We start from the raw sequence: 111,938 nt of genomic DNA on the forward strand, positions 1-111,938 counted from the left end.
CGGCCAGCATGCCTTGCCGGCCGAGGCTGCCCGCCTGGTCGGCGACAAGCTGAGCCTGGACGCCGATGGTGTGGCCCTGCTGCAGACCATCCCGCTGCGCGGCAGCATCGAAAACCGTGTCCCTACCGACCCGACCATCTACCGTTTCTACGAAATGCTGCAGGTCTACGGCACCACCCTCAAGGCGCTGGTGCACGAGAAGTTCGGCGACGGCATTATCAGCGCCATCAACTTCAAGCTGGACGTCAAGAAGGTCGAGGATCCAGAAGGCGGCTCCCGCGCCGTGATCACCCTGGACGGCAAATACCTGCCGACCAAGCCGTTCTGACCCGGCGATAAGTGAAGCGGCCCGGTCGACGTAATGCGTCGGCCGGGCCGTTGGGTGTGTGTTCGATTTGGTTTCTTGCCAAGGCGCACGCAGCTATCCGCTCAAAAACGTTAACGAGCGCTGGCTAAGCTCACAAGTTGATGTAAATATTCTAGCTTTTCTTTGACAAAAAGCATGAAATATTGGCACTACAAGCCCTGCTTCGCCCCGGCCAGAAGCGTACGGGATTAGGTGGTTGGATGCTTCAAATGCTAATATTCTGGCTGTTTTCTGCGAAAAGAGATGGAATATTAGCCATGGCCAAGAAGACAGCCCCACTCTTGCCGGCGACGAACAATCTTCTCATCGAATTCGGTGAGCGGCTGAAGCTTGCGCGCCTGCGCCGAAAGTTGACCGCCAAACAAGTCGCCGAACGGGCGGGCATGTCCCCCATGACTCTGCGCTCGCTGGAAGCTGGCGGGTCGGGTGTCACGATTGGTGCCTACCTGTCCGTCATGCAGGTGCTTGGATTGGCCGACGATCTCGCAAAGCTTGCGGTGGCGGATGACTTGGGTCGACAACTCCAGGACGCTCGTTTGATAAGGAGCGACGCCGTACATAGCCGCCCAAAGGCTGCCCAGAGGGTGGTTCGCAATCCGCCTCCAATAGCCCGAGCGCCGCGCAGTTCCTCTTCACCTAAGACAAAAAAAGCGGACGTGAAGGGCGACAAGCCGACGGCTGAAGATGCATGGAAGCATGCCCGTGACGAAAAAACGGAATTGCTCACCGATGTGGTGAGCACCGACAGTTTGACCTCTATGCTTCGCAAGCCAAAACGCAAAGGGAATGCGCCATCATGAGCACGATTGCCGTGTATGCGGACTGGGATGGACTGACTGGCCCCCGACGCCTTGGTTTCTTGCACAGCCGCAGGACCAGAGCGACAGAGCGATTCGAGTTCGAATACGACGATGCCGCGCTGGCAGATCCTGATCTGGCCGGGCTTCAGTTGGACCCGAGCATTCAACCTTTCGGAGGTCCGCAGTACCCCACCCCACCCAGGGACAAGTTCGGGGTCTTCGATGACTCCAGTCCCGACCGCTGGGGACGCCTGCTGATGGATAGGCGATTTGAGCGTGACAAGCGGGCGGGCCTGGTGCCCGTGGATACAAGACTCTACGAGTCGGATTACCTGCTCGGGGTACATGATATGTATCGAGTGGGCGCGCTACGGTACCGACTTGAGGATGCCGGGGATTTTCTCGACAACCGAATCAACGTCGCGGCTCCGCCTTTTACTGAAATCCGTGCTCTGGAACAGGCCAGTCGTGCGCTTGAACAGGATCCCGACAACGTCGCTGCTCAAGGGCAGGACTGGCTGCGTATGCTCATCGCGCCAGGCGGTTCGCTTGGCGGTGCCAGGCCCAAAGCGAGCGTCGCGGACGATGCGGGACGCCTGTACATCGCCAAATTCCCAAGCACACGGGATAGCTATGATGTCGGCGGATGGGAAATGGTGGTCAATGCCTTGGCCAACGGCTGTGGCCTCGAGGTCGCACCGGCGCAGGCTCGGAGGTTCGCTAGTGACCATCATTGCTTCATGGTGCGCCGCTTCGATCGGACCGATGCAGGTCGCCGGTTGCATTTTGCTTCAGCGATGACCATGACAGGACACAGCGATGGCGATGATGCTTCGACAGGGGTGAGCTATCTGGAGCTCGCAGAAGTGATCATGAGTCAGGGCGCGCAACCCAATCAGGATCTGCGCGAACTGTGGTCGCGAATTGTCTTCAACATCCTGGTCTCCAATACTGACGACCACCTCCGCAATCACGGCTTCATTCTTGTGCCGGGCCGTGGCTGGAAGCTCTCCCAGGCCTATGACATGAACCCTGTCCCCTATGCCGACGGCCTCAAGCTCAACATTACTGATGCGGACAATGCGCTCGACCTTGAGTTGGCTCGGGAGGTGGCCGCTTACTTCCGCCTGGACCGCCAACAGGCAGACGACATCATCGAGGACTTCCGAGACATCGTGGGTCAATGGCGAACCCTGGCTCAGGGCCTAGGCCTCTCCGCACGGGAGCAGGACCGAATGGCAGACGCTTTCCGGCTTGCTGGATGACTTTTACAAAACGCACTCGACAGGACACAAAGCGAAGGGAACGGGGTAAAGGGCAAAGGCCCTCCCCTGAAAAAGGAAAGGAAGAGTGGAGCGGGTAGAGGGAATCGAACCCTCCTCAATAGCTTGGGAAGCTATAGTTTTACCAATAAACTATACCCGCTTCAGAGGCCGACATTTTTACCAGATCCCCCAAGGCCTGGAAAGCCCGAGTGTGTAAAAAGACCTGTCGGCGACTTGTAGCCCAAGGTTCTACAGGGCTACAGGTCGCCGAACCACTCAGATAGCCAGTGCATGCTGCCCCTGTACGTAATGACTGCGTTGACGGGGCTGGCGCACGGTCGGCTTGAGGAAACCGAGCATTGCGGCGCGGGTGTCCTCGCAGGCGGCCTTGTGCTCCATGTCGAGGAAGTGGCCGGCGTCGCGGATCACGCTGAAGTGGCTTTGGCCGACGTGCCGGCTGAAGTGCCGGGCATCGTCGACGGTGGTGTACTCGTCGCGGTCGCCGTTGATGAACAGCACCGGGATATCGATGTTGCGCGCAGCCTTCAGTGCCCGCTCCAGGTCATGCTCCAGCACCTGGGTGATGTGGAAGTGCATCTGTGCGTACTCGTGGCTGTCCAGGCTGCTCACGTGCCGGTAGTTGAAGCGTTTGAACAGCGACGGCAGGTGCTTGCCGATGGTGTCGTTGATCAGGTTGCCGACCTGGTAGCGGTCGCAGGCGGCCAGGTACTGGCAACCGCGCTCCAGGTAGTCGCGCATCGGCGCGTTGATGATCGGCGAGAACGAACTCACCACCGCCTTCTTCACCCGCCGCGGCTGGTGCGCCAGCGCCAGCAGAGTGCAGGCACCGCCCCAGGAGAACGACATCACGTGGTCGGCCTCGAAGTGTTCGATCAGCTCGAGGAGGATGTGCGCCTCGGTCTCCTTGCTGATCAGACGCTCCTGGTGGTTGTGCGGCTTGGACTTGCCCGCGTAGGGCTGGTCGTACAGCACGACGTTGAACTGTGGGTGCAGGTTGCGCACCGTCTGGGCGAAAGAGGCCGTGGTGGCCAGGGAGCCGTTGATCAGGATGATCGTCTTCTCGGCTGCTTCCGCGCGATAGAACTCCGTGTAAACCCGGTACTGACCTTGAATATCAAGCACAGCGATTTCTGGCCTCATGTCATCGACTCCTGGCGCAAAAAGGGTATTCGCGTGACCTAGGGTGCACGTTGTTTATGACAGGTAGGCATTCGCCTGGAAGAGAAACCGGGAGCCCTTGTGTCGATCCTTGGCACGCGTGTCGACGGTATTTGTTCTAGGTGGGCAATCTGCCGTGCCCCAAGGCATCGAGGCCCTGGGTGGCCGGCAAAAAGGCGTCTTGGACTGCGGGCGTGACTGAGTGGTCACATGCAGACCGACCAGCTTGATTCAAGCAGCAGGGTAGGGATCGTGCAAGTGCCGTTTGGAGGATGCGCGAGGGAAAACCGCTGGATGGTCAGTGAGCAGCAGGGCAGGCCCAATCGCGCAGTCACACCGTTGCGATCTCTTCGGCCGTAAGGTCGCGGTACTCTCCCGGCGCCAGGGCCGGATCCAGGTCAATGCCGCCCATCCGCTCACGGTGCAACCCCACCACCTTGTTGTCGAAATGCCCGAACATGCGCTTGACCTGGTGATAACGCCCTTCGACGATCGCCAGCCGGGCCTGGCGTGGCCCCAGGATTTCCAGATGCGCAGGCTGGGTGGTGAGGTCTTCGTAGGCGAAGTACAACCCTTCGCGGAACGTGTCCGCATAGTGCTCGCCGATCTCGTCTTCGGTGTGAACCTGGTAGATTTTCGGCAGTTTCGTCTTTGGTTGGGTCAGGCGCCTGGACCATTGGCCATCGTTGGTCAGGATGATCAGGCCGGTGGTGTTGTAGTCCAGGCGGCCGGCGATGTGCAGGTCGTCGCGCAGCTCGACCGGCAGCAGGTCGAGCACGGTAGGGTGCTGCGGGTCCTGTGTGGCGCTGACACAGCCGGTGGGCTTGTGCAGCATCAGGTAGCGCGCTGGGCGCCCGGCCTGAAGCACCTGGCCGTCCACCTCGACGCGGCTGAATTCGCGCACCTCATGGTCGGAGTCGGTGGCCACCATGCCGTCGACGCACACGCGCCGCTGGGCCAGCAGCAGGCGCACCTGCTGGCGGTTATAGCAGGGCAGGTTGGCGAGGAAGCGGTCGAGGCGCATGGGGTGGGTCTTGAGAAAAGTGATGGATTCTAGCGGGTTGCCGTCGGCTGCGCTGCCTTGAGCCGGTCATCCACCGCCGCGCAGCGGGGGCACAGGCAGGCCTTGTCGCGCAGTGCCTCGGGCAGGGCCTGGAGCACCGCCGGGTCGATGGTCACGCCGAAGCACCAGCATGGCTGCGTGGCGCTGCGCGGGTCTGCCAGGGTGCACTGGTTGGGGGCGCCGCATGCGGGGCAGCGCTGGGGATCGTTCATGGTTCGAGCCGCGGTGTACAGGAATGACGCCGATTCTACCGGGGAAAAACCTCGGCGGCTTCCGGTCGTCGACAACCTGTTTCAATTCATTGCGAAAAGGGCACTGCACCTTCGCTTGATGGTCTGATCGGGTGTCGATGAACGCATTTGCATCGACGCTCGCCAGCGCCGCTGTGTCGGGCAGCCTGCGGTCCAGGAGGCCGCCATGTACCGTCGAATTCTGCTGATCGCCTTGTTGGGCCTGCTTACCTCCGCCTGCGTTCCCTATTACGAGGATGGCAGGTACTACCGCTCGGACTACTACACGAGCGATCGCTACTACTACCCCAGCTACTACCGTCACGACCGTTACTATGTCGCGCCGCAGCCGCGCTATTACCAGCCCCGGTACTACCAATCTGCACCTCGCTACTATCGCTCGGCACCTTCGCCGTACTACAAGCCATACCCCGCCCACCGCGTGAACCAATGGCATGGCAACCCGCGTAACGACTACGGCAACCGCCAGCGCTACGATTATGGGCGTGACAGGGACCGACACGACTATCGCAACGACAACCGCCGCCACCAGAACGAGCGTTGGCATTCCAATGGCAGGGGCGAAAATCGCCGGTCCGATGGGGATCGTGGGGGTAACCGTCACTGGCGGCGTTGATCGTCTGTAGGAGCGGGCTTGCCCCGCGATCAGGCCGCAAAGCGGCCTCCCGGCGCGATTTCAGCCTAGGTCCGCCAACGGGTGCCGCCCTTCCCACACCTTGGCGAAGTGCGCCTCCACCACCGCTGCAGGTACCTGGTCGATATCCGGCCAGTGCCAGCGCGGCTGGTTATCCTTGTCCAGCAGACGGGCGCGCACGCCTTCGCTGAATTCCGGATGCCGACAGCAGTTCAGGCTCATGGTGTACTCCATCTGGAACACCTGGGCCAGCGACAGGTGCCGGGCACGACGGATCTGTTCCCAGACCAGATGCGCCGTTAGCGGGCAACCCTCGTGCAAACGCCGCCCGGCTTCGGCCAGTAACGGATCCGGGTGCTTGCTCAACCCGGACAAGGCCCGCCATGCGGCGACCGGGTCGGCGACATCGAGCAGTTCGTCGATCGCTTCCCGGCGCGGTAGCCACTGGGCGTCGGGCAGTTCGGCACAGGCCAGGTGCTGCTCGGCCTTGAGCAGGCTGTTCAGTTGCAGCGCGGTCTGCTCCTGCCAGTTCAGTTGCAGCAATTCCTCTATCAATGCCTCTTGCTGGTGCTCGCCGAGCAGACGATCGGCCAGGCCCAGGTCCAGGGCGTCGCGGGCGTTGATCGGCGCGCCGGTCAAGCCCAGGAACAGGCCGAGCTTGCCCGGCAGGCGGGCGAGGAACCAGCTGGCGCCGACATCGGGATACAGGCCGATGCTGATTTCCGGCATGGCCAGCCGGCTGCTGGGCGTGACGATGCGTACCCCGGCGCCTTGCAGCAGGCCCATGCCTCCGCCCAGCACGTGGCCGTGCCCCCAGCACAGCAAGGGCTTGGGGTAGGTGTGCAGGCGGTGGTCGAGCCGGTACTCGGCAGCGAAGAAGGTGGCGGCCAGAGGGGGTACGCTGCCGGGGTGCTCGCGGCACGCATGCACCAGGGCTCGTACATCGCCGCCGGCGCAAAAGGCCTTGGGCCCGTTGCCGCGCAGCAATACGCAGACGATGCCCGGGTTTTCGGCCCAGGCGTGCAGGTGTTGGTCGAGCACTTCGATCATCGGCAGGCTCAAGGCATTGAGCGCCTTGGGCGCATCCAGGGTGGCGATGCCGATGCGCGCGCCATCGACTCCGGTGAGTACCTCGCATTGAATGGACATGGGTAACCTCGCGTACGTCATCGCACAAGTATGGACCCCACGGGTGATCATGCCGGTCGTCGGTCGGATCGATTGACAAGGCCGGGCAGCTTACCTAGTGTCGCGCCATTGTTTACGGATGGCCTCATGACTGACGACGATCGCATCAAGCTCGAGCCCGGTTGGAAAGCCGCGTTGCGCGCCGAGTTCGACCAACCCTACATGCAACAGCTGCGCGAATTCCTGCGCCAGGAATATGCGGCCGGCAAGGAGATCTACCCGCCTGGGCCGATGATCTTCAATGCCCTGAACTCCACGCCGCTGGACAAAGTGAAGGTGGTCATCCTCGGCCAGGACCCGTATCACGGCCCGGGCCAGGCCCATGGCCTGTGCTTCTCGGTGCAGCCGGGGGTGCCCACGCCGCCATCGCTGGTCAATATCTACAAGGAACTGCACCGCGACCTCAACCTGCCGATCCCCAGCCATGGCTACCTGCAAAGCTGGGCCGAGCAGGGGGTGTTGCTGCTCAACACCACCATGACCGTACAGCGTGGCAACGCTGCCTCCCATGCCAATGCGGGTTGGCAGCCGTTCACCGACAGGGTCATCCAGGTGGTCAGCGAGCAGTGCGAGAACGTGGTGTTTCTGTTGTGGGGGTCTCATGCCCAGAGCAAGCAGAAGCTGATCGATGGCACCAAGCACCTGGTGCTCAAGTCAGTGCACCCTTCGCCGTTGTCGGCGTACCGCGGGTTCTTCGGTTGCGGGCATTTCAGCCGGACCAACAGCTTCCTCGAGCAGCGAGGGTTGGCACCGATCGACTGGGCGTTGCCACCGCTTTAAACACTGCGTTGGCCTTTTCGCGGGTAAACCCACATTGGCCTAGGTGGGGATTTACCCGCGAAGCTGTTTGCACCAAATCATGATTGGCCAGCGTTCCAGCGCTGGAACAGGGGCTCGGCAAGAAACAGCACGAACAACAGCCGCATCATCTGTAACGCCGTCACCAATGGCACCGACAGTTGCAGAGTCTCCGCCGTCAGGCTCATCTCGGCGATGCCCCCGGGCATCATCCCCAGTGTCAGCGAACGCAGGTCCAGTTGCGTCATCACGCTCAAGGCCCAGGCCGCGCTGGCGGCAACCAGCATGCACAGGAAGGTCGCCAGCAAGGTGCGCCCCAGGAATGACGGCGCCCGGCGGAAGAATGCCCGGTTGAAATGGCAGGCCAGGCCGCTGCCGATCAGCCACTGGCCGATTTGGCTGGCACCATTGGGCAGGCCGATCTGCAGGTTGCCGGCCAGGCTCACACTGGCCGCGACCAGCAATGGCCCGAACAGCCAGGGGTTGGGCTGGCGCAGGCGCTGCCAGGCCAGGGCGACCAGTACGCCAAGCGGTGCGATCAACGCCAGCCAGCCCCAACTGACACTGCCCGAATGGCTCAGCGGTACGCCATCGCCGAGCAGGAACTTGAACAGCGCCGGTATGCACAGCACCACCGCCAGTACCCGCAGGCTCTGGGCTGCAGCTACCTGGCTGATCACCGCGCCATTGCGCGCACCGAGGTTGACCATCTCCCCCGCACCACCCGGCATGCTGGCGAAGAACGCTGTGGCGCGGTCTTCCCCGGTGCGCCGCAGCAGCCAAACGCTGATCACGCTGGAGCAGGTGGTGAACAAGGCACCGAACAGGATCAGGGCGAAATGGCTGGCAACCTGCTCGATTACCGCCGGGGTGAAGTGCAGGCCGATGCCGATACCGATGATCCATTGGCCGCATTTGCGGCCGTTGGGGATTTCCGTGAGCTGCCAGGGCGTCAGGCAGCGCACCAGGATGATCGCCAGCAGTGAGCCGACCATCCATGGCAGCGGCCAGCCGACCAAGCTTGCGAGCAACCCGCCCGCAAGGCCGACCAGCCCGGTCGCCCAGAACAGCGGCAACGACCGATCAGGCATCGGCCATCGCCCGGCGTTGCAGGCTGCGCTTGCGCCAGATGCGCAGCAGCGGCAGGGTCAGCATGCACAGGGTCAGCACCCAGACGCCCATGCTGATCGGGCTCGACCAGAGGATGCCCAGTTCGCCATTGGAGATCGACAGGGCGCGGCGCAGGTTCTGCTCCATCAGCCCTCCGAGGATGAAGCCCAGCAGGATCGGCGACAGCGGGAAGTCCAGCTTGCGCAGGATGTAGCCCATGATGCCGATGCCGACCATCAGGAACAGGTCGAAGGTGGTGGCATGCACGGCGTACACGCCGATCCCGGTGATGATGGCGATCACTGGCACCAGGGCCCAGTTCGGCACCGCGAGGATACGGGTGAAGATGCGGATCATCGGGATGTTGAGGATCACCAGCATGATGTTGGCGACGAACAGCGAGGCGATCAGGCCCCAGACGATATCCGGTTGCTGTTGGAACAGCAGTGGGCCGGGGGTGATGTTGTACAGGGTCAGCGCGCCGATCATCACGGCGGTGGTGCCCGAACCCGGGACGCCCAGGGTCAGCATCGGCACCAGGGCGCCACAGCAGGAAGCGCCGATGGCCGTTTCCGGAGCCGCCAGGCCGCGGGCATCGCCTTTGCCGAACTTGCCCTTGTCACCGGCGATGCGCTTCTCGGTCATGTACGCCACGGCACTGGCCAGGGTGGCACCGGCACCGGGCAGCACGCCCATGACAAAACCGAGCAGGCCGCAGCGCAGGTTCACAAGGAACACCGAGGCCGCTTCCTTGACGTTGAACAGCATACGCCCGGTGGCTTTGACCGCCTGGTGACCGTGGTGGGTCTTTTCCAGCAGCAGGAGGATTTCGCTGATGGAGAACAGGCCCAGCACCAGTACCACGAACTGGATGCCGTCGGCCAGGTGCACGCTGTCGCCGGTGAAGCGGTACACGCCGCTGTTGGCATCGATGCCGACGCTGGAGAGGAACAGGCCGATCAACGCGGCGATGAAGGTCTTCAGCGGTTTGTCGCCGGCCATGCCGCCCAGGGCGACGATGGCGAACACCATCAACACGAAGTATTCCGCGGGGCCGAAGGCGATTGCCCATTTCGCCAGCAGCGGCGCGAACAGCACCATGCCGCAGGTGGCGATCAAGGCGCCGATGAACGAACTCCACGCCGACAGCGACAGGGCAACGCCGGCCAGGCCCTGGCGGGCCATGGGGTAGCCGTCGAGGGTGGTCATCACGGTGGAGGCTTCGCCAGGGATGTTGAGCAGGATCGAGCTGATGCGCCCGCCGTACTCGCAGCCCAGGTAGACCGCGGCCAGCAGGATCAGCGCCGATTCCGGGGGCAGGCCCAGGGCGAAGGCGATGGGGATCAGCAGGGCCACGCCATTGATCGGGCCCAAGCCCGGCAGCAGGCCGACCACGGTGCCGATCAGGGTGCCGGTCAGGGCCGTGGCCAGGTTGTATGGGCTCAGGGCGACGCCGAAGCCCTGGCCCAGGTAGCTCAAGGTATCCATGTGTCAGTTCTCCAGTACGTCCAGCAGGCCGAGGGGCAGGGGCACATCCATCATGCGGTCGAACAGCCAGTACAGCAGCAGGCTCATGGCAGCGACCACGATTGCGCTGTGCAGCCAGCGCCCGCCATACAGCCTGGCCATGGGCACGCCGACCAGGATGGCGCTGAGGATGAAGCCCAGGGGCTCGAAGGTGCTGGCGAAGACCAGTAGCAGGCCGATGCAGGCGACGATCTTGACCAGGCTCTCGCGGTCGAGCTCCGGCTCGTCGTCCTTGCGCACGATCGGCGTTGGGCGAATGGCCAGGTAGAGCAAGGCCAGGCCCATCAGCCCGAGCATCAGCAGGGGGTAGGCACGGGGGCCTACCGGCTCATAGGAAAACGCGGCCTGGTAGGGCCAGGCCATTACGGCCAGGGCGGCGCATACCGCCAGCAGGGCCAGGGCGAAAACGCGTTGCAGGATCATGAAGAAATCCTCGTTGTCTGTCGGCAAGACGCGGCCCCTTGTGTAGGAGCGGCCTTGTGCCGCGAAAGGGCCGCGCAGCGGCCCCAAGTCCCGAGCGATACCGCGTCAATCGCCGGGGCTGCCATGCAGCCCTTTCGCGGCACAAGGCCGCTCCTACAGGGGGAGCGGCGCAAGGCAGGTCATTGGATCAGGCCGAATTCCCGGGCCAGCGCCTTGTAGTCGGCGACCTGTTTCTTCACGTAGGTGTCCAGCTCCTGGCCAGTCATGGCGAACGGGAAGAGCTCGCGCTGGTCGCGCAGCTTGGCGAAGTCCTCGGAGGCCAGCAGCTTGTCGAACGAGGCCTTCCACCAGGCGTAGTCCTCCTCGCTGACCTTCGGCCCCAGGTAGAAGCCGCGTACCACCGGCCAGACGATGTCGTAGCCCTGCTCCTTGGCGGTGGGGATGTCCTTCATTTCCGGCTCGTCCAGGCGGTTTTCGGCGAACACCGCGAGGATGCGCATGTCACCGCTCTGGATGTGCGGCATGGAGTCGGAGATGTCGGTGGAGCCCACCTGGATGTGCCCGCCCAGCAGCGCGGTGGCGATTTCGCCGCCGCCTTCCAGGGCTACATAGCGCAGGTCGCGCGGGTTGATGCCGGCGGCCTTGGCGATCAACGCGGTCTGCATCCAGTCCTGGCTGCCGACGGTGCCGCCGGAACCGATCACCACCTTACTCGGGTCTTTCTTCAGGGCGGCGACCAGGTCGTCGAGGGTCTTGAAGGGGGAATCGCTCTTGACTGCGATGGCGCCGTAGCTGGTGCCGACGGCGGCGAGCCATTTGACGGCGTTCTCGTCGAAGCGGCCGAACTTGCCCTGGGCCAGGTTCAGCAGCGAACCGCTGGACCAGGCCACCAGGGTGCCGGCGTCGGCCGGGCGCTGGGCGACCACGGCGTTGTAGGCCACCGCGCCGACACCGCCGGGCATGTAGGTCACGCGCATGGGCTTGGACAGGATCTTCTCGTTGACCAGGGCGCTTTGCACCAGTTTGCAGGTCAGGTCGAAACCGCCGCCGGGCGAGGCCGGGGCGATGCATTCAGGGCGTTTCGGTTCGGCGGCCAAAGCGTTGCCGGCCAGCAGCAGGCAGCCGGTTGCGAGGACGAGGCGGCGCAGTGAAAAGGTCATCGTCTTTCTCCGTGAGCGTTGTTGTTATTGGGTTACCACAGAGCCACGCTGTAGCTCACCAGCAGTCGCACTTCGTCGGCATCGCGGGCGAAGTTGGAGCGGAAGGTGGCATTGCGCAGGCGTACGGCGACGTCCTTCAACGGGCCGCTTTGTACCACGTACTTGAACTCGGTGTTGCGTTCCCACTCCTTGCCTTCGCTGCCGTCGGCGCGGCTGACATTGTCGCCGCTGATGTAGCGGGTCATGAAGGTCAGGCCGGGGATGCCCAGGGCGGCGAAGTTGTAGTCGTAGCGGGCCTGCCAGGAGCGCTCGTCGGCACCGGCGAAGTCGTTGATCTGGACGAAGTTGACCAGGTACGGGTCGGCCCCGTCGACATAGGGGAAGGCGCTGTCGCCGGACAGGTGCTGGTAGGCAGCGCTGAATTTGTGCCCGCCCAGGGCATAGCTGAGCATGCCGTTGACCGTGGTGTTGTCGATGTCGCCGGCCTTGGCCTGGCCTGCATCGTCGCTGACCGCCAGGCGCAGGTCGGCGCCGAAGGTGCCCGGGCCCCACGGCTGGGTCGCGACCATGCCGAGGAAGTGCTGGCGATAGATGTCGTCGAGCTGGGCGAAGTGGTAGCTGCCGGTGATGCGGTCGGTGAACTGGTAGTCCAGGCCCCCGGTGTCGAAATGATCGGCGCTGAAGGTACCGCCGAAGCGGCCGTTCTTGTTGTTGAGGGCCAGGTCTTCCCAGTTGGTGTCGTTGCGGTCCTTGGCCTTCTCCAGGCGCGCGCCGGTGAAGGTCAGGCCCTTGATCTCCTTGGAGGTGAGCAGGCCACCTTCGAAGGTCTGCGGCAGGATGCGCCCATCGTTGGGCTGCAGGGTCGGCAATTCGGGGATCAGCGTGCCGATCTTCAGTTCGGTCTTGGAGACCTTGACCTTGCCGGTCAGGCCGAGCTTGGAGTACTCGTCGGCGGCCTTGCCGTCGTCATGGGTGGGCAGCAGGCCGCTGTCGGTGCGGTCGGGGCTGGAGTCGAGCTTGATGCCCAGCATCCCCAGGGCGTCCAGGCCAAACCCGACGGTCCCTTCGGTGTAGCCGGACTCGAAGTTGAGCATGAAACCCTGGGCCCATTCGTCGCGCTTGGACTGCTGGCTGCTGGTGCCGTCGCGGAAGTCGCGATTGAAGTACATGTTACGGGTTTCGAAGGTGGCCGTGCTGTCTTCGAAGAAGGCGGCCTGGCTCATCGGGGCGACACCGGCGAGGGCGACGGCGCTGGCGATGATGGAAGGGCGTACGGACGGGGAACGGGTAGGCGCGAGGGCCTGAGGCTGCGTGGACAGCATCGTCGATGACTCCGTTTATTGTTCTTATCGGTGCACCTTGCTGGTGCTTTGTTCGGCGCGCGGGGCGACCGTGGTGCGATGCTAGGTAATGAACCTTTCGCTAACCTTTCAGCGTGAAAGGTTTGCCGCGAGGGCTTCACAGGCCCCCCGACGGCGGTACACTCCGCGGCAAAGCCCCACCCGAGCAGGGAGAATCCGATGCGTGTGTTGCTGGTCGAAGACCACCTGCAACTGGCCGAAAGCGTGGCCCAGGCCCTCAAGAGCCATGGCCTGACCGTGGACGTGCTGCACGATGGTGTGGCCGCCGACCTGGCCCTGGCCAGCGAGGACTATGCCGTGGCCGTGCTCGATGTCGGCCTGCCGCGCATGGACGGCTTCGAGGTGCTGGCGCGCCTGCGCGGTCGCGGCAAGACCTTGCCGGTGCTGATGCTTACCGCGCGTAGCGACGTCAAGGACCGGGTGCACGGCCTGAATCTGGGGGCCGACGATTACCTGGCCAAACCCTTCGAGCTGACCGAACTGGAGGCGCGGGTGAAGGCCCTGCTGCGGCGCAGTGTGCTGGGCGGCGAACGCCAGCAGCGCTGCGGCCCGCTGGTCTACGACCTCGATACCCGTCGTTTCACCCTGGAGGGCGATGCCCTGACCCTCACCCAGCGCGAGCAGAGCGTGCTCGAGGCGCTGATCGCCCGCCCGGGCCGGGTGATGAGCAAGGAGCAACTGGCCGCCCAAGTGTTCGGCCTGGACGAGGAGGCCAGCCCGGATGCCATCGAGATCTACATCCATCGCCTGCGCAAGAAGCTCGATGGTCACCCGGTCGCCATCGTCACCTTCCGCGGGCTTGGCTACCTGCTCGAGCACCGCGATGCGTGACAACGGCAGCCTGCGCGGGCGGCTACTGGGCAACCTGGCGCTGCTGCTGGTGGTGCTGATGCTGGCCAGCGGCCTGAGCGCCTACTGGAATGGCCGTGAGGCCGCCGACACCGCCTACGACCGTACCTTGCTGGCCTCGGCGCGGACCATCGCCGCCGGCCTTTCGCAGCGCGACGGTACCCTCAGCGCCGACGTGCCCTACGTGGCCCTGGACACCTTCGCCTACGACAGTGCCGGGCGCATCTACTACCAGGTACTGGATATCCACGGCCAGCTCATCTCCGGTTATGAAAACCTGCCGCCGCCACCGCCCGGTACCCCGCGCACCGACGACTACCCGGCCCTGGCGCGGTTCTACAACGCCACCTACCTGGGCCAGGACGTGCGGGTGGTCAGCCTGCTCAAGGCGGTCAGCGAGCCGAACATGAATGGCATGGCCGAGATTCGCGTGGCCGAGACCGAGGAAGCGCGGGTACGCATGGCCCGCGGGTTGATGGCCGATACCCTGCTGCGCCTGGGCATGCTGGCCCTCGGCGCGCTGGTGATGGTGTGGTTCGCGGTCAGCGCCGCACTGCGCCCATTGGAGCGCCTGCGCACTGCGGTCGAGGAACGCCAGCCCGATGATCTGAGGGCTCTGCCGGTGGTGCAGGTGCAGCGGGAATTGGGCCCGTTGGTGCGCGCCCTGAACCATTTCACCGAACGCCTCAGGGGCCAGTTCGAGCGCCAGGCGCAGTTCATCGCCGAGGCGGCCCATGAGCTGCGCACGCCATTGGCGGCGCTCAAGGCACGGGTCGAGCTGGGGCTGCGCTCCCAGGAGCCGGAGCAGTGGCGCCAGACCTTGGAGGCCGCTGCCCAGGGGACCGACCGCCTGACCCACCTGGCCAACCAATTGCTCTCCCTGGCACGGGTGGAAAACGGTGCCCGTGCCATTGCCGAAGGCGGCGCCCAGCGCCTGGACCTGAGCCAGCTGGCCCGTGAGCTGGGCATGGCCATGGCACCGCTGGCCCATGGCCGGGGTGTGGCCTTGGCCCTGGAGGCCGAAGCGCCGGTGTGGCTCAAGGGCGAGCCGACCTTGCTCAACGAGTTGCTCAGTAACCTCGTGGACAACGCCCTGGCCCATACGCCGAAGGGCGGCAACGTGATCTTGCGGGTGCTGGCGCCGGCCGTGCTCGAAGTGGAAGACGATGGGCCGGGCATTCCCCTGGAGGAGCGCGAACGGGTATTCGAGCGCTTCTACCGACGCAGTGCCCAGGGCACCGGTCTGGGGCTGGCGATCGTCGGCGAGATCTGCCGTGCACACTTGGCACAGATCAGCCTGCACGACGGCGAAAATGGTGGGTTGCGGGTGCGGGTGAGTTTTATCGCCGACTGACGTGGTCGGTGTCGGCGCTTCCACCTCAACCTGTCCTGCGCTGGTTTTTTCTGTAGGAGCGGGCTTGTCCCGCGATCAAGGGCGAAGCCCTTGCCAGGCGGCAGCATTGGCAGGTCCGGCTTAGTCGCGGGGCAAGCCCGCTCCTGCAGAGGAGGGTGCCAGAGCTTGCTAGCGCAACATGTTCCGCGCATCGAGCAGGTCGGCGACATCCAGTTCCATGCCGTGGGGCAGGCCCAGGTGCTGGTAGGCAGGCAGGGCAGCCAATGGCCGGCTGCGATTGCGATGGCTGAGTAGGCGCGCGATCTGCACGATATCGATGTAGTCGATCTTGTCGGTGCGCCGGTCCAGGTCCTGCACCTGGCTGGGCAGCTTGACCAGCTGTTCGGGAAATTCCCAGGCACCGAGGATCTTGTCGCCCAGCACCGGGTGAATCTGCTCGATCACATAGTGCAGGCACACCGGGTCCGAAAGCAGCTCGTTATGTTCCTCGGCGTAGATCAGCACCGGCAGCGCACCGATCTGGTGGACCAACCCACCCAAGGTCGCCTGGTCCGGCTTGAGCTGGGTGTAGCGACGGCACAGCTCATAGCTGATGCCGGCAACATCCAGGCTGTTGGCCCATATGTCGCGCAATTTATGCTCTACCGACGGTGAGCGGGCGTGGAAGATCTGCTCGATCACCAGGCCGATCGCCAGGTTGCAGCTGTAGTTGATGCCCAGGCGGGTGATGGCGGTGTGCAAGTCGGTGACTTCCACCGAGGCACGCAGCAACGGGCTGTTGACCACTTTGATCAGGCGCGCCGAAAGGGCGGCATCGCGGCCGATCACCCGGCTCAGGGCGGCGACGCTGATCTCGCTGTCCTCGGCGGCCTCGCGGATGCTCAAGGCAACTTCCGGGAGGGTCGGCAGGACCAGGTCGTCCTTTTCGATGGCTGCGAGCAAATGTGCTTGAACCATCTCGGCCAGCTTGTTCATGTAGCTTCTCTAACGCAGTGGTGCAGCCCCGCCCAAGTGACGGGGCAGGCTGGTCAGCGCAGGATTTCCCGGTCGCGGTCCAGTTCGTAGGGCAGGCTGAGCAGTTCCAGCCGTGGGCCTTCGAGGCTGCCCAAGTGCAGATTGTCGTCTTCCACCGCCTCGGCGCTGAGCACCGCCAGCAGCTCGCAGCCCTGGCCGGTGCTGGCGGCGATCACCACTTCCCCCACCGAAGAGCCATGGGTGGGCGAGAAGATCTCGGCGCCCGGTGCGGGCACGCTGTCCTGGGCCAGCGCCAGGCGGTACTGGCGACGCTTGAGCTTGCCCAGGTACTGCATGCGCGCGACGATCTCCTGGCCGGTGTAGCAGCCTTTCTTGAAGCTCACGCCGTCGACGGCCTGCAGGTTGATCATCTGCGGGATGAACAGCTCGCGGGTCGGGCCCATGACTTGGCCGATGCCTGCGCGGACCTGGCCGAGCAGCCAGTCGTTGAGGGGCGCTTCGGCCAGGTGCGTGGCGAGTACCTGGCGCACGGTGGGGGCTTGCGCGGCGGGGGCCCAGAGTTCCACGCGGCCGCTGCTGACGGCGATGGCGATCAGGCCGTCATGGCGTACCGTGGCCCCGGCCTCGGCAGGTATGGCCAGGCCCAATGCCTGGAGCGCGGCATCGCCCCGTTCCAGGCCAAAACGCGCCCAGGCAGCGCTTTCGTCGGCCAGGGTGGCCTTGGAGAACACGGCATACTTCTTGAGGTCGGCCAACTGCGGGTCGAGCAGTTCGCTGGCCATGGCCAGCAGATAGCCGTTTCCTTCCGGAAGGATGCGGAAGCTCGACTGCATGCGGCCCTTGACCATGCAGCGTGCACCGAGGCTGGCATGTTCCAGGCTGAGGTAGTTGATGTTGCAGGTCAGCTGGCCTTGCAGGAACTTGCCGGCGTCGGAGCCGCGGACGGCGAGGATGCCCTCGTGGGACAGGGGACAGAAGAAAGCGGAATCGGCCATGGGTCATCGCGGTTGCTTGAGACTGGCGGCCATCATAGAACGCTGGTAACAAAATAGGTAGGTGACTAGACCAACGCCTTGTGCCGCCGCGAATGCCCCGCTGTATACTGGCCGCCCATTCGAGGAGGGCCCCATGGTCGAACAAACTGAACTCAACCGGCTTTTCTGGCACAGCCGCCGCGGCATGCTGGAGCTGGACGTACTGCTGGTGCCATTCACCCAGGAGGTCTACCCCACCCTGAGCGAAGAGGACCGCGAGCTGTACCGTCGCCTGCTGACCTGCGAAGACCAGGACATGTTCGGCTGGTTCATGGAGCGCACCGAGTCCGACGACCCCGAGCTGCAACGCATGGTTCGCATCATCCTGGACCGTGTCCAGCCCAAGTGAGCATTTCGAATGCCGTTGGCGAGGCTCACGCCTGCTGCTGACGGCCTACCTGGCCTGCCAGGTGCTGGCGTGCTCGGCCCTGGCCTCGAGCGCGCTGCCCTGGTGGCTCGGCCTTTCCGTCGCCGTTGCCTGCCTTGCCCATGCCTGTTGGGTGATTCCCCGCCATATCCTGTTGACCCACCCTGAGGCCATTACCGGTTTGCGTCGTGACCCGGCGGGCTGGCGCTTGTTCAGCCGTGCCCATGGGTGGCAGCCGGTACGGCTGTATCGTGATAGCGTGGCGTTGCCCGGTTTGGTGGTGTTGCGTTTCGCAAGGCCGGGGCGCTGGCTTGGCCAGAGCCAGTGCGTGCTCCACGACGCCCTGGATGCCGACCAGCATCGGCGCTTGCGGCTGCGGCTGAAGTTCAGTCGCAGGCGGTGGGATGCGATCTCGAACCAATAGGCCAAGAGCGTGTCGCCTGTTTCGCAGGTTTACCCGCGAAAAAGGCGACTTCGATATCAGGCCGGGCTGAGGATAGTGTCCCTGGCCTCGGGCAGCATCCCCGGGTAATCCAGGGTGTAATGCAGCCCTCGGCTTTCCTTGCGTTGCATCGCCGAGCGGATCATCAGCTCCGCCACCTGGGCCAGGTTGCGCAGCTCGATCAGGTCGCGGCTGACCTTGTAGTTGCTGTAGAACTCGTCGATCTCGTCCAGCAGCAGACGTACGCGGTGTTCGGCGCGTTGCAGGCGTTTGCTGGTGCGCACGATACCTACGTAGTCCCACATGAAGCGCCGCAGTTCGTCCCAGTTGTGCGCGATGATCACGTCCTCGTCCGAGTCGGTGACCTGGCTGGCATCCCAGCAGGGCAGGGCGGTGGGCATGCCCACTTGGGCAAGGTGCGCCTCGATGTCGGCAGCGGCTGCACGGCCGTAGACGAAGCACTCCAGCAGCGAATTGCTGGCCATGCGGTTGGCACCGTGCAGGCCGGTGAAGCTGGTTTCGCCGATGGCATACAGGCCTGGCACGTCGGTGTGCCCGCGGTCGTCGACCATGACCCCGCCACAGGTGTAGTGAGCCGCCGGCACCACCGGGATCGGCTGGCGAGTGATGTCGATGCCGAACGCCAGGCAGCGCTCGTAGACGGTGGGGAAATGGCTCTTGATGAAGTCGGCCGGCTTGTGACTGATGTCCAGGTACACGCAGTCCACGCCCAGGCGCTTCATCTCATGGTCGATGGCCCGGGCCACGATATCGCGCGGTGCCAGCTCTTCGCGCGGGTCGAAGCGTGGCATGAAGCGCTCGCCGTTGGGCAGACGCAGCAAGGCGCCTTCGCCGCGCAAGGCCTCGGTGATCAGGAAACTCTTGGCCTGGGGGTGGTACAGGCAGGTGGGGTGGAACTGGTTGAACTCCAGGTTGGCCACCCGGCACCCGGCGCGCCAGGCCATGGCGATGCCATCGCCGCAGGCACCGTCGGGGTTGCTGGTATAGAGGTAGACCTTGGCCGCGCCGCCAGTGGCCAGCACAGTGAAACGTGCACCGAAGGTATCGACTTCGCCGGTGTTGCGGTCCAGCACGTAGGCGCCCAGGCAGCGGTCGCCCGGCAGGCCCAGGCGCCGCTCGGTGATCAGGTCGACCGCCACCCGCTGCTCCAGCAGCTCGATGTTCGGGCGTTGCCGGGCCTGGGCCAGCAATGCGGTGAAGATGGCCGCGCCCGTGGCATCGGCAGCATGGATGATGCGCCGGTGGCTGTGCCCGCCCTCGCGGGTGAGGTGGAATTCGAAGCCGCCGTCATCGACGCTGTAGTGCTCGTCACGGGTAAACGGCACGCCTTGCTCGATCAGCCATTCGATGGCTTCGCGGCTATGCTCGACGGTGAAACGCACGGCATCCTCATGACACAGGCCGCCGCCGGCATTGAGCGTGTCCTCGACATGGGACTGTACGGTATCGGTGTCATCCAGCACTGCGGCGACGCCGCCCTGGGCCCAAAAGGTCGAACCGTTGGCCAGGTCGCCTTTGCTCAGCACGGCGATGCGCAGGTGGCTGGGGAGGTTCAGTGCCAGGCTCAGGCCAGCGGCACCGCTGCCGATCACCAGGACATCATGTTGGAATTGTTGGCTCATGTCTTGACACTAGTAATCTTGAGAGGGGGAGCGGCACAATAGTCATGCACAGATGGCATTGTGAAACTATCGTTGATCCTGTCCGGCTGCCTTTATAGCAGCCACAGGTGCCTGATTTCCAATGGCATCTGCGCCGTCGAGGCGATCTTTATGGGAACTTTCCGATACCGGCGGAAATCCTAAGAAGGCTGCCCGTACGCCACTGAATGCCGCGGCGACGCATGGCGGCAGCTCTATCCGGGCTGACACGTGCGTATTCGAGACCTGATTATCGACGCAGCCGGCCATGTCCGTGCTGCGTCTTTCGTGCGAGCCGACCAAGGGCCGCAGGAAACTTGCTTGGAGGGGAGAACTTTTGCGCAAACGCCGAGTCTATGGTTGCAAGCCTGAACGATGGCTGTTGCAACGCTCCTTCGAGACCACTGAGGAGTGTTCATGCTAACCCAGGAAGAGGATCAGCAGCTGGTCGAGCGCGTGCAGCGCGGCGACAGGCGAGCGTTCGATCTGTTGGTGCTGAAGTATCAGCACAAGATTCTCGGGTTGATCGTGCGGTTCGTACACGACACCCACGAGGCCCAGGATGTCGCGCAGGAGGCTTTTATCAAGGCCTACCGGGCGCTGGGAAATTTTCGCGGTGACAGTGCGTTCTATACCTGGCTGTACCGCATCGCCATCAATACGGCGAAGAACTATCTGGTATCCCGTGGAAGACGGCCGCCAGACAGCGATGTGAGCTCCGAGGATGCGGAGTTTTACGACGGCGATCATGGTCTCAAGGATCTCGAGTCCCCAGAGCGCGCGTTGTTGCGGGATGAAATCGAAGGCACTGTCCATCGCACCATCCAGCAGCTGCCCGAGGACCTGCGCACGGCATTGACCCTACGTGAGTTCGACGGACTGAGTTACGAAGACATTGCCAGTGTCATGCAATGTCCGGTGGGTACCGTGCGCTCTCGAATCTTCCGCGCTCGGGAGGCCATAGACAAAGCCCTGCAACCGTTGTTGCAGGAAACCTGAGACAGCGGCGACAGCCAAGAGAGGAACCGCCATGAGTCGTGAAGCTTTGCAGGAATCGCTGTCCGCGGTGATGGATAACGAAGCGGACGAACTGGAACTGCGTCGGGTGTTGAACGCCGTCGACGATCCTGAAACCCGTGCCACCTGGTCGCGCTACCAGGTTGCCCGTGCAGCCATGCACAACGAGCTGGTGCTGCCGAAGCTCGATATCGCCTCGGCGGTATCCGCCGCGCTGGCCGACGAAGCCGTGCCTGCCAAGGTCAAGCAAGGCCCATGGCGCAGCATCGGCCGCCTGGCTGTCGCAGCCTCGGTGACCGTTGCCGTACTGGCTGGCGTGCGCCTGTACAACCAGGACGAGATCACCGGTGCCGAGCTCGCTTCCCAGCAGCCAGCCCAACAAGGCCTGAGCGTGCCACAAAGCAAAGGCCCAGCTGTTTTGGCAGGCTATAGTGAAAGCAGTGAGCAACCGACCGGGCCGATGGCCAACGGCGTGCTGCAGAACCAGGCCGGCTGGGATCAGCGTCTGCCAGGCTACCTGCGCCAGCATGCCCAGGAATCCGCGCTCAAGGGCACCGAAACCGCTCTGCCCTACGCACGCGCCGCCAGCCTGGAAAACCGTTAAGTAAGGAGGATCATGCGCGCGCTACCTCTCCTGTCGCTGCTGCTCGGCAGCTGCATGACGGTGCCGGCATTGGCGGCCAACTCCTCGCCCGAGGCGAGCGAGTGGTTGAACAAGCTGGCACGGGCCGAGCAAGAGCAGAGTTACCAGGGTTCCTTCGTCTACGAGCGTAATGGCAGCTTCTCCTCCCACGATATCTGGCACCGCGTCCAGGACGGCAAGGTCAGCGAGCGTCTGTTGCAGCTCGATGGCGCGGCCCAGGAGATCGTGCGCGTCGACGGCAAGGTGCAATGCGTCAGTGGGGCCCTGGCCAGTGGTGTCGGCACGCCACCGGACTCCGCACCGCGTGTACTCGATCCCCTGAAATTGATGAGCTGGTACGACTTGAGCGTGGCAGGCAAGTCGCGGGTCGCCGGTCGCGACGCCGTGATCGTCACGCTCAACCCACGGGACCAGCACCGCTACGCCTTCGAATTGCACCTGGACCGACGCACCGGCTTGCCCCTGCGCTCGCTGATGCTCAACGACAAGAGCCAGTTGCTCGAACGCTTCCAGATGACCCGTCTGGACACCGATGACCTGCCCACCGACGATGACCTCAAGGCCAGCGCCGCATGCAAGCCGGTCGAGCGTGTCGCCTCGGCCAGCACTGAAACCGTCGCCGGCTGGCGTTCGGACTGGCTGCCGCCGGGCTTCGAACTGATCAACAGTTCGGTGCGCCGCGATCCCAAGCGCGACAGCCTGGTCAGCAGCCTGATGTACGATGATGGCCTGGCACGCTTCTCGGTGTTCCTGGAGCCTGTCAACGATGATGTCGGCCCTGACACGCGCGCGCAGCTGGGGCCAACGGTGGCGGTTTCGCGCCACCTCAATACGCCCAAGGGCAAGGTCATGGTCACCGTGGTCGGGGAGATTCCCCTGGGGACCGCCGAGCGTGTCGCCTTGTCCATGCGCCCCCAGGATGCCCAGGCGCGCCAATGATGGCGCGCTTTCCTACAACACGTAGGTCATGCGGCTGACATGAAATTAAAGCATTGTCATTTGCAATCCTTCCGTAAATTTTTTATAGGTCAGGCTTCTCGGGGTCTGGCCTTTCTTGCTTGTGCAAGGGCCTCACTTTGTTAACTACGCTCGTTGTGACGGGAGCCGTATGTCGATACCACGCTTGAAATCCTATCTTTCGATGTTCGCCGCCGTGCTGATGCTCGGCCAGGTGCTCACCGCCCAGGCCGAGGAAGCCCTGCCGGACTTCACCACCCTGGTCGAACAGGCCTCGCCGGCCGTGGTGAACATCAGTACCAAGCAGAAGCTGCCGGACCGCCGTGTCGCTGCCGGGCAGATGCCGGACCTCGAAGGCCTGCCGCCGATGTTCCGCGAATTCTTCGAGCGCAACATGCCGCAGATGCCGCGTTCGCCCCGTGGCGATCGCCAACGTGAAGCGCAGTCGCTCGGCTCGGGCTTCATCATCTCCAGCGACGGCTATGTGCTGACCAATAACCATGTGGTGGCCGACGCCGACGAGATCATCGTGCGCCTGTCCGACCGCAGCGAACTGCAGGCCAAGCTGGTCGGCACCGACCCGCGCACCGACGTGGCCCTGCTCAAGGTCGAGGGCAAGAACCTGCCGACCGTCAAGCTGGGGGACTCCGAGAAGCTCAAGGTCGGTGAGTGGGTGCTGGCCATCGGCTCGCCGTTCGGCTTCGACCACTCGGTGACCAAGGGTATCGTCAGCGCCAAGGGCCGGACCCTGCCCAACGACACCTACGTGCCGTTCATCCAGACCGACGTGGCGATCAACCCGGGCAACTCCGGTGGCCCGCTGTTCAACATGAAGGGCGAAGTGGTGGGGATCAACTCGCAGATCTTCACCCGCTCCGGCGGCTTCATGGGCCTGTCGTTCGCCATCCCGATCGACGTGGCACTGGACGTCTCCAACCAGTTGAAGAAAGACGGCAAGGTCAGCCGTGGCTGGCTGGGTGTGGTGATCCAGGAGGTCAACAAGGACCTGGCCGAATCCTTCGGCCTGGACAAGCCTGCCGGCGCCCTGGTGGCCCAGGTGCTCGAAGACGGCCCGGCGGCCAAGGGCGGCCTGCAGGTGGGTGACGTGATCCTGAGCATGAATGGCCAACCGATCATCATGTCGGCCGACCTGCCGCATCTGGTAGGCAGCCTCAAGGATGGCGACAAGGCGCGCCTGGAGATCATCCGCAACGGCAAGCGCCAGAACCTGGACATCACCATCGGCGCACTGCCGGAGGATGATGCCGACATCGGTACCGGCGGCCAGAGTGGCGCCGAGCGCAGCAGCAACCGCCTGGGTGTCTCCGTGACCGACCTGACCGCCGAGCAGAAGAAATCGCTCGAGCTCAAGGGCGGCGTGGTGATCAAGGAGATCCAGGATGGCCCGGCAGCGCTGATCGGCCTACGCCCAGGTGACGTCATCAGCCACCTGAACAACCAGGCGATCACCTCGGCCAAGCAGTTCACCGAAATCGCCAAGGACCTGCCGAAGAACCGCTCGGTGTCCATGCGCGTGCTGCGTCAAGGCCGCGCGAGCTTCATCACCTTCAAGCTGGCGGAATAGGGCTGAAGGTGATGTAGGAAAGGGCAGCTTCGGCTGCCCTTTTTCATGAAGAATTTCATGAAATATGCCGCCGGTCACGGGGCAATCAGTGGGAGCGGGCTCGTCCCGCGATTGGCTCGGCCCTGCTATCGTGCCCGTACGGCGAGGGCTGCGCTCTTGATCGCGGGGCAGGGTAGGTCGACGCTGCGCCTGCTTCCATAGGGTAAGCGCCCCCTGCCATGGCGCTTGATCAGGAATCTCCCATATCCCCGCGGCTTGAGGTACAATTCCCGGCTATTTTTCGGCGGGCGTCCGGCTCGCAGCCTTTTCGAGTGTTGACCCGTGAGTGATTTGAGTCATATCCGCAATTTCTCCATCATCGCCCACATCGACCATGGCAAGTCGACGCTGGCCGACCGTTTCATCCAGATGTGCGGTGGCCTGACTGCGCGCGAAATGGAAGCGCAGGTCCTCGATTCCATGGACCTCGAGCGCGAGCGCGGTATCACCATCAAGGCCCACAGCGTCACGCTGCACTACAAGGCCCAGGACGGCAAGATCTACCAGCTGAACTTCATCGATACCCCCGGTCACGTCGACTTCACCTATGAAGTCAGCCGTTCCCTGGCGGCCTGCGAGGGCGCGCTGCTGGTGGTGGACGCCGGCCAGGGTGTCGAAGCCCAGTCCGTGGCCAACTGCTACACCGCCATCGAGCAGGGCCTGGAGGTCATGCCGGTGCTGAACAAGATGGACCTGCCCCAGGCCGACCCGGACCGCGTCAAGGACGAGATCGAGAAGATCATCGGCATCGACGCCACCGACGCCGTGGCCTGCAGTGCCAAGAGCGGCATGGGCGTGGACGAGGTGCTCGAGCGCCTGGTACAGACCATCCCGGCCCCCGAGGGCGAGATCGATGCCCCCCTGCAGGCGCTGATCATCGATTCCTGGTTCGACAACTACCTAGGTGTCGTCTCCCTGGTGCGTGTACGCCACGGCCGGGTCAAGAAAGGCGACAAGATCCTGGTCAAGTCCACCGGCAAGGTCCACCTGGTCGACAGCGTCGGTGTCTTCACCCCCAAGCACACCCAGACCGCTGACCTCAAGGCCGGTGAAGTGGGCTTCATCATCGCCAGCATCAAGGACATCCATGGTGCCCCGGTCGGTGACACCCTGACCCTGTCCTCGACCCCCGAGGTCGAAGTGCTGCCCGGCTTCAAGAAGATCCAGCCGCAGGTATACGCCGGCCTGTTCCCGGTCAGCTCCGACGATTTCGAGGATTTCCGCGACGCATTGTCGAAGCTCACCCTGAACGACTCCTCGCTGCAATACCTGCCGGAAAGCTCCGACGCCCTGGGCTTCGGCTTCCGTTGTGGTTTCCTCGGCATGCTGCACATGGAGATCATCCAGGAGCGCCTGGAGCGCGAATACGACCTGGACCTGATCACCACCGCGCCGAGCGTGATCTACGAGCTGGTGCTCAAGACCGGCGAGACCATCTACGTCGACAACCCGTCCAAGCTGCCGGACGTCTCTGCCGTGCAGGATTTCCGCGAGCCGATCGTCACCGCCACCATCCTCGTGCCCCAGGAGCACCTGGGCAACGTCATCACCCTGTGCATCGAGAAGCGTGGCGTGCAGCGCGACATGCAGTTCCTCGGCAGCCAGGTGCAGGTGCGCTACGACCTGCCGATGAACGAAGTGGTGCTGGACTTCTTCGACAAGCTGAAGTCGACCAGCCGTGGCTACGCATCGCTGGACTATCATTTCGATCGCTACCAGTCGGCCAACCTGGTCAAGCTGGACGTGTTGATCAACGGCGACAAGGTCGATGCCCTGGCGCTGATCGTTCACCGCGACAACGCCCACTACAAGGGCCGTGCGCTGACTGAAAAGATGAAGGAACTGATCCCTCGACAGATGTTCGACGTGGCGATCCAGGCAGCCATCGGCGGCCAGATCGTGGCGCGTACCACCGTCAAGGCACTCAGAAAGAACGTACTGGCTAAATGCTATGGCGGTGACGTCAGCCGTAAGAAGAAGCTGCTGGAGAAGCAGAAGGCCGGTAAGAAACGCATGAAACAGGTCGGCAACGTGGAGATCCCACAGGAAGCCTTCCTCGCCGTGCTCAGGTTGGATAGCTAGGTCCTATGTCGCTAAATTTCCCGCTGTTGCTCGTCATCGCCGTTGCCGTCTGCGGCCTGTTGGGTCTGATCGACCTGCTGTTCCTGGCCCCGCGCCGGCGAGCGGCGGTCGCCAACTACCAGGGCAGCGTCAGCCAGCCCGAGATGGCCGTGCTCGAGCGCCTGAACAAGGAGCCGTTGCTGGTCGAGTACGGCAAGTCGTTCTTCCCGGTGCTGTTCATCGTGCTGGTGCTGCGCTCGTTCCTGGTCGAGCCGTTCCAGATCCCTTCGGGGTCGATGAAGCCCACCCTGGAAGTGGGCGACTTCATCCTGGTGAACAAGTTCTCCTATGGCATTCGCCTGCCGGTGATCGACAAGAAGGTCATCGAGATCGGTGACCCGCAGCGGGGCGACGTGATGGTGTTCCGCTACCCCAGCGACCCGAACGTCAACTACATCAAGCGCGTGGTCGGCCTGCCGGGCGACCAGGTTCGCTACACCAGCGACAAGCGCCTGTATGTCAATGGCCAGCCGGTAGCCGAGCAACTGGTCGGCGCCGAGCCGGGTACCCTGGGCAGCGCCAAGCTGTACAAGGAGAAGCTGGGCGAGGCCGAGCACCTGATCCGCAAGGAGATGAGCCGCTACCGCATGCCGCCGGACCAGCAATGGACCGTGCCCGCCGGCCATTACTTCATGATGGGCGACAACCGCGACAACTCCAACGACAGCCGTTACTGGGACGACCCGAACATTCCGAAGGAACTGCACGGCATGGTTCCGGATCGGAACATCGTCGGCAAGGCCTTCGCGGTCTGGATGAGCTGGCCGGAGCCCAAGCTCAGCCACTTCCCCAACCTGTCGCGGGTCGGCCTGATCCATTGATACCCAACGGCGCTGTCTGGCAGACAGCGCCGAATGCATTTCTGACATAGGCTGTGTTCTCAGGGATCGAGAGATTCTGCCGCCCACAAGGTGGTGGACCACAGCCAAACAGTCTTTCAGGATGTTGATTTGAACAACGCGTTGAACAACCCACGGGTGGCCCCATGAGTGCTTCCCTTGCCCGCCTGGAGCGCAAGCTCGGCTATACCTTCAAGAACCAGGACCAGATGCTGCTGGCCCTGACCCATCGCAGCTATGCCGGGCGCAATAACGAACGCCTGGAGTTTCTGGGCGATGCCATCCTCAACTTCGTGGTCGGCGAAGCGCTGTTCGAGCGTTTCCCCCAGGCCCGGGAAGGCCAGCTGTCGCGATTGCGCGCACGCCTGGTCAAGGGCGAGACCCTGGCCCGCCTGGCCCGTGGCTTCGACCTGGGCGAGTACCTGCGCCTGGGCTCGGGTGAGCTCAAGAGCGGCGGCTTTCGCCGTGAGTCGATCCTGGCCGATGCCCTGGAGGCATTGATCGGTGCGATCTACCTGGACGCCGATATGGCGGCAGCGCGTGAGCGCATCCTGGCCTGGCTGGCCGGTGAGTTCGACGGCCTGACCCTGGTCGACACCAACAAGGACCCCAAGACCCGCCTGCAGGAGTTCCTGCAGTCGCGTGCCTGCGAACTGCCACGCTACGAAGTGGTGGACATCCAGGGCGAACCGCATTGCCGCACCTTCTTCGTCGAATGCGAGGTGGTGCTGCTGAACAACAAGAGCCGTGGCCAGGGCGTGAGCCGGCGTATCGCCGAGCAGGTCGCCGCCGCCGCCGCATTGATCGCCCTGGGCGTGGAGAATGGCAATGACTGATAGCAACCCGACCCGCTGCGGCTACGTGGCCATCGTCGGCCGCCCCAACGTGGGCAAATCGACCCTGCTCAACCACATCCTCGGCCAGAAGCTGGCGATCACCTCGCGCAAGCCGCAGACCACCCGTCACAACATGCTCGGGATCAAGACCGAGGGTGACGTGCAGGCGATCTACGTCGACACCCCCGGCATGCACAAGGCCAACGACAAGGCCCTGAACCGCTACATGAACCGCAACGCCTCGGCGGCCCTGAAGGACGTCGACGTGGTCATCTTCGTGGTCGACCGTACCCGCTGGACCGACGAGGACCAGCTGGTGCTCGAGCGGGTCCAGTACGTCACCGGCCCGGTGATCCTGGCGGTCAACAAGACCGACCGCATGGAAGAAAAGGCCGAGCTGATCCCGCACCTGCAGTGGCTGCAGCAGCAACTGCCGAATGCCGAGATCGTGCCGATCTCCGCCCAACAGGGGCACAACCTCGAGGCCCTCGAGGCGTTGATCGCCAAGCACCTGCCGGAGAACGAGCACTTCTTCCCAGAAGACCAGATCACCGACCGCAGCAGCCGCTTCCTGGCCGCCGAACTGGTTCGCGAGAAGATCATGCGCCAGCTCGGGGCGGAGCTGCCATACCAGATCACCGTGGAAATCGAAGAGTTCAAGCAGCAGGGCCATGTGCTGCACATCCACGCGTTGATCCTGGTCGAGCGTGACGGGCAGAAGAAGATCATCATTGGCGACAAGGGCGAGCGTATCAAGCGCATCGGTTCCGAGGCGCGCAAGGACATGGAGCTGCTGTTCGACGCCAAGGTCATGCTCAACCTCTGGGTCAAGGTCAAGGGCGGCTGGTCCGACGACGAGCGCGCCTTGCGCTCGCTGGGCTACGGCGACCTGTAACTCCACAGGCCGGCCACGCCCCTTGTAGGAGCGGCCTTGTGCCGCGAAAGGGCCGCAGAGCGGCCCCAATTCGTCATGCTGCGCTTGAACATGGGGCCGCTTCGCAGCCCTTTTCGCGGCACAAGGCCGCTCCTACAGGGGCATGTGCCGAACCCGGGGCGAGTGATTTCCATGGAACAACCTGTCGGCCAGCCGGCCTACGTGCTGCACAGCCGTGCCTACAAGGAAACCAGTGCGCTGGTGGACTTCTTCACGCCGCAGGGGCGCGTGCGGGCGGTGCTGCGCCGTGCCCGGGGCAAGGGTGGCAGCCTGGTACGCCCGTTCGTGGAGTTGGAGGTGGAGCTGCGCGGACGCGGTGAGCTGAAGAACGTCGGCCGCCTCGACAGCATCGGCATTGCCGGCTGGTTGCATGGCGATGCCCTGTTCAGCGGGCTCTACCTCAACGAGCTGCTGATGCGCCTGCTGCCGGCAGAGGCACCGCACCCAGGCTTGTTCGAACACTACACCCTGACGCTCCAGGCCCTGGCCGCCGGGCGTGCGCTGGAACCGCTGCTGCGGGCCTTCGAATGGCGCCTGCTGGACGAACTGGGGTACGCCTTCGCCCTGGACCACGACATCAACGACGACCCGATCGAAAGCACCGGGCTGTACCGCTTGCAGGTGGATGCGGGCCTGGAGCGGGTGTACCTGGCACAGCCTGGGTTGTTCACCGGCGCCGAGTTGCTGGCAATGAGTCAGGCCGACTGGGCGGCGCCTGGTGCCTTGCTGGCGGCCAAGCGCCTCATGCGCCAGGCCCTGGCGGTGCACCTGGGCCCCAAGCCCCTGGTGAGTCGCGAACTGTTTCGCAAGCGCTGAGCACATCGTATGCTGTGGGGCTCACACTTCAGGAGAGCCCTTTCGTGACTCACAGCAACCGCATGCTTCTCGGCGTCAACATCGACCACGTGGCGACCCTGCGCCAAGCCCGGGGCACCCGTTACCCGGACCCGGTCAAGGCCGCGCTGGATGCCGAGGAGGCGGGCGCCGATGGCATCACCGTGCATCTGCGTGAAGACCGCCGGCACATCCAGGAGCGCGATGTGCTGTTGCTCAAGGACGTGCTGCAGACGCGCATGAACTTCGAAATGGGCGTCACCGAAGAGATGATGGCCTTCGCCGAGAAAATCCGCCCGGCGCACATTTGCCTGGTGCCGGAAACCCGCCAGGAGCTCACCACCGAAGGCGGCCTGGATGTCGCCGGCCAGGAGGCGCGGATCAAGGCTGCCGTAGAGCGCCTGGCACGTACGGGGGCCGAGGTTTCCCTGTTCATCGACCCGGACGAGCGCCAGATCGAGGCCTCGCGTCGCGTCGGCGCACCTGCGGTCGAACTGCACACCGGCCGTTACGCCGATGCCCAGACGCCGACCGAAGTAGCCGACGAGCTGCAGCGCATCGTCGATGGCGTGGCCTTTGGCGTGGGGCAGGGCCTGATCGTCAATGCCGGCCACGGCCTTCACTACCACAACGTCGAAGCGGTGGCGGCGATCAAGGGCATCAACGAACTGAACATCGGCCATGCGCTGGTGGCCCATGCCCTGTTCGTCGGCTTCAAGGCGGCGGTGGCGGAGATGAAGGCGCTGATCGTGGCGGCTTCCCGCTGATTTTTCGCACGGCCTGATCGCGGGACAAGCCCGCTCCCACAGGTATGGTGGTGTCTCTGAAAACACCGCAGGACAGGTAGGAGCCAACTGTCTTTCACTTCCACCCGACCAATGCACGTATCAGCGGTAGGCAGACACCAGTCTGCCTACCCGATGTGCCTTCAGACAGGCTGATCACGCCATGGCGTTCCATCACGCACCATGGCATTGAGCCTCACCAGCAGCACGCGCATGCATGCCACCAGCGCTACTTTTGCTGGCTTACCGCTCGCGCGCAGCCGGGCCCATCGCGCTTTAAAATCTGGATTCACGCGTGCCATCACCAAGGTGCACATGTAGGCCGCACGACGCAGTTTCGCCCGGCCGCCGTAGACATGGCGCTTTCCGTTTTTGGTCCCACTGTCGTTGTTGTAGGGCGCCACACCCGCCAGGGCAGCTACTTGCGCACGGTTCAGATCACCCAGTTCCGGCAGATAGCAGAACAGACTGGCAATGGTGACGTTGCCCACACCCTTGATCTCGCTCAAGCGTTCGAATAGGTCTGCATCGACACGGCGACTCTGCTCAGCGATCTGTTCATCGCATGCCTTGATCAAGACGCGTAATGTCGATTCGAGCGTTTTATAGTGCTCCAGCACAACAGGCAGCGAGGCCTGCTTGATGCGGCGACGATTGTCATCGCGTTGCTGGACCAGCTATCGCGCTGATTGACCAGTTCGGTCAGGTGCTCGCGAGCCTCGTCAGGTACAACGAAATGCTTGTCCTCCAAGGCGGAGGCAAATAAGGCTAGCATCCGTGCATCGATAGGGTCAGTCTTGGCTCGCTTGCCCATGGCTAGGGCGAATTGACGTGCCCGGGCAGGATTGATTCGCTGCACTTTCAAACCGGCCTTGGCCAGCAACCGGATCGACAGCTTTTCGTAACCGCCGGTAGCTTCGACCAGCACACGCTCGACCGCATGGGCTTTGAAATGTTGGGCGATAACTTCGAGCCCTGCAGCATCATTGGTCACGCAAAGCTCGGAGGCCTCGGGATACAGGGCCACTTGCAAGGTATTTTTGGAAACATCGATTCCGGCATAGGCAGACATGAGTAAAGCCTCTAGTCTTGAAGATGAGAGGTCGCTCTGGCCTGGCTCACGCTTGTTGTTCGAGGTCGGACTCAGTCAACTGTTCGAGCTTGAGCCAGAGCGAGAAGAGTGGACGGCAGCTCGGCTCCTACCCGTGCTCATGGCACCGCGAGCTAGCAGCTTGCCGTCCACCCCTCTCACCTAACACCTTACCTCTTGCGAAGACACAAGCGGGCTTGTCCCGCGATAGGCCGGCACGGCAAACGCTATTCTGCGCGAAATACCAACGCGAACCGTGTTGGCCCCTGGCTCTGGCTGCTGACCTCGACCCGCCCGCCATGCAACTGCATGATTGACTTCACGATCGCCAGCCCCAGGCCTGTTCCGCCCTCCTGCCGGGAGCGCCCACTCCCTGCCCGATAGAAACGTTCGAACAGGTGCGGCAGGTGTGCCTGGGCAATGCCCGGCCCCTGGTTTTCCACCGCCAGCCTCACTTCGTCGCCTCGACGCTCGATCGCTACCTCCACCACCTCGTTCTCCGGGCTGTGTCGGATGGCATTGCTCAGCAGGTTGGACAGTGCCCGCTGGAACATCAGCCGGTCCCCAAGTGCCGTGCCCCAGCCTCGCAAGCGCAGTTCGACCCCCTTGAGCTCGGCACTGAAGGCGAACAGTTCGACGACTCGCCCGGCTTCCTCGGCCAGCGCCAGCGGCACTTGGGAGAGCTGGGCCTGCGGCTGGCTGGCCTGGGCGAGGAAGAGCATGTCGTTGATGATGCGGTTGAGCCGGGTCAGTTCTTCGACGTTTTCCTCCAGGGCCTCCCGGTAACGGGGGCCGTCGCGCTCGCGGGCCAGGGTGACCTGGGCCTTGCCCATCAGGTTGCTGATGGGGGTACGCAATTCGTGGGCCAGGTCATCGGAAAACTGGGACAGCTGGCTGACACCCTGGTCCAAGCGGTCGAGCATGACATTGATGGCCCTGGCCAGCTCGGCCAGTTCATGGGGCAGGTCGCTGTCGGGCAGACGATGCTCCAGCTCCTGGGCCGACACCCGGCCGGCGACGCGGCGGAAATGGCGCAACGGGCGCAGGCCGCGTTGAACCAGCTTCCAGGCACTGAAGCCGATCAGCAGCAGCAGCAGCGGCAAGGCGAGCAGGGTCGAGTGCAGGTAGGCCTGGAGCAGGGCGCTGTCATCGGCGCGGTTGAGCGACATCATCACCCGCACGGGCGTGTCGTCGCGCAGGCGCATCAGTCGGGTGGCGGTGAGGAACTGGTTGCCGGCGCTGTCGGCCCAGGCATGGAAGGTCAGTCGTGACTCGACTGGCAGCTGGCTCGCCTGGGCCGCCAAGGCTGGGCCCAGGCTCAGCAGCAAGGGGTGGCGACCGTTCAGGGCCAGCACGCTCAGGCTCAGGTTGTCATGGCCCATGACCAGGTCGAGCAAGGGATGGGCACGCCGGCCCAGGTCTTCGTTGCGCAGGTCCACGCGCAGGTTGTGCTCGACCTGCAGCATCTTGCGCGTCAAGTCCTTGCGTGCTCGGCTGTCGAGTTCGTGGTCCAGGGCGAATACGGCCAGGCAAGCCAGCAGCAACACCAGCGCCGCGCCCATGAGGGTCACCGACAGGCCCAGGCGCAGGGACAGGCTTGCCTGCTTCACGGGCGAGCCTCGAGCACATAGCCGACACCGCGAAGGGTGTGGATCAGCTTGTCTTCGAACGGGTCGTCGATCTTCGCCCGCAGGCGGCGGATCGACACTTCCACGACGTTGGTGTCGCAGTCGAAGTTCATGTCCCAGACCAGCGAGATGATCTGTGTGCGCGACAGGACTTCGCCGCTCTGGCGCATCAACAGGTGCAACAGGGCGAATTCCTTGGCGGTGAGGTCGATGCGCCGGCCGGCACGGAAGGCGCGGTGGCGGCCTGGGTCCAGCTCCAGGTCGGCAACACGCAGGGTGCTCGGTTGCAGGTGTTGGTCGTTGCGCCGCAACAGGGTGCGGATACGTGCCAGCAGTTCGGGAAACTCGAACGGTTTGAGCAAGTAGTCGTCGGCGCCCAGGTCCAGCCCCCGAACCCGATCGGCCAGGCGACCGTGAGCCGTGAGCATCATGATGCGCGTGGACGACTCTGCCCGCAGGCGTTGCAGCACGCTCCAGCCGTCGAGTTCCGGCAGGTTGACGTCGAGGATCACCAGGTCGTAGGGCTGCTGTCGGGCCAGGTGCAGGCCATCGATCCCGGTGTGGGCGCAGTCGACCACGTAGCCGTTCTCGCGCAGGCCTTGTTGCAGGTAATCGGCGGTACGCAGCTCGTCTTCGATGATCAGTAGGCGCATGGGCAGGGCTCGTGTGGTGAAAGGCGGCGATTCTCGACCCTGTAGCAGGATCAGGGTCAAGGGCAGGGATGTTACGGCATGCGAATGGCGAGGGGCTGCGGATAACGGATTTGTAATGCAGCGGTCATCCTGGCGATAGGCCGGTGCCTTTCGAGGGCCGTGCGAGGGGGCAAGCCTTGCAGCACTGTAATGTCCGCCTCACCTTGGCGTTAGCTGTGCCTCGCTAGGATGGCTCCATGAATGGCTATCACACGAGGCAAACACGATGAACCTGACCAAGTATCTGTTGCTCGCCGTACTCACCCTGGGCAGCACCGTGGCGCTGGCCGAAGGCGGTGCCGAACGTTCCCGCCAGTTCTGGGAAGCGTTCCGGCAAGACCAGCAGCGTGTCCACGGCGACAAGGAACGAGCGGTGGTCGCGCGGGAGCGCAAGGCGCAGGAGAAGGCCCGCGAGCTGGCCAAGGATTGACGGTGTCGTCGCCTTCGCAGGTGCTCCGCTGTCGAAGGTGTGTTTGGCGCTCCGAGAGCCGCTGCTATGGACGCGCAGTGGCTGACGGGACGCCTTTTTTATTTGCGTGCCAGCAAGGTGGCACGGCGCGGCGCCGGCAGGCCTTCGACCGTGCGGCTATGGTCGTTGGGGTCGAGGAAGTGCTCCAGCGACTGGTAGCGCATCCAGTCGGTACTGCGCTGCTCTTGCACGCTGGTGACGCTGACATCCACGCAGCGCACATCGCTGAACCCGGCCCGGCGCAGCCAGCGCTCCAGCGCCGGCACCGACGGCAGGAACCAGACATTGCGCATCTGCGCGTAACGGTCCTCGGGCACCAGCACCTGGTGCTCGTCACCCTCGATCACCAAGGTCTCCAGTACCAGCTCGCCGCCCTTGACCAGGCAGTCCTTGAGCGCCAGCAGGTGCTCGATGGGCGAGCGTCGGTGATAGAACACCCCCATGGAAAAGACGGTGTCGAAGCCTTCCAGGTTCGCCGGCAGCTCTTCCAGAGCGAACGGCAAGTGCCAGGCGGGCAGGTCGGGCAGGTATTTCTGCACCGCCTGGAACTGGCAGAAGAACAGCCAGTTCGGGTCGACGCCGATCACCATGTCGGCACCGGCACCGAGCATGCGCCATTGGTAGTAGCCGTTGCCGCAGCCGACATCGAGCACGCGCTTGCCCTTGAGGTCCAGGTGCGGGCTGACCCGCGACCACTTCCAGTCCGAGCGCCATTCGGTGTCCACGTGCACGCCGAACAGGTCGAACGGCCCTTTGCGCCACGGCGACAGCCCCATCAGAGCGTCATGCATGCGGGCACGGGTGGCCTGGTCGCAGGCGCAGTCCAGGCGCAGGCCGTTGGCCAGGTCGATCTCGCTCGGCGTTAGCTGCGGCAAGGCCTCCAGGGCGCCGCGCCAGCGGTCGAGGTCACCGTGGCCTTTTTCCAGCTTGGCCTGCAGTTGTGCCTGCAGGCCTTGGGACCAAGCGGCAAGCGGGGTTCCCGCCAAGCGGCGGACGAGGGGAGAGAGATCGATCATGGCAGGGCAATCAGTGAGGCGAAGTTGAGGCATTGGAACCAGGGGACGACCTTGGAGAACCCGGCGTCGCGCAGGCGCTGCGTGTGGGTCTGCAGGGTGTCGGGTTTCATCACGTTCTCGATGGCGCTGCGTTTCTGGGCGATTTCCAGTTCGCTGTAGCCATTGGCCCGCTTGAAGTCCAGGTGCAGTTCGTTGAGCAGCGTCTGCTCCTGGTCGTCCTCGAAGCGCAGCTTCTCGGAAAGGATCAGCGCGCCGCCGGGCAGCAGGGCTTGGCGGATACGGCCGAGCAGTTCCAGGCGTCGCTCGGGCGCGATGAATTGCAGGGTGAAGTTCATCGCCACCACCGAGGCCGGTTCCAGGGGCAGGGTGAGGATATCCGCCTCGAGCACCTGCACCGGCAGCAATTCCTGGAACATCGAGTCCTGTGCGGTCAGGTACTGGCGGCAGCGTTCGACCATGGCCGCGGAGTTGTCCACCGCGATGACCCGGCAGCCATCGTTGCGCACATGGCGGCGCAGCGATTGGGTCACCGCCCCCAGCGAAGCACCCAGGTCGTACAGCGCGGTGTTCGGCTGGGCGAAGCGGGCGGCGAGCACGCCGAGGTTTTCGACGATGGTCGGGTAACCGGGCACCGAACGCTTGATCATGTCCGGGAACACGCGCACCACATCCTCGTTGAAGACGAAGTCGGGCACCTGCTCCAGGGGCTGGGCGAAAAGGCGGTCGGGTTCTTTGCTCACGGTGGGTCCGGCTGGCTGGCGATATGAAGGGCGGGCATTTTAGCCAAACCGTGACGCGGATGCATGACCGACTGATCGGAAGGCTGCCGTTATTGCACCTGGATCGCGCAGTCGAAGGTCTGCACTGGCCGTACTTCCGGCGCCCAGGGCTGCTGGTAGACCAGGATCAGGTGCCCTTCGCCGCTGGCCTTGGCCTGGAAGCGCCAGGTGGATGTCCCGGCACTGCCGACGATACCGGCCTCCTCAGGGGTGTTGTAGACCTCCGGCCCCATGCTTTGCAAGACCTCCGGTGCAGGGTTTTGCACCAGCCAGCGGTACCCGGTGCTGGGGTTGCTGGGGAGGGTCAGGGTCAGGTTCTGGCCGACCTGAAGGTGTTGGGGACATTCGCTCTCGGCGTCCAGTTCGACAGTGTGCGTAGGGTGCTGGGCGCAGGCGGTGAGCAGGGCGAGGCCCAGGGGGGCGAGCAGACGAAAGGTGGTCATGGTGGCTCCGTAGGCTGGCGATGGCCTGAGGATAACCGAACCGGGTGGCGTTTTGTGTTGCCTGGGCTGGCCCGATCGCGGGACAAGCCCGCTCCCACATGGCCTGCGCTGAGGTTGAACCTGTAGGAGCCGGCTTGCCGGCGATCGGCGCTTTACAGCATCAGAACAACACCTTCGCCACATCGGCGAAGCGCTTGGCGAAATGTACCGTCAACCCTTCGCGCAGGTAGTCGGGCAGTTCTTCGAAGTCGCCGCGGTTGGCTTCCGGCAGGATCAGTTCGAAGATCTTCTGCCGGCGTGCCGCGATCACCTTCTCGCGCACGCCACCGATCGGTAGCACCTGCCCCGTCAGCGTCAGCTCGCCGGTCATGGCCACGCCTTTCTTCGGCGCCTGGTCGCGGGCCAGGGACAGCAGGGCGCTGGCCATGGTGATGCCGGCGCTAGGGCCATCCTTGGGCGTGGCGCCCTCGGGTACGTGCAGGTGGATGAAGGCTTCGTTGAAGAAGCCCGGGTCGCCCCCGTACTGCTTGAGGTTGGAGCTGACGTAGCTGTAGGCGATTTCGGCGGATTCCTTCATCACATCGCCCAGCTTGCCGGTGAGTTTGAAGCCGCGGTTAAGGGTATGGATACGGGTGGCTTCGATCGGCAAGGTGGCCCCGCCCATGCTGGTCCAGGCCAGGCCTGTGATCACGCCCTTGCCGGCCAGCACCTGCTCGCTGCGGAACACCGGCATGCCCAGGGCCGGTTCCAGGTCCTTGGTACCGATCTTGAGCTTGGCGTCGGGGTTCTCCAGAAGCTTGACCACCGCCTTGCGCACCAGCTTGCCCAGCTGTTTTTCCAGCTGGCGGACACCGGCCTCGCGGGCGTAGCCCTCGATCACCGTGCGCAGGGCGCTGTCGCTGATGCTCAGGCTGCTCTTGGCCACGCCGGCCTTGTCCAGTTGCTTGGGCCACAGGTGACGCTTGGCGATCGCCAGTTTTTCCTCGGTGATGTAGCCGGAAAGGCGGATCACTTCCATGCGGTCGAGCAGGGGGCCAGGGATCGAGTCCAGGGTGTTGGCGGTGCACACGAACAGGACCTTGGACAGGTCCAGGCGCAGGTCCAGATAGTGGTCGAGGAAGTCGACGTTCTGCTCCGGGTCGAGGGTCTCGAGCAAGGCAGAGGCCGGGTCGCCCTGGTAGCTCTGGCCCATCTTGTCGATCTCGTCGAGCATGATCACCGGGTTCATCACCTCGACGTCCTTCAGCGCCTGCACCAGTTTGCCCGGCTGGGCGCCGATGTAGGTACGCCGGTGGCCCTTGATTTCCGCCTCGTCGCGCATGCCGCCGACGCTGAAGCGGTAGAACGGCCGGCCGAGGCTCTCGGCGATGGACTTGCCGATACTGGTCTTGCCCACCCCGGGCGGGCCCACCAGCAGCACGATGGACCCGCTGATCTCACCCTTCCAGGCACCGACGGCGAGGAATTCGAGGATACGCGCCTTGATGTCGTCGAGGCCGGCATGATGCTGATCGAGGACCTTGCGTGCGTGCTTGAGGTCGAGCTTGTCCTGGCCGTACACGCCCCAGGGCAGGGCGGTGGCCCAGTCCAGGTAGTTGCGGGTGACGGCGTATTCGGGCGAGCCGGTCTCGAGGATCGCCAGCTTGCCCATCTCTTCGTCGATCCGTTTTTTCGCCTGCTCCGGCAGGGTCTTGCCTTCCAGGCGCTGCTGGAACTGCTCGAGGTCGGCGCTGCGGTCGTCCTTGGTCAGGCCCAGCTCCTGCTGGATGACCTTGAGCTGTTCCTTGAGGAAGAACTCGCGCTGGTGCTCGCCGATCTGCCGGTTGACCTCGGCGGAGATCTCGTTCTGCAGGCGTGCGACCTCGACCTCCTTGCGCAGCATCGGCAGGACTTTCTCCATGCGCTTGAGCATCGGCACGCAGTCGAGCACTTCCTGCAACTGCGAACCGGTGGCGGAGGTCAGCGCCGCGGCGAAGTCGGTCAAAGGCGATGGGTCGTTGGGGCTGAAGCGGTTGAGGTAGTTCTTCAGCTCTTCGCTGTACAGCGGGTTGAGCGGCAGCAGCTCCTTGATCGCGTTGATCAGGGCCATGCCGTAGGCCTTCACTTCGTCGGTGGGCTCGGCCGGTTGGCGCGGGTAGTCCACCTCCACCAGGTAGGGTGGGCGATGGTGCTTGAGCCAGGTGCGGATGCGCACCCGGGTCAGGCCCTGGGCGACGAACTGCAGCTTGCCGTTCTCGCGGCTGGCATGGTGGACCTTGACCAGGGTGCCGTACTGCGGCAGGGCCGAGGTGTCGAAATGGCGGTGGTCTTCGGCGGGCTCGTCCATGAAGAACAGCGCCAGGGCATGGTGTGGCGTCTTGGCCACCAGGTCGAGGGTTTCCGCCCAGGGTTCTTCGTTGACGATCACCGGCAGGACCTGGGCCGGGAAGAACGGGCGGTTATGAATCGGGATCACGTAGACCTTGTCCGGCAGTTGCTGGCCGGGCAGGGCGAGGTGGTGGCCAGGCGTGGCCTTGGCTTCGAGGTGTTCGACTGTTTCGTGTTCGTCTGGGTGGTCCGGAAGATCCTGCTGGTCGCTCATGGGGCACCTGCGTGAATGACTATGGTGCTTAGATGGGGCGGTGGTTGGCAGGTTTCAATGGTAGACGAAGGGGAGGGGGATGGAGCGTGGCCTGTTCGCGGGTAAACCCGCTCCCACAGGTGCAGTGGGGGCGGGTTTACCCGCGAATGCGACAGTGCATTCACCGCCGCATCCGGACGTTACTCGGCCAACTTGTAGGCAATGATGTAGTCACCCATCTTGGTGCCCAGCGAACCATGGCCGCCAGCGGTGACCAGCACGTACTGCTTGCCATCCTTGCCGGTGTAGGTCATCGGTGTGGCTTGGCCGCCGGCCGGCAGGCGGCCTTTCCACAGCTCCTTGCCATTGTTCACGTCATAGGCACGCAGGTACTGGTCCAGGGTGCCGCTGAGGAACGCCACGCCACCAGCGGTGACGATCGAGCCACCCATGCTCGGCACGCCCACGGGCAGGCCGATCGGTACCGGGGTGCTGTCGCGGGTGGTGCCGTTCTTGTGCTTCCACACGACCTTGTTGGTGAACAGGTCGATGGCGGCCACATAGCCCCAGGCCGGCGCCTGGCAAGGCACGCCCAGCGGCGACATGAACGGGTGCATGATCACCGCATACGGCGCACCGGTGTTCGGCTGCACGCCACTGGTCTCGCTCTCGCGCTTGCTGCCGGCGGCGACTTTCTCGCGCGGCACCATCTTCGAGACGAAAGCCATGTAGTTCGGCGAGGTGAACAGCAGCTGGCGCACGGGGTCGACCGAGACGCTGCCCCAGTTGAACACACCGACGTTGCCCGGGTAGACCAGCGAGCCCTGCTCGGACGGCGGGGTGTACTGGCCTTCGTAGCGCAGTTCGCGGAACTGGATACGGCACAGCATCTGGTCGAACGGCGTGGCGCCCCACATGGCCTGTTCGGTCAGCTCAGGGCCGAGCAGGTTGAGGTCGGAGCGGGCCTGGGTCGGCGAGGTGCGGTCGCCTTTCACTGCGCCCTGGGGTACCGGGATCTCGCGGATCGGCACGATCGGAGTGCCGTCGCGGCGATCGAGCACATACAGGCTGCCTTGCTTGGTGGGCACGATGACCGCCGGTTTGACGCCGTCGTCGGTCTTCAGGTGCACCAGGGTCGGTTGGCTGCCCACGTCCATGTCCCACAGGTCGTGGTGAGTGAACTGGTAGTTCCAGCGCGCCTTGCCGGTGGCCAGGTCCAGGGCAACGATGCCGGCGCTGTACTTCTCGGCGCCCGGCGTGCGGTCTGCGCCCCACTGGTCGGGGGTCTGGTTGCCCAGTGGCAGGTAGATCATGCCCAGCTCTTCATCGACGCTGGCGATCGACCACATGTTGGCCGAGTTGCGGCTGTACATCTTGCCGTCGGCCAGGGGCGCGGTGTCGTCCGGGTTGTTGCTGTCCCAGTTCCATACCAGGCGGCCGTCGTGCACGTCGTAGGCGCGGATCACGCCGGACGGCTCGTTGGTCGACTCGTTGTCGGTCACATGGCCACCGATGATCACCAGGTCACGGGTGATCGCCGCGGGCGAGGTGGAGTAGTAGCCACCGGCGGTGAACGGGCCGATGCCGCGGGTCAGGTCGATCACGCCCTGGTTGGCGAAGCCTTCGCAGACCTTGCCGGTGTCGGCGTTGATGGCGATCAGGCGCGCATCGGCGGTCGGCAGGTAGAGGCGACGCGGGCAGGCCTGGGCCACGGCCTGGCCGGCCTCGGAGACCTTCGGCGCGGGGCTGCCGTCACGGCTGACATAGCGGTTCTCGTCGTAGTAGGAGACACCGCGGCAGGTCATGTGGGCGAAGCCCTTGAAGGTGCCGACCGGGCTCTTGACTTGCGGGTCGTAGCGCCAGATCTCAGCGCCAGTGTCCGGGTCCAGGGCCAGCAGCTTGCTGTGGGCGGTGCAGGCGTAGAGCTTGCCATTGACCTTCAGCGGCGTGTTCTGGTTGGTCAGCTCCACCGGGTCGTTTTCCGTCGGCAGGTCGCCGGTGCGGATGCGCCAGGCCTCTTCCAGGCGGTAGGCGTTCTGTGGGGTGATCTGGCGCAGCGGCGAATAGCGGTCGCCGTGCTCGGTGCGGCCGTAGGCCTGCCACTCACCGTCCGGCATGGCCGGTGCGGCGCTGGCCATCTCGCTGTTCTCGCGGCCCAGTTCGCCGAACACTTCGCCCGGGTGGGTGAACTGGCTGCCCAGGGCGCTGGCGCCGGAGGCGACGACCGCGACGCTTAACAGGGCTGTGTTGATTTTGGAGGAAGGGCCGACCAATGGGCGACGGGCCCAGGGCAGCAGCAACAACACGCCGATGGCGAACCAGATGGCCAGGCGCGGCACCAGTTGCCACCAGTCCAGGCCCACTTCCCACAGGGCCCAGACGGTGCTGCCCAGCAGGACCAGGCCGTACAGGCCCAGGGCGATGCGGCGCATGGCCAGCAGGAGGATACCGGACAAGGCAAAGCCAATGCCGGCGATCAGGTAGTACAGGGATCCTCCCAGCTGGCTCAGCTTGATGCCACCGGCCAGCAGGGCCAGGCCCATCAGCAACAGCAGCACGCCCAGAAGGCGCGGTAGCCAGCGGGTTCCATTCTTGGCACCGTCAGTGCTCATCGTATGTTCTCCGTAGGTCGAAGGGTGGGGTTAGAAACTGCTCTGGATCTTCAGGCCGCCGATCAGGGCGGCGTCGACCTGCGACACACCGCCCGGATGACGGATGTACTGCAGGTTGGGGCGTACGGTGAGCCAGTCGGCAAGGTGGATGCCGTAGTAGAGTTCGGCGCTGTATTCGGTGTCCTGCACGGGCAGGTAGCCGGGGTTGTCGTAGTCGTCCAGGCCCGCGGCCTGGTTGATGAGGCGGGCATTCTTGCGGTAGCCGGGGTTGACGTGCACGCGGGCGAGGGCGAAGCCGATGTCGTCCTTGGCGCGGGCATCGAAAGGCCCTTTGTACACCACACCTGCCTGAACATAGTTGTCGATGGCATTGGTCTTCTTGTCGTGCATCGTGGCATTGGCGAAGAGGTTCAGGCCGCGGGACTGGTCGGAAGCCAGCGAGGTCACCTGCTGCTGCGCGCCGAGCCAGAAGCCATGCTTGCTCGAGCTGCTGCGGTAGGCCTGGCCGCTCAGGGCTGCTGGCTGACCGTTGCTGTCCTTCAGAACATCCTGTGCCTTGGCATTACTGTAGTAGTAGCCGGCGCGATATTCCCCTTTAAGACCATGGACCCGTGGGCTCCATACCAGTTCGATCGGCATGACGGCGCCTTGGGTGCCACTGCCGCTGAGCTTGAAACCGTTGCCCGACTCCAGGTTCGAGGGGTTCTGCTCGAACACGCCGACCTGGGCGTAGAGCGAGTCGTTGAGGTTGTAGCGCACCCGCAGCGCCCACTGGCTGACCGGCCAGTTGTACCAGATCCCACCCACCCAGTTGCCCACTTGGGAGCCGCAGAACGCCAGGTTCTGGAAGTCGCAGGGGAAGCTGTTGAAGTCCTCGCCTTCGCCGAAGCGGCCGAATTTCACATCCAGGGCGCCATCGAAGTACTTCTGCTTGATCCACAGCTGGGTCAGGCGCCAGGTTTCGCCGCGCCCCCAGACTTCCTGGGCCGAGGTGAAACCGCCGACACGTGGGTCATTGATGCGATCGTTGCTGATGTTCTGGCCGTGGCGTTCGGTGATGGTCAGCTGGAATTCGCTGTCGTGCCAGCCGAGGATCTTCTCCAGGTCCAGGTGGCTACCGAAGGTGAACTGGTCGCTGTAGCGCGCGGTGCGGTCATGGTCGTAGCCGCCATGCAGGTTGCTGCCCATCTCGCCGGTGTAGCCGAAGGTGAAGTCGTAGCCTTTTTCCAGCAGTTCGCTGCGGGTCCCGTTCCAATCGCCGAGCATCCACGGCGAGTCGCTGGCGAACATTTCATGGGCGCCGCTGGTGGAAGACAGTCCACAGAGGAGGGTGGCGAGGGCAATGCTCGAAGAGCGGATATTGGGCAGTTGGAACATGAGATAGCGCTATCTTTTTGATTATTGGGCAACGGCAATCGCATCGAACGGACGGGGCCTTCGATGAAATCGGCTGCAAGGTTCAGGGATGAAGCGTTTCAGCGTGCGGCGTGGAGGATATAGGGGAACTTGTAAGAAAAAAAGACAAAATGTCGCAGTGGATTGTTGCTTGGGGAGTAACAGTACGGCACTGAGCTGCGCTTTCGCGCAGCGTGCAGGTAGCCCCAGTAGGAGCGGGCTTGTCCCGCGATCAGGCCCGACCTGATACCGCCGTCGCCTGGCAAGGGCTTCGCCCTTGATCGCGGCACAAGGCCGCTCCTACAGGGGCAGCACAACGTCAGAACGAGGTGCGCAACCCGACCTGCACACTGCGCCCGGCCGCCGGCGCCACATCCCGCAGGATCGAACTGGCATAGCGTACTGTCTGGTCGGTCAGGTTCTCGCCGCGTACGAAGGCCAGCCATTGGCTCTGGCCGAGGTCGAAGCGGTAACCCAGGCTGGCGCCCAGGGTGGTGTAGCCATCGGTGCTGGTCTCGTTGGCGGGCTTGCGATGCTGCGAGGCGGCATGTTGCACGTCCACCCGTGCTTGCCAGCGGTCCCGTTCCCAGACCAACCCGCTGTTCAGGCGTAGCGGTGCGATGCGTGGCAATGCCTCGCCGCTGTCGAGGTTCTTGGCGCGGGTGTAGTCGCCGGACAGTTCCAGGGCGAAGCTGCCGTAGCGGTTCTCGAGCAATTGCCAGCGGTCCTGGGCCTCGACGCCATAGAAGCGGGCCCGTACGCCTTGGTACAGGTACTCGGGCAGCTCGCCATGGTCATGTTCATGGTCGTGCTCCTCGTGATCATGGTCATGACCTTCGCGCAAGTTGCCCGTGCCGATCAGGCCGATGTAGTTGCGAAAATGGCTGTAGAACACGCCGACGCTGCCTTTGTGCGTGCCGTTGTCGAAACGCAGCGCCAGATCAGCGGAAAGGGCCTTTTCCTTGTCCAGGTTCGGGTCGCCTACTTCATAGGCGCCCGTGGCGACATGGGCGCCGTTGGCGTACAGCTCGTAGAAGGTCGGCGCACGTTCGGTGTAGCCGAGGCTTGCGGCCAGCGACCAGACCGGGTCGAGCTGGTACACCGCGCCCGAGGACAGGCTGGCGGCATTGAAGCTGGCGGTGCTGTCGGCGCCGATGAACGTTTCGTTGCCCTTGGCATCGGGGTCGACCCGGGTGTGTTCCAAGCGTGCGCCGAGGCTCAGGGCCAGGCGTTCGCTGGCTTGCCACTGCTCCAGCAGGAACAGCGCCAGGCTGTCGGTATCGGTGTGCGGCACGAACGCTTCCTCGCCCAAGGCGGAGAATTCGTTGCGGCTGACCTGGGCGCCAATCACCCCCTCGAATGGCCCGAGCGGCTGGTGACGGGCTTCGAGGCGGGCTTCGTAGCCTTTGTTCTTGAAGGTGGTGTGGACTTCGCCGCTTTCGATCTCGCGGTGCTGGTAGTCGGTGTAGCCGGCATCGAACTTGACCGAGCTGAACGGGCCGTCCAGGTCGCGCAGCTCGGAGGCGAAACCGTAGTGGTCCTGCTGCATGTCCAGGCGTACGCCCGGTTCGGCAACCGAGCCGTAATTACTGTCATAGCGGCTATAGGACAGGCCGGTATAGCCGTGGTCCCAGTGGTAGGCGCCGCCGATCGCGCCACCATCCTGGCGCCCATCGCTGTTTTCCAGGCGGTGCCGGCTGCCGGGCTCGTCGACATCGCGCACCTTGGAACTGCGGGCGTACCCGGGGATGCGCAGATCGTTGAACTGGCGGCTGTTGGCGTCCAGGTGCAGGGCGAAGGCGCCATTGCCCGCTTCGAGCTTGCCGGCACTGCTGCGGGTGGTGTCGGCGCCGCCGTAGCGTAGCTCGCCAGCCCCGTGCAGGCCCTCGATGGGGGCATCGGGGATGCGGTTGTCGAAGGTATTGACCACCCCACCGATGGCATTGCCGCCGTACAGCAGGGCGGCCGGGCCACGGATGATCTCGATGCGCTCCACGTTCACAGGGTCCAGCGGCACGGCATGGTCGTAGGAGAGGGACGAGGCATCCAGGGCGCCGACGCCGTTGCGCAGGATGCGGATGCGGTCGCCATCCAGGCCGCGGATCACCGGACGGCTGGCGCCAGGGCCGAACCAGGTGGAGGCGACGCCGGGCTGCTTGTTGAGGGTTTCGCCGAGGCTGCCTTGTTGCTGTTGAAGCAAGGCGTCGCCTTCGAGGACGGTAGTGGGCGTGGCGAGTTGACGATTGCCCAGCGGGTTCGCGGTGATGACCTGGGGTTCGAGCTCCACCGCCTGGCCGGGCGTGGAGGCGAGCCAGAGGGCAACGGCGAGGGGAGAGAGGCGCAGCGGGATGTGCAGCATGGGACTGTGGCGTTCCTTGGCAGAAATGGTTGTTGTTACAATATAACATCGCTATTCCAGCACAAACCGTTTCCCTCTGGCCAGCGGTTTTCGGCTCGCCACGCAACGCAGCAGCGCCCGGCGGCCCACCGGCCCACTACACTCGTGTAAGGTGCGCATCTTTACCCGCTGGAGCACAACCATGGGCACGGCCCAACACAACGCGCTGCATGGCAAGACCCTGGAGCAGATCCTTACCGAGCTGGTCGCCCACTACCAATGGCAGGGCCTGGCCGCACGCATCGATATCCGTTGCTTCAAGAGCGACCCGAGCATCAAGTCGAGCCTGACTTTCCTGCGCAAGACGCCATGGGCCCGGGAGAAGGTCGAGCAGCTCTACGTGAAGTTGCAGCGGGCGAGCTGAATGCGGCGACATCCCTGGCTGAGCTTGAGCGCATTGCTGGGCTGGAGCGGCCTTGCCATACAGGTCTACCTGGTGCTCTGGGCGCGCTGGCAGGAGCAGGCCAGCCTGGTCGGCGGGCTGATCAATGTCTTTGGTTATTTCACCGTACTGACCAATACCTTGGTGGCTACGCTGCTCAGCTACGCGGCATTCGGCCGGGTATCAGGCGCGCGACGGTTCTTCCTGTCGCCCATGGTGGGCTCGGGTATCACGGCGAGCATCGTGCTGGTGGCGCTGGCCTACAGCGTATTGCTGCGCCACCTGTGGCAGCCCCAGGGCTGGCAATGGCTGGCCGATGAGCTGCTGCACGATGTGATGCCGCTGCTGTGCGTGCTGTACTGGTGGTGCAGGGTGCCCAAGGGCAGCCTGCGGTTGTGGCATCTGGCGGCGTGGAGCCTGTACCCGGCGCTGTATTTTGCCTATGCCTTGTGGCGAGGAAGTGAAATCGGCGTGTACGCCTACCCGTTCATCGATGTGACCAGCCTTGGCTATGGGCGGGTGATGCTCAATGCCCTTGGGGTGCTGGTCGGCTTCTGGGGGATCGGGTTGGTGTTGATCGGGCTGGATCGGTGGCAGGGGCGGCGCTTGGCGTGAGCCTGTTGAAGCGGTGCTGGCTCTATCGCGGGGCAAGCCCGCTCCTACAGGTACGGACCGACGGCATTCTTCATTGGTCGTCGGCGCTGCCGTCCAGGCGCCAGTAGGCTGCCGCTTTCAGCGCATCTTCACGCACGCCCTTCTCCAGCAACAGCGCCTTGGCCTGGCGGGTGAGGGTCTTCTCCAGCGCGACCCAGGTGTACAGCGCACCTTGCGGTAGTGCCAGGCCTTTCACCAGGGCCAGGAGGTCTTGCTCATGCCGATGGACCCAGATCACCTCGACCTGTGCCTTGCTCGGCAACGGCTGGCGCTCCTGCTCGTTCTCGACCTGGACCAGCACCAGTGCCTGGCGACCGGCAGGCAATTCCTCCAGGCGCCGGCCGATAGCGGGCAGGGCGGTTTCGTCGCCGATCAGCAGGTAGCTGTCGAAGATGTCCGGCACCACCATCGAGGCGCGTGGGCCTGCTATATCCAGGGTCTGGCCGGGGGTGGCCTGGGCGGCCCAGGTCGAGGCGGGGCCGTCGCCGTGCAGCACGAAGTCGATGTCCAGTTCGTTGGCCGCCAGGTCGATGCGCCGTGGCGTGTATTCGCGCATGGTCGGGCGGGCACCGCCGTCACGGCCGAGGGTCCGGGCGTCGATGGCCCGTTGTTCGTCCGGGTTCCGGGCGAACAGCAGCTTGATGTGATCGTCGCTGCCGAGGCTGGTGAAACCTTGTAGCTCCGGGCCTGTGAGGGTGATACGGCGCATGCGCGGCGTCAGGTCGATGGCCCGCAGGACCTGGAGGCGGCGTTGGCGGATTTCGTGGTTGACGCGAACAATGGTGTCGCTCATGGGGTGCTCTCCATGACAGGTTCATTCGGGCCGGAGGCGATGGCCTTGGCCGTATCGTTGAGCAGTTTGCGCACGCGCTCGATTTCTTCGTTGCTCCAGTGCCCGCTGTGCATGTGCAGGGCATGGCGCAGATTACCGACCGCCTCGTGGATTTCAGGCGGGCGGTCGTGGCCGCGCAGGGCGCGCTTGCTCACCTCGATGCGCATGCGCACGCCATCGAGTGCCACGGCCTGGTCGGCCAAGGCCCGTCGGCCAGCCTCGGTGATGGCATAGAGGCGCTTGCTGCCCTGCACGTGGCCTGTGATCAATTCGGCCTCTTCCAGGTAGTTCAGGGTGGGGTAGATGACGCCGGGGCTGGGGGTGTAGCTGCCGTCGAAGAGGCTTTCGATCTGGCGGATGAGGTCATAGCCATGGCCTGGTTGCTCGGCCAGCATCGACAGCATGAGCAGCCTGAGATCGCCGGGGGCGAATACCCGGGGGCCGCGTTCGCCGCGGGTGGGGCGGCGCTCGAAGGGGTCGTGGTCACGCATTGGCGGGTGCCTTTGGGTTTAGATATATCGCAAGATATTACTCAAGATATATCTCAGTACAAGGCACTAAATGCGGATAATTCTCATCGGTATTTTTGATAGATCCGGCCCCATCGCCAGCTCAGCGGTGTCTACACCAGCAGCGCAGGACTGGTAGGCGCCGGCTTGCCGGCGATGGGGCGCGAAGCAGCCCCTGTTCATTGCACACGGGCTGCCAGCTGCGGTGCCTTGCACTCGGTGGCGCTGCCCGGCTCCAGGTACGGCATGAGGATCGGCGCCATGCCTTTGAGCACCTGCACCGGCAGCGCCGAGGTGAAGGTGAAGGCTTCTGCCGTGCGGCCCGGGACGAAGGCGGTAAGGGTGCCGAAGTGGTTCTCGCCCAGGAAGAACACGAAGGTGGCGGTGCGGTTCAGCGAGCGCGAGCCGATCAGCCGACCGCCTGCACCGAAGCTTTCGATGCGGTTGTCACCGGTGCCGGTCTTGCCGCCCATGACCAGCGATGTGCCGTCTTGCAGCTTGAAGCTGCCGGAAATGCGCCGTGCGGTACCGGCGTCCACCACTTGGGACATCGCCCCCTTGAGGGCCCGGGCCACCGCCACCGGGAGGATCCGCTGGCCACGGTCCGGGTCGCTGATCAGCTTGGTCTCGTAGGGCGTGTTGGCCGCGAAATGCAGGGTATCGATGCGCAAGGTGGGCAGGCGCACGCCATCGTTCTGGATGATGCCCACCAGTTCGGCCAGGGCCGCCGGACGGTCGCCGGAGCTGCCGATGGCGGTGGCCAGCGACGGCACCAGATGGTCGAACGGGTAGCCCACGCGTTTCCAACGCTGGTGGATGTCCAGGAAGGCTTCGATCTCGACCATGGTACGGATACGGCTGTCGCGGGCGCCCTTGTGGCGGCTCTTGAACAGCCAGCTGTAGACCTCCTGGCGCTCGAAACGGCTGGCGTTGACCATCTCGGTGAGCGAGGCGCCAGGGTTCTTCAACAGGTAGCCCAGCAGCCACAGGTCCAGCGGGTGCACCTTGGCGATGTAGCCTTGGTCCGGCAGGTCGTACTTGCCCGGGCCGTAGGCGTCGTACATTTCCGACAGGCGCCCATCGGTGAGCTTGGCCAGGGCCTTCTTGTCATTGGCGCTGTGGGCGCGGACGAAGGCGTTGAAGGTCTCCTGGCCCGCTTCGGGGAACAGGTAACGGTGCACGGCGGCCAGGCGCTGCGGCGTCACGCGCATGCTGTCGAGGAAGGTGTCCAGGCGCTGCTGGGAGGTCTTGCGCTGGTATTTACGCCAGAAGCGCATCAGGTAGTTGGTGCCTTCCTTGTCGGCGAAGCGCGCCAGGTATTCCTGACGGCGTGGGTCGGAGTCGTCCTTGAGCAGTGGCTCGCGGTTGTAGGGCTGCTGGTAGGTGACGTAGCGCACCAGGTCGCGCATCAGGCGGATGAACGGCAGGTTGATCGATTCGCGCAGGGCATCCTTGAGGGTCGGGTTGCGGCTGTTGTCTTCCTTGCGAAAGTTGTTGAACACGTGCATGCCACCGCCGGTGAAGAAGGCCTCGCCGGTGTTGGCCGAGTACTTGCGCTCGAGGGCCGCATCGAGCATCGCGTCGAGGTTCTGGTCCTTGCTGTTCTGCATCAGCCATTCCAGCGACCATTGAGTGATACGGTCGAGTTCGGCCACCGGCACTTTCTTCAGCTCGGCCACGGGCTTGCCGGCGTACTTGTCGTGCAGCTCGGCGATGATCTCCAGGTAGGTAGTCAGCACTCGCAGCTTGGCGGTGGAGCCCAGCTCCAGCTTACTGCCTTCGTTGATGTCGAAGGGCTGATCGGTGCTGTCGGTCTGTACCCGTACCCGCGAGCCGTCGGCGGTGCGCTCGAACAGGGTGAAGCTGTAGCGCACCTGGTCGGTGGTCTTGGTGGTCAGCAAGCGTTCGCCGATCAGCCCCATCTGCGCGGCGAACTCGGGGTCGGAGAGGTTCTTCAGGTATTGGCTGACCTGCATTTGTAGGTCGGCCTGCAGGGTGCTGGTGGCGGACACGTCGAGGCGGTCCAAGTCGTACAGGGGGCGGTTGAGCATGGCCGCCAGGCGGTTGCGAGCCAGGCTGATGCCCTTGTTGGTGACGATCGGCACGATGGTCGGCTGGGCCACCCAGTCGCGATACACCGCCTTGCTGGCCAGCGCGGCATCGGCCAGGGGCCGGTCGATCACGCCGTTGGCGGCCAGCACGCGGATATGCGCATTGGTGAGCTCGGCCAGCTCAACCCGGCCCTTGGACAGGTAATGGGAGGGCCTGCGCTGGGCGATCATCAGCGACAGAACCTGGCGCAGCGCCAAACCCCGGGCAGCCATGCTCTCAGGGTCGGTGGCGGTGGAGGAGAGCACCTGGTTGACCTGGTCGAAGTCGGCGCCGTACCAGACCCGCAGGCCTTCGGCCATACCATGTACTTCGCCATGGCCCGGCACCGCCGAGAGCGGCACGCTGTTGAGGTAGTCGCGGGCGATGCGCTCTCGCGCCTCGGTGGTGTCCGGCCCGCCCAGATAGGCGCGCACGCTGGCGGAAATCATCTGGCGGATCTTCTCGGCGCCGGAGACGGTCAGGCCGTCCGGCGAATGGCGGTATTTCTCCAGTTGGGTCGCCAGGGTACTGCCACCGGCCGACTGACCGGGCAGGGCCAGGTACTTGGCGACCTGGCTGTAGGCGGCCTTGGCGAAGCGCGGCCAGTCCACCGCCGGGTTGTTGTGCGGGTCGTCGGGCTTGAGCAGGTCGCGGTTCTCGATGAACAGCAGGCTGTTGACCACCACCGGAGGGATCGAGGCGAAGTCCGGGTACAGGTGCTGGGGGTAGTTGTAGTGGTACAGGTCCTCGCCCCGGCAGTCGGTGATCGACAGGCCGGTCTGGATCTTTTCCACGTAGGGCACGAACAGGCCGTGCTCGACATAGTTCATCAAGGCCGGCGAGAAGCGCACCTGTTCGCTGATCAGGTAGTCACGCTTGAGCAGGCGCGGCAGGAATTCGCCCAGTGCGCTGTAGCCCAGGCGTTTGTCGAAGGGCCCGTCACCTGGGTACACGATGGCGTCGCTCGGGCCGGGTTCGAGCGAGTAGGTAAGGGTGCTGGCCAGCCGGCTGAATTCGCGCGCCTGCAGTTTCGAGGTGCGCATTTCGTCATAGGCGGCGAAGCCTATGGCGATGATCGCCAGTAGCACGATGAGCACGATCAGCCGCCACCACAGCCGACGCTGGCGTGGAGTCTTGGGCAATGGAGCCTCAGCCAGATGTGTCTCGGGTGCTTCCGTTCTGGTTGGTTCCGATTGCCACAGTGCGCCCATAGTCTTCAAATCCGGCCAGTTTTTTCGTCTTGCTTTGTCTGAAGCTTAGACGTTGGCAGGGTTTGGTGAAAAATTTGTAAGAAGCAGTGAAATCCTAGATAGGAATATACGGCTTTGGTGCGGCTTCCATTCTTGGGCAATGTTGCTATGGTAGCCGCCCCCATTCTTCGCAAGGGTGGGGTGGAAGGAATTTATGCCTTCGGTGAAAGGGTTTTTGGCCGAGAACTCTCTCCAAATTTCCCTATTTATATAGTGAAAAGCCCTACAGGCGGATTCCTATACTGCTCGACCCCTTCGTCCTGCCGTTCACCGGCGGACAGGCCGGCCCACGAGGCCCGCCCGGCAAGACGACGCCACGCCCATCGGCCTGGCCGGTTCTGCGCGAAGGTCAATCCAATAACAAAATGAGGTTGTATTGCTATGCCAGTCGGCAACCACCCTGCCCATGGTGAGACCGCCCAGGGCGGCCCACTCAAGCGCGAGCTGGGCGAACGGCACATCCGTCTGATGGCGCTGGGCGCCTGTATCGGTGTGGGCCTGTTCCTCGGTTCAGCCAAGGCCATCGAAATGGCCGGTCCTGCGATCATGCTTTCCTACATCATCGGTGGCCTGGCCATCCTGGTGATCATGCGTGCGCTCGGCGAAATGGCCGTGCACAACCCGGTAGCCGGCTCCTTCAGCCGCTATGCCCAGGACTACCTCGGCCCGCTGGCGGGCTTCCTCACCGGCTGGAACTACTGGTTCCTGTGGCTGGTGACCTGTGTCGCGGAAATCACCGCCGTGGCTATCTACATGGGTATCTGGTTCCCTGACGTGCCGCGCTGGATCTGGGCCCTGGCGGCCCTGGGCAGCATGGGGGCGATCAACCTGATCGCGGTCAAGGCGTTCGGCGAGTTCGAGTTCTGGTTCGCCCTGATCAAGATCGTCACCATCATCGCCATGGTCCTGGGCGGCATCGGTATCATCGCCTTCGGCTTCGGTAACGATGGCGTGGCCGTGGGCATCTCCAACCTGTGGAGCAACGGTGGCTTCATGCCCAACGGCGTGACCGGCGTGCTGATGTCGCTGCAGATGGTCATGTTCGCCTACCTGGGCGTGGAGATGATCGGCCTGACCGCCGGTGAAGCGCGCAACCCGCAAAAGACCATTCCCCAGGCCATCGGCTCGGTGTTCTGGCGCATCCTGCTGTTCTATGTCGGTGCGCTGTTCGTGATCCTGTCGATCTACCCCTGGAACGAGATCGGCAGCCAGGGCAGCCCGTTCGTGATGACCTTCGAGCGCCTAGGTATCAAGACCGCCGCCGGCATCATCAACTTCGTGGTGATCACCGCTGCACTGTCGTCGTGCAACGGTGGCATTTTCAGCACCGGGCGCATGCTTTACAGCCTGGCGCAGAACGGCCAGGCCCCGGCGGCTTTCGCCCGCACCTCGAAAAGTGGCGTGCCGCGCAATGCCCTGCTGCTGTCGATCGGTGCCTTGCTGCTGGGCGTGCTGGCGAACTACTTGGTGCCGGAGAAAGTGTTCGTCTGGGTGACCTCGATCGCCACCTTCGGTGCGATCTGGACGTGGGTGATGATCCTGCTGGCTCAGCTCAAGTTCCGTGCCGGGCTGTCCACCGCCGAGCGTCAGGCGCTGAAGTACCGCATGTGGCTGTGGCCGCTGAGCTCCTACCTGGCCCTGGCCTTCCTGGTGCTGGTGGTGGGCCTGATGGCGTACTTCGAGGACACCCGTGTGGCCCTGTACATCGGCCCGGCGTTCCTGGTCCTGCTGACGGTGCTGTATTACGCGTTCCGCCTGGCGCCGAAAGACGCGCAAGGTGCGGCGAGCACGGCTTCCTGATCCCACGCCCTTGGGGCCGCTTTGCGGCCCATTCGCGGCACAAGGCCGCGCCTACAGGCGATTGCGTCATCCTGTAGGCGTGGCCTTGTGCCGCGAATACCGTCAGGCAGCCACTTCCGTATGCGGCTCGAAACTGTCGGCCCGGGCCATCTGCCACATTCTCGAATAGAACTGCCCGTTGACCTCGCCTGTGAGCAGCTCGCCTGGTTTGAGGAACACGTGCATCTGCGAGAACAGCTTGATCTCGGTGGCGGAGATACGCCGCACCAGGTGCTTGGCCTCCAACTGTGCAGGGTGTTCCAGGCCTGCCGCGGCGAGCATCTCGGCCAGCGCGCGCAAGGTGTTGTGGTGGAAGTTGAGCACCCGCTGGGCTTTGTCCGGCACCACCAGGGCACGCTGGCGCAGGGCGTCCTGGGTCGCCACCCCGGTGGGGCACTTGTTGGTATGGCAGCTCTGCGACTGGATGCAGCCGATGGCGAACATGAAGCCGCGGGCCGCGTTGGCCCAGTCGGCGCCGATGGCCAGTACGCTGGCGATGTCGAAGGCGCTGACGATCTTGCCGCTGGCGCCGAGCTTGATCTTGTCGCGCAGGTTCAGGCCCACCAGGGTGTTGTGCACGAACAACAGGCCTTCGCGCAGTGGCACACCGATATGGTCGGTGAACTCCACCGGCGCGGCGCCTGTGCCGCCCTCCTTGCCGTCCACCACGATGAAGTCCGGCAGGATGCCGGTTTCCAGCATGGCCTTGGCGATGCCCATGAACTCCCAGGGGTGGCCCAGGCAGAACTTGAAGCCCACCGGCTTGCCGCCGGACAGCTCACGCAGGCGGGCGATGAATTGCATCATCTCGATGGGCGTGGAGAAGGCGCTGTGGCGCGATGGCGAGATGCAGTCCTCGCCCATCAGCACGCCGCGGGTGGCGGCGATTTCCTCGGTCACCTTGTGCTTGGGCAGGATGCCGCCGTGGCCGGGCTTGGGCTCATCTTGATCTCGATCATGCGCACCTGCGGGTCGCGCGCCTGTTCGGCGAAACGCTCGGGGTCGAAGCGCCCGTCCGGGGTGCGGCAGCCGAAGTAGCCTGAACCCAGTTCCCAGACCAGATCGCCGCCGTTCTCACGGTGATACGGGCTGATGCTGCCTTCGCCGGTGTCATGGGCGAAATTGCCGAGCTTGGCCCCTTGGTTGAGTGCCCGGATGGCGTTGGCGCTCAGCGAACCGAAGCTCATGGCCGAAATGTTGAAGATCGAGGCCGAGTACGGCTGGCTGCACTGCGGGCCGCCGACGGTCACCCGAAAGCTTGCCGGATCAGCCAGGGGCGCCGGGCGCATGGAGTGGCCGATGAACTCGAAGCCTGATTCGTATACGTCGATCAAGGTACCGAAGGGTTTGTCCGACGCTTCGTTCTTGGCCCGGGCATACACCAGCGAACGCTGGGCGCGGGAGAAGGGCAGGGCATCGCTGTCGGCTTCGAGCAGGTACTGGCGAATTTCCGGGCGAATCGCTTCGACCAGGTAGCGGATATTGCCGAGAATCGGATAGTTGCGCCGCACCGCGTGGCGTTGCTGCAGCAGGTCGAACAGGCCGATCAGGCTGAGCACGGCGGTGGCGAGGGTGAACGGCCACAGCCATTCGTGGTGCAGGAAGGGCAGACTCGCCAGGGTGAACAGGACACAGGCGGCGAAAAAGGCATAGCGACTGAGAAGTGACAGGCTCATACGGGGTCCTTGCGGATGGCTCGGTCAGGCTCAGGGCCTGGGCAGGTTCCGACCATAGCTCCATTGGATAGCGCATTGCCAGCCGATCGCAGGCCGGGAAGATGAAAGATCGGTCATCGGCGCTGGCCTTTGGGAGCGGGCTTGTCCCGCGATGCGGTCGTATGGCATCAGGCGATATCGCGCAACAGGCGCTGCCGCCAGGCCTCCTGCTCTGCGGGCGAGGCCTCCAGCAGATACTCGTAGCGCCCCGCCACCCGTGTGGCCACCGGCACGCCGTCGCGGTACAGCAGCCGGTTGCCGACCACTGCAGGCACCTTACTGCCTGGCAACAGCGTCCCCAGCAGATTCAACGGATCACAGGCGCTGATCATCACCAGCCCGCCTTCCGCTGCCCGGCGTCGTACTTGGCGCAGCAGCGCGACCGCCTCCGGCAAGGCGAACTGCTCCCCGGCCAGCCCGGCAATGAATCGCCCGCCGCGGATTTCGCCCCGGGCCTCCAACCGGTGGTAGCAACGCAGCAGGTCGCGCCAGGGCAGCAGCACGTCGCTCTCGCGCTCCAACAGGCGCCAGCAGATCACGCCGTAGCGGCGTAGCAAGGTCCGGGCGACGTGTTCCAGGCGTTGGTCGGCGTCCGGCATGGTATTGCCCCGACGCAGCAACGCCCAGCGCCCAGCCTGGGCCATGTCGCTGGCCATCGGCGGGCGCCCGCGACGGCTGTTGCGTGAGGCGCGCTTGGCGGCGGGTGTGATCAGGCTGCGCAGGCCCGTGAAGCTGTCGGCACCGACCAGCCCGGCGCCCACCAATTGCTGCAATGCGGTTTCCAGTTCGCTGGGCAGCAGGTGGGCTTCCTGGGTGAGCTCGTCGAAGAACAGGGCGCCCTGGGCCTGCAGGGTCTCGTACACCCGTTGCGCCCGTGGCGCCAGGTCATCGAGCGCGGGCATCGGTGCCAGGCTGCGCCAGAGGCCCAGGTACTCGCGCGGCAACAGTACCAGCGGTGTGCTGGACAGGGTGCTGGTGGACAGCGTCGTCGCCAGGCGGCTCCAGGCCCATTGGCCGCTGCGACAGGCATCGTCGAGCCAGTGCGGGCTGTAGTCCTTGATCCGGGCGGGCAGCAGTTCGGCCTCCCAGGCCCCGGCCGCGCTGGGAAAGCCTTGCAACTGGCCGAGCACCTCGGCCACTGCCTGCGGCCCTCTCAGGCGTTCGTCGGCCGCCAGGTGCTGCCAGTCGAACAGGAAGCGCATGTAGTCCTGCAGGGTCACTGGCTCGATTTCCCGGCGCAGGCGCTTGACCGTGTAGCGATGGATGCGCGCCAACAGATGCCGCTCGCACCACTGCAGGGTCTGCTGACCTGGGCTGAAGTGGCCGCGCAGCACATAGCCTTCCACTTCCAGGCGGGCCAGGGCCTGTTCGATATCCTTACCGGGTAAGCCCAGCGGTGCCGCGATCTGGGCCACTGTCAGCGGGCCGAAACCGCTGAGTCGCGCGCGCAACAGCTCGACCAGCGCGGCCTCTCTTTCCAAAGGCTGGTCGAACCCCGGCAGCAGGCCCAGCGAAGGTTCCAGGCTGGCATCTGGGTAGCACGCCAGCAGCAGGCTCAGGCGTTCGCGCGCCAGCCACAGGGCCGTTTCGCCGCTGCGCAGCAGGCACGCACGGCCTGCCTGGGCCAACCGGGCCAGCAGGCCTGGCCAGTCGTGGCCCAGGTGGGTTTCCCCAGCACTGATGGCGCCCAGGCTCATCAAGGCTTCGTGCATCTCGTCGGCATTGCCCGGTTGTGGCCAGGCCTCGGCCTGCACGGCGGCGATGGCCTCGACATCCAATGCCCCCAGGTCATCGCCACTGTGCACGTCGTTCCAGCGCCGGTTGAGTACCGCCTGGGTCCGTCGCTCCTCCAGCGGGGCATCGTCCAGGAAGGTGTAGGGCCGGGCATTGAGAATGGCCGCGGCCAAGGGGGAGGGTGCGGGCAGGTCGCGGGCGAGCAGGCGTATCTCGCCGTTTTCCATGCGCCGTAGCAGGGCCAGCCAGCCTTCGCTGTCCATGGCTTCGTGCAAGCAATCGTCCAGGGTCTGTTCCACCAGCGGATGGTCCGGGATCTGCCGTTCACCGGCGATGTTCTCCAGACAGGCGATCTGGTCGGGGAACACTGCCGCGATCAGGTCTTCGCTTTTCATCCGCTGGATCTGTGGCGCCACCTTGCGCCCGCCGACATAACGCGGCAAGGCCAGGGCCACGGCGGCGTTCCAGCGCCAGCGCACGCCGAACAATGGGGCGTCGAGCAGGGCCTGGACCAGGATCGGCTCGGCGCTGCGGCTGGCCAGGTAGCGCCAGACTTCATCGAGCTCGAAGCTGTGGCTGGTGGACAACGACAGCACGATCGCATCTTCGCTGGCCGCGGCCTGCAGCTCGAAGTTGAAGGTACGACAGAAGCGTTTGCGCAGCGCCAGGCCCCAGGCGCGGTTGATCCGGCTGCCATAGGGCGAATGGATGATCAATTGGGTGCCGCCGGTTTCGTCGAAGAAGCGTTCCATCACCAGCGTTTCCTGGGAGGGCAGGGCGCCGAGCACCTGCCAGGCCTGCCCGAGGTAGTCGAGCACCTGACTGGCGGCGCCTTCTTGCAGCCCGAACGCCTGCTGCAGCCAGGCCAGCACCGGGGCGAAATCTCCACCGCTGGCCTGCAGGCGCTCATCGACCTGTGCCTGCAGGCGGGCGACGGCGGCGGACAACTCATCGCTGCGCCCCGGAGCCTCGCCGAGCCAGAACGGAATGGTCGGCGGCAGGCCATGGGCATCCTCGACCCGTACCCGGCCAGGCTCGACCCGCAGAATGCGATAGGACGCGTTGCCCAGTTGGAAGATATCGCCGGCAATGCTTTCCACGGCGAAGTCTTCGTTGACGCTGCCGATGTTCAGCGACTGGGGCTCGAGCAGCACGGCATAGTCGGCGGTCTCGGGAATGGTGCCGCCGCTGGTCAACGCCGTCAGCTGGCTGCCACGGCGCCCGCGCAGGCTGGCGCTGACGGCATCGCGGTGCAGGTAGGCGCTGCGCACGCCCTGGCGGCCGTTGTAGCCCTCGGCGAGCATGCGCAACAGCGCCTGGTAGTGCGCTGGGTCCAGCCCGGCATAGGGCATGGCCTGGCGCAGGCAGTCGTACAGGGCTTGCTCCGGCCAGGGCTGGTTGCTCACTTCGGCGACGATCTGCTGGGCCAGTACGTCCAGCGGCGCGCGGGGTATCTGCAGTTGATCGAGTTCGCCCAGGCGCACACCCTCGAGCAAGGCCACGCATTCGATCAGGTCGTCCCGCGAGGTCGGGAACAGCCGCCCTTTGGGGGTGCCTTCGACCTGGTGCCCGGAGCGTCCGACACGTTGCAGAAACGCCGAGATCGAGCCGGGCGAGGCGATCTGGCAGACCAGCTCGACTTCGCCGATGTCGATGCCCAGCTCCAGCGAGGCGGTGGCCACCAGCACCTGCAGCTGGCCTGCCTTCAGACGCTGTTCGGCTGCCAGGCGGTGTTCCTTGGCCAGGCTGCCATGGTGCGCCGCTACGGCATCCTGGCCCAGGCGCTCGCTCAGGTGCCGGGTCAGACGTTCGGCCAGGCGCCGGGTGTTGACGAACACCAAGGTAGTGCGATGCTCTCGGGCGAGCGCGGCGATACGGTCGTAGACCAGGCCCCAGACATCGGTGGCCATTACCGCGCCCAGCGGTACCGGCGGAACTTCGATGGCCAGGTCGCGGCGGCGGGCATGGCCGACATCGACGATGGCGCACGGACGCTGGTGACCGACCAGAAACTGCGCCACCCGCTCCACGGGGCGCTGCGTAGCGGACAGGCCGATGCGCCGTAGAGGCTGGCCGCACAATGCCTGCAGGCGCTCCAGGGTCAGGGCCAGGTGACAGCCTCGCTTGTTGCCGGCCAGGGCGTGGATCTCGTCGACGATCACCGTATGCACATTGGCCAGGCCTTCGCGACCGGAGGCCGAGCCGAGCAGCACATAGAGCGACTCGGGCGTGGTCACCAAGATATGCGGTGCCCGCTTGCGCATGGCCACGCGTTCTTTTTGCGGTGTATCACCGGTGCGCACGGCAGTGGTGATGTGCGGCGCCTTCAACCCGTGCTCTTGCAGGGCCTGGCTGATGCCGGCCAGCGGCAGGTCGAGGTTCAGGCGGATGTCGTTGGACAGCGCCTTGAGGGGCGAGACATAGACCACCTGGGTGTGCGGGGACAGCTCGCCGCCATGCTCCAGACCTTGGCGAAACAGCTCGTCGAGCACGGCCAGGAAGGCGCTCAAGGTCTTGCCTGAGCCCGTCGGCGCGGCGAGCAGCATCGACTGGCCGGCGTGAATCAGCGGCCAGGCCCGGGCCTGGGCGTCGGTGACCGTGGCGAAGTGCTGCCGGAACCAGGCGCCGATGGCGGGGTGGAACAGGTCGAGCACAGGGTGGTGCTGGGCTGGGAGGTTCATGTGTTGTTTATGGCGGGTGAAGGTCGGGTTGGCAAGGGGCCGTTCGTCCTGGGCCGTCTGCCGCGGCCCTTCTGTAGGAGCAGGCAGCTTGTCAGCCCCCGACCTGCATGGGATCCTTGCCCGCCGTTTTCCGTTGTCCAGCGAGCCCGCCAATGTCCAAGACCATCCGTATCGCCGCCGCCCTGCTGATCGACCCGCAAGGCCGTACCCTGCTGGTTCGCAAGCGCGGCACCCAGGCCTTCATGCAGCCCGGTGGCAAGATCGATGCTGGTGAGTCGCCCCAAGCGGCGTTGGTGCGTGAGCTGCATGAGGAGCTGGGGCTGCGGCTGGACCCCACGCAAGCGGTCTATCTTGGTCAGTTCAGCGCACCGGCCGCCAATGAGCCAGGCTTTGAAGTCCAGGCCGAGCTGTTCCGGGTCGACAGCGCCGAGGACGTCGCCCCGGCAGCAGAGATCGAAGAAGTGATCTGGCTGGCCGCTGATCAGGCCCCGGACCTTGAGCTGGCGCCCCTGACCCGCGACCTGATCCTGCCGCTCTATCGCCAGGCGCTCAACGCACCGCGCTGACGCCGTCGAGGGTCGAGAACGAGGTGTCCTTGGCCGTCAGCAGGAAGTCGCGCATGTACGGCGCATCGAGCATATCGGTGCGCACCGCGGCGTGGAGCGTGGCGAACAGGCCCTTTTCACCCAGCCGCTTGCCCTTGACGTAACCCCGCGAGCTGTACTCGTGCAACGCCCAATGAGGAATGCCGCATACGCCACGGCCGCTGGCCACCAGTTGCATCATCATCACGGTCAGTTCCGAAGTGCGCACCGCAGCCGGCTCGATATCGGCCGGTTCCAGGAAGCGGGTGAAGATGTCCAGGCGGTCGCGCTCCACCGGGTAGGTGATCAGGGTCTGGTCCAGCAGGTCCTGGGGCACGATATAGGGCTTGCCGGCCAATGGGTGCTGGTTGGCCACGGCGAGCATCGCCTCGTAGGTGAACAGTGGCACATAGGTGATGCCGGGCAGGTCCACCGGGTCGGAGGTCACCACCAGGTCCAGGTCGCCGCGGGCCAGGGCCGGCAGTGGGGCGAAGGCGAAGCCTGAGGCCAAGTCCAGCTCCACTTCCGGCCAGGCGTCGCGGAACTGGTCGATGGTAGGCATCAGCCACTGGAAGCAACTATGGCATTCGATGGCCATATGCAGACGACCTGCAGTGCCGCCTGCCAGACGTGCGATGTCGCGTTCCGCACCACGCAGCAGGGGCAGGGTGGCGTCGGCCAGTTGCAGCAGGCGCAGGCCGGCGCTGGTGAAGCGGATCGGCTTGGACTTGCGCACGAACAGGGTCATGCCCAGGCGCTCTTCCAGTTCCTTGAACTGGTGCGACAGGGCCGACTGGGTCAGGTGCAGGCGTTCGGCGGCTTCCACCAGGCTGTCGGCCTCGCGCAAGGCATGAAGGGTTTTCAGGTGGCGGATTTCCAGCACAGACGACTCCGGGGGTAACACTGGGTAATGGATGCAGATGCTTGAGTTTCTCTCATGTTGTGCGTTGCTGTCGAGCACGGTGCAGACGACCGCTCGGCAGCCTTAATCAAACTGTCATGGTTTTGTGGCAGCGCGCTCGAAGGGATTTCATCAGACTCGCGCTCTACTGGGGATCTGCATTCTGGTGTTTCTTTCATGCGGGCTTTATTGGTCTTTTTATTCTTGTTGATCAGCGTGCCGGCCGCTGCAACGGCGCAGCGCTGCGACGCCCAGGTGCCGGTGCAACGGGCCGAGCTGGGCGAGCTGAGCGTGGTCTACCAAAGCGTCGGTGCGCCGTCGGACCCTGTATTGCTGCTGGTCATGGGCTTGGGGGGGCAGTTGATCCATTGGCCCGACGATGTGGTCGAGGCTTTGTGCCGACAGGGTTTTCGCGTCATCCGTTACGACAATCGCGATGTCGGCCTGTCGCGCTGGAATCAAACGCCGGCCTCGGCCAACCTGACCGTCGAATTGCTGCGCTACAAGCTGGGGCTGCCGGTGGCCGCGCCCTACACCTTGACCGACATGGCCAGCGACGGCTTGCGGCTCATGGATGTGCTGCACGTCGAGCAGTTCCATGTACTGGGGGTCAGCATGGGTGGCATGATCGCCCAGCACCTGGCGGCCATGGCCCCGGAGCGTGTACGCAGTTTGACGCTGATGATGTCCAGTTCCGGCGATGAGGGCTTGCCGGCGCCCAGCCCGGCGCTGGTGCAACTATTGGCGCGTCGCGATGCGCCCAACCGGGCTATCGCCATCGAGCACCAGGCCGACCTGCTGGCCGCCTTGGGCAGCCCCGATATCGCCGACGAGCGCGCAGCGTTGCTGCAACAGGCTGCGGATGCCTATGACCGGGCCTTCAACCCGGACGGCGTCAAGCGCCAGATCATGGCGATCCTCGCCGAGCCGAGCCGGGTGGCGCTGCTCAACCAACTGCGCGTGCCGACGTTGGTGGTGCACGGCACGGCCGATCCGCTGTTGCCGGTGATGCATGGGGTGCACCTGGCGGCGCATATCCAGGGCAGCCAATTGAGATTGATTCCGGGCCTGGCCCATCGCTTCCAAGAGCCGTTCAAGGGGCCGTTGCTGGCGGCGGTACTGCCGTATCTGCAATCCCATCGCGAAGCGCCGAGGCATGTGGCAGGGCTTCTGTAACCGGACCGTCACAGACCCTGTAGGAGCGGGCTTGTCCCGCGATTAGGCCGGGCCTGATATCACCGTCGCCTGGCAAGGGCTTCGCCCTTGATCGCGGGACAAGCCCGCTCCTACAAGTGGCTTGTGCCACGATTGGGCCGCAGCGCGGCCCGAGGTGTTTCAGTGAAAGCGCATCCACAAAGTGACCAACACCGTCGCAGCCACCAGCCAGGCCACTGTGGCCAGGGCCAGCGAGGCCTCCAGGCGCATTCTGTCGACCAGCACGTACAATGCCGCCAGGTAGATGAAATAGGGAATGATCGACCACATGCCGAACAGGATGGTGGTCTTCAGGTCCGCCAATGACCGGCCTTTACCGACGATGTAATGCGCGATCAGGGCGAAGGTCGGAAACAGCGGTACCAACCCGGCGATGTAGTAGTTGCGCGTCTTGGAAAGAATGGCCAGGAGCACCACGACGGCGGCGCCCAGGCTGGCCTTGAGTATCAGGTCCATTGGCGTTCCTTGGTTCAGCTCAGGCCGTATTTCTTCACTTTGTCGAACAGCGTGGTCTTGGCCATGCCCAACTCCTGGCTGGCCTGGCTGAGGTTGCCGCCGGTGCGTTGCAGGGCGTCACTGAGCAGGTTGCGCTCGAAGGCTTCCACTGCCTCGGCGAACCCCAGCCCTTGGCTGGCGCCGCCCGCGCTTTTCTTGAAGGCCGGCAGGCCAAGGGCATGGCGCTCGGCGACGTTGCGCAGCTCACGCACATTACCTGGCCAGTCGTGGGCCATCAGCCGCGACACGGTCTGGCTGTCGAGCTCCGGCACTTCGCGGTCGAAGCGCAAGGCCGACTGCTGGAGGAAGTGCTCGAACAGTTGCAGGATGTCTTCGCGGCGCTCGCGCAAGGGCGGCAGTTCCAGGGTGACCACGTTCAGGCGGTAGTACAGGTCGCTGCGGAACTGGCCGGTCTGGCCCATGGCGTCCAGGTCCGATTTGGTGGCGGCGATCACCCGGCAGTCCACCGGGATGCTCTGGTTCGAGCCCAGGCGTTCCAGGGTACGCTCTTGCAGCACGCGCAACAGCTTGATCTGCAGGTTGATCGGCATGCTCTCCACTTCATCGAGGAACAGCGTGCCGCCATTGGCATGCTCGATCTTGCCGATACGCCGCTTGCCGGCACCGGTGAAGGCGTTGGCTTCATGGCCGAAGATCTCGCTTTCGAACAGGTTCTCCGGCAGGCCACCGCAATTGAGCGCAACGAAGGGCTGGCCCTGGCGCCGGCTGAAATCGTGCAGGCAGCGGGCGACCAGTTCCTTGCCGGTACCGGTTTCGCCTTCGATGAGCACGTTGGCCGAGGTATCGGCGACATTGGCGATCAGTTCGCGCAGATTCTGCATGGCCGCAGAGCGGCCGATGATGCGGCCCTCGAGGGTGCTCTGGCCAGCCAGCTGGCGCCGCAGGGCATGCACTTCACGAGACAGGCCGCGTTGCTCCAGGGCGCGGCGCACCACCTCCACCAGGCGCTCCGGGGAGAACGGTTTCTCCATGAAGTCGTAGGCGCCGTTGCGCATGGCACCGACGGCCATGTCGATATCGCCGTGGCCGGTGATCAGCACCACGGGCAGGCTGCGATCGCGCGCCTTGAGGCGGCCGAGCAGTTCCAGGCCATCCATGCCTGGCAGGCGGATGTCGCTGACGACGATACCGGCGAAATCGTCGCCGATGCGTTCCAACGCCTGTTCGGCGCTGCCCACGCCTTCGCAGGCGATGTCCTCCAGTGCCAGTGCCTGCTGGCAACCCAGCAGCACGTGGGGGTCGTCTTCGACGATCAGGACGGTCAAGGGTGCTTGGTTCATGGGGACCCTTTATTCATAGTGGTTCAGCCGATGTGCCGGTGGGCGTGACCAGGGGCAGGGCGAGGACGAAGGCGGTACCGCCGCTGGCGGGATGCTCGACGCCCAGGGACCCCTTGGCGGCGGCGGCAAGGCTCGCCGACAGGGTCAGGCCCAGGCCCAGGCCATGCTCGCCGGGTTTGGTGGTGAAGAAGGGTTCGAACAGGTGCTTGCGAGCCTCGGCATCGATGCCATGGCCATTGTCGCGCACCCGCAGGCGGTATTTGTCGCCTTGTATTTCGCCTTCCAGCCAGAGCTGTGGTTGGGGCTGGCTGGCCATGGCGTCCAGGGCATTGCCGATCAGGTTGACCAGGATCTGCTCCAGGCGAGTCTGGTCGATGGCCAGTAGCTGGTCGTCGAACTGGCGATGCAATTGCAGGTTGCAGCGGGCGATGCGGTTGCCCAGCACCTGCAGGCTGGCCTCCACGGCCTTGTGGAGCGAGGCCTGGCCGCTGTCGTCGCCGCGCCGGGCGAAAGAGCGCAGGCTGGCGGTGATACGCCCCATGCGGTCGATCAGGTCGTTCATGGTGCGCAGGTTGGTACTGGCGGTTTCCAGGGCGCCGCGTTCGAGGAAGCGCACGGTGTTGCCCGACAATGTCCGCAGGGCGGCCAGCGGCTGGTTGAGCTCGTGGGCGATGCTGGTGGACATCTGCCCGATGGCCGCCAGCTTGCCGGCCTGGACCAGTTCGTCCTGGGCGTGACGCAAGGTCTGTTCGGCATGTCGCCGCTCGCGTATCTGCCCCTTCAGGCGTTCGTTGCTGGCGCGCAGGTCGGCGGTGCGCTCGGCGATGCGCCGCTCCAGCTGGCTGTTGGCTTCTTCCAGGGCTTCGCGGGCGGCCAGGCGGGTGGCGATTACCTTGCGCCGTTCGTTCCAGGCGATGGCCAGGATCGTCAGCAGGGCGAAGGCCACGCCCACCAGGATGCCCTGTACCATGGATTCGCGGTGCAGGTCCTGCAGCGGCGTGAGCAGGGTGAAATGCCAGGGGGTATCGACCAGGCGCCGGGTCTGGGCCAGGTAGGCCATGTTCTGGGGTTTGCCCTGGCCGCTTTCGCTGTTGGCCGGGAAGGTGAGCTTTTCTATGCCGTCGGCCAGGGTTTCGCGGGCCAAGGGTTGCAACTCGTTCAGCGGCCACCAGTAGTATTGCAGGCTGCGCGCCAGGCGCTCCTTGATCTGCGGGGTGAGCGGGCGTACCGACTTGAGCCGGCGGGCCGGGTCGCTGGAGAGGATGATGATGCCGTTCTCGTCACTGACGAACGCCTCCAGGCGTGCCCGTTGCCAGCGCTCCTCGAGGGTGTCCAGGCGCACCTTGATCACCGCCACGCCGATGATCTTGCCGTGCTCCTCCAGCCCGTGGGCGAGGTAGTAGCCGGCTTCGCCGGTGGTGCTGCCGATGCCATAGAAGCGGCCAGGCTCGCCGCGCACGGCGTCCTGGAAATAGGCGCGGAACGACAGGTCCTCGCCCAGGAAGGAGTCGGCGTCGCGCCAGTTGCTGGTGGCTTGGACCCGGCCGCTGGTGTCGAGTACGAAGATGGCCCGGCTGCGGCTGCGGCGGTTCAGGCCTTCGAGGTATTCATTGACGGTCTGGCGATAACCTCCGTCGGGGTCGGTGAGCAGGCGCGAGACGCTGTCTTCGAGCTCCAGCAAGCTCGGCAGGTAGGTGTACTTGCTGATTTCGCTCTCGACCGTGCGTGCATGCAGCTCGAGCTGGCGCTCGCCGTTTTCGCTCAGGGTGCGGATGCCGTTGCTCTCGCTGATCAGGTAGCCGGCCAGGCCCAGGCCGACCATCAACAGGATGATCAGCGGCGGCAGCAGCAATTGGCGAATCAGGCGGGATTTCACGACAGGTTGGGCAGGGCGAAGGAGCGAGGGGTCGCATTTCATCACAGTGGCCTTGTCACGACCAGCGTCCGCTGCCCGGATGCACCGGGCAGCGGCGCGAGCCGACTCAGTGCTGCAGGATCTTGCTGAGGAAATGCTGGGTGCGTTCATGGCGGCCTTCGGGGTTGCCGAAGAAGTCTTCCTTCTGGCAATCCTCGATGATGCTGCCCTTGTCCATGAAGATCACCCGGTTGGCCACCTTGCGGGCAAAGCCCATCTCGTGGGTCACGCACATCATGGTCATGCCCTCATGGGCAAGTTCCACCATCACGTCCAGCACTTCGTTGACCATCTCTGGGTCCAGCGCCGAAGTCGGCTCGTCGAACAGCATGACGATCGGGTCCATCGACAGCGCGCGGGCGATGGCCACGCGCTGCTGCTGGCCACCGGAAAGCTGCCCGGGATGCTTCTTGGCATGGGCGCCCAGGCCGACGCGATCGAGCAGGGCCAGGCCCTTCTTGGTGGCTTCCGCTTCGCTGCGGCCGAGCACCTTGCGCTGGGCGATGGTCAGGTTCTCGGTGATCGACAGGTGTGGGAACAGTTCGAAGTGCTGGAACACCATACCTACCCGCGAACGCAGCTTGGGCAGGTTGGTCTTGGGGTCGGCGATCGAGGTGCCGTCGACCACGATGTCACCTTTCTGGAATGGCTCCAGAGCGTTGACGCACTTGATCAAGGTGGACTTGCCCGAGCCGGACGGGCCGCAGACCACCACCACCTCGCCTTTCTTGACCTCGGTGCTGCAGTCGGTCAGCACCTGGAAGTCCCCGTACCACTTGTTGACGTTCTTGATGGAAATCATACGGCGATCCTTTTTTGCAGGCGCTTGACCAGCCACGAAGCGGAGAAGCTGATGAGGAAGTAGACGACACCGGCGAAGATCAGGAACTCATGGGAGCGCCCGATGATGTCGCCGTTGGAGCGGGCCGAGTTGAGGAAGTCCACCAGGCCTACGGTGTAGACCAGCGAGGTGTCCTGGAACAGGATGATGCTCTGTTGCAGCAGCAGCGGCGTCATCTTGCGGAAGGCCTGGGGCAGGATGATCAGGCGCATGGTCTGGCCATAGGTCATGCCCAGTGCCTGCGCGGCACCCATCTGGCCCTTGGAGATCGACTGCACGCCGGCACGCACGATTTCGCAGAAGTACGCGGCTTCGAACATCATGAACGCCACCACGCAGGAGGTGAACGCGCCCACCGGAGTGTCTTCGCCGGTGATCCAGCGCAGCACGAACGGTACCGCCAGGTAGAACCAGGTGATCACCAGCAGCAGCGGGATGGAGCGGAAATAGTTGACGTAGGCGCCGGCCAGGTTCGACAGCAGCTTGCTCGACGACAGGCGCATCAGTGCCAGGATAGTGCCCAGCACGATGCCGCCGACCACGCCCATGACCATCAGTTGCAGGGTCATTACCATGCCTTCCCAGAGGGCGGGCAGGGCGGGGATGATTTCGCTGAAATCCATGTCCATTTACTTGCCCCCCACGGAAATCAGGCCCGGTACCGAGACTTTCTTCTCGATCAGGCGCATGAACAGCATCAGGCCCATGTTCAGGGTGAAGTAGATCAGCGTGGCCAGGGTGAAGGCCTCGAACAGGTTGGCCGAAAACTCGGCGGTCTGCTTGGTTTGCGCCAGCAACTCCATCAGGCCGATCAGCGAGGCCACCGAGGAGTTCTTGAACACGTTCAAAAACTCCGAAGTGAGCGGTGGGATGATGATCCGATAGGCCTGGGGCAGCAGCACGTTCATGTAGATCTGCGGCAGGCTGAAGCCCAGCGCCCGGCCGGCCGACTCCTGCCCACGGGGCAGGGCCTGGATACCGGTGCGCACCTGTTCGCAGACCCGCGCGGCGGTGAACAGGCCCAGGCAGATGACCACGCTGATCAAGGCCGAAGTGGTCGGGTTCAGGTCCTGCTTGAACCATTCCTGCAGGCCTTCGGGCAGCAGGTCGGGTACCAGGAAGTACCAGATGAACAGCTGCACCAGCAGCGGTACGTTGCGGAACAGCTCCACATAGGCGGTGGCGATGCCTGATACCAGGCGGTTCGGCACGGTGCGCATCACACCGAGCAGCGAGCCCAGCAACAAGGCGATGATCCAGGCGGAGATGGCGATGGCGATGGTCCAGCCCAGACCGGCGATGTACCAGTCCAGGTAGGTTTCGCTACCCACGCCGGTGGACTTGAAGAACACGCCCCAGTCCCAGTTGTAATTCATCGGGATTTCCCCTCAGACGGTTGTTTCACGGGCACCTTCGAGCAACCGAGGGCGGCGAGCGCCCTCGGTTGAAAGGTTAGACACTAATGAGTGGCCTGTCGGGTTGATTACGGCTCGGCTCGAGCCCCCGGCCACTGGCTGAGGTTCAGGACTTCTTCTCGTCCGCTGCCTTGTCGGTCGGCTCGGCGATCAGTTTTTTCAGCTCTTCGCTCATCGGGAAGTTCAGGTTCAGGCCTTTTGGCGGGATCGGCTGCTGGAACCACTTCTCGTAGCTCTTGTTGACTTCGCCCGACTTGAAATAGGCGATGATGGCGTCATCGACCGCTTTCTTGAACGCCTCGTCACCCTTGCGCACCATGCAGCCGTAGATCTCGTAGGACTGCGGCGTGCCGGTGATGACCCAGTCGGCAGGCTTGCGTGCCTTGGCCATTTCGCCGGCCAGCAGGGCGTCGTCCATCATGAAGGCCACGGCGCGGCCGCTTTCGAGCATGTTGAAGGCTTCACCGTGGTCTTTTGCGGAGATCACGTTCATCTTCATCTGCTTGTCGGCGTTCATCGCCTTGAGGATGCGCTCGGACGTGGTGCCGGCGGTGGTCACCACGTTCTTGCCGGCCAGGTCCGGGAAGTCCTTGTAGGCCGGTTGACCGTCCTTGACCTTGGTCAGCAGGCGGGTACCGACTTCGAAGATGCCCACCGAGAAGCCGACCTGTTGCTGGCGCTCGACGTTGTTGGTGGTGGAGCCGCACTCCAGGTCCACGGTGCCGTTCTGCACCAGCGGGATGCGGGTCTGGGAGGTGACGAGGTTGTAGCGCACCTTCAGGTCAGGCACGTTGAGCTGTTTCTTCAGCGCTTCGACGACGGCCAGCTGGATGTCGTGGGAGTAGCCCACGGGCTGTGGCTTGCCTGCCAGGTAGGAAAACGGAATGGAGGAGTCGCGGTGGCCCAGGGTGATGGTGCCCGAATCCTTGATCTTCTTCAGGGTGCCGGTCAGCTCTTCGGCCATGGCCGGCGAAGCGATGACCGCAGCCGCGATGGCGGCGCCCAACAGTTGACGAACGATACGCATCAAATTTTCCTCGACGTTGTTTTTTTTATGGAGCCGTTGGCGGACTCTTCGTTCTACGAATACAACAGAAGCGGGTGCATTCGGCTACTGAGTGTAGAGCATGAGTCGTGCCAAGCTCTGAGATTGATAGTAAAGGCCCGAAATGTCAGGGGATGAATCTTTTTTGACGTTTGCGCGCGGGTGTGATGCGTACGGTTTTCCGAATAGCGTCGATGACGCCGTTCGGAAAACCGAACGATAGGGCTGCTGGTGGTATTAACGCGATCGCCCAGCAGGCGCTCATCGAACCACAGGACAGACTGCTCTCCAGGGCCGTTGTGCTTTATCCGACAGCTTCGAGCGGCCCCACCAGCTTGCTGTCAGGCTGCCTGTTGCCTGGCCTGGGCCTGGTGCAGGTAGTCGCGCAATGCCTGACGCTCGGCTTCGCTGGTGAACAGCCCCAGTTTAGTGCGGCGCCAGAGAATGTCGTCGGCCTCGAGGGCCCATTCCTGCTTGCACAAGTAGTCCACTTCGCGTGTGAACAGGCCTCCGCCAATCGACTGGCCAAGGTCTTCGGGCCCTTGTACACCCTCGAGCAATTGCCATACACGGCTGCCGTAGGTCACTGCCCAGCGTTTGGCGATGTCCATCGGCAGCCAGCCGTGGCGTGCCAACAGGGCATCCACCAGTGCCCGGACGGTGGTCATGTTTTCACCGCCAGGCAGCGGCGCGGTGGCGGTCCAGCTGTCGCGCATCTGGGTGAAGAATGGCTTGAGTTCGACCATCGCCGACTCGGCCAGCTTGCGGTAGGTGGTCAGCTTGCCACCGAAGACCGACAGCAATGGAGCCTGGCCTTCGCTGGCGGCCAGCGCCAGGGTGTAGTCGCGGGTGACGGCCGAAGGGTTGTCCGACTCGTCGTTGCACAGCGGGCGCACGCCAGAGTAGGTATGCAGGATGTCAGCGCGGCTGAGCTGGTGGTTGAAGTGCTCGTTGACCACCTTGAGCAGGTAGTCGGTTTCCGCGTCGGTGATCGCCACCTGCGCCGGGTCGCCGCTGTATTCCCGGTCGGTGGTGCCGATCAGGGTGAAGCGCTCCAGGTAGGGAATGGCGAACACGATGCGCTGGTCTTCGTTCTGCAGGATGTAGGCGTGTTCGCCCTCGTACAAGCGCGGGACGATGATGTGGCTGCCCTGGATCAGGCGGATGCCGTAGGGCGCTTCCAGCTTGAGGTCGTCCTTGATGAAGCTGGCCACCCAGGGCCCGGCGGCATTGACCAGCGCGCGGGCGCGGATGCTCTGCTGGCGGCCATCGGCATGCAGCAGCTCGACTTCCCACACGCCGCCGACGCGCTCGGCGCGCAGGCAGCGGGTGTGGGTATGGATATGCGCGCCTTTCTCACGGGCGGCCATGGCGTTGAGCACCACCAGGCGGGCGTCGTCCACTGCGCAGTCTGCGTATTCGAAGCCGCGGGTGATGGCTGGCTTGAGCGGGTTCCCAGGGCCGAAGCGCAGGCTGCGCGAGGCACCCAGGCGCTTGCGTTTGCCCAGGTGGTCGTAGAGGAACAGGCCGGCGCGGATCATCCAGGCCGGGCGCAGGTGCGGGCGATGGGGCAGGACGAAGCGCATCGGCTTGACGATGTGTGGTGCCTTGGCCAGCAAGACTTCGCGCTCGGCCAGCGCCTCGCGAACCAGGCGGAACTCGTAATGCTCCAGGTAGCGCAGGCCACCGTGGATCAACTTGCTGCTGGCCGAGGAGGTGTGGCTTGCCAGGTCGTCCTTTTCGCACAGAAATACCTTCAGGCCGCGACCGGCCGCGTCGGCGGCAATGCCCACGCCATTGATGCCGCCGCCGATCACGGCGAGGTCGTAGCAATCGGCGAGCGGGGGCAGGGACGGAGCGGAGTGGGTCACGGCAAGGGCCTCCTGGGCGCGGTTCACATCGAAAGTGAACATTGATGTTCGTTTTCGAAAATACTAGCGCAACGAAAAGGCGTCCGCCAGTCAGTCTCTATAGAAAAAACTGATCTGATGACAAAGAAATGAACAATACCGAACATCTGCGCCGGACCTGGCAGCCCAATCGCGGTCCGGCTAGTCCCGCGATTGGCCCTTTCAGACCACTTCGAGGCGAATCTTGTGCTGGTTCAACAGTTGGGTCAGGGCAGGGGTGGGCTGCTGGTCCGTCACCAGGCAATCGACCAGGCTGATCGAGCCCAGGCGAACCATGGCGTTACGGCCGAATTTGCTCGAGTCCGCGGCCAGGATCACCTGGCGGGCGTTGGTGATGATCGCCTGAGAGACCCGCACTTCCTGGTAGTCGAAGTCCAGCAGGCTGCCATCCTCGTCGATGCCGCTGATGCCGACCACGGCGAAGTCGACCTTGAACTGGTTGATGAAGTCGACGCTGGCCTGGCCGACCACACCGCCGTCGCGCCGTACCGTGCCGCCGGCCACCAGCACCTCGAAGTCGTCCTTGGCGCCCAGGATCGCGGCCACGTGCAGGTTGTTGGTGATGACCTTCAGGTGGCTGTGGTTGAGCAGTGCACGGGCAATGGATTCGGTGGTGGTGCCGATGTTGATAAACAACGAAGCATGGTCGGGAATTTGCTGGGCCACGGCTTCGGCGATGCGCTGCTTCTCGTCGCGCATCTGGTCGGCGCGCATGGCATAGGCGGTGTTCTCGATGCTCGAGTCGTATGCCGCGCCGCCGTGGTAACGCCGCAGCAAGTTCACTTCGGCGAGCTGGTTGATATCGCGACGGATGGTTTGGGGGGTGACGACGAACAGCTGCGCCATTTCTTCGATACTGACGTAACCACGCTCGCGCACCAGTTCGAGGATTTGTTGTTGGCGGGGAGGCAGATTCATGGGCGGTCCTTGGGGGCAGCCGGACAAATTCTGCAATGATGCCGTAGGAAGAGGATGACGGCCAGCCTGCTACCTCAGGTTCGGCGTATTGCCTGCCTTGGCCCTATCGCCGGCTTGTCGGCGATCGGTCGGGCCAGGCAGACGAGATCTGCAGGCTCAGGCCTCGTGATCTTCCCAATCGCGGGTTCGGTCCACGGCCTTGCGCCAGCCTTTGTAGAGCTTTTCCTTCTGCGCTTCGTCCAACTGCGGGCTGAACTCACGTTCGATGATCGCCTTGTCTCGCAATTCGTCCAGGCCGCTCCAGAAACCACAGGCCAGGCCCGCCAAGTAGGCAGCGCCCAAGGCTGTGGTTTCGCGCATTTTTGGCCGCTCCACGCAGGTGCCGAGAATGTCGGCCTGGAACTGCATGAGGAAGTTGTTGGCCACCGCACCGCCGTCCACGCGCAGTTCGCTCAGGCGCTGGCCGCAGTCTTGTTGCATGGCGTCGAGCACGTCGCGGGTCTGGTAGGCGATCGACTCCAGGGCGGCGCGGATGATGTGGTCGACCTTGACACCCCGGGTCAGGCCGAACAGGGCGCCGCGGGCATAAGGGTCCCAGTAGGGCGCGCCCAGGCCGGTGAAGGCCGGTACCAGATAGACGCCGTTGCTGTCCTTGACCTTGCTGGCGAAATACTCCGTGTCGTAGGCGTCGTTGACGATCTTCAGCTCGTCGCGCAGCCACTGCACGGTGGAGCCGCCATTGAACACCGCGCCCTCCAGCGCATAGGCCACTTCGCCGCGTGGGCCGCAGGCGATGGTGGTGAGCAGGCCGTGGGAGGAGGTCACCGCCTTGTCGCCGGTATTCATCAGCAGGAAGCAACCGGTGCCGTAGGTGTTCTTGGCCTGGCCGGGCTCGACGCACATCTGCCCGAACAGGGCAGACTGCTGGTCACCAGCGATGCCGGCGATGGCGATGCCGCTCTTGGTATGGCCGTAGACTTCGGAGGAGGGACGCACCTGGGGCAGCATCTGGCGAGGGATGCCGAGAATCTGCAGGAGCTTCTCGTCCCATTGCAGCGTGTGGATGTTGAACATCAGGGTGCGCGAGGCATTGGTGTAGTCGGTGACATGTACCTTGCCGCCGGAGAATTTCCAGATCAGCCAGGTATCGACAGTGCCGAACAACAGCTCGCCGCGCTCCGCACGTTCGCGGGCCCCTTCGACGTTGTCGAGGATCCACTTGAGCTTGGTACCAGAGAAGTAGGGGTCGGTGACCAGGCCGGTGGTCTGGCGAATGTAGGCTTCGTGGCCGTCGCGCTTGAGCTGCTCGCAGATCTCGGTGCTGCGCCTGCATTGCCAGACGATGGCATTGTACACCGGGCGCCCGGTTTCCTTGTCCCAGACCACCGTGGTTTCACGCTGGTTGGTGATACCCAGCGCGGCGACCTGGGCATGGCTGATGCCGGCCTGGGCCAAGGCTTCGACCATGGTCGCGCTCTGGGTTGCGAAGATCTCCATCGGGTCGTGCTCGACCCAGCCGGCTTGCGGGTAATGCTGCACGAACTCGCGCTGGGAGGTGCCGACCACGTTGGCGTCCCGGTCGAAGATGATGGCCCGCGAACTGGTGGTGCCCTGGTCCAGGGCGATGATGTAGTTCTTGTCCTGGGAATCTGTCATGTCGGTGGCCTTGCACAAAATAGGAGGTGGTCAGGGGGGCCGGGTGTCTTGCCGGCGCGCCGACCTCAGGAAGCCTGGGTGTCGCCCTGTGGGTTGTTGTCTGTTTGCGGGTTCGCGGTTTGCGCCATCGGCAGGTTGCGGGCGATCAGGCCTCGGTACAGGGCTGCCCCCAGGCATGCGCCGAGGATCGGTGCGAACACCGGAACCAGGAAATAGGGAATGGGGCGCCCGCCGGTAAAGGCCATCTCGCCCCAGCCGGCCAGGAATGTCATCAGTTTAGGCCCGAAATCGCGTGCCGGGTTCATCGCAAAGCCGGTCAGAGGCCCCATGGCGCTGCCGATCACCGCGATCAGCAGGCCGATCAAAAGCGGCGCCATGGCGCCTCGGGGCAGGCCGTTGTTGTCGTCGGTCAGGGCCATGATCACGGCCATGAGGATGGCGGTGATCACCACTTCGACGAGAAAAGCCTGGGCGATGGACAGGGCCGGGTGTGGGTAGGTGGAAAACACCGACGCCAGTTCCAGGCTGGCTTCGCTGCCGCGGACCATGGCATGGGCCTGTTCGAAATCGAAGAACAGGTTGCTGTACAACCCATAGACCAGCGCGGCGGCGCAGAAGGCGCCGCAGATTTGGGCGAGGATGTAGAACGGCAGTTTGCGCTTGTCGAAGCCGGCGAACAGGCACAGGGCAATGCTCACGGCCGGGTTCAGGTGCGCGCCGGAAATGCCGGCGGTGAGGTAGATCGCCATGCTCACGCCGACCCCCCAGATGATGCTGATTTCCCAGAGCCCGAAGCTGGCACCGGCGACCTTGAGCGCGGCGACACAGCCGGTGCCGAAGAAGATGAGCAGCGCGGTGCCGAGAAATTCGGCCATGCATTGACCGGACAGGGTCGGTTGTCGTAGAGCAGTCGTCATGTATGACCTCGTTTCTTGTTGTTGTGAGGCACTGGGCGCTCGACAGCAAGGTCCGGTGTCTATCCCCGTTGACGCCGGACACGTGTAGGAATGCACCTTTAAAAAGGTGTCATTTATTCAGAAACGAAAAAATATAGACAAGAAACGCTGATGTCAAAGGTCGAAAGTGAACGTTCGGTCACATTCTGGATGCGTATCTCGGTCGTAACTCCCGGGCCAGACCGGCGCGTTGGCGCTACGCTGGTCGGGTTGTAGGAATTGGCCTAAAGTAGCCGCCGACTTGTCACCGATTGGAGCCGTACATGACCCCCGCCCTCGATCTTTTGAAGAAGGTGCGTGCCGAACATCGCGTGCACAGCTATGAACATGATCCGAAATCTTCGTCCTATGGCCTTGAGGCGGCAGAGAAACTGGGGCTTGATCCGCAGCGTGTGTTCAAGACCCTGTTGGCCAGCAGTGAGAAGGGGGAATTGCTGGTGGCGGTGGTACCGGTAGGTGGCACGCTCGACCTCAAGGCGCTGGCGCAGGCAGCGGGAGTCAAGAAGTGCGAAATGGCGGACCCGGCGGTAGCACAGCGTTCAACCGGCTACCTGGTGGGCGGGATCAGCCCGCTGGGGCAGAAGAAGCGCCTGCGCACGTTCATCGATGCATCGGCAAAGCAATTTGACAGCATCCATGTGAGCGCCGGGCGGCGTGGGTTGGAGGTAGAACTGGCCGCAACGGTGCTGGCCGAGCATACCCAAGGGGCGTTCGCCGAGATCGGCCGGGGCTGAAGGCTTCAGCCACAGCGCTCACCCTCTGTAGGAGCCAACTGTCTTTCACTTCCACCCGACCAATGCACGTATCAGCGGTAGGCAGACACCAGTCTGCCTACCCGATGTGCCTTCAGACAGGCTGATCACGCCATGGCGTTCCATCACGCACCATGGCATTGAGCCTCACCAGCAGCACGCGCATGCATGCCACCAGCGCTACTTTTGCTGGCTTACCGCTCGCGCGCAGCCGGGCCCATCGCGCTTTAAAATCTGGATTCACGCGTGCCATCACCAAGGTGCACATGTAGGCCGCACGACGCAGTTTCGCCCGGCCGCCGTAGACATGGCGCTTTCCGTTTTTGGTCCCACTGTCGTTGTTGTAGGGCGCCACACCCGCCAGGGCAGCTACTTGCGCACGGTTCAGATCACCCAGTTCCGGCAGATAGCAGAACAGACTGGCAATGGTGACGTTGCCCACACCCTTGATCTCGCTCAAGCGTTCGAATAGGTCTGCATCGACACGGCGACTCTGCTCAGCGATCTGTTCATCGCATGCCTTGATCAAGACGCGTAATGTCGATTCGAGCGTTTTATAGTGCTCCAGCACAACAGGCAGCGAGGCCTGCTTGATGCGGCGACGATTGTCATCGCGTTGCTGGACCAGCTATCGCGCTGATTGACCAGTTCGGTCAGGTGCTCGCGAGCCTCGTCAGGTACAACGAAATGCTTGTCCTCCAAGGCGGAGGCAAATAAGGCTAGCATCCGTGCATCGATAGGGTCAGTCTTGGCTCGCTTGCCCATGGCTAGGGCGAATTGACGTGCCCGGGCAGGATTGATTCGCTGCACTTTCAAACCGGCCTTGGCCAGCAACCGGATCGACAGCTTTTCGTAACCGCCGGTAGCTTCGACCAGCACACGCTCGACCGCATGGGCTTTGAAATGTTGGGCGATAACTTCGAGCCCTGCAGCATCATTGGTCACGCAAAGCTCGGAGGCCTCGGGATACAGGGCCACTTGCAAGGTATTTTTGGAAACATCGATTCCGGCATAGGCAGACATGAGTAAAGCCTCTAGTCTTGAAGATGAGAGGTCGCTCTGGCCTGGCTCACGCTTGTTGTTCGAGGTCGGACTCAGTCAACTGTTCGAGCTTGAGCCAGAGCGAGAAGAGTGGACGGCAGCTCGGCTCCTACCCGTGCTCATGGCACCGCGAGCTAGCAGCTTGCCGTCCACCCCTCTCACCTAACACCTTACCTCTTGCGAAGACACAAGCGGGCTTGCCCCGCGATCGGGCGCGCAGCGGCCGTGAAATCAGCTACTTCGATTCATCAGCCAGACCGAGTTGGCTGGTTTGCGGCCGCTGCGCGCCCGATCGAGGGGCAAGCCCGCTCTTACATGGGGCGTAGCGGCGCCAAGGTGGTGATCAGGTCGCCGAGCTGTAGCGGCGCACGCCGTTTTCCTGCCGCGGCAGTTGCGCCGCGACACTGCCTGGTACCGGGAACAGCACCAGGTGGTCAGCGGCCACGTTGATGCCGATCTCCTGGCCGACCTGATGGTCGACGTGACTCGGGAAGATCGCTTCCAACTGGCTGCCGGTGGGCAGTTGCAGCCGGTACAGGGTCGAGGCCCCGAGGAAGCTCTTGCCGACGATATTCGCCCGCAGGTCGCTGTCCGGCGCGTGGATGATGTCGTCCGGACGCAGCAGCACGTCCACCGAACTACCCGGCGCCATGGTGTAGGCACGGTTGCCGCGCAGTTCGCCCACCTCGGTCTTGACCGCCTCATGGCTGCTCATCTGGCCACGGATGAAGTAGCCCTGGCCGATGAAGCTGGCGACGAATGGCGTCTGCGGTTCGTGATAGAGGTTGTAGGGCGTGTCCCATTGCTCCAGGCGGCCTTCCCTGAATACCCCGACCTGGTCGCTGACGGCAAAGGCTTCTTCCTGGTCATGGGTGACCAGGATGGCGCTGGTGCCTCGGCTCTTGAGGATATCGCGTACCTCATGGCTCAAGCGTCGGCGCAGTTCCACGTCCAGGTTGGAGAAGGGCTCGTCGAGCAACAGCAACTGCGGCTCCGGTGCCAGGGCGCGGGCCAGGGCCACCCGTTGCTGCTGGCCGCCGGACAGCTCGTGGGGGTAGCGCCCGCCCAGGCCGCCGAGCTTGACCAGGTCGAGCATTTCCTCGACCACCTCGTTCGGGCGTGGATGCTTGCCAAGGCCAAAGGCGATGTTCTGCGCCACGGTCAGGTGGGGGAACAAGGCGTAGTCCTGGAACACCATGCCGATCCGGCGCTTCTCCGGTGCCAGGGTGAACCCTGCGCGGGAGATGACTTCGCCGGCCAGCTGGATCTCGCCTTCATGCACGGGCTCGAAGCCAGCGATCGCGCGCAGGGTGGTGGTCTTGCCGCAACCTGAGGAGCCCAGCAGGCAACCGATGTCGCCTGCGTTCAGGTGCAGATTGAGGTTCTGGACGATGCGCTGGTCGCCATAGCCACAGGCCAGGTCGCGCAGGTTGAGCAATAGCGGTTGACTCATGCGTGGTGGTAAGCCGGTTCTACAAGGAATTCCAGGAGGGCCTTCTGTGCATGCAGGCGGTTTTCAGCCTGGTCCCAGGCGACCGAACGAGGGTCGTCGAGCAGGTCCTGGCTGATTTCCTCGCCACGGTGGGCGGGCAGGCAGTGCATGAACAGGGCGTCGGGTGCCGCCAGGTCGAGCAGTTCGCGGGTGACCTGGTAAGGCGCGAAATGCGCCAGGCGCCGTGCAGTTTCCTCCTCCTGGCCCATGGAAGTCCAGACATCCGTGGTCACCAGGTGGGCACCTTGCACGGCTTGCTTGGGGTCACGAATGACCTGCACGCGATCACCGCCCAGGGCGAGGAAGCGTGGATCGGGCTCGTAGCCTTCCGGGCAGGCGATGCGCAGCTGGAAATCGAACTGCAGGGCTGCCTCGATGTAGGAATTGCACATGTTGAAGCCGTCGCCGATCCAGGCCACGGTCTTGCCCTGGATCGAACCGCGGTGTTCGAGGAAGGTCTGCATGTCGGCCAGCAACTGGCAGGGGTGCGATTCGTCGGACAGGCCGTTGATCACTGGCACCCGCGAGTTGGCGGCGAACTCGGTGAGGGTACTGTGGGCATGGGTGCGGATCATCACCGCATCGAGCATGCTCGACAGCACGATGGCGCTGTCGGCGATCGGCTCGCCACGGCCCAGCTGGGTATCGCGGGGCGAGAGGAAGATGGCCTGGCCGCCGAGCTGGATCATGCCGGCTTCGAACGACACCCGGGTACGGGTGGAGGACTTCTCGAAGATCATCCCCAACACGCGGTTCTTCAGTGGCTCGAACAGCACGCCTCGCTTGCGCAGGTCCTTCAGCTCGATGCCTCGACGGATCACGCCGAGCAGTTCGTCAGCGGTGAAATCCATCAGGGAGAGAAAGTGCCTAGCGCTCATGATTGACTACCTTATCTGCAACGGTTTGCAGGTCGACCGTATGGTTTTGTTGACAACGGGAGCGACCTGCGGCGTAAGCCGCACGGGGCGGACGGAATAGGGGGAAGGCGCAATACTATAATTAAATGTCGCCTGAAACCAAGAGGGGGCACAGCAGCTCTGTTGCAAGGAATGTCGTAAGCCCTTGTGAGCGTACTGTTTTTTATTTTCCACAGGTGGGTTGTACACGGCTTGTCCGCCCTTTGGCAAACCCTGCGTCGCGAATCATGCCGCTGGTGTCGTGGAGTCCGAAGCGCCCAGCCTCCATAAATACCACGCGACGCCCCTGTGCATGCGCAGGCCGCAACGGGGCTGGCAAGGCCGAGCATGCAGCTCGGCTTTCCGTTACAATGCGTCACCGTGCCGACGATCGCGTCGGAAAGTTCAGCCGAGGTGCTTCATGGATATCATCGAAACAATCAAAGAGCAGATCGCCAACAACACCATTCTGCTTTACATGAAAGGCTCGCCGAATGCCCCACAGTGCGGCTTCTCGGCGCGTGCCGCGCAGGCCGTTATGGGTTGTGGCGAGAAGTTCGCCTACGTCGACATCCTGCAGAACCCGGAAATCCGCGCCAACCTGCCCAAGTACGCCAACTGGCCGACCTTCCCGCAACTGTGGGTCGGTGGCGAGCTGGTCGGCGGCAGCGACATCATGCTGGAGATGTTCGAAAAGGGTGAGCTGCAGACCCTGATCAAGGAAGCCGCCGCCAAGGCCAAGGCCTCCGAAGCCTGATCCGGCTTTTGTCGCAGGCATGAAAAAGCCCCGCCTAGGCGGGGCTTTTTCATGGAGCAGGGAACGCGTTGCCTGCCCGCCTAGGCTTATTCCTCACCCATCTGCGATTGCAGGTAGTTCTCGATACCCACCTTGTCGATCAGGCCCAGCTGGGTCTCCAGCCAGTCGATGTGCTCTTCCTCGGACTCGAGGATGTCTTCGAGCAGTTCGCGGGAGCCGAAATCACCGGCGGTCTCACAATGGGCGATGGCCGCCTTGAGGTCGACCAGGCCTTTCTGTTCGATCTTCAGGTCGCACTCGAGCATTTCCTTGGTGTGTTCGCCGATCAGCAACTTGCCCAGGTCCTGCACGTTGGGGATGCCTTCGAGGAAAAGAATACGCTTGATCAATTTGTCAGCGTGCTTCATCTCGTCGATGGATTCCTTGTACTCGTGCTTGCCGAGTTTGTTCAGGCCCCAGTCCTCGTACATCCGCGCGTGCAGGAAGTACTGGTTGATCGCGACCAGCTCGTTTCCGAGGATCTTGTTGAGATGCTGGATGACGCTTACGTCGCCTTTCATGTCGGGTTCCTGCCCTGTTGAAGTGTGCCAATACAGGAAGTCTGAGCCCGACCAGGGTCTCTGTCAAACCTAAGTTATTGAATAGTAAGTGAAAATTAATAGGAATAAGAATGTTTGTGAACCGCGTTCGAACGCTAACTTATTGAATTGAAGGCATAAAAAAACCGGACACTGGGTCCGGTTCTTCGAATTCGATGGTTCAAGCCACGTTAAACTCAACGGGGTAGGGCAGGGCCGCCTGCTGACTGACCTGGAGTTCGGTCAGTGTCTCGCGGACCACCTGCTTGGCCAGGCATGCGCACTTGCCACATTGGCTGCCGACATTGGTGGCGGCCCGGACTTCCTTGTAGCTGCAGCATCCTTCATAGATCGCATCGCGAATCTGTCCGTCGGTAACGCCGACACAAAGACACACATACATAAGGTCAGACCATCATGGTTGAGGCTCGATGGGGTGGAGCTTAATGGTAATGAGAATGCGTGTCAAAGAACTTTCCTCCGGCCTTGTGTCGGTGCGACCGGCGGTTGGATTCGGCCTGTCACCAGAAGCCGTGTATGATGGGCAACCTTTGCTGGATACCGGGGCAGGTCGACCCTCCCGGGTATCTGATTTCACCACCATCAAGGAGATAACGAATGAGCGTACTCGTTGGTAAACAAGCCCCCGACTTCACCGTTCCGGCCGTACTGGCCAACGGCGAGATCGTCGACAGCTTCAACCTGGCTTCGGCCATCAAGGGCAAATACGGCCTGGTGTTCTTCTACCCACTGGACTTCACCTTCGTCTGCCCATCCGAGCTGATCGCTCTGGACCATCGCATCCCTGACTTCCAGGCACGCGGCGTGGAAGTGATCGGCGTGTCGATCGACTCGCACTTCACCCACAACGCCTGGCGTAACACCCCCGTCAACAACGGCGGTATCGGCCCGGTCAAGTACACCCTGGCTGCAGACATCTCCCACGACATCTGCAAGGCCTACGACGTTGAGTCCGAAGGCGGCGTAGCCTTCCGTGGCGCTTTCCTGATCGACAAGAACGGCGTTGTCCGTTCGCAGATCGTCAACGACCTGCCGCTGGGCCGCAACATGGAAGAACTGCTGCGCCTGGTCGACGCCCTGCAATTCCACGAAGAGCACGGCGAAGTCTGCCCTGCCAACTGGAAGAAAGGCGACAAGGGCATGACCGCTTCGCCGGAAGGCGTTGCTGCCTACCTGAGCGAGAACGCTGGCAAGCTGTAATTGCCACGCGAATAAAAGAACCGGCCATCATGGCCGGTTTTTTTATGCCTGTAGCGGCCCAAGGGTTCAGTAGCAGGTCAGTCGTTGAAGTCGCGCCAGCCGCCCATTTCCTTCCAGCGGTTGACGATGCCGCAGAACAGCTCGGCGGTCTTCTCGGTGTCGTAGCGTGCCGAGTGGGCTTCACGCCCATCGAAATCGATGTCGGCGCTTTGGCAGGCGCGGGCCAGTACGGTCTGGCCATAGGCCAGGCCAGCCAGGGTGGCCGTGTCGAAGCTGGAGAAAGGATGGAACGGGTTGCGCTTGAGGTCGTTGCGCGCCACGGCGGCATTGAGGAAGCCCAGGTCGAAACTGCTGTTGTGGCCGACCAGGATGGCCCGCTTGCAACCATTGGCCTTCAATGCCTTGCGCACCCCACGGAAGATGTCGGTGAGCGCCGTTTCCTCGCTCACCGCCATGCGCAGCGGGTGGTCCAGCTTGATACCGGTGAACTCCAGGGCCGCCGGCTCGATGTTGGCCCCCTCGAAAGGCTCGACCCGGTAGAAGTAGGTGTGCTCCGGGAACAGGAAACCTTTCTCATCCATGCCGATGGTGACGGCAGCGATTTCGAGTAGCGCGTCAGTGGCGCTGTTGAAACCGCCGGTTTCCACATCCACCACCACGGGCAGGTAACCGCGGAAGCGCTCGGCCATCGGGTGGCGAACGCTGCTGCCTTGACCTTCCTGGTCGTCTTCGTAGAACGCTTCGCTCACGCCTTCTCCTCCAGCAGACGCCAGCGCAGTTTTTCACCGGCGCGCAGCGGAACCACGGTGTTGTCACCGAATGGCAGGCTGTCGGGAGCGGTCCACTCGTCGCGAACCAGGGTAATGGTGTCGGTGTTCGCCGGCAGGCCATAGAACGCCGGGCCGTGCAGGCTGGCGAAACCTTCGAGCTTGTCCAGCGCATTGCGCTGTTCGAAGGCCTCGGCATACAGCTCGATGGCAGCGTAGGCCGTATAGCAGCCGGCGCAGCCGCAGGCGGCTTCCTTGGCATGACGGGCATGGGGTGCCGAATCGGTGCCGAGGAAGAACTTGCTGTTGCCGCTGGTGGCCGCGTCCAGCAGCGCCACCTGGTGGGTGTTGCGCTTGAGGATCGGCAGGCAATAGAAGTGCGGGCGGATACCGCCGACCAGCATGTGGTTGCGGTTGTACAAGAGGTGCTGTGCGGTGATGGTCGCGCCGACGTTGGCCGGGGCCTGCAGGACGAACTGCGCGGCATCGGCGGTGGTGATGTGCTCGAACACCACTTTCAGCGTGGGGAAGCGCTCGACCACGCGGGCCAGGTGCTCGTCGATGAAGCGCTTCTCGCGGTCGAACACATCGACCTCGGCACGGGTCACTTCGCCGTGCACCAGCAGCGGCATGCCGGTTTCGGCCAAGGCCTCGAGCGCCGGCGTGATGTTGTCGATGCTGGTCACGCCCGAGTCGGAGTTGGTGGTGGCGCCGGCCGGATACATCTTGGCGGCGTACACGAAACCGCTGGCCTTGGCCGCGCGGATGTCCTCGGCGCTGGTACGGTCGGTGAGGTACAGCACCATCAGCGGCTCGAAGCGGCTGCCTGCCGGGCGTGCGGCCAGGATGCGGTCGCGATAGGCGCCGGCCTCGACGGCGTTGCGTACCGGCGGGACCAGGTTGGGCATGATGATGGCGCGGGCGAAGGTACGCGCCACGTCGCCAACGGTATGGGGCAGGACGGCACCATCGCGCAGATGGATGTGCCAGTCGTCGGGACGCAGGAGGGTCAGGCGATCGGACATTGGAGATTCCAGGCGGGTCGAACTCAAGGGCCAATGCTACCGGAAAACCCCGGTAGGAGCACGGCTATCAAGTTTTCCCGGTGGCGTCCGATAGCCTGCAGGTAAGCCGTCAGAATCTGTGGAGCCACCTGTGCGCCAGCGTTACCTAGCCCTTCTTACCCTGTTTGCCAGCCTGCCGGCCGGGGCATTGACCTTCCAGACGCGCGTGGAGAACGTCGCCTGGAACGTCGAGGGTGACCAGTTCGAATGCCGGCTGTCCCAGCCGATCGACGGTTTCGGCAGCGGTGAGTTCGTGCGCCGTGCCGGCGAGCAGGCGGTCTTCCAGTTGCGATCGGACAGCAATGCGCTGGGGGTGGGCAGTGCGACCTTGCTGGCCGCGGCAGCACCTTGGCAACCTGGCCGGGGCGACATCAATCTCGGGGGCGTGCGCATGGGGCGCAGCGGGGTGTTGTTCACCTCGTCCCAGGGGCAGGCCAGCCGGCTGATCAACGGCCTGCTCGACGGGCGCAGCACGGTGGTGCGCAACCATGCCGGCGAGGGCGGCAGGCCCATGGAGGTGCATGTACTGCCGGTCAGCTTCGCCAAGGCCTATGGTGACTACCAGGCATGTGCCGCCAAGCTGCTGCCGATGAATTTCGACCAGATCCGCCAGACCCAGGTCGGATTCCCACGCGGTATCGAGCTGGACAGCGCGGCGCGGGCACGCCTGGACGTGATCCTCGATTACCTCAAGGCCGACCCGTCGGTGAACCACATCGAGCTCGATGGCCATGCCGACAACAGCGGCAGCCGCCTGACCAACCGCGACACCTCACGCCGTCGGGCCCTGGCGGTCGCCGACTACCTCAAGGCCCATGGTGTGCCGCAGGAGCAGATCACCGTGCGCTTCCATGGCGAACGTTACCCCTTGGCCCGGAACAACAGTGCCGCCAACCGGGCGCGCAACCGCCGGGTGAACATCCAGTTGGAGCGTGTCGCCCCGGTCGAGAAGCCGGTGGAAAAACCCTCGGTAGAGGCCACCCCGGCTCCCGCTGCCGCAGCTCCAGCGACGCCTGGCCCCGCGCCGGCGCCGGCACCGGCAGAAAAAAAATCCTGACCGCGACAAGGGTCGCGCTCTTGACTGTTCCTGTCGCTTTGTCATCACAAGCTGTCGCCCCATTGTAAATATTTCAATGGGGCCGGTAGAATCAACCGCTTTCCGTACAACCCCGTGGAGTGATGGCATGGCGGACGTAAAAAAGGTCGTACTGGCGTATTCCGGCGGCCTTGATACTTCGGTGATTCTCAAGTGGCTGCAGGATACCTACAACTGCGAAGTGGTGACCTTCACCGCTGACCTGGGTCAGGGCGAGGAGGTCGAGCCGGCCCGCGCCAAAGCACAGGCAATGGGCGTCAAAGAGATCTACATCGATGACCTGCGCGAAGAGTTCGTGCGTGACTTCGTGTTCCCGATGTTCCGCGCCAACACCGTCTATGAAGGCGAGTACCTGCTGGGTACTTCCATTGCCCGTCCGCTGATCGCCAAGCGCCTGATCGAGATCGCCAACGAAACCGGGGCCGACGCCATTTCCCATGGCGCTACCGGCAAGGGCAACGACCAGGTGCGTTTCGAGCTGGGCGCCTATGCACTCAAGCCGGGCGTCAAGGTCATCGCACCATGGCGCGAGTGGGACCTGCTGTCCCGCGAGAAGCTGATGGACTACGCCGAGAAGCACGGCATCCCGATCGAGCGCCACGGCAAGAAGAAGTCGCCGTACTCGATGGACGCCAACCTGCTGCACATTTCCTATGAAGGCGGTGTCCTGGAAGATACCTGGACCGAGCACGAAGAAGACATGTGGCGCTGGAGCGTCTCTCCGGAGAACGCCCCGGACCAGGCTACCTACATCGAGCTCACCTACCGCAACGGTGACATCGTCGCCATCGACGGCGTCGAGAAGACCCCGGCCACTGTGCTCGCCGATCTGAACCGCATCGGCGGCGCCAACGGTATCGGTCGTCTGGACATCGTCGAGAACCGCTATGTCGGCATGAAGTCCCGTGGCTGCTACGAAACCCCTGGTGGCACCATCATGCTCAAGGCCCACCGCGCCATCGAGTCGATCACCCTGGACCGCGAAGTCGCTCACCTGAAGGATGAGCTGATGCCCAAGTACGCCAGCCTGATCTACACCGGCTACTGGTGGAGCCCGGAGCGTCTGATGCTGCAGCAGATGATCGACGCCTCGCAGGTCAACGTGAACGGTGTGGTCCGCCTGAAGCTGTACAAGGGCAACGTCACCGTGGTCGGGCGCAAGTCGGATGATTCGCTGTTCGATGCCAACATCGCGACCTTCGAGGAAGACGGCGGCGCCTACAACCAGGCCGATGCCGCGGGCTTCATCAAGCTCAATGCCCTGCGCATGCGCATTGCCGCCAACAAGGGCCGTTCGCTGCTCTGATCTAGGCCTGCGCTACCCTGAGAACCCGGCCTTGTGCCGGGTTTTTTCTTTTCCATGCCCTATTTTTTCTCGGTTTCCGACAGCGCCCCGATCGACAGGTGGATACGGGTACGGGTATCGAGGTTCTCGAGTACCCAGCGGCGCGTGCGGGGCTGTGGGCGTGTGAGGGTACGTAGGATATGGTGTTCGATTATCTTGCGAGTCTCCGGCCCTGAGAGCGTGATGATCATCGTCGAGGCGTTCGGGCTTTCCATTGGCGGGGCGCTGGGGGCGGCATCGATCTTGTTCCGGCCCGCAGATTTGTTGGGTTGGTACAGAGAGTGATAATTGAAGTTCAAGGTCAGGAAGAACAGCATGGTCAGGAAGAACGGAAAACCCACCAGGAACCAGGTGTAGGTCTTCTGGCTGTTCTCGCTGAGGAAGGGCAATGAAGCCAAGGCGGAGGCTTCGATGATGCCTGCGAATATAGCGATGATCGCCAAGGGACTGATGGAATCGGTCTGCTGCATGATGCTTCTTGCCTGCAAGTGTTTGCCTATCTCTCGCCTGTTTTCGGTATAGGCTGCAGAGAGAGCTATTTCCCTGTAAACCAAAGCATCAAGGCTTACAGCCAGCACTTCATTTAATTACCCCCAGACTCGGACTGTTCGTATAGGTCAAAAGTGCATACGAGCTGGGAATAATCTCGTCAATTTTTGTAGCGTGTTTACATAACTGGAAACTTTATAAAGTGTACGCCTGTAGGAAAATTCCTTTAGTAATGTAGGTTTCTTCTCTGTTTGATCATATGCCGCAATCCGCTGCGCCATGGAGGGGGCTGCTCGGTTATGGTGTGCCTCGGAGCAATAATAATGAATCAATGGATATCGCATGAATAAAGTGCTTATCGTGGATGATCATCCGGTTATTCGCCTGGCTGTACGCATGTTGATGGAGCGACATGGGTATGACGTCGTGGCGGAAACCGATAACGGCGTGGATGCTTTGCAATTGATCCGGGACTACCAACCCGACATCGTGGTATTGGATATTGGCATTCCAAAACTGGATGGGCTCGAGGTAATTGGTCGGTTATCCTCCATCAGCCCGGAGAGCAAGGTGCTGGTCCTGACATCACAGGCAGCGGGGCATTTCTCCATGCGCTGCATGCAGGCTGGCGCTGCAGGTTATGTCTGCAAGCAACAGGACCTGACCGAGCTGCTCAGCGCGATCAAGGCGGTTCTGTCCGGGTACAGCTATTTCCCTAACCAGGCCCTGCACAAGACGCGTGGTTGTGCCAAAGGTGGCACCGAGGAGGAGATGGTCCAGCGTCTTTCCGGCAGGGAGGTCATGGTGTTGAAGGAGCTGGCCAGCGGCAAGAGCAACAAGGAAATCGCCAACAGCATGTTCCTTAGCAACAAGACGGTCAGTACCTACAAGACGCGTCTGCTGCTCAAGCTCAATGCCCGATCGCTGGTCGACCTCATCGAGCTCGCCCAGCGCCATGGCTTGTCGCGCCCCTGAAAACAGGAAAGCCTCCGCAAGGGAGGCTTTCAAGGTGATCGGCGGGCTACAGGTCGTAGTCGAAGTCGGCGAGTTGTTTCTGTAGACGCCGCTCCTCGAGGAGGTTATCGATGGTGCGGCGTTTGCTCAGGTTGGTCTTTGCCGTTTCCACCTGGGGCTCTATATCGTCTTCCGAGGTGGGAAATTCATCGTCGATCGACAGCTCGTCTTTATCGGTGCTCATGAGTTACTCCAAGCCAAGGGGCCATTGGCCGTCCTTATAGCGAGAAACCCGATTCCGGTAAAAAAGATTTTTTCAATCGTATACAACCATTTCCTTCTATTGTCTCAATCGTCAGAGGTCTTCTGTTTGTACTCGCACAGGTCCTCGATACGGCAGGCCCCACAACGTGGCTTGCGCGCCTGGCATACATAGCGCCCATGCAGGATCAGCCAATGGTGGGCATCGAGCAGGTAATCCTTGGGTACGAACTTGAGCAGCTTCTTTTCCACTTCCAGTACCGTCTTGCCGGGCGCGATACCGGTCCGGTTGCTGACCCGGAAGATGTGCGTGTCGACGGCCATGGTAGGCTGACGAAATGCTGTATTGAGCACGACGTTCGCGGTCTTGCGGCCAACGCCTGGCAGCGCTTCGAGGGCCTCGCGGGTCTGAGGCACTTCGCCGCCATGGCGTTCGATCAGCAGGCGGCAGGTCTCGATGACATTCTTGGCCTTGCTGTTGTAGAGGCCGATGGTCCTGATGTATTCGCTCAGCCCTTCGACGCCCAGGGCATGGATGGCCTGCGGCGTGTTGGCGACCGGGAACAACCGCGCGGTGGCCTTGTTGACACCCACATCCGTCGCCTGGGCGGATAGGATGACGGCAATGAGCAACTCGAAAGGGGTGGTGTAGGCCAGTTCGGTCTTTGGGTCGGGGTTGTCTTCGTGCAGCCTGCGAAAGATCTCCAGGCGTTTGGCGGCATTCATGGGCTCAAAGGCTTCCTTGACGACGTGAGGGGGCTGGCCCCGGACGCAGGCGATTGTACAGGGCCAGCAAGCCGCCGAGCAGCATCAACCCGCCCGGTGCCAGGCTTGCCAAATGCATGCCGACCCCGGTCGCCAACCATTGACGGCAGGCACCGAGCAGTATGCACAGCATCAGCAGGCTGCCCAGCAAAAGGCCTAGGCGTCGCCAGCCAAGCCCGTCCGGCCATAACTGGTCCGCCATCAGGCATTGTATGCAGAGCAGGGCTGGATAGTGGCCAAGTGAATGGGCCAGCGGCAGGGCCCAGGTCTGCAGGCCCAGTTGCAGGCTGCTGGCAAGCGCTGCGAGCAGCAACAGGCTGGCCAGCAAACGCCAGGGCCCAGCGAGCCAGCGGCGCAGTGGTATCAGCAACGCCTGGTGCAGGCTCAGGAGCAGCACGCTACACAACCCGATGGCAGTGGCCTGTGCCAAGGTCGACGTCGCACCAGCCAAGGCAAGTACGCTGATGCCGGGCAGCCAGAATCTATTCATCGGTATGTGCCTCCAGCAGGATCGCGCGGTGAGCATCGAAATAGCGCAGGGCATCCTGCAGGGCGTCGATCACCGCGCGGGAGGTGACCGTGGCACCGGCCAGTTGGTCATAGTCGCCGTGGTCGCGCTTGATGGCCCAGGCGCCTTTCTGGGTGCGGCCTGTGAACTGGTCCAACCAGTGGATGCGTGGATCGACCAACTGGTCCCCGAGGCCTGGGCTTTCCTGTTGTTCAAGGACGTGAATGCCGACCAGGCGTCCGGCTGGGTCTATGGCGATCGCCAAGGTGATCGGCCCCGCATACCCCTGTGCCTGGCTGTGCAGCAGCACAGCGCTCGGCTTGCCGTCCAGGGTTGCCCGGTAGCCCGCCAGCAAGCGGCTGTGGGGCAGGTGTATGTCGCCCAAGGCCACGGGGGCTTGCAGGGGTTGGTTGTCGAAGCTACCTGCAGGCAGTGCCTGCAACCAGCGCAGGTTATGCAATTGTCGCTCGGCCTCCAGGCGGGTTGGCGCCGTCCAATGTCGCCAGGCCAGGGTACTGCCCAGCGAAAAGATGCCGATCAGCACCAGCAGTACGGCACTGCGCGCCGAAGGGTTCATGGGCTGGCCTGTGAATGGCGTGCGGCCTGGCGCTCCAGGGCCGGTACGGCGAGGTTCATCAGGAGGATGGCGAACGCCGTGCCGTCGGGATAGCTGCCCCAGGTGCGGATCAGGTAGATCAGCAGGCCCGCGCCGAAGCCGAACACCAGGCGCGCCAAGGCGCTGCGGGGCCCGGATACCGGTTCGGTGGCGATGAAGAACGCCGCCAGCATGGTCGAGCCGGAGAACAGGTGCAGCAGCGGTGAGCCATTGGAATCGGAGCCCGAGCCGTTCCAGCACAGCAGACTGAACAGGAATATACCGGCCAGCAGGCCTGCAGGGGCATGCCAGGCGATGACCTTGCGTTGCCAGAGGAGCAGCCCGCCGACCAGGAACGTGAGGTTCACCCATTCGCTGCCGCGCCCGCCGATCGTGCCAAAGCCTGGGTGTTGGGCGAACAGTTCCTCGAGGGTCAGGCTGCGATTGTGGCGCAGCCCGTCCAGCGCCGTCGGAGTGGCCCAGGCATCGACGTGCGCCGGCGCGCCGAACAGATGCTGCACCGCCTCCATAAAACCTGCCGGCTGGCCTGGCCATTGGTTCATCTGCAGGGGGAAACTCAGCAGGACGAAGGCATAGCCGAGCATCGCCGGGTTGAACAGGTTGCGCCCGACACCGCCGAAGGCTTGCTTGCCAATACCGATCGCCACGCTCGTGGCGATGACCGGCAACCACCACGGTGCCAGGCTGGGCAGGGCTGCGGCCAACAGCACGGCGCTGACCAGCGCGCTGCCATCAGCCAATGCAGGCAGCGGCGATTGGCCGCGCAGGGCCAACAGCAAGGCTTCGCAGCCCAAGGCGGTGCCGGCACAGAGCAGCAGGTTGAACAACACGCCCCAGCCGTGCAGCCAGAACAGGGCCAGTAAGCCGGGCGCACAGGCCAGCAGCACCAGGCCCATGGCCCTGCGCAGCCGCGGGTCAGGCGCTGGCATGGCCCGGCCCGGCCTGCAGGGCGTCGAGGTGTCGTTGAGCCTGCTCGGCCGCCTCCTCCAGGGTGCGTAACTGGTCGAGCTGGGCTTCGCTCGGCGAGTTGCCGAATGCACTGCGGGCCTTGCTCAGCTGGGCGCGGCTCATGGCGGCGGCGATCTTCGCCTGCTTCAAGGCAGCGTCACTGCTGGCGGCTTTTTGCGCCTTGACCCGTTCAATGGCCGCTTTGATCGGATCCGGCGCGGCGTCGCTGTTACCTGCCGTAGGGGCGGCCGGCCGTGGGTTGCGCGCCAATCGCTCGGCCTGGCGACGTGCTTCATCGCGTTGCAGCCGGGCGTTGCGTTGTTCATGGCGCCGTCGCGCGTGGTCGCGGCGCTGGGTGCGCGCAGCCTGTTGGTGTGGCGTCTGGGCCAGCCCGCCAACGATCGGGATGATGGTGTCCGGCAGAGGCAGCAGGTCGATGCAGTCGACCGGGCAGGGCGCCAGGCACAGGTCGCAGCCTGTGCATTCGTTGGCGATGACCGTGTGCATCAGCTTCGCGGCACCGACGATGGCGTCCACTGGGCAGGCCTGGATGCACTTGGTGCAGCCGATGCATTCGGCCTCGCGGATATAGGCCACCTGGGGCGGTGCGCTGCCTCGACCCGGGTCTAGGTCGATGACCGGGGTATCGAGCAGGTGAGCCAGGGCGGCAATGGTTTCTGCACCGCCCGGCGGGCATTTGTTGATCGCTTCGCCAGCGGCCAGCCCTTCGGCATAGGGCCGGCAACCGGCGTGGCCGCATTTGCCGCACTGGGTTTGTGGAAGCAGGGCGTCGATGCGTTGAATCAGACTCATTGTGTGAATAATCCGTTGAAACCGGAGAACGCCATGACCATCACGCCTGCGCCGATCAGTTCGATGGGCAGGCCGCGCAGGGCAATGGGCATGTCGTCGTGATCCGTGCGTTGGCGCAGGTCATCGAACAGGACCAGGGCAAGCCAGAACCCAAGCCCCCCGGCCAGGCCCCAGCCGAGTGACGGGAGCCATTGGCCAAGCGTGCCCAGTTGCAATAGCAAGCCTAGCACCAGGGTGTTGCCCAGCAGCAGGGACGGCAGGTTGTCCACCCGCCAAGCGGGCCGCAACTGCCCGAGCAGTTTGGGCAGGCCTAAGGCCTGCAATGCCAGCAAGGGCAGCAACAGGAACAACTGCAGGTCCTGCCATTGCAGGATAAATATCAGGTCCTGCAGCAGTTGCCCAACGATCAAGCCCAACATCACCGCCAGGGCGCTGCAGGCACCCACTACGTGAAGCTGCGGGCGGGAAACCGGCGACCGCTGCAGGATCAGGTGGTTGACCAGCGCAGCGCTGACCAGTACCAGGACGTAGTCGCTCATGGGAAGGCCGATGGCTGGGAGGTGCCGACAGTATGGCACGCGCCCGCAGATGGAAATGCCCCGGCCGAAGGCCGGGGCAAGACGCGCTGCTTATTTGATGCGCTGACCTGGCTTGGCGCCGCTGTCGGGGCTCAGCAGGTAGATTTCTTCACCGCCAGGGCCGGCCGCCATGACCATGCCTTCGGACACGCCGAAGCGCATCTTCCGTGGCTTGAGGTTGGCCACCATCATGGTCAGGCGGCCTTCGAGCTTGGCGGGGTCGGGGTAGGCCGACTTGATGCCGGAGAACACGTTGCGGCGTTCGTCACCGATGTCCAGGGTCAGGCGCAGCAGCTTGTCGGCGCCCTCGACTGCCTCGGCCTTGACGATGAGTGCCACGCGCAGGTCGACGGCGGCGAAGGTATCGAACTCGACTTCCGGCGACAGCGGGTCCTTGGCCAGTTCACCGTTGCCGGCGGGAGCTGCGGCTTCGGCAGCGGCAAGGTCTTCCTTGCTGGCGGCGACCATGGCTTCGATCTTGGCCGGCTCGATACGGCTCATCAGGGCCTTGAACGGGTTGAGCGTGTGGTTTTCCAGGCGCGACAGGTGGTCGTTCCAGGTCAGCGGCGCGACATTGAGGAAGGCCTCGGCGTCGGCAGCCAGGACGGGCAGTACCGGCTTGAGGAAGATCACCAGTTGGCGGAACAGGTTGATGCCCTGGGCGCAGATGGCCTGGACCTCGTCCTGCTTGCCTTCCTGCTTGGCCAGCGACCACGGCGCCTTGTCGGCGATCCAGGCGTTGGCCCGGTCGGCCAGGGCCATGATTTCACGCATGGCACGGGCGAAGTCACGGTTTTCGTAGGCTTCGGCGATGGACGGGGCGGCGGCCAGGAAGGCTTCGCTCAGCTCGGGGGCGGCATCGCCGGCGACCAGAACGCCTGCATTGCCCTTGTGGATGAACCCTGCGCAGCGGCTGGCGATGTTGACCACCTTGCCGACCAGGTCGGAGTTGACCTTCTGCACGAAGTCGTCGAGGTTCAGGTCCAGGTCATCGACGCCACGGCCCAGCTTGGAGGCGTAGTAGTAGCGCAGGTATTCCGGCTGCAGGTGGTCCAGGTAGGTGCGCGCCTTGATGAAGGTCCCGCGCGACTTGGACATCTTGGCGCCGTTGACCGTCAGGTAGCCGTGCACGTTGATGGCGGTCGGCTTGCGGAAGCCTGCGCCTTCGAGCATGGCCGGCCAGAACAGGGCATGGAAGTTGACGATGTCCTTGCCGATGAAGTGGTACAGCTCGGCCTTGGAGTCTTCTTTCCAGAACGTGTCGAAGTCCAGCTCCGGGCGGCGTGCGCACAGGTTCTTGAAGCTGGCCATGTAGCCGATCGGTGCGTCCAGCCAGACGTAGAAGTACTTGCCCGGCTCGCCTGGGATCTCGAAGCCGAAGTACGGCGCGTCGCGGGAGATGTCCCACTCCTGCAGGCCCGAGTCCAGCCACTCGGCCAGCTTGTTGGCGACGGCGTCCTGCAGGGTGCCGCTGCGGGTCCACTGCTGCAGCATCGCCTGGAAGTCAGGCAGCTTGAAGAAGAAGTGCTGGGAGTCGCGCAGCTCCGGCGTGGCACCGGAAATGGCCGACTTGGGGTTCTTCAGCTCGGTGGGCGCGTAGGTGGCACCGCATTTCTCGCAGTTGTCGCCGTACTGGTCTTCGGCCGCGCACTTGGGGCAGGTGCCCTTGATGAAGCGGTCGGCCAGGAACATGCCCTTCTCGGGGTCGTAGTACTGGGTGACCGAACGGGTGGCGATGTGCCCTGCTTCACGCAGGCGGGTGTAGATCAGGCTCGACAGCTCGCGGTTCTCTTCGCAGTGGGTCGAGTGGAAGTTGTCGAAATCGACCAGGAAATCGGCGAAGTCACTGCTGTGCTCGGCCTGGACGTTGGCGATCAATTGCTCGGGGGTGATGCCTTCCTTCTCGGCACGCAGCATGATGGCCGAACCGTGGGCGTCGTCGGCGCAGACATAGATGCACTGATTGCCGCGCAGCTTCTGGAAGCGAACCCACATGTCCGTCTGGATGTACTCGAGCATATGGCCAAGGTGGATGGAACCATTGGCATAGGGCAGGGCGCTGGTGACGAGAATCTGGCGTGGCTCGGACATGGTGGCTTGGCTACTTGATCTGGCAACGGGATGGAAAATGAAGAAGATCGGCCACTATAAAGGGCTGGCGAATATATTTCACCCCAAGGACGCATCTGCTGACGATTGACGGTTAGCATAGGCGCCTGTTCCATATTCGTTTGCCATTGGGAGTGTCCATGAGTGCCGTCACACATGCCGCCGTCGAAGGCGTGCTTCGCCAGTACACCGACCCCTACCTGAACCAGGACCCGGTCAGCGCCGGTTGCGTGCGCGCCATCGACATCCAGGGCGGGCAGGTCAACGTACGCTTGCAGCTGGGCTATGCCGCCGGTTTGTTCAAGAACGGCTGGGCGCAGGTGCTGGGCACCGCCATCGAAAACCTCGACGGCGTGAGCGCGGCCACGGTTTCGATCGATTGCGTGGTCGGCACCCACAAGGGCCAGGCCCAGGTGCCGGCCATGGCCAACGTCAAGAACATCATCGCCGTGGCCTCGGGCAAGGGCGGGGTCGGCAAGTCGACCACCGCTGCCAACCTGGCCCTGGCCCTGGCCCGCGAGGGTGCCCGGGTGGGCATCCTCGATGCCGATATCTACGGCCCGAGCCAGGGCGTGATGTTCGGCATCGCCGAAGGTACCCGGCCAGAGGTGCGCGAACAGAAGTGGTTCGTGCCGATCAAGGCCCACGGCGTGGAAGTCATGTCCATGGCGTTTCTCACCGATGACAACACGCCGATGGTCTGGCGCGGCCCGATGGTCTCCGGGGCGTTGCTGCAACTGGTGACCCAGACCGCCTGGGATGACCTCGACTACCTGGTGATCGACATGCCACCCGGCACCGGCGACATCCAGCTGACCCTGGCGCAAAAGGTACCCGTCGCCGGTTCGGTGATCGTCACCACCCCGCAGGACCTGGCGCTGCTGGATGCGAAGAAGGGCGTGGAGATGTTCCGCAAGGTCAACATCCCAGTGTTGGGCGTGGTCGAGAACATGGCCGTGCACATTTGCTCGAACTGCGGCCATGCCGAGCACCTGTTCGGCGAAGGTGGTGGCCAGAAGCTCGCGGCCCAGTATGGCGTCGAACTGCTGGCCTCCCTGCCGCTGTCGATGTTGATCCGCGAGCAGGCCGATAACGGCAAGCCTACGGCCATCGCCGAGCCGGAAAGCCAGATCGCCATGATCTATCAGGAACTGGCTCGACAAGTGGGGGCGCGGATCGTGCTGCAGGAAGCGGCGGCGCCGGCGATGCCGAACATCACCATCAGCGAGGACTGACCCGCAAGGGCGAGTCGTCTGCTTCGCAGGTAACCGCTCCCACAAGGCCGGCACGCACCGATAGTGCGCGCCCACGGTGGGAGCGGGTTTACCTGCGAAGGCGCCAGCACCGATTTATCGATCGGCCAGGCATAAAAAAACCCGCCAGAGGCGGGTTCTTTTGAAAGCGAGGAAGCAAATCGACTTAGGCGATTTGAACTTCTTCAGCCTGCATGCCTTTCTGGCCGCGGGTAGCGACGAAAGTAACAGCCTGGCCTTCTTTCAGGGTTTTGAAGCCGTCAGCCTGGATGGCTTTGAAGTGTACGAACAGGTCGTCACCCGACTGAGGGGTGATGAAGCCGTAGCCCTTCTCATCGTTGAACCACTTGACAACACCGGATTGGCGATTGGACATGTTTCTGTCTCCTTGGACAAAGTAGATTTCGGCACAGGAAACGCCCTGGCCGGGACTGAGCGCAAAGAGAGCAGAAAATTCAGCGATGGGCCGATAGGAATCGTGCATCAAACTAGAGATTCTCGGTGTCACGTGCAGCACAGTGGCGCCACCTTAACCCACTTTCCCCGACCTGCCAATGGTCAATGACGGCTTTGTCGAAATTCGGATCGACGGCGGCTACAGCTCCCGTCCGGCGCGGGATTGCAGGATGGAACTTTGCCGCGGGCGCCGGGACCGGTAAGATGCGCGTCTCGTTTTTCACCTTGCACTCTCAGGACACTCCCGCCATGAGCATCAAATCGGACAAGTGGATTCGCCGCATGGCGCAGGAACACGGCATGATCGAACCGTTCGTCGAGCGCCAGGTGCGCGGCGGCGAAGACAGCCGGGTCATTTCCTTCGGCGTCTCCAGCTACGGCTATGACGTGCGCTGCGCCGACGAATTCAAGGTGTTCACCAACATCAACTCGGCCACCGTCGACCCGAAGAACTTCGATGCCGGCAGCTTCGTCGACGTCAAGAGCGACGTATGCATCATCCCGCCGAACTCCTTCGCCCTGGCCCGCACCGTCGAATACTTCCGCATCCCGCGCAACGTATTGACCATCTGCCTGGGCAAGAGCACCTATGCCCGCTGCGGCATCATCGTCAACGTCACCCCGCTGGAGCCGGAGTGGGAAGGCCACGTGACCCTGGAGTTCTCCAATACCACCACGCTGCCGGCCAAGATCTACGCCAACGAAGGCGTGGCGCAGATGCTCTTCCTCGAATCCGATGAAGAATGTGAAGTGTCCTACAAGGATCGTGGCGGCAAGTACCAGGGCCAGCGCGGCGTCACTCTGCCACGCACCTGAGGCGACGAGCGCGGGGAATTCCTCGCGCGCCAGGCACTCCAACGGTTAGAACGGTCCGGTGCGCATGACGCGTGCCGGCTATCGCCAGGAGCAGCCAATGAAACTCCATCCCGCTATCAGCGCGAAGCTGGCCGTCCTCCAGCCCAACCAGATCGGGTTGCTGGCATGGTCCCTGCTGGCGCATCCGCCCACGCCGGTGCAGGCCGGTGGCGTGCCCCACCAGCCCGACCCCGATACCCCGCAACCAGCCGAACCAGGCGAATCGCCACCCATGGAGCCGGGCGAACCCACCTTGCCGGACGAACCGCCTCCCTCGCCGGTGGCTTGAGCCTCAAACAGCCTCAGTTGGCCAGCAGGTAGCCGCTGCGGCAGACCTGCTCGCCCGCCACATGCGCAATGACCATGCCTGCCGTGGCCATGCGTCTTACGCTGCGCGCATAGAGCAAGCCGGCCTGGACATTGCGCACGGCAGTCACCCGGTCGCTGAGCGGATCGATGACTTCGGCGATCAACTGGCCAGCTTCCAGGTATTGCCCGGGTTTGGCATGGAATACCAGCAAACCGCCCAACGGTGCCACCACCGGTTCGACGGCCGCCAGAGGCGTTGCCGGGTAGGCCAGGGGCGGCAATGCCTTGGCCTGCCCCTCGATGACCCCGGCATGGGTCAGGAAATCCAGGATGCCCTGGCAATCCTTGGCTGCCAGGTCGTGGCAGACATCGCCCTGGCCGCGCAGCTCTACCGTCACCGAGAAACTGCCCAGGGGGATCGGGAACTGCTTGCCGAAGCGCTGCTGCAACTGCCACCACACCAGGCTGAAGCACTCGTCGAACGATTGGCCCCCTGAGTCGGTGGCCAGCAGGCTGGCCTGGACGCCCAGGTAGCGGGCCAGTGGCTCGACCTGGGGCCAGGCTTCAGGTGTGGTGTACAGGTGTTCCACCGCCTCGAAGTCGCAGTGCAGGTCGAGCACGATGTCGGCATCACAGGCCAGGCGCTGCAAGGTCAGGCGCTGGGATTGCAACGGGGTGCGCGCCGGGTGGGCGTCCAACCCGCGGCGCAGGTATTCGCGGATCAACGCCCGGTTGTGTTCCGGGTCCTGGGTCAGGTGGCCTTCGATCTGGTCACCGATGCTGTCCGACAGGTCGACGAAGTTGCGGTTGAAGTTTTCCCCGCTTTGCAATTCGAAACGCCCCAGGGGCGCATCCAGCAACACCTGCTCCAGGCCCACCGGGTTGGCCACGGGAACCAGGATCACCTCTTGGTTCAGCCGACCTTGCTGTTCCAGCTCGACCAGACGGCGCTTGAGGTGCCAGGCCACCAGCATGCCGGGCAATTCGTCGGCGTGCAGCGAGGCCTGGATATAGACCTTGCCGCCACCGCGCGGGCCGAAGTGGAAGCTATGGAGCTGGCGGGCGATGCCCGGCACGGGAGACAGCAGGTCGTGGGTCGAATGATGCATGGTGGTCCTGGCTGAGTGGCGAAAACGGTCTGCGATAACAGTCGGCACACAGATAGAAGCATAACTTCGGCTGTTGCGCAGCTTCTCTTGGCCAGGCCCTGGGAAGGGACGTGCGAAGGGAACTCCGGGCAGCCCACGCTGGGGCGCCCGGAGGCGATATCAGGAAAGGGCGATCTTCCAACCGTCGCGCTTGGCTTCGTCGATGCTGACTTTGACCGTTCTGGCGATGTTCAGGCGCTTGCCGTCATGCATCAGGTAAGGCGCGGTGTGGAAGTGGCCCCAGGTGGCGGTGCTGTCATCCGGCACCAGAGCCTGCGGGTCGTAGGCGATTTCCAGGACGGCTGGCGACGAGCTGGCCGGGACCGAGACATCGCCGTCCGATAGCATTCGATAGAACGAAATTTCGTTACCGACCCAAAGCTGGACGTTCGCAGTCGCCCCCGCTGGAACGTGCAGCGACTCGGGCCAGGAAATTTCTATCTGCAATGTTTCAGTGCTCATGATGGCATCCTTCTCGAATGGGTGGGCCGCGGACGTCCACAGTGGACGTCGCGGTCGAGGGGGATGCTACGAGCGTTGGCAGGTGGCGATCAGAGGGAAAGGCGCCCGACCTCAGCGACCCGGCACCAGGGTAAGGCGTTGGCTGCCATAGGCGTGGGAGAAGTTCTGCTGTTGCAGGGGCAGGCTCATGAAGCGGCCCTTGAACCAGGCGTCCAGGCCATCGCTGAAGTGGCGGCTGACCGGGTTGCCGGACTGGCCGTTGCTGGTCAGCACCTGCAGCGGTTCGGCCTGGCCGAAGTCGACGATCATGCGCGCCGAGGCCGGCAGGTTGGTGTCGAAGCTGCTGCCCCAGGCATAAGGCGTCAGGGCCAGGGTACTGAAATCACCGCCGGCGGCCAGGGGCGCTCGGCTGACGGCATCGCCCAGGCCATGATAGGCCGGTGCCGGCCAGCGGTACTGGTGCAGCCGGCCCCATTGCCAGGCGCGACGGTCGGCGCCCAGTTGCGCGACGCCAGCTTCCATCGCCGCCGCGAGGCTGCGGGCGAGGATGGTGGGCTTGTCTTCTGTTTGCGCCGTGCTGCGATCGTCCCAGAACGGGCTGTCTTCGCGCCCGAGCAGATGGTCGGCCTGGGCCGAGTAGGACAGGCGCGCATTGCCGACGAACGCTTGCCAGGCCGGGCTGGACTCCGGGCCGAGTTCATCGAGGAAGGTCTGGCGCGCCACGGCCTGGAGGAACCATTGGTACAGCGCGGCATCGGCCGAGACCGGGCTCAGGCGGCCATCGAATGCCTTGAGCGTCGCCAAGGCCTCGCGGGCCTGGGTACGCTGGGCGGCGGGCAACGCATCGATGGCCTGGGCCAGGGACTGGGCCATGCCCGGCGCGTCGAACATCTGCTTGAGCTTGTCCGCCAGCAGGGTGACCTGGTCATTCTGCAAGGCCATCAGGCTGCGGCTGTCATGACGACCGTTGCCCGCCAGCTGGGCCAGGCGCTCGGCGCGCTCGGGGTAGTACCAGGTGTTGGACAACTGCATGCCGTAGCCACGGGGCAGGCTGCGCTGGTTGGCGTGGACGATCCAGCCGGCGGTAGGGTCCTGGTCGTAGGGGTGGAGCATCGGGTCGGCATAGCCGTCCCAGTCGTAGCGCCCGTCCCAGCCTGGCGAGGGCAGCAGGCCTTGGCCTTCGCGGCGGTTGGGGTAGCGGCCGCTGACCTGCCAGCCGATGTGCTGGGGGTCGGCGAAAACGAAGTTCAGCGCCGCGGCACCGACTTCGCGGGTGGTGTCGAAGGCGCGCTCCACAGACGGCGCGCGGGTCAGGTTGAACAAGGCATCCAGGCTGGCGTCACCCTTGAGCTGCGGCAGGTTCAGGGCAAGCCCCAGGCCGGCGTTGGCCGGCTGGCTGAGCAGGGTGCCGTGGCGGGTGTCGTACATCACTTCGCGCTGCGGGCGCTGGCCACGTATGAAGAAGGTCTCGCTGCGTGCCCGCGCCGGTTGCCACTTGCCATCGGCCAGGTAGCTCATCTGGTTGCCTTGGCGGCGCAGTTGTTCCAGGTACAGGTCCTGATTGTCGGCCATGACCGCGCTGCTGCTCCAGGCCAGCTTGCCGTTATAGCCGGCCAGCACGATGGGCAGGCCTGGCAGCGACAGGCCGGCGACCTGGTACTTGCTGGTATGGATCTGCACGGGGGCCAGGGCCCAGTTGGCGCGACTGTCGCTGGCCAACAGGCTCTTGCCGCTGCGACTGCGCTGTGGGCCCAGGGCCAGGTTGGCCGAACCCGGGGTGCCGAGCAGGCCCAGGTCGGCGAGTTGCTGGCTTGCACTGGCCAGGTCATCCAGGCCCGGCAGCTGGCTCGCCAGGTTCAGGCCCTTGAGTTTGTCCAGTTCGGCTTCGGCCAGCGGTTCGTCCGGGGCACCTGGCAGCAGCCAGGCCAGCTTGTCGGTGCCGACCTTTTGCGCCAGGGCCAGGGCCGTGAGCTCTTCCTGGAGGTTCACCGATTGGCTGAAGGCATAGAGGCTGAACACCAGCGCCGAGTCCTCGGGCTTCCAGTATTCCGGGCGGTAGCCGCTGCGGGCGAGCTGTGCTGGCAGCCGGTCGCGGTAGCGGAACAGGTAGGCGTTGACCCCGCGGGCATAGACCTCGAAGAAGCGCTTCAGACGCGGCGAGGCATCGGCATACAGCTGCCCGGCGCTTTGCTTGAGGTTGGCGGCGCGCATCAGGCGGTCGATGTCCAGCGCTTCGGGGCCTGCCAGCTCGGCCAGGCGGCCTTGGGCCAGTAGGCGCATGGCGACCATCTGTTCGATGCGGTCACCGGCATGGATATAGCCCAGGCTGAACAGCGCGTCATGGAAGCTGCTGCTTTCGATCAGTGGCGCACCCATGGCGTTGCGGCGCACCGAGACGTTCTGTGCCAGGCCCTTGAGCGGTTGCACGCCCGTGCTCGGAGGCAGGCTGTCCTGGTAGCCGCCCGTCTGGCAGCCGGCAAGGCCGAGCATGCCGAACAACGCGGCGGCAGTACCGAACCGAGGGCGGAAGGGAGGAAGGGCGGCGGCGGCCATGACGAGGCTCCTGCTAGGCGTGGCGGGGGTTCAAAGGCGCTACGTTAGTGAGCGCGCAGTCGCCATGCAAGGTGCCTGAAGGCTTTATTTTCGGGGGGCTGCCCAGTGGCCGAAGTCTGCAGGAACAAGTGCTATGGCTATCGCCGGGCCGGCCTGCTCCCCCACGCGTCTGCAACGCCTGGACGGTGTGGGAGCGGGCTTGTCCCGCGATGGCCGCGAAGCGGCCCGCAGGGCATGTCTGCTGGCGTCAGGCCCCGTGACACTTCTTGAATTTCTTCTGGCTACCGCACGGGCACGGGTCGTTGCGGCCGACATCCTTCAGGGCGTTGCGCACCGGCTCCTGGTGGCCGTGGTTGCAGTGCGGGCCGTGCACATGGCCGTGGTCGTGGTGGTCGTGACCGTGGTTGCAGTCGGGGCCATGGACATGGGGTTGCTGGGTCATTGCGGGGTTACTCCGGTTGAAGATCGCCGGGGATTATCTCACCACTGCGCGACAAGTGCAGGTCCCGGTGGACGATCAGCCCGGTGTTCAGCTCACCCTGCAGGCGGTAATGCAGGGGGCGTTCGCTCTTGAGCAGTTTGGCCAGCGGCTTGAGGTGCTGCCACAGGTTGGTCCGCGCGGTGATCTTGAAGGTGCGCGTGGCATGGCCGCCGACACTGCGCCAGAGGCTGGCCTCGTCCTGGGCCAGCAGCAGTTCGTTGAGTTTCACCGAGTAGGCCAGGTTGCGAATGAACAGGCGGCTGTCGTTGGGGTTGTCCACCCGCAGGTGGAGCACGAACTCCTGCTGATGCAGGCGAGCCTTGACGGTCTCGACCTTGACCAGGCGGATCTGCGGCTGGCGCCAGTTGTCGCCGCCCCAGCCGGCACAGCCCGCCAGCAGTGCCAATGAAAGGGTGAGGAGGAGCAGGCGGGCCGAGGCGATCATGGTCAGCTACCGATGTAACTGGCGCAGCATTTCTTGAATTTCTGCCCGCTGGCGCAGGGGCAGGGGTCGTTGCGGCCGGCCTTCAGGCCTACGGTCGGGTCGATGAAGTACCAGCGGCCGTCGTGCTGGACGAAGGCGGAGCGTTCATGGTGCTGGTGGTCGCCTTGCTGGTCGTGCCAACGGGCGGTGAAGCTGACGAAGGCATGCTCGGGCTGGCCGCCGAGCACCTCGGCGTGCTCGACCTCCAGGCCCAGCCAGGTACTCTGGGCGCTCCACGCAGCAATGGCCGCGCGATCCAGGCCTGCCTGCTGGGCGGGCAGGGTGGTCGCCACCAGGTAGTCCACCAGGCCCAGCACATAGGCGCTGTAGCGCGAGCGCATCAGCGTCTGGGCGTCGGGTGCCGGGGTGCCGGCGTGATAACGCCCGCAGCACGCGTCGAGCAGGTTGCCGCTGCCGCAAGGGCAGACCGAGACACTCATTGCATCACCACCAATACTTGCCGAAGTTTTCAGGGTTGGCCCAGAACTTGGCGTTGAGCCAGTCCGGGACCTGCTTGTAGTCATGTAGATCATAGGTGAACAGGCTCAGCACCTGGTCGTCGCGGCGGAATTTCTCGCTGGCCGACAGCGCCAGGGCGAAGAAGTCGGTGTCGTGCCAGCCGCAGGCCTGCAGGTCCGCCAGCACGGCGACCCGGCTGGCATTGAGGTTGCGGATGCCGCCGAGCAGCTCCAGGCCGGTGCGCTTGGGCAGGTGTTCGAGGCAGTCCACCAGGACCGCGAGGTCGAAACGCTGGGCGGCGGCCTGGGGCGGCAGCGGGCCTGGTGCGACCGTTTCGATGTGCACCTCGGGGTGGGCCTGGGCAAATGCCTCCAGGGCCGGAAAACGCGTGCCTACCAACAACAGGCGCTGGGGCGTGAAGCGCTCGAGCAGGGCGGCCAGGGCCTGCTGCGGAGTGCGCTGGGAGAAACCGTCGGTCATTGCCAATCCTCGTTCAGGTAGGCCCTAGACTAGCGGGCCCGGGGCGGTCGGCAAAGAGGCATGGCTTATTGCTGGCAGAGAGGGAATGCGCGGTCTTTACTCCGAAGGATCGGTCTTATGCCGATTCCCCCTAGGAGAAGCAACAAGATGAGCATAGTACGCACAGCGATACCCCTGGTCCTGCTCACCAGTGTGTTGACTGGATGTGCAGGTTTGCAAAAAACCGACTGGCCGAAGTGTGCTGCCGTCGGGGGTGTGGGCGGCGCTGCCCTGGGCGCCATCGAGAGCTCCAGCTGGGCTGGGTGGGGCGCGCTGCTGGGCGGTGGCCTGGCGGCGGGCTACTGCTGGGCCCATGGCGATGGCGACGAGGATGGCGACGGCGTGCCGGACAGCCGCGACAAGTGCCCGGGTACCCCGCCCGGGGTGCAGGTCGACGCCAATGGCTGCCCGCCGGAGCCGGCCCCGGTGGTCGAGGAAGTGGTGGTGCAGAAGGAAGAAGTCATCGTCATCCGTGACGTGCACTTCGAATTCGACTCCGCACGTCTGACCGCAGCCGACAAGGAGCGCCTGAACACCATCGCCACGCGCCTGAAACAGGAAGCGCCGAGCGCCCGCCTGAGCGTGACTGGGCATACCGACAGCGTTGGCTCCGACAGCTACAACCAGAAACTGTCCGAGCGCCGCGCCCATTCGGTGACCGACTACCTGGTCGAAAGCGGCGTACCGCGCAGCAGCTTCGTCTCGGTGGTCGGTGCTGGCGAAACCCAGCCGGTAGCTGACAATGCGACCGCCGATGGCCGTGCCATGAACCGTCGTACCGAGATCAAGATCCAGCGCTGACGGCCTGCGCCCATGCCTTGAGCAGTGGCATGGGCGCGTCCCAATTCGAGTGACCGGCCGCGGCCGGTGACACAGGAGCATTCATCATGGGTGTCATGTCGAAGGCGGCATTGCCGCTGCTGGTGGCCACGAGCTTGCTGGGCGGGTGTGCCACCCACAGCGATGGCAGCGCGCCCCTCAATCAACGAACGTGGCCGCTGTGCAGCCTGCTGGGCGGGTTGGTCGGCGGTGGCCTGGGCGCCATCGAGAGTTCCGCCTGGGCGGCTGGAGCCGGCGCTGCCGGTGCGATCGCCGGTGGCTTGATCTGCTATGCCCAGGACGGCGACGAGGATGGTGATGGTGTGTTCGACCGCCGCGACCGTTGCCCGGACACGCCGGCCGGTACCCAGGTCGACCATATGGGGTGTCCATTGCCGCAATATCCGCCCGCCAAGGCCGAGGCACCAGCGCCGGCGCCCGAGGTGATCACCCTCGACGACCAGGGGCAGGTCCTGTTCGCCTTCGACTCCGCCGAGCTGACCGCTGGCGCCCAGCAGCGCCTGCAAAGCCTGTTGCCCAAGCTCAACGACCCGTCTGTGATCAGCGTCAAGGTCATCGGCCACACCGACAGCGTCGGCTCGGACAGCTACAACCAGGCGCTGTCCGAGCGCCGTGCCAGCAGCGTTGCCGAATACCTGATCAGCCAGGGCCTGGCCCCGGCCAAGGTGACCAGCGAAGGGCGTGGGGAAGCGGAGCCTGTGGCCGACAACGACACCGACGAAGGCCAGGCGCGCAACCGGCGGGTGGAGCTGCACCTGAACTGACACCTCTGGCGCCTATCCTGGCTTGGGTTTACTGTTGGCCAGCGGCCTGTCCGAACGGGCCGCAGCCATAACAACAAGACAGGGGGCGGGGGCATGAAATTCATCCTGGGCCTGGGCAAGGCCCTGACGGTGGTGTTCTGGTGGGTGGTGCTGGTGAATCTGTTCATGCCCCAGCCACTGCCGTTCAATTTGCTGATCAACGCTGCGGGCATCGTCCTGCTCGGGCTGCATTGCCTGGAGGTGTTGTTTTTCAACGGCAGCCTGCGCGGGCGCAGCCATCGCTGGTTCGATCGCTTGCAGATCCTGCTGACCGGCATTTTCCATGTGATGTCCATTCCCAAGCCCCTGGAGGCGCCCCGCCATGCGTAAGTTGATGCTTTGGCTGGCGCTGGCCAGCCCCCTGGCCCAGGCCCAGAGCCTGGAAGTTGCCGCCCACTCGGTGCTGCGCCTGCCGAACAAGGCTGGCAGCGTGCACCTGGAACGGCTGCAGGTGGCGGACTCGGCGACCTTGCTGTTACCGGCGACACTGACCGAATTGAAAGTCGACCACCTGGTGCTGGGGCGCGATGCGCGGATTGCCGTCACCCCCGCCGAGAAGCCCTTGCGGATCGAGACCGGCACCGCCGTGCTGGGGCAGGGAAGCGAAATCACTGCCACCGGAGCGCCGGGTACCTACGAACGGGCCGCCCGGCCGGGGCGTGACCTGGACCTGCGCCTGAACGGCCTGCAGGCCGAGCGGTTGTCCATCGACGCCCGAGGCGGGGCCGGGGCGCCGGGCTATGTCGGGCTCGATGGCGCCAATGGCAAGGCCGGTGGTTGCACTTGGGGCCAGGCGGGCCGTGGCGCGGATGGCGACGATGGGGGCAACGGGCACGATGGTGCCTCGGGCGGCCGGATCCGCCTGGCTGTGCCGGCAGGGTTCTCGCAGGAACGTATCGAAGTTCGCCTGGATGGCGGCGCGCCCGGCAAGCCGGGGGCCGCTGGCAAGGCCGGGCTGGGTGGTAGCAGCAAAGGGTGCCTGGTCTACCGCACCGAGGCAGGGGCCAATGGACGGCCCGGCGTGGCTGGGCAGCCGGGGTTGGCCGGGGCTGCCGGAGAGCTGATTCTGCAGCGGTTGTAAGCAGGTGTGGACGCCATCGCGGGCTTGTCCCGCGATAGGGCCTGGGCAGTCATTCCATCACCATGATCCTGCCGACTCCCTCAAACCAGAATCCGAGAACTTGCCACTGCCACGACCAACATTCCCACCAACAGGTTGATCCCGACCATCCGTCGAATCCGCCCCAGCACCGACGCTCCCGCTGCCCAGTCCTGGGCCTGCACCGCCGCCCGCAGTTCCGGCAGCAAGAGCGCCTGGACCCGCATGAACAACGCAAACATGACGATCGCCCCGCCGATCATCACCTGGATATAGCGGGGCGCCGTCTCGAAGCCGTTGAACCGCATGTGCAACATCCCGATACCACTTATCGCCAGGACTGCCACTGCCAGCCAGACCCATCCGAAGAAGCGTCGGAAAACTTCCACCCACAGCTGCAGCCGCGCTGGCCCCTCCAGCGCTGCAACCGTTGCCGGGCGCAGCACCAGCCAGGCGAAGAACATGCCGCCGACCCAGACCAGGGCTGCCAGGACGTGCAGTGTGTAGGGCAGGGCAAAGGCAAGCATAGGGTTCTCCATGGGGCATAAAGGTCGATAGCGGGGTATGATAGCCGGCCCATGCGAAACACTGAAAATTCATCCAGCCCTTCGGGCGCCTGCAGACCATGATCAGCAACGAACTCAAAGCCACTATCCAGGGCGCCTATTCGCGTTTTCTCGAAGCCAAGAGCCTCAAGCCCCGCTACGGCCAGCGCCTGATGATCGCCGAAGTGGCCAAGGTCCTCGGCGACATCGCCTGTGACGACGAAGGGCGCCGTGCCGGTGAGCCCGCCGTGGTCGCGGTGGAGGCCGGTACCGGTACCGGCAAGACGGTCGCCTACAGCCTGGCCGCCATCCCGGCCGCCAAGGCAGCCGGCAAGCGCCTGGTGATCGCCACCGCCACTGTCGCCCTGCAGGAGCAGATCGTCTTCAAGGACCTGCCCGACCTCATGCGCAGCAGCGGCCTGAACTTCAGCTTCGCCCTGGCCAAGGGCCGCGGACGCTACCTGTGCCTGTCCAAGCTCGACATCTTGCTGCAGGAAGGCCACGCCCAGTCGGCCACCGCCCAGCTCTTCGAGGAAGAGGGCTTTCGCATCGAGGTCGATGAAAAGAGCCAGAAGCTGTTCAACAGCATGATCGAGAAGCTCGCCGGCAACCGCTGGGACGGCGACCGTGACAGCTGGCCCGAGGCGCTGGAGGACCAGGACTGGGCGCGCCTGACCACCGACCACAGCCAGTGCACCGGCCGCCATTGCCCGAACTTCCAGCAGTGCGTGTTCTACAAGGCCCGCGAGGGCATGGGCAAGGTCGACGTCATCGTCACCAACCACGACATGGTCCTGGCAGACCTGGCGCTGGGCGGCGGGGCTGTGTTGCCCGACCCGCGCGACACCCTGTACGTCTTCGACGAAGGCCACCACCTGCCCGACAAGGCCATCGGCCACTTCGCCCACTATTCGCGCCTGCGTTCCACTGCGGACTGGCTGGAGCAGACGGCCAAGAACCTGACCAAGCTGCTGGCCCAGCACCCGTTGCCGGGCGACCTGGGCAAGCTGATCGAACAGGTGCCGGAGCTGGCGCGGGAAGTGCGCACCCAGCAGCAGTTCATGTTCACCCTGTGCGAGCAGGTGGCGGACTTCCGCCCCGGCGAGGACATGGAGGGCCGCGATCGCCCTCGCTACCGCTTCGAAGGCGGCGTGGTGCCGGAGCAGATCCGTGAAGTCGGCATCGAGCTTAAAAAAGGCTTCGCCCGCCTCAACGACCTGTTCACCCGTTTGGCCGACCTGCTCAAGGAAGGCATGGATGGCGAGGTCAACATCGGCATCGCCAGCCACCAGGCCGAAGAATGGTACCCGCTGTTCGGCAGCCTGGTGACCCGTGCCCAGGGCAACTGGGAGCTGTGGACCGCTTTCACCGCCGAAGATCCGGAAGACAGCCCGCCCATGGCCCGTTGGCTCACCCTGGCCGAAAGCGGTGCGCTGTTCGATATCGAAGTCAATGCCAGCCCCATCCTGGCGGCCGAGATGCTCCGGCGCAGCTTGTGGAACGTGGCCCATGGCGCCTTGGTGACCTCCGCGACCCTGACCGCGCTGGGCAAGTTCGACCGCTTCCGCATGCGCTCGGGGCTGCCCCGCGACGCGGTCACCTGTGTGGTGCCCAGCCCCTTCGTGCATGGCGACGCTGGGCTGCTGCGGGTCCCTGACCTGGGGGCCGACCCACGGGATGTGCCGGGCCACACCGCGGCGATCATTCGCGAACTGCCGAAGATGCTCGAGGAGGCCCGCGGTGCGTTGGTACTGTTCTCTTCGCGCAAGCAGATGCAGGACGTCTTCGACGGCCTGGACCGGGACTGGCGCAAGCTGGTGCTGATTCAGGGCAACCTGTCCAAGCAGGAAACCTTGAACAAACACAAGGCGCGGGTGGACGATGGCCAGCACAGCGTGCTGTTCGGCCTGGCGAGCTTCGCCGAAGGGGTCGACCTGCCGGGTGCCTATTGCGAACACGTGGTGATCGCCAAGATCCCGTTCGCCGTACCGGACGACCCGGTCGAAGCAGCACTGGCCGAGTGGATCGAGGCCCGTGGCGGCAACCCGTTCATGGAGATCGCCGTGCCCGACGCCTCGCTGCGCCTGATCCAGGCCTGCGGTCGCTTGCTGCGGACCGAGCAGGATCGCGGCGTCATCACCTTGCTTGACCGCCGCCTGGTCACCCAGCGCTACGGCAAGGCTATCCTCAATGCGCTGCCGCCGTTCCGGCGAGAGATTTCCTGACGGGCGGAGCACGAAGCTCCGCCCCCGTTGTCTATGACCTGTCGCGGGCCCCAGTGCCCTGAAGGAGAGCTGCAACCCTATGATCCGCCGTACCCTGCCTGCCGTGTTTGCCCTGTTGCTCAGCCCGCCCTTGCTGGCTGGGCAGCAGACGTTGTTCAGCTTCGTGCGCCCGGCCTCCGTGGTCAACGTGACCACCGTCGATGCCCGTATGCCGCAGTACAACGCCGAGCAGACCGCCGAGGGCGAGGTGCTGCGGCGCGTGGTGTTCGACCCCGTGCAACGGCCGACCTTGCGTCTGAGCCCGCAAAGTGGCGCCTGGGACTGGTCGGCTGGCCAAGCACTGACCTTGCGCCTGCAAAGCGCCATGGACTGGGCCTTGACGGTGGATGTCACGGTACAGAGCAGCGACGGGCGCACCCTGACCAGCCGGGTCGACCTGCCCGCGGGGCCTGCGCAGACGGTGATGGTGCCGCTGCAGGCGCGCTCGCCGTTGAGCCAGGGCATGCGCGCAGGGCCGCCCATGCCATGGGTATACGAAGGGCAGCGCCTGTTGCTGGCCAGCAGCGCCGGGGACATTGACCTCAAGCAGGTAGTTGCCGTCAGCCTGAGCATTCCCAACCCCAAGGTCGCCCAGAGCCTGCTCATCGAGAAGGTCGGCATCCAGGATGACGACCAGGCGTTCAAGGCCGCCTACGAAGGCTTGCTCGATGCCTATGGCCAGTCGACGCGAGGGCGCTGGCCGGAAAAAATCACCCGCGACGAACAGCTCAAGGCTGCCGACAGCCGTGAGCAACAACAGCTCAAGGGCTGGCTCGCCGAGCGTGGCAAATTCAAGCTGGATGCCTATGGCGGCCTGCTGGCCGGGCCTGCATTCGAAGCCAAGGGCTTCTTCCGCACCGAGAAGCGCGACGGTCGCTGGTACCTGGTCACCCCGGATGGCCATCCTTTCTATTCGCTGGGTGTCAATGCCGTGGCCGTCGACGGCGGGCGAACCTATGTGCAAGGCCGCGAGGGGATGTTCAAGGCCTTGCCGAGCGAGGGCGAGCCGCTGGCTGCCTTCTACGGCCAGGGCAACAACGACGATGGCAATGCTTCGTCCCAGGGGCGCAACTTCAAGCAGGGCCGCTGGTTCGACTTCTATGCCGCGAACCTGCAACGCACCTACGGCCAGCCGTGCCCGGCAAGCCCCCAGGGCCAGCCGGCGCCCGCCTGCCCGCCAGCGACGCTGGATGCCCCCCGGTGGCAGGGGCATGCCCTGGATCGCCTGCAGGCCTGGGGTTTCAATACCCTGGGCAACTGGAGCGACCCGGCCCTGGGGCAGGCCCGGCGGGTGCCCTACACCTTGCCGCTGTCGATCGTCGGCGACTACACCAGCATCAGCACCGGCATGGACTGGTGGGGACGCATGCCCGACCCGTTCGATCCGCGTTTCGCCATGGCCACCGAGCGCGCCGTGGCCATCGCCGCCCGTGACCACCGTGACGACCCCTGGCTGATCGGCTACTTCGCCGACAACGAACTGGCCTGGGCCGCGCCCGGTGATGACCCCAAGGCCCGCTACGGCCTGGCCTACGGCACCCTGCGCCTGACCACCGACGTACCTGCCAAACGCGCCTTCCTCAAGCAGTTGCGCGACAAGTACCGCAACCAGCAAGGGCTGTCCAAGGCCTGGGGGATCGACCTGCAGGCCTGGGAACTGATGGAGGACCCGGGCTTCGAAGCGCCATTGCCCAGTCCCGAGCACCCTGAAATCGAGCGTGACTATCAGCATTTCCAGCAGGTGTTCGCCGAGACCTACTTCAAGACCATTTCCGATGCCTTGAAATGGCACGCCCCCAACCACCTGCTGCTGGGTGGTCGTTACGCGGTCAGCACGCCGGAGGCGGTCAAGGCCTGCGCCGAGTTCTGTGACGTGCTGAGCTTCAATTTCTACACCCTCAAGCCTGAAGACGGTTACGACTTCGCTCGTCTGGCCGAGCTGGACAAGCCGGTGCTGGTGTCGGAGTTCCAGTTCGGTTCCCGTGACCGTGGGCCGTTCTGGCCAGGGCCGCTGGAAGTCGCCCGCGAAGAGGACCGTGGGCCTGCCTACGGCAACTTCCTCAAAGCGGCCCTGGCCCAGCCGATGATCGTCGGGGCGCACTGGTTCCAATACCTCGACCAGCCGGCCACCGGCCGTCTGCTGGACGGCGAGAATGGGCACCTGGGCCTGGTGGCCATCACCGATGTCCCCTATGCCGGATTCGTGGAGGCGGTGCGCAAGAGCAACCTGCAGGCCATGGACCAGCTGCGCAAGGCGCTGGAGCAACAGCAGCCGGCGCAACGCTGAACACGGCGCAGCCCCTTGTAGGAGGGGCTTGCTCCGCAATAAGGGCAGACACTGGCCTGCCATCACGCACGACCATCCGGCCACATTCAGTTTGCAAATCGGCCAACTACTGGAACAATGCACGACTTTGTTGAGAAAAGTCGTACGGAGAGCGGTCGGGTGCAGATTCAGGGTCACTATGAGCTGAAGTTCGAGGCGGTGCGCGAGGCCTTCGCCGCGTTGTTCGACGATGCCCAGGAACGGGGTGCGGCGTTGTGCATCCAGGTCGGCGGCGAAACCGTGGTCGACCTGTGGGCCGGTAGCGCCGACAAGGACGGACGGGAAGCCTGGCACAGCGACACCATTGCCAACCTGTTCTCCTGCACCAAGACCTTCACCGCCGTGACGGCCTTGCAACTGGTGGGCGAGGGCAAGCTGGCCCTGGACGCCCCCGTGGCCCGCTACTGGCCTGAATTCGCCCAGGCCGGAAAAGAGGCCGTGACCCTGCGCCAACTGCTCAGCCACCGTGCCGGCCTGCCGGCTATCCGTGAGCTGCTGCCGGCCGAGGCGCTGTACGACTGGCAGGCCATGGTCGATGCCCTGGCGGCCGAGGCGCCCTGGTGGGAGCCCGGTACCGAGCATGGCTATGCCGCCATCACCTACGGCTGGCTGATCGGCGAGCTGATCCGCCGCGCCGATGGACGCGGCCCGGGCGAATCCATCGTGGCGCGTACCGCCCGGCCCTTGGGCCTGGACTTCCATGTGGGTCTGGCCGACGAAGAGTTCCACCGCGTGGCACACATCGCCCGTGGCAAGGGCAACCCCGGCGATGCTGCCGCCCAGCGCTTGCTGCAGGTCACCCTGCGCGAGCCCGAGGCCCTGTCGACCCGGGCGTTCACCAACCCGCCGGCCATCCTCACCAGCACCAACAAGCCCGAATGGCGGCGCATGCAGCAACCGGCGGCCAATGGCCATGGCAATGCCCGTAGCCTGGCGGGCTTCTATGCCGGCCTGCTCGATGGCAGCTTGCTGGAGTCGGAGCTGCTCGATGAATTGACGCGTGAACACAGCCTTGGCCAGGACCGCACCCTGTTGACCCAGACCCGCTTCGGCCTGGGCTGCATGCTCGACCAGCCCGACGTGGCCAATGCCACCTTCGGCCTGGGGCCGCGTGCCTTCGGTCACCCGGGAGCCGGTGGTTCGGTCGGGTTCGCCGACCCGGAGCACGACGTGGCCTTCGGTTTCGTCACCAATACCCTTGGCCCCTATGTATTGATGGACCCTCGGGCCCAGAAACTGGTACGCGTCCTTGCCAGTTGCCTTTGATCGGGTAATGCGGGTATTGCCCGGACCCTTTGACTATCCTCAATGCCAACGCCTGGTGTGTGTGGGCAAAATCTCTTTCTAATTCATGGTGTATCGCTGATGTCTTCACATAAAACCTTAGCACTCGCCCTGTGCCTGGCCGCGACCGGTTGCGCCCAGCACTCGCAGAACGCGTCGAGCGACGCGGGCCTCAACTGGTGGCCCTTCGGCTCGGACAAAGTCGCCGAGCAGGAAGTGAAGGAGGCCGTGACCGAGAAGGTGGCCAAGGCCGACGCCAAGTCCGAAAGCTCCAGCCGCTGGTGGTGGCCGTTCGGCGGTGACGATAAGCAGGCCAAGGGCCCGGTGGTGCCGAAGATCGACCAGAAGGCCACCCAGGCTTGGCTGGACGAGTACGAGCCCAAGGTGCGCGAAGCGATCAAGGGCAGCAAGTTCGAGCTCGAACGCCGT

106 protein-coding genes, 1 tRNA gene and 2 pseudogenes (2 of these 109 running past the window's edge) are annotated in these 111,938 nt (G+C 64.0%); 42 read left to right on the forward strand and 67 right to left on the reverse strand.

Features of this window, described 5'->3' with window-relative positions; all coding sequences use genetic code 11:
• The 3 genes from cynS to K8374_RS04730 form a co-directional block, all read left to right on the forward strand.
• Window positions 1-328: the 3' portion of a cyanase gene (gene cynS / locus K8374_RS04720; RefSeq protein ID WP_224458110.1), read on the forward strand. The gene continues 143 nt to the left of window position 1, outside the view; only the last 328 of its 471 coding nucleotides appear in the window; its start codon lies beyond the left edge, outside the window; it ends in the stop codon at window positions 326-328.
• Window positions 329-624: 296 nt separating this feature from the next.
• Window positions 625-1,167: a helix-turn-helix domain-containing protein gene (locus K8374_RS04725; RefSeq protein ID WP_224458111.1), complete on the forward strand. Its 543-nt coding sequence runs from the start codon at window positions 625-627 to the stop codon at window positions 1,165-1,167.
• A complete protein-coding gene (locus tag K8374_RS04730; protein WP_224458112.1) occupies window positions 1,164-2,432 on the forward strand; it encodes a type II toxin-antitoxin system HipA family toxin in 1,269 nt (422 codons plus the stop codon). The genes K8374_RS04725 and K8374_RS04730 overlap by 4 nt, the downstream gene beginning before the upstream one ends.
• 86 nt (window positions 2,433-2,518) lie before the next feature.
• Here the strand turns inward: K8374_RS04730 and K8374_RS04735 are convergent.
• The 4 genes from K8374_RS04735 to K8374_RS04750 form a co-directional block, all read right to left on the reverse strand.
• Window positions 2,519-2,592: transfer RNA gene (locus tag K8374_RS04735), tRNA-Gly, on the reverse strand.
• A gap of 116 nt (window positions 2,593-2,708) precedes the next feature.
• Window positions 2,709-3,593 (reverse strand): alpha/beta fold hydrolase, encoded by an 885-nt coding sequence (locus K8374_RS04740; protein ID WP_224458113.1) that lies wholly within the window; start codon window positions 3,591-3,593, stop codon window positions 2,709-2,711.
• 349 nt (window positions 3,594-3,942) lie between these two features.
• Window positions 3,943-4,635 (reverse strand): pseudouridine synthase, encoded by a 693-nt coding sequence (locus K8374_RS04745; protein ID WP_224458114.1) that lies wholly within the window; start codon window positions 4,633-4,635, stop codon window positions 3,943-3,945.
• A 29-nt stretch (window positions 4,636-4,664) separates the two neighbouring features.
• Entirely contained in the window at window positions 4,665-4,886 is a 222-nt protein-coding gene (locus tag K8374_RS04750; protein ID WP_224458115.1) for a cysteine-rich CWC family protein, read from the reverse strand.
• A 205-nt stretch (window positions 4,887-5,091) separates the two neighbouring features.
• Between K8374_RS04750 and K8374_RS04755 the strand changes: the two genes are divergently transcribed.
• A complete protein-coding gene (locus K8374_RS04755; protein WP_224458116.1) occupies window positions 5,092-5,541 on the forward strand; it encodes a hypothetical protein in 450 nt (149 codons plus the stop codon).
• Between the two features lie 60 nt (window positions 5,542-5,601).
• On the opposite strand, the gene K8374_RS04760 is transcribed toward K8374_RS04755, so the two are convergent.
• Window positions 5,602-6,708 carry an enoyl-CoA hydratase/isomerase family protein gene (locus tag K8374_RS04760; protein ID WP_224458117.1) on the reverse strand — a complete coding sequence of 369 codons (1,107 nt, stop codon included), beginning with the start codon at window positions 6,706-6,708 and terminating at the stop codon, window positions 5,602-5,604.
• A gap of 126 nt (window positions 6,709-6,834) precedes the next feature.
• Between K8374_RS04760 and ung the strand changes: the two genes are divergently transcribed.
• A complete protein-coding gene (gene ung, locus K8374_RS04765) occupies window positions 6,835-7,527 on the forward strand; it encodes a uracil-DNA glycosylase (protein ID WP_224458118.1) in 693 nt (230 codons plus the stop codon).
• A gap of 77 nt (window positions 7,528-7,604) precedes the next feature.
• Here ung and K8374_RS04770 read toward each other — a convergent pair whose 3' ends face one another.
• The 5 genes from K8374_RS04770 to K8374_RS04790 form a co-directional block, all read right to left on the reverse strand.
• Window positions 7,605-8,636: an AbrB family transcriptional regulator gene (locus K8374_RS04770; protein ID WP_224458119.1), complete on the reverse strand. Its 1,032-nt coding sequence runs from the start codon at window positions 8,634-8,636 to the stop codon at window positions 7,605-7,607.
• The gene (locus tag K8374_RS04775) at window positions 8,629-10,143 is read right to left on the reverse strand and encodes a tripartite tricarboxylate transporter permease (protein ID WP_224458120.1); all 1,515 of its coding nucleotides are present in this window, start codon (window positions 10,141-10,143) and stop codon (window positions 8,629-8,631) included. The genes K8374_RS04770 and K8374_RS04775 overlap by 8 nt, the downstream gene beginning before the upstream one ends.
• A 3-nt stretch (window positions 10,144-10,146) precedes the next feature.
• The gene (locus K8374_RS04780) at window positions 10,147-10,605 is read right to left on the reverse strand and encodes a tripartite tricarboxylate transporter TctB family protein (RefSeq protein WP_224458121.1); all 459 of its coding nucleotides are present in this window, start codon (window positions 10,603-10,605) and stop codon (window positions 10,147-10,149) included.
• A gap of 179 nt (window positions 10,606-10,784) precedes the next feature.
• Window positions 10,785-11,765 (reverse strand): Bug family tripartite tricarboxylate transporter substrate binding protein, encoded by a 981-nt coding sequence (locus tag K8374_RS04785; RefSeq protein WP_224458122.1) that lies wholly within the window; start codon window positions 11,763-11,765, stop codon window positions 10,785-10,787.
• Between the two features lie 32 nt (window positions 11,766-11,797).
• Window positions 11,798-13,087, reverse strand: coding sequence for an OprD family porin (locus K8374_RS04790; protein WP_224458123.1), 1,290 nt, complete (start codon window positions 13,085-13,087; stop codon window positions 11,798-11,800).
• A gap of 198 nt (window positions 13,088-13,285) precedes the next feature.
• Here K8374_RS04790 and K8374_RS04795 point away from each other — a divergent pair, with 198 nt between their 5' ends.
• Both K8374_RS04795 and K8374_RS04800 read left to right on the forward strand, forming a co-directional pair.
• A complete protein-coding gene (locus tag K8374_RS04795; protein ID WP_224458124.1) occupies window positions 13,286-13,957 on the forward strand; it encodes a response regulator in 672 nt (223 codons plus the stop codon).
• The gene (locus tag K8374_RS04800; RefSeq protein ID WP_224458125.1) at window positions 13,950-15,329 is read left to right on the forward strand and encodes a sensor histidine kinase; all 1,380 of its coding nucleotides are present in this window, start codon (window positions 13,950-13,952) and stop codon (window positions 15,327-15,329) included. Before K8374_RS04795 ends, K8374_RS04800 begins: the two co-directional genes overlap by 8 nt.
• A gap of 168 nt (window positions 15,330-15,497) precedes the next feature.
• Here K8374_RS04800 and K8374_RS04805 read toward each other — a convergent pair whose 3' ends face one another.
• Together K8374_RS04805 and K8374_RS04810 are read right to left on the reverse strand one after the other, a co-directional pair.
• Complete coding sequence (locus tag K8374_RS04805) at window positions 15,498-16,304, reverse strand: HDOD domain-containing protein (RefSeq protein WP_224458126.1); 807 nt, start codon at window positions 16,302-16,304, stop codon at window positions 15,498-15,500.
• A gap of 53 nt (window positions 16,305-16,357) precedes the next feature.
• Window positions 16,358-17,299 (reverse strand): YgfZ/GcvT domain-containing protein, encoded by a 942-nt coding sequence (locus K8374_RS04810; protein ID WP_224458127.1) that lies wholly within the window; start codon window positions 17,297-17,299, stop codon window positions 16,358-16,360.
• 133 nt (window positions 17,300-17,432) lie between these two features.
• Between K8374_RS04810 and K8374_RS04815 the strand changes: the two genes are divergently transcribed.
• On the forward strand, window positions 17,433-17,687 hold the full coding sequence (locus tag K8374_RS04815; protein WP_224458128.1) for a succinate dehydrogenase assembly factor 2: 255 nt from the start codon (window positions 17,433-17,435) through the stop codon (window positions 17,685-17,687).
• Window positions 17,671-18,129: a protein YgfX gene (locus K8374_RS04820; protein ID WP_224458129.1), complete on the forward strand. Its 459-nt coding sequence runs from the start codon at window positions 17,671-17,673 to the stop codon at window positions 18,127-18,129. The genes K8374_RS04815 and K8374_RS04820 overlap by 17 nt, the downstream gene beginning before the upstream one ends.
• Before the next feature lie 56 nt (window positions 18,130-18,185).
• Here the strand turns inward: K8374_RS04820 and nadB are convergent, their stop codons facing one another.
• On the reverse strand, window positions 18,186-19,790 hold the full coding sequence (nadB, locus tag K8374_RS04825) for an L-aspartate oxidase (protein WP_084855934.1): 1,605 nt from the start codon (window positions 19,788-19,790) through the stop codon (window positions 18,186-18,188).
• 435 nt (window positions 19,791-20,225) lie between these two features.
• On the opposite strand from nadB, the gene rpoE reads away from it, so the two are divergent.
• The 10 genes from rpoE (at window position 20,226) to pdxJ (ending at window position 30,380) form a co-directional block, all read left to right on the forward strand.
• Window positions 20,226-20,807, forward strand: a complete 582-nt coding sequence (rpoE, locus tag K8374_RS04830) for an RNA polymerase sigma factor RpoE (protein WP_010220971.1) — start codon at window positions 20,226-20,228, stop codon at window positions 20,805-20,807.
• Between the two features lie 31 nt (window positions 20,808-20,838).
• A complete protein-coding gene (locus K8374_RS04835) occupies window positions 20,839-21,429 on the forward strand; it encodes a sigma-E factor negative regulatory protein (RefSeq protein ID WP_084855936.1) in 591 nt (196 codons plus the stop codon).
• A gap of 12 nt (window positions 21,430-21,441) precedes the next feature.
• Complete coding sequence (locus tag K8374_RS04840; RefSeq protein WP_224458130.1) at window positions 21,442-22,407, forward strand: MucB/RseB C-terminal domain-containing protein; 966 nt, start codon at window positions 21,442-21,444, stop codon at window positions 22,405-22,407.
• 202 nt (window positions 22,408-22,609) lie between these two features.
• Window positions 22,610-24,010 (forward strand): DegQ family serine endoprotease, encoded by a 1,401-nt coding sequence (locus tag K8374_RS04845; protein ID WP_411969629.1) that lies wholly within the window; start codon window positions 22,610-22,612, stop codon window positions 24,008-24,010.
• A gap of 321 nt (window positions 24,011-24,331) precedes the next feature.
• A complete protein-coding gene (gene lepA, locus K8374_RS04850; RefSeq protein WP_196144276.1) occupies window positions 24,332-26,131 on the forward strand; it encodes a translation elongation factor 4 in 1,800 nt (599 codons plus the stop codon).
• Window positions 26,132-26,136: 5 nt separating this feature from the next.
• Complete coding sequence (gene lepB / locus K8374_RS04855) at window positions 26,137-26,991, forward strand: signal peptidase I (protein WP_224458131.1); 855 nt, start codon at window positions 26,137-26,139, stop codon at window positions 26,989-26,991.
• 164 nt (window positions 26,992-27,155) lie between these two features.
• Window positions 27,156-27,845 carry a ribonuclease III gene (gene rnc, locus K8374_RS04860; RefSeq protein WP_084855946.1) on the forward strand — a complete coding sequence of 230 codons (690 nt, stop codon included), beginning with the start codon at window positions 27,156-27,158 and terminating at the stop codon, window positions 27,843-27,845.
• A complete protein-coding gene (gene era, locus K8374_RS04865) occupies window positions 27,838-28,740 on the forward strand; it encodes a GTPase Era (protein ID WP_084855948.1) in 903 nt (300 codons plus the stop codon). Before rnc ends, era begins: the two co-directional genes overlap by 8 nt.
• A 171-nt stretch (window positions 28,741-28,911) precedes the next feature.
• Entirely contained in the window at window positions 28,912-29,595 is a 684-nt protein-coding gene (gene recO / locus K8374_RS04870) for a DNA repair protein RecO (protein ID WP_224458132.1), read from the forward strand.
• Window positions 29,596-29,657: 62 nt separating this feature from the next.
• Window positions 29,658-30,380, forward strand: coding sequence for a pyridoxine 5'-phosphate synthase (gene pdxJ / locus K8374_RS04875; RefSeq protein ID WP_411969630.1), 723 nt, complete (start codon window positions 29,658-29,660; stop codon window positions 30,378-30,380).
• A 161-nt stretch (window positions 30,381-30,541) separates the two neighbouring features.
• Here the strand turns inward: pdxJ and K8374_RS26295 are convergent, their stop codons facing one another.
• The 4 genes from K8374_RS26295 to K8374_RS04890 form a co-directional block, all read right to left on the reverse strand.
• Window positions 30,542-30,976 (reverse strand): transposase, encoded by a 435-nt coding sequence (locus tag K8374_RS26295; RefSeq protein WP_318010859.1) that lies wholly within the window; start codon window positions 30,974-30,976, stop codon window positions 30,542-30,544.
• Complete coding sequence (locus K8374_RS26300; protein WP_318010858.1) at window positions 30,973-31,470, reverse strand: IS110 family transposase; 498 nt, start codon at window positions 31,468-31,470, stop codon at window positions 30,973-30,975. Before K8374_RS26300 ends, K8374_RS26295 begins: the two co-directional genes overlap by 4 nt.
• A gap of 245 nt (window positions 31,471-31,715) precedes the next feature.
• Window positions 31,716-33,098: a heavy metal sensor histidine kinase gene (locus K8374_RS04885; protein ID WP_224458134.1), complete on the reverse strand. Its 1,383-nt coding sequence runs from the start codon at window positions 33,096-33,098 to the stop codon at window positions 31,716-31,718.
• On the reverse strand, window positions 33,095-33,769 hold the full coding sequence (locus K8374_RS04890; RefSeq protein ID WP_084855955.1) for a heavy metal response regulator transcription factor: 675 nt from the start codon (window positions 33,767-33,769) through the stop codon (window positions 33,095-33,097). Before K8374_RS04890 ends, K8374_RS04885 begins: the two co-directional genes overlap by 4 nt.
• A gap of 265 nt (window positions 33,770-34,034) precedes the next feature.
• Between K8374_RS04890 and K8374_RS04895 the strand changes: the two genes are divergently transcribed.
• Window positions 34,035-34,238, forward strand: a complete 204-nt coding sequence (locus K8374_RS04895) for a hypothetical protein (protein WP_224458135.1) — start codon at window positions 34,035-34,037, stop codon at window positions 34,236-34,238.
• A 98-nt stretch (window positions 34,239-34,336) separates the two neighbouring features.
• Here K8374_RS04895 and cmoB read toward each other — a convergent pair whose 3' ends face one another.
• The 7 genes from cmoB to K8374_RS04930 all read right to left on the reverse strand — a co-directional run bounded on the left by cmoB (window position 34,337) and on the right by K8374_RS04930 (window position 45,441).
• Window positions 34,337-35,293, reverse strand: coding sequence for a tRNA 5-methoxyuridine(34)/uridine 5-oxyacetic acid(34) synthase CmoB (gene cmoB, locus K8374_RS04900; protein ID WP_224458136.1), 957 nt, complete (start codon window positions 35,291-35,293; stop codon window positions 34,337-34,339).
• Complete coding sequence (gene cmoA, locus K8374_RS04905; RefSeq protein WP_224458137.1) at window positions 35,290-36,033, reverse strand: carboxy-S-adenosyl-L-methionine synthase CmoA; 744 nt, start codon at window positions 36,031-36,033, stop codon at window positions 35,290-35,292. Before cmoA ends, cmoB begins: the two co-directional genes overlap by 4 nt.
• An 89-nt stretch (window positions 36,034-36,122) precedes the next feature.
• A complete protein-coding gene (locus K8374_RS04910; protein ID WP_224458138.1) occupies window positions 36,123-36,515 on the reverse strand; it encodes a protease inhibitor I42 family protein in 393 nt (130 codons plus the stop codon).
• A 160-nt stretch (window positions 36,516-36,675) separates the two neighbouring features.
• Window positions 36,676-39,096 carry an endopeptidase La gene (lon, locus tag K8374_RS04915; RefSeq protein ID WP_224458139.1) on the reverse strand — a complete coding sequence of 807 codons (2,421 nt, stop codon included), beginning with the start codon at window positions 39,094-39,096 and terminating at the stop codon, window positions 36,676-36,678.
• Window positions 39,097-39,275: 179 nt separating this feature from the next.
• A complete protein-coding gene (locus K8374_RS04920; protein ID WP_224458140.1) occupies window positions 39,276-41,687 on the reverse strand; it encodes a glucose/quinate/shikimate family membrane-bound PQQ-dependent dehydrogenase in 2,412 nt (803 codons plus the stop codon).
• A 30-nt stretch (window positions 41,688-41,717) separates the two neighbouring features.
• Complete coding sequence (locus tag K8374_RS04925; RefSeq protein WP_224458141.1) at window positions 41,718-43,064, reverse strand: carbohydrate porin; 1,347 nt, start codon at window positions 43,062-43,064, stop codon at window positions 41,718-41,720.
• Between the two features lie 337 nt (window positions 43,065-43,401).
• The gene (locus K8374_RS04930) at window positions 43,402-45,441 is read right to left on the reverse strand and encodes a TonB-dependent receptor (protein WP_224458142.1); all 2,040 of its coding nucleotides are present in this window, start codon (window positions 45,439-45,441) and stop codon (window positions 43,402-43,404) included.
• Window positions 45,442-45,622: 181 nt separating this feature from the next.
• Between K8374_RS04930 and K8374_RS04935 the strand changes: the two genes are divergently transcribed.
• Together K8374_RS04935 and K8374_RS04940 are read left to right on the forward strand one after the other, a co-directional pair.
• Window positions 45,623-45,844, forward strand: a complete 222-nt coding sequence (locus K8374_RS04935) for a VF530 family DNA-binding protein (RefSeq protein WP_084855971.1) — start codon at window positions 45,623-45,625, stop codon at window positions 45,842-45,844.
• Window positions 45,845-46,477, forward strand: coding sequence for a Pr6Pr family membrane protein (locus tag K8374_RS04940; protein ID WP_224458143.1), 633 nt, complete (start codon window positions 45,845-45,847; stop codon window positions 46,475-46,477). It abuts the gene before it with no gap.
• Between the two features lie 70 nt (window positions 46,478-46,547).
• On the opposite strand, the gene K8374_RS04945 is transcribed toward K8374_RS04940, so the two are convergent.
• The 3 genes from K8374_RS04945 to K8374_RS04955 form a co-directional block, all read right to left on the reverse strand.
• Window positions 46,548-47,309 (reverse strand): siderophore-interacting protein, encoded by a 762-nt coding sequence (locus K8374_RS04945; RefSeq protein WP_224458144.1) that lies wholly within the window; start codon window positions 47,307-47,309, stop codon window positions 46,548-46,550.
• Window positions 47,306-47,839, reverse strand: a complete 534-nt coding sequence (locus K8374_RS04950; protein WP_224458145.1) for a PadR family transcriptional regulator — start codon at window positions 47,837-47,839, stop codon at window positions 47,306-47,308. The genes K8374_RS04945 and K8374_RS04950 overlap by 4 nt, the downstream gene beginning before the upstream one ends.
• A gap of 197 nt (window positions 47,840-48,036) precedes the next feature.
• On the reverse strand, window positions 48,037-51,159 hold the full coding sequence (locus tag K8374_RS04955) for a transglycosylase domain-containing protein (protein ID WP_224458146.1): 3,123 nt from the start codon (window positions 51,157-51,159) through the stop codon (window positions 48,037-48,039).
• Between the two features lie 420 nt (window positions 51,160-51,579).
• On the opposite strand from K8374_RS04955, the gene K8374_RS04960 reads away from it, so the two are divergent.
• Window positions 51,580-52,998 (forward strand): amino acid permease, encoded by a 1,419-nt coding sequence (locus K8374_RS04960; RefSeq protein WP_224458147.1) that lies wholly within the window; start codon window positions 51,580-51,582, stop codon window positions 52,996-52,998.
• Window positions 52,999-53,100: 102 nt separating this feature from the next.
• Here K8374_RS04960 and K8374_RS04965 read toward each other — a convergent pair.
• Both K8374_RS04965 and K8374_RS04970 read right to left on the reverse strand, forming a co-directional pair.
• Window positions 53,101-54,713, reverse strand: a pseudogene (locus K8374_RS04965) (FMN-binding glutamate synthase family protein).
• A gap of 167 nt (window positions 54,714-54,880) precedes the next feature.
• On the reverse strand, window positions 54,881-59,167 hold the full coding sequence (locus K8374_RS04970; protein WP_224458148.1) for a DNA glycosylase AlkZ-like family protein: 4,287 nt from the start codon (window positions 59,165-59,167) through the stop codon (window positions 54,881-54,883).
• Between the two features lie 152 nt (window positions 59,168-59,319).
• On the opposite strand from K8374_RS04970, the gene K8374_RS04975 reads away from it, so the two are divergent.
• Complete coding sequence (locus tag K8374_RS04975; RefSeq protein ID WP_224458149.1) at window positions 59,320-59,733, forward strand: NUDIX hydrolase; 414 nt, start codon at window positions 59,320-59,322, stop codon at window positions 59,731-59,733.
• Here the strand turns inward: K8374_RS04975 and metR are convergent.
• Window positions 59,717-60,634, reverse strand: a complete 918-nt coding sequence (gene metR, locus K8374_RS04980) for a transcriptional regulator MetR (protein ID WP_084855990.1) — start codon at window positions 60,632-60,634, stop codon at window positions 59,717-59,719. The genes K8374_RS04975 and metR overlap by 17 nt on opposite strands.
• Window positions 60,635-60,829: 195 nt before the next feature.
• On the opposite strand from metR, the gene K8374_RS04985 reads away from it, so the two are divergent.
• A complete protein-coding gene (locus K8374_RS04985) occupies window positions 60,830-61,828 on the forward strand; it encodes an alpha/beta fold hydrolase (RefSeq protein WP_224458150.1) in 999 nt (332 codons plus the stop codon).
• Between the two features lie 159 nt (window positions 61,829-61,987).
• Here the strand turns inward: K8374_RS04985 and K8374_RS04990 are convergent, their stop codons facing one another.
• From K8374_RS04990 to K8374_RS05040, 11 genes are all read right to left on the reverse strand, one after another.
• Window positions 61,988-62,314 carry a GlpM family protein gene (locus tag K8374_RS04990; RefSeq protein ID WP_224459273.1) on the reverse strand — a complete coding sequence of 109 codons (327 nt, stop codon included), beginning with the start codon at window positions 62,312-62,314 and terminating at the stop codon, window positions 61,988-61,990.
• Between the two features lie 23 nt (window positions 62,315-62,337).
• Window positions 62,338-63,612 carry a sigma-54-dependent transcriptional regulator gene (locus K8374_RS04995; protein WP_263498531.1) on the reverse strand — a complete coding sequence of 425 codons (1,275 nt, stop codon included), beginning with the start codon at window positions 63,610-63,612 and terminating at the stop codon, window positions 62,338-62,340.
• A gap of 64 nt (window positions 63,613-63,676) precedes the next feature.
• Window positions 63,677-65,581, reverse strand: a complete 1,905-nt coding sequence (locus K8374_RS05000) for an ATP-binding protein (protein WP_224458152.1) — start codon at window positions 65,579-65,581, stop codon at window positions 63,677-63,679.
• Between the two features lie 64 nt (window positions 65,582-65,645).
• Entirely contained in the window at window positions 65,646-66,380 is a 735-nt protein-coding gene (locus K8374_RS05005) for an amino acid ABC transporter ATP-binding protein (protein WP_043206506.1), read from the reverse strand.
• Window positions 66,377-67,048, reverse strand: coding sequence for an amino acid ABC transporter permease (locus tag K8374_RS05010; RefSeq protein ID WP_224458153.1), 672 nt, complete (start codon window positions 67,046-67,048; stop codon window positions 66,377-66,379). Before K8374_RS05010 ends, K8374_RS05005 begins: the two co-directional genes overlap by 4 nt.
• Window positions 67,049-67,795 carry an amino acid ABC transporter permease gene (locus K8374_RS05015; RefSeq protein ID WP_224458154.1) on the reverse strand — a complete coding sequence of 249 codons (747 nt, stop codon included), beginning with the start codon at window positions 67,793-67,795 and terminating at the stop codon, window positions 67,049-67,051.
• A gap of 145 nt (window positions 67,796-67,940) precedes the next feature.
• Window positions 67,941-68,861: a glutamate/aspartate ABC transporter substrate-binding protein gene (locus K8374_RS05020; protein WP_084856003.1), complete on the reverse strand. Its 921-nt coding sequence runs from the start codon at window positions 68,859-68,861 to the stop codon at window positions 67,941-67,943.
• Between the two features lie 359 nt (window positions 68,862-69,220).
• Window positions 69,221-70,792, reverse strand: a complete 1,572-nt coding sequence (gene glpD / locus K8374_RS05025; RefSeq protein ID WP_224458155.1) for a glycerol-3-phosphate dehydrogenase — start codon at window positions 70,790-70,792, stop codon at window positions 69,221-69,223.
• 159 nt (window positions 70,793-70,951) lie between these two features.
• A complete protein-coding gene (glpR, locus tag K8374_RS05030; protein ID WP_084856008.1) occupies window positions 70,952-71,707 on the reverse strand; it encodes a DNA-binding transcriptional repressor GlpR in 756 nt (251 codons plus the stop codon).
• 156 nt (window positions 71,708-71,863) lie between these two features.
• Window positions 71,864-73,363: a glycerol kinase GlpK gene (glpK, locus tag K8374_RS05035; RefSeq protein WP_224458156.1), complete on the reverse strand. Its 1,500-nt coding sequence runs from the start codon at window positions 73,361-73,363 to the stop codon at window positions 71,864-71,866.
• Between the two features lie 65 nt (window positions 73,364-73,428).
• Complete coding sequence (locus K8374_RS05040; protein ID WP_224458157.1) at window positions 73,429-74,280, reverse strand: MIP/aquaporin family protein; 852 nt, start codon at window positions 74,278-74,280, stop codon at window positions 73,429-73,431.
• Between the two features lie 302 nt (window positions 74,281-74,582).
• On the opposite strand from K8374_RS05040, the gene ybaK reads away from it, so the two are divergent.
• Window positions 74,583-75,053, forward strand: a complete 471-nt coding sequence (gene ybaK, locus K8374_RS05045; RefSeq protein WP_224458158.1) for a Cys-tRNA(Pro) deacylase — start codon at window positions 74,583-74,585, stop codon at window positions 75,051-75,053.
• A 112-nt stretch (window positions 75,054-75,165) separates the two neighbouring features.
• Here ybaK and K8374_RS26305 read toward each other — a convergent pair whose 3' ends face one another.
• From K8374_RS26305 to argF, 4 genes are all read right to left on the reverse strand, one after another.
• The gene (locus K8374_RS26305) at window positions 75,166-75,600 is read right to left on the reverse strand and encodes a transposase (protein WP_318010859.1); all 435 of its coding nucleotides are present in this window, start codon (window positions 75,598-75,600) and stop codon (window positions 75,166-75,168) included.
• The gene (locus K8374_RS26310; protein WP_318010858.1) at window positions 75,597-76,094 is read right to left on the reverse strand and encodes an IS110 family transposase; all 498 of its coding nucleotides are present in this window, start codon (window positions 76,092-76,094) and stop codon (window positions 75,597-75,599) included. The genes K8374_RS26305 and K8374_RS26310 overlap by 4 nt, the downstream gene beginning before the upstream one ends.
• A gap of 361 nt (window positions 76,095-76,455) precedes the next feature.
• The gene (locus K8374_RS05055; protein WP_224458159.1) at window positions 76,456-77,565 is read right to left on the reverse strand and encodes an ABC transporter ATP-binding protein; all 1,110 of its coding nucleotides are present in this window, start codon (window positions 77,563-77,565) and stop codon (window positions 76,456-76,458) included.
• Window positions 77,562-78,482, reverse strand: a complete 921-nt coding sequence (argF, locus tag K8374_RS05060; protein ID WP_196144239.1) for an ornithine carbamoyltransferase — start codon at window positions 78,480-78,482, stop codon at window positions 77,562-77,564. The genes K8374_RS05055 and argF overlap by 4 nt, the downstream gene beginning before the upstream one ends.
• A 439-nt stretch (window positions 78,483-78,921) precedes the next feature.
• On the opposite strand from argF, the gene grxD reads away from it, so the two are divergent.
• Window positions 78,922-79,257, forward strand: a complete 336-nt coding sequence (gene grxD, locus K8374_RS05065; protein WP_043206518.1) for a Grx4 family monothiol glutaredoxin — start codon at window positions 78,922-78,924, stop codon at window positions 79,255-79,257.
• Window positions 79,258-79,343: 86 nt separating this feature from the next.
• On the opposite strand, the gene bfr is transcribed toward grxD, so the two are convergent.
• Both bfr and K8374_RS05075 read right to left on the reverse strand, forming a co-directional pair.
• Window positions 79,344-79,817, reverse strand: a complete 474-nt coding sequence (bfr, locus tag K8374_RS05070; protein WP_084856022.1) for a bacterioferritin — start codon at window positions 79,815-79,817, stop codon at window positions 79,344-79,346.
• A 199-nt stretch (window positions 79,818-80,016) separates the two neighbouring features.
• Complete coding sequence (locus K8374_RS05075; protein ID WP_084856023.1) at window positions 80,017-80,238, reverse strand: bacterioferritin-associated ferredoxin; 222 nt, start codon at window positions 80,236-80,238, stop codon at window positions 80,017-80,019.
• A gap of 215 nt (window positions 80,239-80,453) precedes the next feature.
• On the opposite strand from K8374_RS05075, the gene K8374_RS05080 reads away from it, so the two are divergent.
• The gene (locus K8374_RS05080) at window positions 80,454-81,056 is read left to right on the forward strand and encodes a peroxiredoxin (protein WP_084856025.1); all 603 of its coding nucleotides are present in this window, start codon (window positions 80,454-80,456) and stop codon (window positions 81,054-81,056) included.
• Window positions 81,057-81,133: 77 nt separating this feature from the next.
• Here K8374_RS05080 and rnt read toward each other — a convergent pair whose 3' ends face one another.
• Window positions 81,134-81,745, reverse strand: a complete 612-nt coding sequence (gene rnt, locus K8374_RS05085; protein WP_230381177.1) for a ribonuclease T — start codon at window positions 81,743-81,745, stop codon at window positions 81,134-81,136.
• A 56-nt stretch (window positions 81,746-81,801) separates the two neighbouring features.
• Entirely contained in the window at window positions 81,802-82,848 is a 1,047-nt protein-coding gene (pyrC, locus tag K8374_RS05090; protein WP_224458160.1) for a dihydroorotase, read from the reverse strand.
• Between the two features lie 130 nt (window positions 82,849-82,978).
• Between pyrC and K8374_RS05095 the strand changes: the two genes are divergently transcribed.
• Complete coding sequence (locus K8374_RS05095; protein WP_224458161.1) at window positions 82,979-83,944, forward strand: flagellar protein MotY; 966 nt, start codon at window positions 82,979-82,981, stop codon at window positions 83,942-83,944.
• A 127-nt stretch (window positions 83,945-84,071) separates the two neighbouring features.
• Window positions 84,072-85,289, forward strand: a complete 1,218-nt coding sequence (locus K8374_RS05100; RefSeq protein ID WP_013973956.1) for an argininosuccinate synthase — start codon at window positions 84,072-84,074, stop codon at window positions 85,287-85,289.
• A gap of 59 nt (window positions 85,290-85,348) precedes the next feature.
• On the opposite strand, the gene K8374_RS05105 is transcribed toward K8374_RS05100, so the two are convergent.
• A complete protein-coding gene (locus K8374_RS05105) occupies window positions 85,349-85,798 on the reverse strand; it encodes a hypothetical protein (RefSeq protein WP_224458162.1) in 450 nt (149 codons plus the stop codon).
• Window positions 85,799-86,159: 361 nt separating this feature from the next.
• On the opposite strand from K8374_RS05105, the gene K8374_RS05110 reads away from it, so the two are divergent.
• Complete coding sequence (locus K8374_RS05110) at window positions 86,160-86,792, forward strand: response regulator transcription factor (RefSeq protein WP_224458163.1); 633 nt, start codon at window positions 86,160-86,162, stop codon at window positions 86,790-86,792.
• Between the two features lie 46 nt (window positions 86,793-86,838).
• Here K8374_RS05110 and K8374_RS05115 read toward each other — a convergent pair whose 3' ends face one another.
• The 8 genes and pseudogenes from K8374_RS05115 to metG all read right to left on the reverse strand — a co-directional run bounded on the left by K8374_RS05115 (window position 86,839) and on the right by metG (window position 93,351).
• Window positions 86,839-87,015, reverse strand: a complete 177-nt coding sequence (locus K8374_RS05115; protein WP_172402996.1) for a PA3496 family putative envelope integrity protein — start codon at window positions 87,013-87,015, stop codon at window positions 86,839-86,841.
• Window positions 87,016-87,119: 104 nt separating this feature from the next.
• Complete coding sequence (gene nth / locus K8374_RS05120) at window positions 87,120-87,758, reverse strand: endonuclease III (protein ID WP_224458164.1); 639 nt, start codon at window positions 87,756-87,758, stop codon at window positions 87,120-87,122.
• Between the two features lie 4 nt (window positions 87,759-87,762).
• Window positions 87,763-88,287 (reverse strand): NADH:quinone oxidoreductase, encoded by a 525-nt coding sequence (locus K8374_RS05125; RefSeq protein ID WP_224458165.1) that lies wholly within the window; start codon window positions 88,285-88,287, stop codon window positions 87,763-87,765.
• A complete protein-coding gene (locus K8374_RS05130) occupies window positions 88,280-88,882 on the reverse strand; it encodes an RnfABCDGE type electron transport complex subunit G (protein ID WP_224458166.1) in 603 nt (200 codons plus the stop codon). The genes K8374_RS05125 and K8374_RS05130 overlap by 8 nt, the downstream gene beginning before the upstream one ends.
• Window positions 88,879-89,850, reverse strand: a complete 972-nt coding sequence (locus K8374_RS05135; protein ID WP_224458167.1) for an RnfABCDGE type electron transport complex subunit D — start codon at window positions 89,848-89,850, stop codon at window positions 88,879-88,881. Before K8374_RS05135 ends, K8374_RS05130 begins: the two co-directional genes overlap by 4 nt.
• Window positions 89,840-90,682 (reverse strand): annotated as a pseudogene (locus K8374_RS05140) (RnfABCDGE type electron transport complex subunit B); the annotation flags it as partial. The gene K8374_RS05135 and the pseudogene K8374_RS05140, both read right to left, overlap by 11 nt.
• Complete coding sequence (locus tag K8374_RS05145) at window positions 90,679-91,221, reverse strand: Rnf-Nqr domain containing protein (protein ID WP_224458168.1); 543 nt, start codon at window positions 91,219-91,221, stop codon at window positions 90,679-90,681. The gene K8374_RS05145 and the pseudogene K8374_RS05140, both read right to left, overlap by 4 nt.
• 90 nt (window positions 91,222-91,311) lie before the next feature.
• Window positions 91,312-93,351: a methionine--tRNA ligase gene (metG, locus tag K8374_RS05150; RefSeq protein ID WP_224458169.1), complete on the reverse strand. Its 2,040-nt coding sequence runs from the start codon at window positions 93,349-93,351 to the stop codon at window positions 91,312-91,314.
• 158 nt (window positions 93,352-93,509) lie between these two features.
• Here metG and apbC point away from each other — a divergent pair, with 158 nt between their 5' ends.
• Window positions 93,510-94,604 carry an iron-sulfur cluster carrier protein ApbC gene (gene apbC, locus K8374_RS05155; protein ID WP_224458170.1) on the forward strand — a complete coding sequence of 365 codons (1,095 nt, stop codon included), beginning with the start codon at window positions 93,510-93,512 and terminating at the stop codon, window positions 94,602-94,604.
• Between the two features lie 184 nt (window positions 94,605-94,788).
• Here the strand turns inward: apbC and K8374_RS05160 are convergent, their stop codons facing one another.
• A complete protein-coding gene (locus tag K8374_RS05160; protein WP_003254922.1) occupies window positions 94,789-94,998 on the reverse strand; it encodes a cold-shock protein in 210 nt (69 codons plus the stop codon).
• A 329-nt stretch (window positions 94,999-95,327) separates the two neighbouring features.
• Between K8374_RS05160 and dcd the strand changes: the two genes are divergently transcribed.
• Complete coding sequence (gene dcd / locus K8374_RS05165; RefSeq protein WP_043213075.1) at window positions 95,328-95,894, forward strand: dCTP deaminase; 567 nt, start codon at window positions 95,328-95,330, stop codon at window positions 95,892-95,894.
• Between the two features lie 97 nt (window positions 95,895-95,991).
• On the forward strand, window positions 95,992-96,222 hold the full coding sequence (locus tag K8374_RS05170) for a hypothetical protein (protein ID WP_224458171.1): 231 nt from the start codon (window positions 95,992-95,994) through the stop codon (window positions 96,220-96,222).
• A 13-nt stretch (window positions 96,223-96,235) separates the two neighbouring features.
• Here the strand turns inward: K8374_RS05170 and K8374_RS05175 are convergent, their stop codons facing one another.
• From K8374_RS05175 to K8374_RS05205, 7 genes are all read right to left on the reverse strand, one after another.
• Window positions 96,236-97,351, reverse strand: a complete 1,116-nt coding sequence (locus tag K8374_RS05175) for a succinylglutamate desuccinylase/aspartoacylase family protein (protein WP_224458172.1) — start codon at window positions 97,349-97,351, stop codon at window positions 96,236-96,238.
• A 159-nt stretch (window positions 97,352-97,510) separates the two neighbouring features.
• Window positions 97,511-97,852 carry a hypothetical protein gene (locus K8374_RS05180; protein WP_224458173.1) on the reverse strand — a complete coding sequence of 114 codons (342 nt, stop codon included), beginning with the start codon at window positions 97,850-97,852 and terminating at the stop codon, window positions 97,511-97,513.
• Window positions 97,853-97,963: 111 nt separating this feature from the next.
• On the reverse strand, window positions 97,964-100,405 hold the full coding sequence (locus tag K8374_RS05185) for a penicillin acylase family protein (protein WP_224458174.1): 2,442 nt from the start codon (window positions 100,403-100,405) through the stop codon (window positions 97,964-97,966).
• Between the two features lie 247 nt (window positions 100,406-100,652).
• The gene (locus tag K8374_RS05190) at window positions 100,653-100,847 is read right to left on the reverse strand and encodes an SEC-C metal-binding domain-containing protein (protein WP_224458175.1); all 195 of its coding nucleotides are present in this window, start codon (window positions 100,845-100,847) and stop codon (window positions 100,653-100,655) included.
• 7 nt (window positions 100,848-100,854) lie between these two features.
• Window positions 100,855-101,331, reverse strand: coding sequence for an LEA type 2 family protein (locus K8374_RS05195; RefSeq protein WP_224458176.1), 477 nt, complete (start codon window positions 101,329-101,331; stop codon window positions 100,855-100,857).
• Between the two features lie 2 nt (window positions 101,332-101,333).
• Window positions 101,334-101,810 carry a YchJ family protein gene (locus K8374_RS05200; RefSeq protein WP_084856060.1) on the reverse strand — a complete coding sequence of 159 codons (477 nt, stop codon included), beginning with the start codon at window positions 101,808-101,810 and terminating at the stop codon, window positions 101,334-101,336.
• Window positions 101,811-101,814: 4 nt separating this feature from the next.
• Window positions 101,815-102,309 (reverse strand): DUF6231 family protein, encoded by a 495-nt coding sequence (locus K8374_RS05205; protein WP_224458177.1) that lies wholly within the window; start codon window positions 102,307-102,309, stop codon window positions 101,815-101,817.
• A 147-nt stretch (window positions 102,310-102,456) separates the two neighbouring features.
• Here K8374_RS05205 and K8374_RS05210 point away from each other — a divergent pair, with 147 nt between their 5' ends.
• From K8374_RS05210 to K8374_RS05225, 4 genes are all read left to right on the forward strand, one after another.
• Window positions 102,457-103,149 carry an OmpA family protein gene (locus K8374_RS05210; RefSeq protein WP_224458178.1) on the forward strand — a complete coding sequence of 231 codons (693 nt, stop codon included), beginning with the start codon at window positions 102,457-102,459 and terminating at the stop codon, window positions 103,147-103,149.
• An 86-nt stretch (window positions 103,150-103,235) separates the two neighbouring features.
• Window positions 103,236-103,952 (forward strand): OmpA family protein, encoded by a 717-nt coding sequence (locus tag K8374_RS05215; protein ID WP_224458179.1) that lies wholly within the window; start codon window positions 103,236-103,238, stop codon window positions 103,950-103,952.
• A 93-nt stretch (window positions 103,953-104,045) separates the two neighbouring features.
• Window positions 104,046-104,321 carry a DUF1145 domain-containing protein gene (locus K8374_RS05220; RefSeq protein WP_084856067.1) on the forward strand — a complete coding sequence of 92 codons (276 nt, stop codon included), beginning with the start codon at window positions 104,046-104,048 and terminating at the stop codon, window positions 104,319-104,321.
• Entirely contained in the window at window positions 104,314-105,072 is a 759-nt protein-coding gene (locus K8374_RS05225) for a collagen-like protein (RefSeq protein WP_224458180.1), read from the forward strand. Before K8374_RS05220 ends, K8374_RS05225 begins: the two co-directional genes overlap by 8 nt.
• Window positions 105,073-105,152: 80 nt before the next feature.
• On the opposite strand, the gene K8374_RS05230 is transcribed toward K8374_RS05225, so the two are convergent.
• Window positions 105,153-105,617, reverse strand: coding sequence for a CopD family protein (locus K8374_RS05230; RefSeq protein ID WP_224458181.1), 465 nt, complete (start codon window positions 105,615-105,617; stop codon window positions 105,153-105,155).
• A 98-nt stretch (window positions 105,618-105,715) separates the two neighbouring features.
• Here K8374_RS05230 and dinG point away from each other — a divergent pair, with 98 nt between their 5' ends.
• From dinG to K8374_RS05250, 4 genes are all read left to right on the forward strand, one after another.
• A complete protein-coding gene (dinG, locus tag K8374_RS05235; RefSeq protein ID WP_224458182.1) occupies window positions 105,716-107,860 on the forward strand; it encodes an ATP-dependent DNA helicase DinG in 2,145 nt (714 codons plus the stop codon).
• 79 nt (window positions 107,861-107,939) lie between these two features.
• Window positions 107,940-110,186, forward strand: a complete 2,247-nt coding sequence (locus K8374_RS05240) for a beta-galactosidase (RefSeq protein ID WP_224458183.1) — start codon at window positions 107,940-107,942, stop codon at window positions 110,184-110,186.
• 159 nt (window positions 110,187-110,345) lie between these two features.
• Window positions 110,346-111,491 carry a serine hydrolase domain-containing protein gene (locus K8374_RS05245; protein WP_224458184.1) on the forward strand — a complete coding sequence of 382 codons (1,146 nt, stop codon included), beginning with the start codon at window positions 110,346-110,348 and terminating at the stop codon, window positions 111,489-111,491.
• Window positions 111,492-111,590: 99 nt separating this feature from the next.
• Window positions 111,591-111,938 carry the 5' end (the start) of an OmpA family protein gene (locus K8374_RS05250; protein ID WP_224458185.1) on the forward strand. It continues 615 nt past the right edge of the window, so only the first 348 of its 963 coding nucleotides appear in the window; its start codon is at window positions 111,591-111,593; its stop codon lies beyond the right edge, outside the window.

It is taken from the genome of Pseudomonas sp. p1(2021b), from assembly GCF_020151015.1.
GTDB classification, from domain to species: Bacteria; Pseudomonadota; Gammaproteobacteria; order Pseudomonadales; family Pseudomonadaceae; genus Aquipseudomonas; species Aquipseudomonas putida_K.

Bases quoted from the DNA above. Each gene is read 5' to 3' on its own strand.
- K8374_RS04985 (WP_224458150.1), top strand. From the start codon at position 60,830: ATGCGGGCTTTATTGGTCTTTTTATTCTTGTTGATCAGCGTGCCGGCC.
- K8374_RS04920 (WP_224458140.1), bottom strand. From the start codon at position 41,687: ATGAGCACTGACGGTGCCAAGAATGGAACCCGCTGGCTACCGCGCCTT.
- K8374_RS05205 (WP_224458177.1), bottom strand. From the start codon at position 102,309: ATGACCGACGGTTTCTCCCAGCGCACTCCGCAGCAGGCCCTGGCCGCC.
- ybaK (WP_224458158.1), top strand. From the start codon at position 74,583: ATGACCCCCGCCCTCGATCTTTTGAAGAAGGTGCGTGCCGAACATCGC.
- argF (WP_196144239.1), bottom strand. From the start codon at position 78,482: ATGAGCGCTAGGCACTTTCTCTCCCTGATGGATTTCACCGCTGACGAA.
- K8374_RS04895 (WP_224458135.1), top strand. From the start codon at position 34,035: ATGAACCTGACCAAGTATCTGTTGCTCGCCGTACTCACCCTGGGCAGC.
- K8374_RS05015 (WP_224458154.1), bottom strand. From the start codon at position 67,795: ATGAATTACAACTGGGACTGGGGCGTGTTCTTCAAGTCCACCGGCGTG.
- rnt (WP_230381177.1), bottom strand. From the start codon at position 81,745: ATGGCCGAGCGCTTCCGCGGTTACCTGCCCGTGGTGGTGGATGTGGAA.
- K8374_RS05200 (WP_084856060.1), bottom strand. From the start codon at position 101,810: ATGAGTGTCTCGGTCTGCCCTTGCGGCAGCGGCAACCTGCTCGACGCG.
- rnc (WP_084855946.1), top strand. From the start codon at position 27,156: ATGAGTGCTTCCCTTGCCCGCCTGGAGCGCAAGCTCGGCTATACCTTC.
- K8374_RS04970 (WP_224458148.1), bottom strand. From the start codon at position 59,167: ATGAACCTCCCAGCCCAGCACCACCCTGTGCTCGACCTGTTCCACCCC.
- K8374_RS04940 (WP_224458143.1), top strand. From the start codon at position 45,845: ATGCGGCGACATCCCTGGCTGAGCTTGAGCGCATTGCTGGGCTGGAGC.
- K8374_RS04795 (WP_224458124.1), top strand. From the start codon at position 13,286: ATGCGTGTGTTGCTGGTCGAAGACCACCTGCAACTGGCCGAAAGCGTG.
- lepB (WP_224458131.1), top strand. From the start codon at position 26,137: ATGTCGCTAAATTTCCCGCTGTTGCTCGTCATCGCCGTTGCCGTCTGC.
- K8374_RS05220 (WP_084856067.1), top strand. From the start codon at position 104,046: ATGAAATTCATCCTGGGCCTGGGCAAGGCCCTGACGGTGGTGTTCTGG.
- ung (WP_224458118.1), top strand. From the start codon at position 6,835: ATGACTGACGACGATCGCATCAAGCTCGAGCCCGGTTGGAAAGCCGCG.
- K8374_RS04760 (WP_224458117.1), bottom strand. From the start codon at position 6,708: ATGTCCATTCAATGCGAGGTACTCACCGGAGTCGATGGCGCGCGCATC.
- K8374_RS05225 (WP_224458180.1), top strand. From the start codon at position 104,314: ATGCGTAAGTTGATGCTTTGGCTGGCGCTGGCCAGCCCCCTGGCCCAG.
- K8374_RS04730 (WP_224458112.1), top strand. From the start codon at position 1,164: ATGAGCACGATTGCCGTGTATGCGGACTGGGATGGACTGACTGGCCCC.
- K8374_RS04800 (WP_224458125.1), top strand. From the start codon at position 13,950: ATGCGTGACAACGGCAGCCTGCGCGGGCGGCTACTGGGCAACCTGGCG.
- apbC (WP_224458170.1), top strand. From the start codon at position 93,510: ATGAGTGCCGTCACACATGCCGCCGTCGAAGGCGTGCTTCGCCAGTAC.
- K8374_RS05145 (WP_224458168.1), bottom strand. From the start codon at position 91,221: ATGAGCGACTACGTCCTGGTACTGGTCAGCGCTGCGCTGGTCAACCAC.
- K8374_RS04805 (WP_224458126.1), bottom strand. From the start codon at position 16,304: ATGAACAAGCTGGCCGAGATGGTTCAAGCACATTTGCTCGCAGCCATC.
- K8374_RS05170 (WP_224458171.1), top strand. From the start codon at position 95,992: ATGAAACTCCATCCCGCTATCAGCGCGAAGCTGGCCGTCCTCCAGCCC.
- dinG (WP_224458182.1), top strand. From the start codon at position 105,716: ATGATCAGCAACGAACTCAAAGCCACTATCCAGGGCGCCTATTCGCGT.
- K8374_RS04745 (WP_224458114.1), bottom strand. From the start codon at position 4,635: ATGCGCCTCGACCGCTTCCTCGCCAACCTGCCCTGCTATAACCGCCAG.
- K8374_RS04950 (WP_224458145.1), bottom strand. From the start codon at position 47,839: ATGCGTGACCACGACCCCTTCGAGCGCCGCCCCACCCGCGGCGAACGC.
- nadB (WP_084855934.1), bottom strand. From the start codon at position 19,790: ATGAGCCAACAATTCCAACATGATGTCCTGGTGATCGGCAGCGGTGCC.
- K8374_RS04890 (WP_084855955.1), bottom strand. From the start codon at position 33,769: ATGCGCCTACTGATCATCGAAGACGAGCTGCGTACCGCCGATTACCTG.
- K8374_RS05100 (WP_013973956.1), top strand. From the start codon at position 84,072: ATGGCGGACGTAAAAAAGGTCGTACTGGCGTATTCCGGCGGCCTTGAT.
- K8374_RS05215 (WP_224458179.1), top strand. From the start codon at position 103,236: ATGGGTGTCATGTCGAAGGCGGCATTGCCGCTGCTGGTGGCCACGAGC.
- bfr (WP_084856022.1), bottom strand. From the start codon at position 79,817: ATGAAAGGCGACGTAAGCGTCATCCAGCATCTCAACAAGATCCTCGGA.
- K8374_RS04810 (WP_224458127.1), bottom strand. From the start codon at position 17,299: ATGGCCGATTCCGCTTTCTTCTGTCCCCTGTCCCACGAGGGCATCCTC.
- K8374_RS05180 (WP_224458173.1), bottom strand. From the start codon at position 97,852: ATGAGCACTGAAACATTGCAGATAGAAATTTCCTGGCCCGAGTCGCTG.
- K8374_RS05020 (WP_084856003.1), bottom strand. From the start codon at position 68,861: ATGCGTATCGTTCGTCAACTGTTGGGCGCCGCCATCGCGGCTGCGGTC.
- nth (WP_224458164.1), bottom strand. From the start codon at position 87,758: ATGAATGCCGCCAAACGCCTGGAGATCTTTCGCAGGCTGCACGAAGAC.
- K8374_RS05110 (WP_224458163.1), top strand. From the start codon at position 86,160: ATGAATAAAGTGCTTATCGTGGATGATCATCCGGTTATTCGCCTGGCT.
- K8374_RS26310 (WP_318010858.1), bottom strand. From the start codon at position 76,094: ATGTCTGCCTATGCCGGAATCGATGTTTCCAAAAATACCTTGCAAGTG.
- pdxJ (WP_411969630.1), top strand. From the start codon at position 29,658: ATGCTTCTCGGCGTCAACATCGACCACGTGGCGACCCTGCGCCAAGCC.
- K8374_RS04935 (WP_084855971.1), top strand. From the start codon at position 45,623: ATGGGCACGGCCCAACACAACGCGCTGCATGGCAAGACCCTGGAGCAG.
- K8374_RS04835 (WP_084855936.1), top strand. From the start codon at position 20,839: ATGAGTCGTGAAGCTTTGCAGGAATCGCTGTCCGCGGTGATGGATAAC.
- K8374_RS05080 (WP_084856025.1), top strand. From the start codon at position 80,454: ATGAGCGTACTCGTTGGTAAACAAGCCCCCGACTTCACCGTTCCGGCC.
- lon (WP_224458139.1), bottom strand. From the start codon at position 39,096: ATGAGCGACCAGCAGGATCTTCCGGACCACCCAGACGAACACGAAACA.
- K8374_RS04960 (WP_224458147.1), top strand. From the start codon at position 51,580: ATGCCAGTCGGCAACCACCCTGCCCATGGTGAGACCGCCCAGGGCGGC.
- K8374_RS04775 (WP_224458120.1), bottom strand. From the start codon at position 10,143: ATGGATACCTTGAGCTACCTGGGCCAGGGCTTCGGCGTCGCCCTGAGC.
- K8374_RS05075 (WP_084856023.1), bottom strand. From the start codon at position 80,238: ATGTATGTGTGTCTTTGTGTCGGCGTTACCGACGGACAGATTCGCGAT.
- K8374_RS05005 (WP_043206506.1), bottom strand. From the start codon at position 66,380: ATGATTTCCATCAAGAACGTCAACAAGTGGTACGGGGACTTCCAGGTG.
- K8374_RS26300 (WP_318010858.1), bottom strand. From the start codon at position 31,470: ATGTCTGCCTATGCCGGAATCGATGTTTCCAAAAATACCTTGCAAGTG.
- K8374_RS05105 (WP_224458162.1), bottom strand. From the start codon at position 85,798: ATGCAGCAGACCGATTCCATCAGTCCCTTGGCGATCATCGCTATATTC.
- K8374_RS04955 (WP_224458146.1), bottom strand. From the start codon at position 51,159: ATGGGCGCACTGTGGCAATCGGAACCAACCAGAACGGAAGCACCCGAG.
- K8374_RS05190 (WP_224458175.1), bottom strand. From the start codon at position 100,847: ATGACCCAGCAACCCCATGTCCATGGCCCCGACTGCAACCACGGTCAC.
- K8374_RS05135 (WP_224458167.1), bottom strand. From the start codon at position 89,850: ATGCCAGCGCCTGACCCGCGGCTGCGCAGGGCCATGGGCCTGGTGCTG.
- K8374_RS05040 (WP_224458157.1), bottom strand. From the start codon at position 74,280: ATGACGACTGCTCTACGACAACCGACCCTGTCCGGTCAATGCATGGCC.
- K8374_RS04815 (WP_224458128.1), top strand. From the start codon at position 17,433: ATGGTCGAACAAACTGAACTCAACCGGCTTTTCTGGCACAGCCGCCGC.
- era (WP_084855948.1), top strand. From the start codon at position 27,838: ATGACTGATAGCAACCCGACCCGCTGCGGCTACGTGGCCATCGTCGGC.
- K8374_RS04790 (WP_224458123.1), bottom strand. From the start codon at position 13,087: ATGCTGTCCACGCAGCCTCAGGCCCTCGCGCCTACCCGTTCCCCGTCC.
- K8374_RS05175 (WP_224458172.1), bottom strand. From the start codon at position 97,351: ATGCATCATTCGACCCACGACCTGCTGTCTCCCGTGCCGGGCATCGCC.
- pyrC (WP_224458160.1), bottom strand. From the start codon at position 82,848: ATGTCCGATCGCCTGACCCTCCTGCGTCCCGACGACTGGCACATCCAT.
- K8374_RS05160 (WP_003254922.1), bottom strand. From the start codon at position 94,998: ATGTCCAATCGCCAATCCGGTGTTGTCAAGTGGTTCAACGATGAGAAG.
- K8374_RS05195 (WP_224458176.1), bottom strand. From the start codon at position 101,331: ATGATCGCCTCGGCCCGCCTGCTCCTCCTCACCCTTTCATTGGCACTG.
- K8374_RS04740 (WP_224458113.1), bottom strand. From the start codon at position 3,593: ATGAGGCCAGAAATCGCTGTGCTTGATATTCAAGGTCAGTACCGGGTT.
- K8374_RS04845 (WP_411969629.1), top strand. From the start codon at position 22,610: ATGTTCGCCGCCGTGCTGATGCTCGGCCAGGTGCTCACCGCCCAGGCC.
- metG (WP_224458169.1), bottom strand. From the start codon at position 93,351: ATGTCCGAGCCACGCCAGATTCTCGTCACCAGCGCCCTGCCCTATGCC.
- K8374_RS04840 (WP_224458130.1), top strand. From the start codon at position 21,442: ATGCGCGCGCTACCTCTCCTGTCGCTGCTGCTCGGCAGCTGCATGACG.
- cmoB (WP_224458136.1), bottom strand. From the start codon at position 35,293: ATGATCGATCTCTCTCCCCTCGTCCGCCGCTTGGCGGGAACCCCGCTT.
- glpK (WP_224458156.1), bottom strand. From the start codon at position 73,363: ATGACAGATTCCCAGGACAAGAACTACATCATCGCCCTGGACCAGGGC.
- K8374_RS05055 (WP_224458159.1), bottom strand. From the start codon at position 77,565: ATGAGTCAACCGCTATTGCTCAACCTGCGCGACCTGGCCTGTGGCTAT.
- K8374_RS04780 (WP_224458121.1), bottom strand. From the start codon at position 10,605: ATGATCCTGCAACGCGTTTTCGCCCTGGCCCTGCTGGCGGTATGCGCC.
- glpD (WP_224458155.1), bottom strand. From the start codon at position 70,792: ATGTTCACTTTCGATGTGAACCGCGCCCAGGAGGCCCTTGCCGTGACC.
- K8374_RS05115 (WP_172402996.1), bottom strand. From the start codon at position 87,015: ATGAGCACCGATAAAGACGAGCTGTCGATCGACGATGAATTTCCCACC.
- K8374_RS04930 (WP_224458142.1), bottom strand. From the start codon at position 45,441: ATGCTGCACATCCCGCTGCGCCTCTCTCCCCTCGCCGTTGCCCTCTGG.
- glpR (WP_084856008.1), bottom strand. From the start codon at position 71,707: ATGAATCTGCCTCCCCGCCAACAACAAATCCTCGAACTGGTGCGCGAG.
- dcd (WP_043213075.1), top strand. From the start codon at position 95,328: ATGAGCATCAAATCGGACAAGTGGATTCGCCGCATGGCGCAGGAACAC.
- K8374_RS05125 (WP_224458165.1), bottom strand. From the start codon at position 88,287: ATGAATAGATTCTGGCTGCCCGGCATCAGCGTACTTGCCTTGGCTGGT.
- K8374_RS04910 (WP_224458138.1), bottom strand. From the start codon at position 36,515: ATGACCACCTTTCGTCTGCTCGCCCCCCTGGGCCTCGCCCTGCTCACC.
- K8374_RS04975 (WP_224458149.1), top strand. From the start codon at position 59,320: ATGTCCAAGACCATCCGTATCGCCGCCGCCCTGCTGATCGACCCGCAA.
- K8374_RS05230 (WP_224458181.1), bottom strand. From the start codon at position 105,617: ATGCTTGCCTTTGCCCTGCCCTACACACTGCACGTCCTGGCAGCCCTG.
- K8374_RS04755 (WP_224458116.1), top strand. From the start codon at position 5,092: ATGTACCGTCGAATTCTGCTGATCGCCTTGTTGGGCCTGCTTACCTCC.
- K8374_RS05210 (WP_224458178.1), top strand. From the start codon at position 102,457: ATGAGCATAGTACGCACAGCGATACCCCTGGTCCTGCTCACCAGTGTG.
- grxD (WP_043206518.1), top strand. From the start codon at position 78,922: ATGGATATCATCGAAACAATCAAAGAGCAGATCGCCAACAACACCATT.
- K8374_RS05010 (WP_224458153.1), bottom strand. From the start codon at position 67,048: ATGGACATGGATTTCAGCGAAATCATCCCCGCCCTGCCCGCCCTCTGG.
- K8374_RS05130 (WP_224458166.1), bottom strand. From the start codon at position 88,882: ATGAACCCTTCGGCGCGCAGTGCCGTACTGCTGGTGCTGATCGGCATC.
- recO (WP_224458132.1), top strand. From the start codon at position 28,912: ATGGAACAACCTGTCGGCCAGCCGGCCTACGTGCTGCACAGCCGTGCC.
- K8374_RS04770 (WP_224458119.1), bottom strand. From the start codon at position 8,636: ATGCCTGATCGGTCGTTGCCGCTGTTCTGGGCGACCGGGCTGGTCGGC.
- rpoE (WP_010220971.1), top strand. From the start codon at position 20,226: ATGCTAACCCAGGAAGAGGATCAGCAGCTGGTCGAGCGCGTGCAGCGC.
- K8374_RS05185 (WP_224458174.1), bottom strand. From the start codon at position 100,405: ATGGCCGCCGCCGCCCTTCCTCCCTTCCGCCCTCGGTTCGGTACTGCC.
- K8374_RS04945 (WP_224458144.1), bottom strand. From the start codon at position 47,309: ATGAGCGACACCATTGTTCGCGTCAACCACGAAATCCGCCAACGCCGC.
- K8374_RS04785 (WP_224458122.1), bottom strand. From the start codon at position 11,765: ATGACCTTTTCACTGCGCCGCCTCGTCCTCGCAACCGGCTGCCTGCTG.
- K8374_RS04725 (WP_224458111.1), top strand. From the start codon at position 625: ATGGCCAAGAAGACAGCCCCACTCTTGCCGGCGACGAACAATCTTCTC.
- K8374_RS04925 (WP_224458141.1), bottom strand. From the start codon at position 43,064: ATGTTCCAACTGCCCAATATCCGCTCTTCGAGCATTGCCCTCGCCACC.
- K8374_RS05240 (WP_224458183.1), top strand. From the start codon at position 107,940: ATGATCCGCCGTACCCTGCCTGCCGTGTTTGCCCTGTTGCTCAGCCCG.
- K8374_RS04750 (WP_224458115.1), bottom strand. From the start codon at position 4,886: ATGAACGATCCCCAGCGCTGCCCCGCATGCGGCGCCCCCAACCAGTGC.
- K8374_RS05000 (WP_224458152.1), bottom strand. From the start codon at position 65,581: ATGAAATGCGACCCCTCGCTCCTTCGCCCTGCCCAACCTGTCGTGAAA.